Below are 115,343 nucleotides of genomic sequence, written 5' to 3'. Positions count from 1 at the left end.
CTGCACTATCCAGAATCGGATTGAGGTTGGCAAAATACTCCTGGTAGGATTGCGCAATGTAGCAAGAATAAAAAACATAACTAGTGGTTTTTGCGCCCATCGACTCGATATACCCAGTAGGAAGATCTATTTGTGAAAAATTGTAGTGGTCATTGGCATTCTTAAATTCACTAGTCTCCATAACTTCTTCACGAGATAGGGCTATAAGAGCCGGACGGTGTTTTGGATCATAGGAAAATAGCCCAACATGAATCCCTTGCCGTGCGAGAAAACCCTGCATCTCCAACGCATCCATTATGGATGCGTGTGACCTGGTATTTAATAACACACCGGTAATATCTTCCATTTGGGCAGCCAGAAGTGCTTCATTGTTTATTAAAACGCCAAACTCCGTAACTGATCTTTTTTCCAGATTTTCCTTCACTTTACCGGAGGTTGTTTTATAAGTGGTATGGCTAGATTTTATCCTTTCCCGCTGTTCTAAAATTTTATTTCTTAACTCTGGAACATTTTTCTTCACTTTAGCTGTGTATTGTTTCAACGAATGGTTTAATTCATACAGTTTTGCATAATCAATTTCTCCATCTGGAGTTAACATGTCTTGATTAAGGGTGTAGGTATAACTCCCAATCCTTTTTAGATAGTAGAGATCAGTGCTCATATCTGACTTGCCAGCGAAATGACATTTTATGCGATGTGAAAACACAACGCCCCCTATATATTTCCAGGCTTTATTACAATCAGAAGGGACTTGGCCTATAAGAGCAATTGGCACATCATTGAGAACAAAAGTGGCAGATAGGAGGCGGGTTTTCGGGCCGTCAGTGGTAATGGATAACCAATCTTCTCGCATAAACCGCGATGGCGTGACCTGACGTATAAATACGCCCTTGTTATCATTATTATAATCACCGATCACTTCATCAGGATTCATGAATCGGGGGGACTGTTCTTGGGTGAGAATAATATGAGCGGCATACTTTTTCTTTAATTCTCCTGGCAAGCTATTAAAAAACACTTTATTCATTTGGATGAATAGTATTTTTGAATAATTAAAGAGTATAAAAAATAAAGTTTCTAACCTGTGCTCAACGGCTCGATTCATTTCGGTGAAACCGATTAGACTCATTTTTTGCCAATGCTTATCCAGCTTTAGCTGTACCAAAAATTGGTTCCATTTTTTTTCATCGCTGTCAATTAATTCAGACAGCTTTAATTCGAGTGTGTTCAAACTATAAATCTCTGTTTAATGCTTGCGAAGATAAAAGTTCTTCAGGGATGCTGCTGGTTATTATTTATATTAGCGAGCTTTAATACCAATTCAATTTGACTCGAGCATCTCAATTTGTTTTTCATGTTTTGGATGTAAAATTCAATCGTACGAACCGATAGTCCCAGCATTCTGGCAATTTCCTTCACTCGCATTCCATTCAGCAAAGCGAATGAACATTCAAGTTCCCGTTTTGATAATTGAGGTTGTTGAGCATAGGACGATGACAGGATCTTTGACTTATCGGCTGTCTTGATAATTAACTTTTCCCGGCTGGCTTGTTCAAGCAAGCCTTTTGCCTGCTCTTTAAACTGCAAACCGTATTGATGCAAACGATCTAGATTGTTTAAGTAAAATTTGTTAATAATCGACTTATTATTCGTGTGAGTCGCAAAACAAAAATATTCAATAGAATCGTCCTGTCGTACTGCAATTGAAATCCCATTGGAGGTATCAAAATTAATTGCTGCATCAAGCAGCATTTCCGGGCAATCTTCTGTTAGCCAGATAAAATAATTAACGGGCTCTGTGAGATAGGTATCTGGCACCGTCAATTTGTTAAGATAATCTTTTTTAAAAAAATGCTCTGTCCATGCTCTGTCGCTGGATAAACGAATGACTGTTCCATCAAAATACATACGGTAATAATTAAATGATGTAATTTCATGTTGTATCAGATGAGGAATCGTGAGTGCATGAACTTCTTCACAGGCACTTAATGCGATGGGAGTTTGCAAAATGACGGACAGGTTATTGGACCATTCAGCATTATAAACAATTTAGTCCATTGTGATCAAATTGGGTTCATTTGCCAGTGTTACCGTAGTTCTACGCCGGTTTTATTTAAACCATTGCTGACTCCGAAAAGTTCAGTGATTATCTGACTAAAAAAGGAATGAAGCATCAGCTGCTTAATGAGAATCAGCAGGGGCAGGGTTTGGTCGTGCTTATCGTCAAGGTCGGAGTTATATTATTTCTGTTTCTTTTTCTTACTCTTATTTTTTGTGTTGTTGCTGCTCTTGGTATTGAGGTTTATTTCTGGCGCAGCAGAAGGAGCTTTGTAGCTACTCGCTACTCCTTTGTATAAGGCTTTACCATCGGTCAATCCTGTGAAGCCCCCTGATAAATTTTCTAATTCACTATCTGAAACTTTATCGAGGTGCTTTGAGCCGTGTTTTTTTGACATTATTGTCTTCTAAGATAATTGCTTGTCTTTTTAGAATAGATTTTGCTCATGCATTAATCAAGGCGATCTATCTAAATATTACTTGTTGCGTGATTATTTCAATTTATAGGCTAAAAGCCCGCGAAGAAGTAATCACTTCATTTGGCTCGCAGCCAGCTACTTCTTTAAGATAATTTGCTTTTAACAGAACGAGCGCATTACCAAGCTGTTGGAATTCCAGAAATAACTCAGAACTCAAAAACTGATTTAACCAGGAATATAAAGAACTTAAATCAGAGAAATCTTTTTTTTCGAAAACCTGTCTTAATCGTAGTGCTCTTAATATCACTTCTTTGAAGTCACTGAGGCTGGGCTCATTCTTGTCTCGCATGGACCGGATTGCAAATTGTAATAAAAAAAGACGCTGCCTTGGAGTTGTAAGAACAATTTTGCCAGCCAGCTTAATCTTTTCTTTTTCGCTTAAAGAATCCAGTAACTTTTGATTTAATAGAAAAGTATCTGGACTGCGGCAAAAGTACTCGGCGGGATGAGTTAATTTTTGTAGGTTTTCAAGAGTCAGCACATCATATCCTGTTATAAAATTCACAAAGTCCATTATTCATGTGCCAGGATTATATTCTTTGTGAACCTGAAAGTGTATGGGCGTCAGACCCTTGCTGTTTGGGTGTCGGGCTTTGAATGGCTTTGTGGTCTATAATTGGACGATAACTATTTGTTAATTAGTTCTATGAAATTTTATATATGTGCAATAAGGCCCTATAAAAATTCACTTAATCCAAGTGATTTCGTTTCGTCTTTAATCAACCTCATTCCCTCTATTACGACTCAAGCTAAAGAAGAACTTGGGGAAGATGTTATTACTGTGATCGCAACTTATGAATACGCGATAGGGGGCAAAAAGGGAATTACTAAACAGGAAAAAACGAACTATTTAGCTAAATTACAGGAAGCAGTAAAAGCAGTACCTAATCTACTTGTAATTCCAGGAACAATTGCAACCCTTACTGATATAAGCAGCAATGATTTTGAAAAAATTACAAAGAAAGAGCAGAAACTGGCCATTAAATATGATGAAACCAGAAGAAAGTATGAAGCCTTTGAATTTCCTACAGAAGAGGGTTGTTTCTATAAAGAAAGATATAAGTTTCTGAAAAATCAGAATCAACCAGGTGATAAAAAATATCTGGGAAATATTGCTCATGCTTTTGTCGGGAACCAAGAAATTAAACATAAAAAAAATAGGCCTATCTTCGAAACTCGCTTACATCCAGAAAGAATTTATAACCTTGGTAGAGAGGAATACTTCTATGATATTAACCTGGCTGGCAATAACGTAGAAATGGGTATGCTGATTTGTGCTGAACAAAATGATGATGGTCTTAGGAAATTAATGAAAGAAAGAGCTCCTTTTTTACAAGTAGTCTTGTCAAATGGAACCGGGTTTATTCCTGACAGCATGTTTGGTGCGCTTAATTTGCACGTTGATGTGGATACTTCTTGCAGCGGTTGTTGTATTGGTAAAGCTCATCGTTTAGCAAGAAATATTGAAACTGTGGAAGTTCATAACCTGTTTGTAAGTACTAAGGATGCCGTCATTGATGACCATCAATTTCCCATTTCAATCTGGACAACTGTCGCTTCTATGGAACCAGAAATCATCATTTATGATGACAAAAAGCCTGGAATAATAAATCCTGATTTTCGTGAAGATATTGATAGTGTCCTGGCCAGGATTACTGATAAGCATTCATTTGTACTTAATAATCCAGGATTGATAAAGGATGGAGAAGATATATTAATGGCTTTAAAATACTTAGACCCACAGGAACATCTGCCATTCGTTCTGGAGCATATTAAGAAAATTCACCCTGCTAGGATTGGGAAGATAATTCAATTATTTCATGGAAATGATCTTTTCAAGCTAATAGATAGTTATATTGCAGAAAACAGCAGAAACAACATTGTCAAACCAATCATTATGATAAATATCGCAAAGGCTTTGCCGCCATCAGATTGCTATCATTTTGCCACTAAATATCATCAACATTTACCTAAACAATCTCAATGGCTAGTGACCATACTAAAACGTTTGCATCCGAACGATAGATCTGAACTTTTAAAACAGAGTCGGTATGAAATACAGGATACAGACTCTCTAATACAAATATGCAAAGAGATCCCGCAACATGTTCGCTTATCAATGCTTCTTGATCATAAAGATCTCGTGGAAAAAGACATTAGTTCTTTTAAGATTTTATTGGATGAAACTCAACGCGGCGAATTGATTTCAGAGCTACGTAGTACTGTAAGGTCCGGAATCATTTCTGGATTTAGATAATCAAGCACCCTTCCGGGCGTGGAGGTCATAGCCGTCAGGCTAAGAAGTAATGTTATCCCCTCTCCCCCGCGCGCAGCTTGGGGGAGAGGGTAGGGTGAGGGGGGTGAAAAATTTATCACGTTAGTGATTCCATCTTATTGTGGCAATAAACCATAACCACAGAAATATGATTAATGAATCGCTACGCGACCTTGTTTATAGCCCCCTCACCCTAACCCTCACTGCCATTAAGTTAAGCCCAACTGTATATTAAACTGTCATCCCCGCGAAAGGCGGGGATCCATCTCTGAGCTAGTTACAATGCCGACTGAGGAATGGATTCCCGCCTTTCGCGGGAATGACATAATTCCTTAACTTAATGTCAGTGACCCTAACCCCAGCTGCGCGATGGAGAGGATCAGATATTCTTAGCCTGGCGGCTATGGGCGTGGAGGTTGACCTGTTGCGGCTTGTCCGGGGTATCCATTGGATGGTCGAGTAAAAGAGAGATTTCTTGATAAGGCAGGGTGCTTTTGTTCGCAGCTAGAATCGTGCTGGCTCCGGGAAGGATAGATTCGTCAGTCACTGCGTTCCTTCCTCACCCCTCCGGGGCGCGCTGAAGCGCGTCCAAAATGCTTCGCCGCGCTTTGCGCTCTTCGCTTCGCATTTTGTCGAACCTCATTCGGTTCAAACCCTTCCGGGCCAAAGACAGTTGGGATTTTTTATTGTATTTCGGAGTGATTATTATTGTTTTGATTTTTACTGGGAAATGGCGCGCCCGGAAGGATTCGAACCTCCGACCCCCTGGTTCGTAGCCAGATACTCTATCCAACTGAGCTACGGGCGCGTTGTTCTTGGCGGAGAGAGAGGGATTCGAACCCTCGATGGGATTTTGTCCCATACTCCCTTAGCAGGGGAGCGCCTTCGACCACTCGGCCATCTCTCCGGTCAATGGTTGCGAAGTATAGCAGGAATTTTGTGGAGGTCAACACTTAATGTGAAAGAAATAAAGTTATCTGAAATTCAATAACATAATTTCCAAAAATTTTAATAGCTGGTATCTTTGATATATACTGAACTATTCAAAATGCTGAATACTCACAAGCCTTATATGTGACGGGATAATCTCTATTTATGTCAACAAACATGGTTGGCAGATATCAGGAGGACGAATGAAACACAAGTCTAATTTAAGCGGCCGCGATGTGTATGTCGTGGACGGACTGAGGACGCCTTTCTTGAAAGCAAAAGATGTGGGTCCTTTTACTGGTTCGGATTTAGCGGTAGCTGCAGGCTTACCACTCTTAAACCGGCAGCCTTTTTTACCCTCTGATCTGGATGAAGTCATTATTGGCTCTGCAATGCCTGGGCCAGATGAAGCCAATATTGCCCGCGTAGTGGCCTTACGCCTGGGTTGCGGTGATAAGGTTCCTGCCTTTACCGTGATGAGAAACTGCGCTTCCGGGATGCAGGCTCTCGATAATGCCGCCATGCAAATTGCTTCTGGGCGCAGCAACCTGGTGCTTGCAGGGGGTACGGATGCGATGAGTCATGCTCCGCTGCTTTTTAATCAAAAAATGGCATCCTGGCTTGGGAAATGGTTTGCCGCTAAAAGCGTTGGTCAGCGATTCGCTCTTGCTACGCAATTTCGGCCTGCTTTTCTTGCGCCAGTAATCGCTTTGCTCAGAGGCCTGACTGATCCTATTGTTGGATTAAATATGGGGCAAACTGCTGAGAAAGTGGCCTATCGTTTTAATCTGACCCGTGAGCAAATGGATACATTTGCAGCAAATAGCCATAAACGCCTGGCTCAGGCTTATGCCGAAAATCGCATGGAAGAAGTGGTGCCGATTATCGACAGCAAGGGTAGAATTTATACTCAGGATGATGGAATTCGACCAGATTCTACGGTAGAAAAATTAGGCCAGCTTAAGCCCTTTTTTGATAAGAAATACGGGATGGTAACTGCGGGAAACAGCTCCCAGATTACCGATGGCGCCTGCCTCTTGATTCTGGCTAGTGCCGACGCAGTTAAAAAATATAAATTACCTGTTTTGGGTAAAATCGTGGATTCGCAATGGTCCGCTCTTGATCCTTCTCAAATGGGGCTTGGACCTGTCCATGCAGCAACTCCTATTATGGAAAGACAGCATGTGAAACCGTCAGAGCTTGATTGCTGGGAAATTAATGAGGCATTTGCTGCCCAGGTTCTTGGATGTCTGGCTGCCTGGGACGATAAGGAGTACTGCCAGAATCAGTTAGGTTTGACGGAACCAATGGGGGCGCCTTCACTTGACCGGTTAAATCAGGATGGCGGGGCAATCGCTGCTGGTCATCCTATTGGGGCTAGTGGAGCAAGAATAGTACTGCATGTTTTGCAATCCCTGAAACATACAAATGGCAAAAAAGGAATGGCGGCAATCTGTATTGGAGGTGGACAGGGAGGCGCAATGTATTTGGAACGGGTTACAGAGGTGAAAGGATAATGACTAATTACAATCATTGGGAAATCGATACTGATACAGATCGTATACTGTGGCTTGGAATTAACAGGAACGATGCGGCGGTCAACTCTATTAATCAGGAAGTGTTGGATGAGTTAAATATCATTCTTCAGGACGTTGCTAAACAAGCCGACCTTGCAGGTCTGGTCATTTATTCAGCAAAGAGTAAAGGATTTATTGCAGGGGCTGATATTAATGCGTTTTCTCAATTTAAGACCCCGGAAGAAGCAGTTAACTTCCTAAGAAAAGGACAAACAGTCTTCTCTCGGCTTGAATCCCTTAAAATACCAACGGTGGCCATGATCGATGGATTTTGCATGGGCGGCGGATTAGAGCTGGCACTGGCCTGTGATTATCGTATTGCAAGCGATGACGAGGGCACTCGGCTTGGGTTGCCAGAGGTCATGCTTGGAATTCACCCAGGCTGGGGAGGAACGGTTCGTTTGCCGCGGCTGGTAGGTGGTTTCGATGCCTTATCCAGAGTTATTCTAACCGGTGCGCCTGTTTCTGCAAAAACAGCAAAACAAATTGGTTTTGTCGATGATGTCGTTCCTGAAAGACAATTGAGAAGAGCAGCCATCTATTTCATCAGAAATAAACCAGCCAAACATAAACCCCGGTTTTTACAATCGATTACTAACATGGGATGGATGAGAGCAATTATAGCTCCTGTTCTTCGCTATCAGGTTTCCAAGCGTGTAAGAAAGCAACATTATCCAGCACCCTATGCCATTATTGATCTGTGGGAAAAAGAAGGGGGCGCCGGTGAGAGGGCTTATCTGAAAGAGGCTGATTCTGTGGAAAAACTGATTACTCAGAGTAATACAGCCAGTAATTTGATTCGGGCCTTTCTTTTACGCGAACGCATGAAGGCTTTTGCCAAACACAGCGACTTTAAGGCCAGGCATGTGCATGTAATTGGAGCTGGTGTTATGGGCGGGGACATTGCTGCCTGGTGTGCTCTAAAAGGATTAAAGGTTACTCTGCAGGATCAGAATTATGACAAAATCGCACCTGCAATAGGCCGTGCCCATACACTGTATAAGAAAAAACTGAAAAAACCCCGATTAATTCAGGCGGCGATGGATCGGCTGATTGCTGATCCGGAGGGCTTTGGTGTAGCTCGAGCTGATGTGATTATTGAAGCTGTGTTCGAGAATCTTGAAGTAAAGCAGCAGATCATGAAAAAGCTGGAAGAAGAAGCCAGAGCAGACGCTATCATTGCAACCAACACTTCCAGTATTCCTTTGGATGAAATTAGTCAGGTTATGAAACATCCCGAGCGACTCGTGGGTATTCATTATTTCAATCCTGTTGCGAGAATGGAACTGGTGGAAGTTGTTAGCAGCAATAAGACGCTGAAAGAGGTTCGTGATAAATCCTGTGCCTTTGTAAATCAAATCGGACGTCTTCCATTACCCGTGAAATCAAGTCCAGGTTTTCTGGTTAATCGCGTCCTCATGCCTTATTTGATGGAATGCGTTCAATTACTGGAAGAGGGTTATTCGGGAGAAGCTATCGATGAAGCTGCCGAAGCATTCGGGATGTTTATGGGGCCAGTTGAGCTTGCTGATACAGTAGGAATGGATGTATGTCTGGCCGTGGCTGAGAATCTGACCAGGCATTATGGTGGAACTGTTCCTCAGAAATTGCGTGATATGGTCAAAAATGGGAAGTTAGGCCGCAAGACAGGCGAGGGCTTTTATGTCTATAAAAATGGCAAGCCTGTTAAAAAGAAAGTCCAGGCCAAAACTGAAAAAGATATCGCTAATCGCTTAATTTTGAGAATGGTCAATGAGTCAGCTGCCTGTTTACGTGAAGGAGTTGTTGCTGACAGTGATTTACTTGATGGTGCAATGATCTTTGCTGCTGGATTTGCTCCATTCCGTGGCGGTCCTATGAATTACGCGAAAGATTTTGGCCGCGATAAGCTAAGCCAGCTTTTCAGCACTTTACAAACTCAATACGGCGAGCGATTCAAGGTCGATGGCAGTTTGTAAATTCCAAATTTAATGGCAGGAGTAATCCTGCCATTTCCGAGAATAAATACTATGCGTTTAGCTGTTTTTCTATTATTCATAACCAAGGCATTTTTTGTCCAGGCTGAAACTTTTGTATTACCTGCAGAAGGTGATGTGGTCGGAAAAATCGAGTACGAGAATCCCCAGATTGGAGAAACCCTGAGTGAAGTAGGTATTCGTCATGATGTTGGATATTATGAAATGCTGAATGCCAACCCGGGTGTTGATCCAACTCGGCCCTTACCGCCTCAAACCCGACTGATTATCCCGAGCCAATACATTCTGCCTTCAGGTCCACGCAGTGGATTGGTAATTAATTTGTCAGAGTATCGTTTATATTATTTCCCGCCCAATGATAATGTCGTCATAACCATGCCTGTGGGTATTGGACGTGAAGGCTGGAATACTCCTGTAGGTCAAACCCGGGTTACCAGCAAGGAGCATGATCCAATATGGCGGCCTACAGCGAACGTCAGGGCAGAAGCTGCAAAACATGGTACACCAATACCTAATGAATTCCCTCCTGGAGCTGGCAATCCCCTGGGACGTCACGTTTTTCGTTTAGGGTGGCCAACGTATCTTATCCACGGCACTAATCGACGTGATGGCGTTGGCTCCAGGGTAAGTGCGGGGTGTATCCGAATGCTTCCTGAAGACATTGAAGTACTTTTTGATATGGTTGCAGTAGGAACATCAGTACGGGTAATTAATGAACCCGTCAAAGTAGGCCGGCTTAATAATGCTCTCTATATAGAAGTGCACACTCCGCTTGAGCAAAGTATTAATCTGCCCAAACAATTGGGCGCAGCGCTTAGTAAATATGCCTTGCCCTCATGGAATAAAAGCCAGGTGCAAGAGGAGGGCTTACGGCCAACAGGTATTCCAAGGAAGATCGCTGGTTAGTTCGGCAAGCACTGCCATTAAGTTAAGGAATTATTGTAGCAACTGTCTTGAATTTTTAATTCAAGACAGTTGCTACATGCATAACAGAGCTTGCTTAACTTAATGGCAGTTAGTTTGTCAATTCGCAGAAACAGGCCTGCTATAAATGTTTCATTTACAATTGGGGAAAATGCTGTGCAGTAAAGAGGGTAAATATTTATTACAACGGGTATAAAGATAATCTGACAGCCAGATAATTAAAAAAGCTCCCAGAATATCCAGTGGATAATGCCATCCCAGCAGTACGCAGCTTAAAATCAAAAGTGTATTAATAATTAGCAGTAAGCTAAAAGCGATGGGCCAACCGCACATCAATTCCAGGCAATACCAGGCCCAGAATGTGTGAAAAGAAGGAAATGCAACCATTCCGCCCTGAATGGTATCTGGGGGTATGTGCTGATGCAGCTGATTAAATTTAATACCAGTTGCCAGTTGCTCAATGGCAAATTCATCTGTTTGATACATAGCAGCCGGTGCAACCGTGGGAAAAAAATAATAGATTGCAAATCCAATCAATGAACTAATCAACAGCAAGCTAAAAAAACGTCTGATTTTTTCAAACTGCCCGGCAGCAATAACCAGGAGGGGTAAAAAACCCAGTTGATAGGGTAAGGTATCGTAGCAAAGACCCAGTATATTTTTAAACCAGGGGTGATGATTCGTCCAGGAAACAATTCCAGGGAGAGAGATACCTAATTGATTTTCAAAGGCAATAATATAGCGATCAATGGGCGGAAAAGGGGTAAATTGCACCGCGTTAGTGGTAAAGGCAATGAGCGACATAATGATATAAAAGAGCAGGATTTCCTGAAGTATTTTTACCAGATGATGATTTTTATTTAACAGCAACCTGCAACCAGCAAGCATTAATAATAAGGAAATTCCTATGCCTGCAGATCCTTCAGGGAAATAATTATTACCTGGAAATTGGTAGGAAAAGCAGTTAATAGCAAATGCAATTGAAGCAAAGGAAAATAATAAGAGCAGTTGTAGTAACAAACAGCTGTGATTGAATTTTGAAGTTGGCATTACTTATTCAGTTACGAGTTCGGCTTCTTTCTCTTTTTGCTTAATAGCCTGATGAATTTCTTCACGATGTACTTTAATACTGCGCGGGGCTTCAACTCCAAATTTAATGTTGCCATGCTCCGGGGTTTTGAACGCAACAATCTGAACGATTTCCCCATTGATAGATACGGCCAAAGGCTCTTCAAATGAAAGGGTTATTATTTCCATGTAAAATCTCTTGTTTTTTAGTATGTTATATATCAATACCACCCTAAAAGCAATGCTATGTTCTGCTTCCCGGGACTGCCAGGTATTTGAGCAACTTTACAAGCCATGTTAATGCCACAGTTGCGCATAATACTGCTATAGTGAGCTATGAGTATATAGATTAATCGGCAAACGTTGGTGATTTTCGCGCTTAAATAATTGAGCATTGCCCGGAGTTTGAAAATGAGTTAAACTTACTCGCTTTTTATAACCTTGCCTCATCCAGTAAGAGAGGCTTTTTCCATAAGGATACACTATGCGACATTATGAAATCGTATTCCTTGTTCATCCTGATCAAAGTGAACAAGTTCCTGCAATGGTCGAGCGTTATGAAGGTATCGTTACCAATAATAACGGTATTATTCACCGCAAAGAAGACTGGGGCCGCAGACAATTGGCATACCCTATTGCTGAAGTGCACAAAGCGCATTACATTTTAATGAACATTGAATGTAATCAGGCGGCGCTTAATGAACTTCTGAACGCATTCAAGTTTAATGATGCAATTATTCGTCACATGGTTATCAAACGTGATGAAGCAATCACTACTGAATCAGTTCAGATGAAAAAAGAAAAAGACACTCGTGCAGCCTAAGGAATTAAACTATGTCAACTACATCCTATTTCCGCAGAAAAAAAATGTGCCGTTTCAGCTCTGAAGGCTCAAACGAAATTGATTATAAAGATATTAATCTGTTAAAAAATTATATCACTGAAACTGGAAAGATTGTGCCTAGCCGAATTACAGGTACTCAAACCAGATTCCAAAGACAATTGGCGCAGGCAATCAAGCGAGCACGCTTCTTAGGCTTGTTACCTTATTGCGATAGCCATAAATAAGATTTAATTGGGTATGAGCACATTACTGTACAAACAGGGAAATCTTCTGCTAAAGAATAAACTCTTTGCCTATTCTTTGGCTGCAGCACTTCCGTTTGTGCCGTTTGCTTCATGGCTATCTCTGGTGATTGTTGCACTGATTACATTACGTCAGGGAGCCAGAAGCGGCGTGGGCTTGTTATTAACCAGCCTGGTTGCGTCCATGCTGGCAGCTAATGCCAGTTATTCAGTACCATACATTGCGGTTAGCATTTTGCTAACCAATATAATTTGCTTTTTGGCTGCAATGGTATTGAGGGCATCTGCAAGCTGGCAATGGGTTGCTTCGGCAACGCTGGGTGTAACCTTGTTGGTAATAGCTCTGACTTGCAGCATCATACCTGATTACATTATTAACGAATATAACTACATACTGCTGATTTTCAGTAAATTGAATTCAAGTGATTTACTCGAAAATCTGCCGAAGGAGAATTCAGGCGATATATCATTTTTCGCCAGTTATTTTTTTGGTATTAAAGAAGCTTGTATCGCGATTTCTGCACTTGCTCCTTTATTGTTTGCCCGTTATATCCAGTCGATTCTTTTTTATCCTGGTGGATTCAAAAAAGAATTGATGGCTTTTAGAGCCAGTCGTCCGATTGTCGGGCTTTTTGGAATTGCAATGGTGGGTGCATACCTGAATAACCTGGCGGCGATAAGTTGCTTACCTGTTTTGAGCGTCTATTTAATGATTGCGGGGCTTTGCCTGATGTTCAGTCTGACGCCTAAAAAAGGTCGTGCCATTAGCCTGGCTCTGTTACTTATACCGCTTGTTATGAGACCTGATTTAATGTTACGGGTTTATATATTGTTTGGTTCTCTCGATAGTATGTTTAATTTTAGATTGCGTCTGGCTTCTAAAGCCAGCAATTCAAAAGGGGTTTAGTAATGGAAGTTATTTTATTAGAAAAAGTAAGAAATCTGGGTAATCTCGGTGACAAAGTAAAAGTTAAGCCAGGTTATGGAAGAAATTTTCTGATTCCACAAAGCAAAGCAGTTTTTGCTACAGCAAAAAACGTTGAACTTTTTGAACAAAGAAGAGCGGATCTTGAGAAGAAAGCTCAGCAATCATTAAGCAATGCTGAGCAACGCGCGGCCAAGCTGAATGATATCACTGTTGTTATCAATGCAATGGCAAGCGATGAAGGTAAACTGTATGGTTCTGTAGGCGCCAGTGAGATTAGAGATGCTCTGAAAGCGCAGTCAGTTGAAGTGAGCAAACGAGAAATCGTAATGCCTGAAGGTCCTATTCACTCAATTGGTGACTTTGTGGTAGAAGTTCACGTTCATAGTGATGTGATTGCCAAACTGCAAGTTCAGGTCGCTTCTTCAAAATAAGCCATCAGAGAAGGCACCGCTTTTATTTAGAATCCCGACTGCTTGCAGCCGGGATTTTTTTTTGCTGGCCAAATCAATTAGTGGTTCTAATCAGTTCTTGCAATGCGATTCCAGGTTGGATCCCAGGCGAGAGCGCGTATTATTTTTCTGGCTTTCAATTGTTCAATGAGTATATCCAGAGCAGGCTTGTCTGCAGCAATAATAATCATATTCATTGATTTCCTGACGGGCAATACCAATGTTGACATGTCAAACTGCTGTTTTAGCCACTTGAAAACGGGATATTGTTCCCTGCGATTGGCCAGGTTAACGCTAAGATAGCCATTGGCTGAAAGAGCGCTCTGACAGTCATTAAAAAACTGCGGATTATAGCAATTGGGCGGAAAGCGGTGCGCATCAAACAAGTCGACAAGAATGTGCTTGAATTGCGTCTTGTTATTTGTAATAAACGTACTGGCATCCTGGTTAATGATATTGAGATTTTTGAGTCTTTCCGTCATGAAATAAGTTCTCGCCACCTGAATAATTTCTTCATTGATTTCAATGGCTGTCAAAGTAGAGGGAGTAAGAACAGGGGACAGTGCATGCGCAGCTCCAGCTCCTCCTAATCCTAATAAGCAGCTCGGCCCGGGAAATAGTCTGGCAGGAAGAATTAGCGTACTAACATAATTCAGACCAGGCCTTTCTGGCTTATAAAGATTAATTAAACTTTGAATCGCCGGACTACCCAGCGAGAGCCAGCGAAAGATAAAATTGTCGTAGACAGAAATGCCGCCTTCACTTTGATACAGACAGCGGCCAGCAAAGGTTTTCCACATCGTTTGTCAAGCTTGTTGAAAAGGATAAATTGAACCAAGGTCCAAAATCTGCGTCAGCTCATCGAGAGCGATAAGGACTTCATCCACCAGTAAAGGATCCAGGAAATCCTGAGCATGCAGGCGATCTCGATAATGTCTTTTGACCCACTGTTCAAGACCTGTGAGCAGCGATTCATTTATCAGTACGCCCTGGTGCATCTCTGCAAGCTCTTCTTCCTGGAGCAAAACCCTTAATCGCAGACAGGCGGGGCCGCCGCCATTCCGCATACTCTGCTTTAAGTCCATGAAATAGCAATGATTGATTGGGTTATTGGGTGATGACAGAATGTGATTGATTGTTTCATGAACCTTCTGGTTGTATTGACATTCACTCGGTGCCACAAGAGTCATCGAGCCATCCTCAAGCGTCAGCAGCTGAGAATTAAAAAGGTAACTGGATACGGCGTCATCAATGCTGATTTGCCGGTCATTTATTTCAACAATAGTAAGATCAAAATCAGCTTTGTCTTTCAGCTCCCTGATTACTTCTGCCTGATTGAGAAAGGCCTGCTGATGAATTAACAAAACCGATTCGTTGGCAACTGCAATAACATCATTGTGAAAAACCCCCTTATCAATGGCAAGTGGATTCTGGCAGGCAAAAACTACTTTATTCGGATTAAGGAGATGGGCTCTGGCAATTGCGCTGGAGGCTTCATAGGTTTGTCTTGCCGGGAAACGCTGAGGGGCTGGTGCATAGGTGGACCATAGGGCGCGTTTGCCGTACACGAATAGATGAATACCCGCCTGATTATGATTTGCAGCAAGTCGGCTATGATTTGCAGCTCCTTCATCACTAGTCACCACACTTGCAGGTAAGGATGAATGATGCGAGAAATAACTATCCGTATTAAAGAGTTTTTTGAGTAAACGAGAGGAAAAAGACGCTTCCTGATGCCGGTGTAAATTGGATATCAGATTAGCTGCTGTAAAATGAACCCGCCGATCACTGCTATCAATACTTGGAATCACTGTAGCCGCATTGGCTGTCCACATACTGGATGCAGAATAAGCGGCTGCCAGAATTTCAGGCGCTTCGCGGCTCGCCTGAGACAGCATTTGCTCAGTACTGCCATAAAAACCCATTTGCATGAGCAGATTTAAATTAGGCCGTTGATGAGGGGGTAAGACCGCCTGTTTCAAGCCCAGTCCATGCAGGAAGCGCATCTTGGCCAAACCCTGGAGAGCTGCTGCCTGGGGATTGGCTATTGAGAGTGCATTCGAAGTCGATGCAATATTGCCCAGGGATAAACCCGCATAATTATGCGTTGGTCCCACCAGCCCATCCATATTCAACTCATAGCTTTTCATAAAGTAATTCCGGGTAATAACTGAGCTGGTTTAGTTAGTTCAGCGCTTTCCATGCTGGCAACGGGATAAGAACAATAATCCGCTGCAAAATAGGCACTGGGACGGTGATTGCCGCTGCATCCAATACCACCGAAGGGAAGGCTGCTGGCCGCTCCAGTGGTGGCCCTGTTCCAGTTTATAAGTCCTGAATTAATCTGTCTGTAAAACAATTGATAATGATCAGGATGCTTACTTAAAAGACCAGCTGCCAGCCCATATTTGGTTTGATTTGCCATTTTAATGGCTTCTTCAAAATCCTGATAACGATGGACCTGGACCAGAGGGGCAAAAATCTCTTCATCAATAACAGAGCGGGCGTCTGACATGTCAATAATTCCAGGCGATAAAAATGCGGCATCGTCCTGCAATAATCTCATTTGCAGTAAGGCTTTACCCCCTGAATCAAGCAGTTTTTGCTGTGCTGCAAGGTGTTGGCGGGCATGTTCAAACCGGATAACCGGACCCATGAAAGGCTCAGGGCGTTGTTTATAATCACCAATAAGCAAGGCGTCACAGGCTTCAGTAAACTTATCAAGAAAGGCTTTGCCCTGTGCGTTGTCTTTAATGAAAACTCTTCTTGCACAGGTACAGCGTTGTCCTGCGGTGATCATTGTAGACAAAAGCGTATGATAAACAGCAGCGTCAATGTCATCAATATCATCCACAATCAAGGGGTTATTTCCACCCATTTCGAGAGCAAGAATGACCTCGGGCCGATCCACAAACTGTTGATTAATTCGTTTGCCAGTGGAATAACTTCCTGTAAAAAATACCCCTTTAATTCGCTGGGATAAAAGCGTCTGAGCTGTTTTGGCATCCCCCTGAATACAATTGATCACACCCTGTGGTAATTCGCTCTCATGCCAGCATTGCATAATCAAAATCGCTACTGCGGGACATAATTCACTAGGCTTATAAATGACGGTGTTTCCAGCAAGAAGGGCAGGAACAATATGACCATTACTCAAGTGAGCCGGAAAATTAAAAGCACCGAGGACAGCTACCACACCATGCGGTTTGTATCGTAAAGCTGCAGTTGATTCCGGGCTTATAGTTGATTTTTCAGCATTGCGCTCATGATAAGCCTGAATCGATATGGCTATTTTGGCAATGACCGAATTAACTTCTGTCTGGGATTCCCACAATGGCTTGCCTGTTTCGAGAGAAATCAGCTCAGCTAACTGCTCCCGTTTTTTTTCAACGGTATTGGCAAAACGTTTCAGACAGGCAATACGCTCCTCAACGCTTGAATTCATCCAGGGTCCTAAAGCCTTGTTTGCGGCTTCGGCTGCCTGTCTGATTTCAAACTCTGTTGCGTTATGTCCTTTCCACACTAACTCATTAGTAGCGGGATTGATGGAGATTAAGTCAGGCCCTTCCCCTGACACCCACTGCCCATCAATGTAGTGGCTATACGAGGTATTTGAAATCGTATTCATCGATGTCCTTCATGTTAATGTTTTTCGGGATGTAAAGGAGAAAGTCTGACAGCGTCTCCCTTTTTTAGTTTTAACCGCTCCGCTGTTTCTTTGCTCACTATGCAGCTATCGCTTTTGGTAATAATGGCTTGACTAAGGGTTGCCCGGAAATCAGAAGAGGTATTAGCTACCATATAGGATTTACTACTGACCTCATCACTTATGCTGCCAATTGTTCGTAATTGGCTGGTTTTAATAGTATTGATTTCTTCAACAGGGGCTTCCAGTGTGGGACCGGCATCAAAAATATCCACGTATCCCAAAAAGCGAAACCCTTCATGCATAAGAATATTCATGGCCGGCAGGGTTGACTGATGGGGCTGACCAATGACTGATTGCGCAGCAGCCGCCAGTAATTTGACATAAATGGGATTGCGAGGCATCAAATCAGCAATAAACTGCTTGTCAGTGGAAATGGTCAGGCGATCGGCCTCAGAAAAAGTCATATGAAAAAAATGACTTCCAACATGATCCCAAAAAGGCGAGTGGCCGGCCTCATCTGAAATCCCACGCATTTCGGCAATTATTGTGGATGAAAACCGCAAAGGAAACGCAGCGATAAAAAGAAAGCGAGCTCGGGAAAGCAGTAATCCATTATTATTACGGCGATAGGAGGGGTCGAGAAAGAGGGTACACACCTCACTTTTTCCCTGGTTATCGTTAACCAGGCTTAAGACCTCATAGTCACTGCGAATATTAAGTGAATGACAAAATCGTGTTCGTCGGGAAATTTTATAGGAATAAAAAGGGCTGTCGAAGCCCGTGGCTCCTTCAATGGCTGATGTGCCGACTACTTTCTTCGTTTCCGGATCTTCCAGAACAAAAAAATAATATTCATTAAGCGGCTTTTTGACTTCTTTTTCAAAAGAAGCACAAGACCACTCAATGCGTTTTTTTAATAACTCCCTGTCCTTTACCAGTGTGGTAATACCGATACCGCTATGCATTGCCAAATCATAAATCGAGTCAAGATCAGAAAGAAAAGCGCGACGAAAAATCATCATGAGTGAACTGCCTCCAAACTGCCCTGAGCCAGGTCCTGCAGTATAAACAGACTTAAAGCGGTCCGCTCAATCAAACTGTCGAGCAGGATGAATTCTTCATCGCTATGGATCGCACCACCGCGAACGCCGAGGGTATCGAGCACCGGTAAGCCTTTCTGTGCCAGATTATTGCCATCGCAGCAGCCGCCGCTATCTTTCCATACCATATCGAGATTAAGCCTTTCCCCGGCGCGCTGCACGCATCCAAACAGTTTTTGCGTTTTGCTGTCGACAAATTTTACTGGCCTGCCAAACTGTCCGTCTATTGCTAATTGATAATCCTGTCTTTTTTCCTGGCCCAGTATTTTATTCAATTGTCGTTGAATCCACAGTTCATCCTCTGAATTGCTCACACGTATATCCAGTTTGGCGACCGCTTTATCTGGCACCATATTCAATGCCTCTCCACCGGCAATTTTACCCACATTAACTGTGACACCTTCTCGCTGGCCATTAAGGGCATGAATCGAAAGAAGCACCTGTGCCAGATAGCAGATTGCATTTCGCCCTTCTTCAAAAGCACGCCCGACATGGGCGGATTTTCCAGTTGCCACCACGGTAAATTTTCCACTGCCCCTTCTGTTTTTGGCCAGTGTGCCTTTAGCATCCATTGCTGGCTCATAAATGAGGCCCGCCTGATAGCTGGCCGCCATGCTCTCAAGCCAGGGGCTGGAGGCGGGTGAGCCAATTTCTTCGTCGGCATTAATAAAAACATCCCAGCCCAGAGACTGAGATTCGGGAAGTTGTTCAAACATTTCGAGAGCATTCAGAATGATGAGCAGGCCGCCTTTCATATCAGCAACCCCAGGACCGTTAATCGTATTTTCATCAAGATAGCGAAGCGTCTGAAAAGGATGGTTTACGTGATAAACAGTATCCATATGCCCGCCTAAAAGTATTCGTCTTTTTAATTCCGGCCGCTTTCGGATAAATAAGGCATCCCCACAGACAAGTCTTTGTGAATTACCGTTCATATCGATGCTGTGGAGAGGTGGAAAAGAAACTGACTCAATGGAATCGGCAAGGGGGCTAAACACCCGATGTAATTCACTATGGATGTCGGCGAGTCCATTAAGATTAGTGGTGCCGGAGTTAATCTCACATAGTCGCAGGAGCTGCTGAATCATCTCTGGTTGTCTTTCGCGCAAATCGACCAGGACACGTCTGGTTACAGGATCCATTGCATTGTCCAGAAAAAAAGGTAGTTAACCTTAGCCAAATTTCAGAGGTCATGCAAGACTATATACTCAATTCTGTTGGCATTGAGCTTTCATCATGCTGCTCGGTATCTTCCATATTTTGTCTGACCAGTTCTTTCATACTGAGCTGAATTTGCTTGCGTTCACTGGCATTTTGAGATGTTCTAAATGTGGCCACTCCCGAATTAAACATTTTGGAGGAGCCAAAGGTAAATACATAGTGGAATATTCCGGCGATTATTTTCATAATACCGGCAGCAGCACGCCAGCGGGGATCTTTAACCTCCAGTTGATTAGCCAGGAGTTCATAACGTTGTTTTTTCTCAGGACTAGGATTTTCCAGTAAATCGATGGTATCACTAACCGCCTGCAGCAATAAACGTTTGCCGCTGGTATTCTTCCTGGCCTGCTCTTCAACTAAATCGATAAGTTTACCAGCCTGCTCAGACAGTTCTTTGGTACTGCGTTTGAGCTCCTGCAAGTCAATTCTCGCCTGAGGTATACGTATCAGGAGAAGTTCATTGGCACGTCTGTGAGGACAATTATCGTCTCTCCACTGGACAAGCCAGGGGATATCCTGTTTAACCTGTTGATAGCCTGAATTAATATAAAAATCGATTGCATTCCACAGCAGTTCTTCATGGTGATTCATGCCGCGTCCTTTAACCATGGCCGGGGCAGCATGAAGAGCGCGTTCAAATTCCTCGCGGCTCATTGGAGAGCCTAGCTCGATAGATTTCATTAGGTTGTAATAAGCGGAGGATACCCCTGCGCGATCTATCGCATCTTTACAGGAAAAATTAAAAGTTAAAGGTTTGAGTTCACTAATTACACGATCAGGTAAGGCAAATTTGTTAAAATCAAACCAGATAGCCTGTCTTTGTGCTTTACTTAATGGCTTATCAGGGGTGGCTCCCATCGTGTTAAAACTGCCCAGGAGTAATCTTTTTACAATCTCCTGCTCGTTTGTTCCGTACAGCAGTTCTTTTATCTCAGGGCTGATATAGAAGTCTTTTATAGCTTCGTTTGAGTTACCGATTGCAATATTAAACAATCGCTCGAATTCATTCTCATAATTCAGATTGGCGTTGGTGGCATGGTAATCGCCAAAAGAAAATATTCCTTTGTCAGCGGGCAGTGTGATTACTGCAATGTTGTCATGGTCCTTTTCAAGTCCTTCAAGGGTCTGGGTCATACGGCATTCCAATCTGCCTTCAGGATCAATACGATCCCGGCCCAGATTGTTAAAGTAAACATGAGTAATTCGCTGTGCAGGGTCAGGAGATTGAAAAAGAGAGTCCAGAGGCCTTCTCAACTGATTGTTTAACCATAATTTAAACGAAGGGCTGATTTGAGTCAGGCCTTTTTCTCGTTGTACCTGGGTTCCGAAACGTAATTCTACAGGCAGGGTTAACCCGTTTTTATATTTGTAGTCTCTTTTAGTTGCCAGACTGGTTTTATGTTGTGGTTTATACTCGCGGCCAAAAGTGTCTTGTGCCCGGCTTTTAAAAGAGTCAACATCGGAGGGCGACGGCGCAGTATTAACCCGTGGATGCTCGTTTGCCAATTGGTTGCGAATTGCAGAGGTTATTTTCTTTTTATCGCCCGGCTTGTGATTTGCGGGTATGTGTTTTATGGTCTCGAATGTTACATCGAGAATGTGATTATCATTAGCATATATCTTGTGAATAAAATCATTTAGTTCACTAATTTCCTTTTTAAGTACATTAATTTCGCTCTGTGAATCAGATAAGCTGCCAGTTTGAATACTCTGTTTTGCATCAAAAAATCCACCAGAGTTAGGTCGAAGGTTTTGCCTCGCGGTCAAAATGTCCAGCCTTTTTTGAAGATTACTCTTTATAAGCTCAATCGCTTTGCTGTTCTGGTCTATAAAAATGAAAAAATCACGGTACAAATCGGCATAGGCAAAATTGGGATTGTAGGCTGCCTGTAAAATGTTTGTCAGAGGCTCCTTTAGCGTTTGCGGAAAAATTGCATAAATAGCCCTGGGTAGCTTACCGTTTTCCGCGATGCCTCTTAAATAGAGATAGCAGTTCTGGTTATGGATTTGCTCACTGGACATCGCCATAAATTTGTTCTCTTATTTTAGTCTTACATATTGTAAATAAGTTTTCTTAAGAAAATATGATGAATTATTCATTTTTGATAAACTAAACTTAATCAGTCCTTTTGAATTAACCAAGAAAAACATATGGCTCGTGATTCTACATTATATAATTTAATTGAAACAACCCATTATCAGTGGCATGAAATCATTGAAGAAGGCTTGTCTGCTATGGACCCGGCCTACCTCAGGCAGTTGGAGCTAACTGACGATTGGCTTCCGGGAAAAGAGGCCTTATTCTCTGCTTTTAGCCTGCCGCTTGACGCCACGAATTATATTTTATTGGGTGAATCTCCTTACCCTCGAATACAATCAGCCAATGGCTATGCATTTTGGGATGCTGCGGTAAGTGATATATGGAGCCAAAGCGGTTTAAGTAAAGAAGTGAATCGTGCAACCTCGCTCCGTAATTTCATAAAAATGTTACTCCTGGTTAAAGGAGATCTGAGTGAGGATTTTTCGCAGCAGGCTATTCAAAAAGTTGATAAAACAAATTATGTGCAAACAGCGAATGAGTTCTTTACTGGTTTAATTAATAGAGGATTTCTCTTGCTGAATGCCTCCCTGGTTTACAGTGAGGGGCAAGTAAAATATCATGCCAGAGAGTGGCGGCCTTTTATGAGTTCTCTTTTTAAGCGTCTCGCGGAAGTTAAGCCGTCATTGCAATTGATTTTACTGGGCAATATTGCCAAACAGCTTGAAGAGACAAAACCCTTTTCCGGTCTGGTGGCTGAGCACCCTTATAATCTGAGCTTTATAACGAATAAGAATGTTCAGAATTTTTTTAAACATTTGGATTTGCTAAGTGTAAATGACTAAATCAACAATCGATGTGCGTGAAGTTTCAAAATTTAATGCCCTTTCCAGGCATTGGTGGGATAAGAACGGCCCGCTTAAGACCTTGCATGATATTAATCCTGCGCGGTTGCAATTTATCCAAAAACATGCGCTTTTGAGCCAAGCCAGGGTTCTTGATGTGGGCTGCGGCGGGGGTATTCTGGCTGAAGCAATAGCCGGGCAGGGGGGAGTTGTTACGGGGATTGATGCCGATAATGATGCTATTGTCACCGCAAATACCCATGCACTTGCTCAAAATCTCTCCATTAATTACCATGTCACCCCTATAGAGGATTTTGAGGAGCCAGCATTTGATGTGGTTACCTGCATGGAAATGCTGGAACATGTCAGCAATCCTGAGCTGGTAATACAGCATTGCTTTCGTTTGTTAAAGCCAGGAGGCAAGCTGTTTCTTTCTACAATTAATCGAACTTTGAAGGCTTATGGAGCCGCTATTATTGCTGCGGAATATATTTTGGGATTATTACCCCGGCAAACTCATGATTATGAAAAGTTCATCAAACCAGGAGAGCTGGCAGATATTCTGAGGAGCACGGGATTGCAGCTCATTGCACTGGAAGGAATCAATTATAATCCTTTTAGCCGTCAGGCAGAGCTTGCCAAATCAGTGGATATTAACTATTTAATGTGTGCAGAGAAGCCAGGCTGAGTCTTGCTGGCATTCATGTTAAACGCTATTGTTTATTACACTGTCATCCTCGGGCAGCCTTGTTTGCATAAATAAAGATAGGTCCACTAAATCGTCTTTGCGAGCGTCAGCGAAGCAATCCAGTTCATATTTTGTTCGAGCAACTATCTGGATTGCTTCACTTTGTTCGCAAAGACGACAAGTATATACATTCAGTGCAGGCTCAGGGTTTCCGAGTCGATCGCAGCGCTGCATCCTCGCTTTAAAATTACTCGGCTTTTTCAGAATCAACACTCGATTTGTCAGATTTGGTGTAGCGAGTCTGAAAACGCTGGTGAGCGTATTTGGCTTGTTCTTCTGTCACCACATCTACTTCATTGCCATAGAGATCAACTCGAGCTGTATTCACTTTCTGACAGCTAAGGTAGGCTGGCGATGAGCTATAGTAGTTCAAGGCTTCCCGCAATGATTTTTTACTAAAAGGAGGTGACTCCAGTCGATCGTAAAATTCAATAATATCGTCGAATATTCCTATCTGCAGGGGTTTCACCTGTACGGGTTTTTTAAAAAAAGCATTTGGAAAATGTTCTATCAGCCAATCAATAATTAGTAATCTATCTTTTTTGACCAGGTTATTTTGCTTCATAGTTCTTACTCTGTTTACTGACTTATAAGCAGAGTTCAATAAATATCTATAACTTTCTTCATCTTTGTCTGCCACTCATCTTTCAATTTTGCTCAATCCGAAAAATGCTTACGTAGAATAGCTACGCGCACATTTTTCTTCAATCACAAAATTGAAATCTGAACGCCATACAAGCGAATAAAGTGATAGATATTTATTGAACTCCGCTTAGTCAAATTGCCTCAAGTCGATTAGTGCATGCTATTCTAAACTAGAAAACTGTAATTTTCTATCGTACTTAACTTGTTCATCCTGTTTACTTGACATCCGCTTTTGCTCAAGACACCCCAAGATATTTCTCAATTCCTTTGAAGAAAAGGTAGCTTTTAGTGTTCAAGTGTCTCTTGACTTCACATTAACTAATTGAAATATATGATGTTTATTTTACTGTGTATAATTGTCTGTAGCGTCCTTTGATGAGAAGCAGGCTTGCATAGACTAAACATCACTGCTAAATTTTATACATGACTTCAACGGAAATGAGGTCTTTAAAAGGACTTTCGTCATATGGAAATGAAATAATCAGGGAAGATTTCGGGACAGGATGTCCTGATTGGATGACTGCGAAAAAGCCAGGGTACGATACCCTGGCTTAATTTTTTATGCCATTGCATAACCAGTATGCGATAAATAAAACTTGTCGGGATAGTAAGCAAACACTACAGATCCTCCCTTAATCGTGTTAATTACCGGCTTGGCCAGAGTTTGAGCGATAGAAGGGCATCCCCAGCTTCGTCCTGCACGGCCAGTTTTTTTGATAAAATCAGGCTCTACATACCATGCGCCGTGAATCACTACTCTGCGATTGTAAGCATTGTCATTAATTCCTCTTTCAAGCCCCTGAAGATTTAATGACAGGCCTTTTGACCCATAATAAGTATCGCGCGTTACATACGTTCCCAGACTGCTTTCTTTGCTGGATACTTTGTTCGAAAAATGTTTTGGCACGTCCATTCCGGAGTTTTTCCCGTGCGCTACGTAAGTATTATATAAAAGTCTTTCTTTATTAAGATCAAAAATCCACATTCTCTGCTTGTTAGAAGGTAATGAATAATCAATGACTGTCAGCAAAGGCTTTTTGACAGCGCCTTTTGCAGATGCTTTTTGATAGGCCGCCAGCGCCAGCTTCAATACTTTTTTATTTAACTGAGGGGCTTTCTTGCTAAGATGCTGAACTTGAACGCTCAGATTACTTGCCGGTTTGGCTGCTGCAGCAACCTGTGTTGAAATAGGGTGAGTCGGCGCTGAATGCGATGAAAAAAACAGTGCCGATAGAAGGCTAATTACTGTACTCATGATACTCCTTTTTTCTTGTGAAACATTGATTACAATGCAATCAAAAGCTGATGATTATATTTACAAGTGAGGCAAAAGTAAAATAATAAGAAAAATCATTGCTCATGAGGAAAAAAAATATATCAATTCAGAATCTTAGCTAATTTTTCCAATCTAATGCATGGTTTGTATATGTTCTATATGTTCAATAAGTGCTCTAAAAACGGTTGGGTTTTGCGAATTAACGGTATAAAAATAAATCAATAAGGTTTAAATTAGATCTAAAAATGATGGGTTGTGCTTTTCCTGGAAATCGCTTTTCGGCGTAAATTTTCATGAAATTAAGTCTGGGTGGATTTCATTTGAGTGCATTCTGAATTATCATTGATTGTTAAATTTTATACCAAATTTTGTGGTGGAGACAGCAATGCTAGTTAAGCGTCATTTGCAAGGTCCGGAAGGATTGCGCGCTCAAATCAATCAAGCCTATAGAATCGACGAATTATCAATAATAAGTCAACTCATTGATGAGGCAACACTCTCCGATCCGCAATTGCATGGCGCAAGAGGTCTTGCAACCGATTTAGTCAAACAAGTTCGTTTTGAGCGGACAAAGAGTACCGGAATTGATTCTTTCTTAACAGAATATTCCTTATCCAGCGAGGAGGGGATTGCGCTGATGTGCCTGGCGGAGGCCCTGTTACGAGTTCCTGATAATCCAACTATCAGCAGCCTTATCAAAGACAAATTGACCGCTGCCGACTGGAAATCACATCGGGGGCAAAGTCAGTCGTTTTTTGTTAATGCAACCACCTGGGCGCTTATGCTTACGGGGAAAGTACTGACGCCAGAAAAAGCGGAGTCGGTCTTAAGCAAGGCTGTTTTCACTGTTCTTAATCGCAGCGGCGAAGGGGTTGTGCGTAAAGCGGTGGATAAGGCAATGCGTATCATGAGCAAGCAATTCGTCATGGGGCGCAACATTTCGGAAGCCTTAACCCGGGCGAAGAAAAAAGAAGCAATTGGCTATCGTTATTCTTATGACATGCTGGGCGAAGCAGCGCTGACGCAGATCGATGCGGATCGTTATTTCCAGGCGTATAAAGATGCGATTAAGGCGATTGGGGAAAAGGCGGATCGGCAAGCGACAATCTATCAGCGACCAGGGATTTCCATTAAACTATCGGCTTTGCATCCAAGATATCAGGAAGCACAAAAAGAACGGGTGATGCGGGAATTACCTCCTCGACTCCTTGAGCTATCCCAAATTGCCAAACATTATGATATTGGCATGACCATTGATGCCGAAGAATCAGAACGCCTTGATATCTCATTGGATATTATTGAAGCTGTTTTCAATGATGATAGTCTGAATGGCTGGAAAGGCTTCGGTCTCGCTGTTCAGTCTTACCAGAAAAGAGCATCATTTGTTTTGGACTGGCTTGCTGATTTGGCACGTAAAAAAGGCCGCCGGATCATGGTTCGACTGATTAAAGGTGCTTACTGGGATAGTGAAATCAAAAAAACACAAATGCAGGGACTGGAAGAATATCCTGTATTCACGCGTAAAGTATTCACTGATGTCTCTTTTCAGGCCTGTGCAAAAAAACTGCTTACGATGACGGATGTTATTTATCCTCAGTTTGCTACCCATAATGCCTATTCTGTCGCAATGGTCTTGCAAATAGTAGGTGATTACCGGGATTTTGAATTTCAGTGCCTTCATGGGATGGGTAAAGAGCTCTACGAGCAGATTGTTCCTGCGTCTAAACTGGGGATCCCTTGCCGTATCTATGCGCCAGTCGGCAGCCATGAAGATTTATTACCCTATCTCGTTCGCAGGCTTCTTGAAAATGGAGCAAACTCTTCTTTTGTGAACAGGATAGTGGATGAAAAAGCACCGATCGAATCTTTGGTAGAAGATCCAGTCGCTAAGGCACGTGGGTTTTTATCCAAAATTAATCATAATATTCCATTACCCTCTGCCATATTTTTACCTGAGCGTCAGAACTCATCCGGATTCGATTTCACCAATAGACAGGAATTGAATCAATTACGCGCTTATTATGATACCCAGGATTTGACGCACTGGCAGGCCAAACCTTTATTAAATGGTCGTGAAGCAGGACAAGTGCATCGGAGTGTCACATCACCGCAACGCACTGATAAGCCGATTGGTCAGGTCAGCGATACTGCAATTGAAGATATCGACTGGGCTTTAAAACAGGCGGAGAAGGCCTTTTCGCACTGGAATACTCGTCCTGTGAAGGAAAGAGCCGCTCTTATTGAACGCTATGCCGATCTGCTTGAAGAAAATCAGGCCAGACTAATGGCTTTGCTTTGCCTTGAAGCCGGAAAAACCTGGAGCGACAGTATTGCTGAAGTCAGGGAAGCGGTTGATTTTTGCCGTTATTATGCGACTCATGCTGTAAAACTGATGGGCTCACCACAGTCATTACATGGCTATACAGGCGAGGTTAATGAGTTATCGCTTCATGGAAGAGGAACAGTGCTCTGCATTAGTCCCTGGAATTTCCCGCTGGCTATTTTTACAGGTCAGGTGGTTGCCGCATTGGTGACGGGAAATTGTGTTATTGCCAAACCGGCGGAACAGACGCCTTTAATTGCTTGCATGGCAGTTAATCTTCTGCATGAAGCAGGGATTCCTGCAGGGGTTATTCAACTCCTGCCTGGCCCTGGTGAAACCATTGGAGCGGCACTGGTGGCTGACTTGCGTGTGAAAGCAGTTGTATTCACTGGTTCAACGCAAACCGCTAATCTGATTAATAAGACACTGGCAACACGGGGTGGAGAAATTATCCCCCTGATTGCTGAAACAGGCGGTCAGAATGCTATGATCGTTGACTCTTCCGCATTGCTTGAGCAGGTTATTGTGGATGTGATTACTTCCTCATTTGGAAGTGCGGGCCAGCGCTGTTCAGCCCTGCGTGTCATCTATATCCAGGAAGAGGTTTATCCTCGCTTCATTGAGCTCTTAAAAGGAGCTATGGAAGAATTAACGATTGGGGATCCTCAATGGCTGAGCACGGATATTGGGCCTGTTATTGACAGTGAAGCTCTGGAAGTGCTTAAAACCCATGTGGAGCAAATGAGAAAAAGCCATGAGATCATTTACCAATGCCGCTTAAGTGAAGACTGCCGAAACGGATATTTCATGCCGCCCACAGCAATAGCACTCGACTCCATCAACTCGCTCAAGAAAGAAGTGTTTGGGCCGGTTCTCCATGTGATTCGCTATCCACGAAAAGGGCTGGATAAAGTCATTAGCGAAATTAATGGAACGGGTTATGGCTTGACTCTGGGAATTCACAGCCGGATAAATCATACTGTTGATTATATTCGTCAGCGGGTACATGCCGGTAACTGCTATGTTAACCGTAATATGATTGGTGCGGTGGTAGGACTCCAGCCTTTCGGCGGAGAAGGATTATCCGGTACAGGACCCAAGGCCGGCGGCCCATACTATTTGCTGCGTTTATGTCATGAGCGAACCTATACAGTGGATACGACAGCAGCAGGAGGCAATGCGAGTCTTATGTCTATTCCTGAGGGAATTTAATCCTGAATCGTCTCAACGTCATCCTGGACAGGATGACGTACCTGGGGAGTTACATTCAGTGTTTATCTTTGTTCTTTTTCTTACCCAGCAACCAATCCACACTGACCTCAAGTTCACTGGCAATGGTTTGCATCGTGCCTGAGTCAACCATCATTCCATTCAGAACCGCTTCGGCCTTAAATTTTGGCAATTTTAGCATCTTCGCAAAGGCTTGAACCCTTTCGGTCATTAAATCGGGAACTCCTATCGCATCCAGTTCGTTATTCAAACGTTCAGACAATTCTCTGTTAGACATGACAGTCTCCTCTTTCATTTTGTTTTAGTGTAAAACAGTAATGCTTAAGGCTTGATTAACAGAATAATTTTTAAAATAAAAATAGGGCGTGGTTACAATTCATACCCAACGTCTACGTACCGCGGCTTGTCCGCGGTATCCAGGAGATGGTCAAGTTAAGACAGAGGCAATTTACTTGCTCGTTCAATTGATAAATAAGAGCAAACTCGTACTATCACGATTCTAACGTCAAATATAAAACGAGTTTGCAATGGCTAGAGTGATGCTCAGTGACGAGCATCTATGCTTGTGATGGCATGCTCATATATTTGGCTCCCCATGTAGCGAGCAAAATTTAAGTGATATCATCACGTTGAGTCCAATGTTCTAGAGGAAGAAAGATGAAATCATTTTATGCTTATATCATGGCAAGTGGCCGTAATGGCACTCTGTATGTTGGTTCAACGTCCGATTTAATTAAACGAACCTGGGAACACAAAAATAACGTGATTCGAGGATTTACGGCCAAGTACAATGTACATCTATTGGTCTACTATGAAATCCATGTAACATACATCGAAGCAGCTCGACGTGAAAAACGATTCAAAAATTGGTGCCGCCAATGGAAATTAAATTTAATTGAGACCCTAAACCCAGATTGGCGTGATCTGTACGAAGATATTTGTTGTTGACTTAGATCCTCTGGATACCGCGGACAAGCCGCGGTACGTAGACGTTGAGGATGAATTGTAAACACGCCCTAATTAGGAGCTCAGGGAAGGCGGTTAAAATCAACCCTCACCCTAGCCCTCTACTTGGGAGAGGGGTTCTTCTTTTTTAAATTGATGCCTACTTCCTTAAATTCTCTCTCCCCTTGTGAGAGAGTTAGAGAGAGGGGGATTTCTTTGTATCCTCAAAATACTTTAACCAACAAATAATTTCTGGCCAGGTTTCAGGAGATTCATATTGATATTTGGGTTTAGCTTTGCCAGATTGGCAACACTGGTATTATTGCGTTTGGCAATTGCGCTTAAACTATCGCCGTTTTTAACGGTATAGATACCCGGATTCACTTTGTTCCTCCAGATGACTAACTGTTGTCCCTTTGATAGTGCTTTTTTCGGATTCAGTTTGTTCCATTGTCGTATATCGGCGGCTGCAACCTGATATTTGGCTTCAATGCTGCGGATATCCTCTCCATTTTGCACAATATGAATTACTTTATAAATTTGTGTCGAAGCAGGCTTATCCACTATCGGTTTGGGCCGATTGCTGGCTATCGCTCGCGGCGCGTTCTTAGTGCTGGGAATTAAAATAAACTGACCATTTTTGAGTCGGTCGTTAGGGAGCTGGTTGACTTCACGCAATAATTTTGCAGTTGTAAAATAGCGCTGTGCAATAGAGTTCAGATTGTCTCCTTTTCGCACCTGATGCCGGGTCCAGCTGACGCGTTGCTCACGTGGAACATGAGCCAGGTTGCGATTAAAAGCGGCTACTTTGGCTGCAGGAATTAATAGCTTGAACGGCTTATAGGGTGCTGTGGCCCAGCGATTGTAGCCAGGATTCAATTTTATTAAATCTGTGTAGGAAATGCCTGCCAATTTAGCGGCATGGTTTAAGTCAATCTGGCTGCCAATATTAACTTCCTCAAAATAGGGAACATGCGGTATTTCAGGAAGGCTTACTCGGTAACGCTGCGGGTATTTAATAATTTCGGCAAGCGCCAGTAATCGGGGTACATAAAAGCGCGTTTCATTCGGAACCGGTAATACCCAGAAATTAACTGCTCGTCCTGTCTGACCGCTGTTTTTAATGGCTCTTGAAATCGTTCCTTCGCCGGAATCATAGGCTGCAATAGCGAGAACCCAGTTTCCATTAAAATATCGGCCAAGGTAATTCAGATAATTAAGTGCTGCATCGGTAGAAGGAGTAATACTTCGCCTTGCGTCAAACCACCAGTCCTGTTTTAAACCAAGATTAGTCCCTGTTCCGGGCATCAGCTGCCATAAACCGGCAGCGCCGGCTCCTGAATAAGCAAAAGGATCGTAGGCACTTTCCAGCATAGGTATAAGGGCAAGTTCTCCTGGCAGATTCCGTTTTTTAACTTCAGTGACAATGTGATACATATAGGGTTCGGCTCGTGCCAGTTTTTGCAGATAGCCTGGATGATTGATGAGCCATTGCAGTTGGGTTTGAACTTCAGGCTGTGTGACTTCATGATTCATTTTAAGCTGGCTTCTCAATACCTCCCATACCGTGGGAACAGAATGACCAAAACCCCAGCCAAAACAAAGATTCATTGATAAATAAAGAAATATTCCACAAATATAATTGAATTTAAACTTCAATGTGCGAACCTATTTCTGATAAGGGGAAGTCAGTTTACTAAAGATCAAATTCGGGATAAACCCTTTAATGCCTCATTTACTGTTTCTGTCGATTTATTAATCAACCTTCAAGAGAAATTATTTTTATCTTCCCGAAGTTGTCTGAATACCCTTAATGGCTCAACTAAAGAACATCCTCTATTGACTGCATACTGTATAACTGAGGGTTCTGTAGTCCGCAGAAAGGGATTGATACGCTTCTCTTTTTCAATGGTCGAAGGCAGAGAGCAGTGATAATCTGGCTGGTTAAACTTGCTCATTTCCAATTGAATATCTGTATTTTGAGGTTCAACCTGATTAGCAAAGCGAAGATTTTGTAAGGTATATTCATGGCCGCAGTAAACCTTTGTGCTTCCCGGCAAATGACCAAGGCGGGTCAGTGACGCAAACAGCGCCTCCAGACTGCCGTCAAATACTCGGCCGCAACCTGCTGAAAAAAGTGTGTCGCCACAAAATAAGGCTTCATATTGGGGCTCAAAATAGCAGATATGGCTGCTGGTGTGGCCTGGAATCTCGAGCACCTTGAAATGACAACCCAGCCATTCAATTGAATCAGATTCGGTGATCGAATGAAAGGGCTGTGGTATCCGCTGATCTTTCGGACCATAAACCCAGGCAAGAGGAAAATGATTAAGCAATTCAGGTACACCGCCTATATGATCAGCGTGATGGTGAGTGAGTAAAATGCCATCCAGGCGAAGCTTGTGTGTTTTGAAATAGCTTAAAACCGGTTGGGCCTGCCCCGGATCAACACAAATGGCTGTCTGCTGCTCTTCATTAACTAGTGTCCAGATATAGTTATCCGAGAATGCCGGTACAGGAATAATGTTCATTGCGCTTCCTATCTTGAATTAAGACCCCGTCTTTTCAATACGATAAAATGATTTTTTGGGGTTAATTATAGAACATAAATAATCAAGTCCGCTTTTTGCCTGCTCCTCGAGCAGGTAGGGCGGGTTTATTATCCATAAGCCGCAGCTATTCATTCCATCGCCTGGAACGCCTGAATGAAACTCAATGTTTAGTGTTTGTTTCGCTGGGATAGCACTTAAATGCCGAAGAAGTTTTTCATGTAAACGATTATCAATAATTGGATACCAGAGGCAGAACACGCCGGTTTCAAATTTTTTATAAGCCAGGCCCATTTTCTCAGGGATCTGTTTGTACTCTGTTTTTATCTCAAAGGATGGATCAATAAAAATCAAACCACGGCGTTCGGGCGGAGGAAGCAAGGCTGTGAGATTATGCATCCCGTCACTATGAGTAAAATGGACGCGCTTGCCCTGGTGAGACAAGGAGTCGAGATGGTCAAATTCTCGTGGGTGCAGCTCGCATGCTGTTAATCTGTCCTGAGAACGCAGATTATCAATAATTAATGAGGGTGAACCCGGGTAATATCTGAGCTCCTCATTATTTAATTTCTGGATGCTTTTTAAGTACGATTCAAAAGCCGTCGGCGCTTTTTTCTTAAATTTCCATACCTCTGCGATTCCCGCCAGATATTCTCCTGTTTTATTCGACTGCCGATCGCGAAGATCATAAAGCCCTCGTCCGGCATGGGTCTCCAGAATAAACAGGGGCTTTTCTTTTTGTTGCAGACTGGAAAGCAGGTTGGTCAGAACGAAATGTTTAACGATATCCGCAAAATTGCCGGCATGATAACCGTGTTGATAACTGAGCATAAAGACTTTTAAAAAATAAGATTAAAGCAATTATACGTTTTAAACCCGTTCCAGCATACACCTGGGCAGCTCTTTTATTTTTTGCACTATACTCAAATTAAGATCAGTCTGCACTGATTTGGGCTGATAAAAAACTAAAGTTGCGTTTAGGAGGCGGGTATGGGTTTGCGAAATGAACATGATGACAGTTACTCGTTTTCTGATTATGAGTATACTCATGAAGACGAAGAACAACTCTCTCACAAAAAACGCGTTCGAAAAATGCTGGAGGAGCGGCTCGAAAAAAAACGGCTGCGTGAAGAAATAGATGAGCTGGATGGTGATTTTGACTGGGATGAACTTGATAGATGATTGACCGGTCACAAACCAGTCAGGTGTTTTGAAGCAATCAATGTATTCTGTAGCAGCATTGCGATAGTCATTGGACCAACTCCGCCTGGAACCGGTGTAATCCAGGCGACTTTTTCCACCGCCTCTTTATAATCCACATCTCCGCAAAGACTGCCATCTTGCAGTCGGTGTATTCCCACATCAACTATTATCTGATTCTCTGACAGCCAGCTTGTATCCAGCACATTTGTCTTGCCCGTGGCGACTACAATGATTTCTGCATTACGAACATGTTTTTCAAGATTGTTACTGAAACGATGGGTGATGGTCACTGTAGACGCTGCCAGCAAAAACTCGAGCATCATTGGTCTGCCTACAATATTGGAGGCGCCTATCACTAACGCGTCAGTGCCCCGAAGAGGGATGTCATAACTTCTCAGAAGCTCAATAATTCCAGCGGGAGTACAGGGCCTTAGCAGGGGGGAGCGCTGAGCGAGCCGGCCTATATTATAGGGATGAAAGCCGTCGACGTCTTTTAAAGGCGAAAGAGCCTCGATAATGGTTGCTTCGTTGATATGCTGAGGCAGTGGCAGTTGAACCAGAATACCATGTGTGTTTTCATCCTGATTGAGCTGCTCAATCAATTGCAGCAAAGTCTTTTCATCGGTATCAACTGGTAAATCATAGGCATAGGAATTTATTCCGATTTCAGCACAGGCTTTGCGCTTGTTAGCGACATAGACTTCTGATGCGCTGTCATTCCCAACCAGGATAACCGCAAGACCAGGAGTTACTTCACCAGAGGATTTTCTTTGATTAATTTCTTCTTTAAGAGATAATTTAAGCTGGGAGGCGACAGTTTTCCCATCCAGTATTTGAGCAGTCATTGATTACCTCCTTCAATTTCACATTACCCCGAATGATTATGCCTCTATCAATAGCTTAGCTGCAGAACAGGGATTTTGATGGCCGGCATTATGAAATAGAGCAAATTGATATGCAAATGTTAAATCGTTAAAGAGTATAACTTCGCTTGAATCCATTGAATGAAGATGATAATTTTGTTCTTTTATCTTAGGTTCCGTGAACATATTTTAATTATCCGCATTTTCGCTCACAATAAAATTTGTTCACAGAACCTGGTATTGAGAGTTTTTCCTACAGGGAGTGTTGTGAAACTAAATCGTCTGCAGGCTGCAATATTAACGATTACTATGCCATTTGCCGTTTACTCCCTGGGCATGGGCGAACTCACTGTAAGCTCCTGTCTTAACCAGCCCTTTCAGGGTGAAATTCCCTTAATTGATATTGATGGTATTCCACTTAACGGGATTAAAGCCAGTCTGGCTTCGGTCGAAGATTTTGAACGGATTGGTCTGGAGAGAAAAGAAATTCTCTCGTTCATCCAGTTTGACGTCCGATTAAATAAAAAAGGCAAACCCGTTATTGCATTAACATCACAGGAGCGAATTACAGAGCCTTTTTTGCAATTGGTTGTGGATTTGGCATGGGCAGAAGGACAGTTGTACCGATCCTATACTATTTTACTTGACCCTCCCGGCTATAAACTGGTTACTGTCGTCCATAGTGATAAAGTAATCAGAAGCAAGACGATTAAAGGTCCCGGCATTGTAGACAAGCCAGTGTTTACGCATATTGTTGAATTACCGGATGCTGCTCATCAAGTTCGGAAAGAGGCGAGTTATGGCCCAACCCTGGTTAATGAAAATATCTGGCAAATTGCGCAGCGTTATGTGACAACTGACTCCAGCTTACAGCAAGTAATCCTTGCCATAGTGGGCACCAACTCTCAGGCATTCACACAGGGCAATCTGAATGGTCTCAAAATCGGAGAACGGCTTAGAATTCCATCGAATGAGGAAGTATTAAAAATACCTGCTGACCTGGCAAAAAAAGAGGTAGAGGCACACGATACCGCCTGGAAGTCAGGTAGTGAAATAAAGCATGTCCTGTTACCCCCATATATAGACGCAGTGGCTGGCAGTTCACAGTTTGACCAAAAAACCAGGCAACAGCCAGGCGTTTCAACAGTATTGCCTGTTCCTGCATTTGAGCAGGACAAGTCCACCCAACCAGTTTTATTTACATCATTATTACCCAAGCCGGATACTGTGGCGCAAGCAGGGGCCAAACAGACTGATCTCAGCATGAAAGCTGAGATGGACGTAAATTCAGCAGCAATTGATGCGGTTCGTTCTGAAAACATGCAATTAAAAGCACAACTTTCTGCTCTCCAGGGCAACAATAAGCAATTGTTGCAAAAGATGGAGCAGCAAAATCAGGAATTCTCCGAACTCAAGACGCAGATTAGTCAATTTATTAAAGAAAGAAAAGGTTTGAAAGCTCAGGTTAATGAGCTAAATGATGACAGCAATGTCCTGCCCTGGTGGGTGTATCTGTTGCTGCTAACAGGTGGTATCAGTTTAGGTATCATGTCAGGCATGTTAATTAGCAGACGGCGCACGGAAAAGCCCCAGTGTGCGCCGGTTGCTGCAAGTTTGCCAGCAAAACCGTGGTCAAATAATTTGCAGGAACTAAAGCCTCAGCTCGAACCGGTTGTGCCGGAAGTAAAGGAAGATTTAAGCCAACAGGTTCCTGAAAGACCGGCTTTTGTTCCTGGCACCACAGAGCAGGCCAAAGAAAGAGAATCGGAGATTCAGGATGATAAGGCGCGCGATGATATTTTACAGGCAGAACTCAGCGCACAGCGACTGGATATGCCAAAGGATATTTCTGCTGAGAGTCCTCAGGAGTCGATAGACAGCCAATCCGAGCGAGAAGATGAACCTTCTGCTGATGAAGTCATTGATGATGAGGAAAAATTGTCCGAGGCGGACTATACCCTGGAATTTGAACCCGGTCTGCATAAAAAGTTAACTCAGGAAAACCAGCCTGAGACTTCATCGTCGTCTGAATCAGATGATCGCAGTCTTGACTTTGTCCTCGATAAAAGCGACTTGCCTCCACTGCAGGAGACTGCTGCAAGTGAAGAGAAAAAGGCAGACGAGCCAGAAGCAGCAATAGAATTATCCAGCGACGAAAAGGATTTTTTTGCATCAATGAATCTGGACGAAGAGAAAACAACCACTAGCCAGCCATCGATTGCGCCTGCTGCTCCGAAAACTGCCAATAATGCGCCTGCGGAGCCCGAAGAAAAGGTTTCAGAGCTGGTAACAAGTAAATCCGCATTAGACACCTTGCTGGCTCTGGCCAAAACATATATCAGCATGGATGACCTTCAGGCCGCCAGACAATCTTTGCAGGAAGTGATGGAGCATGGGAGTGAAGAACAAAGGGAGCAAGCGAAAAAGCTTCTCGCTGAGATCAGAGATTAATTTCTGACGTTCTCAATGCCATCATATGGGTTCTTAATAAACTTCTATAGACAAAATAATAACGGTGTATTACATTGGGCCTTTTGAGCAGGAAATGCCATGCGTATTGCCTTAGGGGTTGAATACGACGGAAGCCAGTATCATGGCTGGCAGGCGCAAACAGGCCTGCATACGATTCAACAAGTTTTGGAAAATGCCTTATCCCGTGTTGCGGATATGGACATTTCAGTAGTATGCGCCGGACGAACTGACACTGGGGTTCATGCCACCAATCAGGTAATCCATTTTGATTGTGAAAAGCAAAGAACGATTCGTGCCTGGATTCATGGAGTCAATTCATTTCTTCCCAAAGATGTCTGTATCAAATGGGGAAAGGAAATGCCGGAGGAATTTCATGCGCGCTATTCAGCGCTTTCACGAAGATATCGATATATCATCTATAATTCGTCTATAAGGCCAGCCTTATTAAGAGGCAATGTGACCTGGCAGTATCGGCAGCTTGAGCATCACTCCATGCAGGAGGCTGCTCGTTTTCTGCTTGGAGAAAACGATTATACGTCCTTTCGCTCGGTAGAATGTCAGTCCAACACGCCCATGCGTAATATCCACACTCTGGAAGTGACACGTAATGGGGATTTGGTCATGATAGATATTACAGCCAATGCATTTTTGCATCATATGGTGCGCAACATTGCGGGTGTCCTGATTGCGGTCGGTACTGGAAAAAAACCGGTGGAATGGGTTGGGGAAGTGCTGCAGGCAAAGGATCGTCGCCTGGGTGCAGAAACTGCTCCACCTTATGGGCTATATTTGGTCAATGTAAGTTATCCAAAAGATTATGGCGTTATTCAGGGCCCGCTTGGCCCCTTATTTCTCTGGAACAAATAATGAATAAACGCGTCCGGATCAAGATGTGCGGGATGACCCGCCGGGAAGATATAATGGCGGCTGCTCATTTGGGCGTTGATGCCGTTGGTTTAATTTTTCACCCGGCCAGCCCCCGTCATGTTTCTCTGGAGCAAGCCAGGGAGTTGGTTCGTGACTGGCCTGTTTTTGTTGATCTGGTGGCCGTGCTGGTCAATCCTGCTGTACAGGTCGTGCAGAAGATTTTAGATGAACTGCCAGTTAGCTGCCTGCAGTTTCATGGGGATGAGCCGCCGGAGTTTTGCAGGCAGTTTAATCGTCCTTTTATCAAGGCCGTTCCAGTAATGTCTTCTGCTAGTGTTAATGACGCAATAGCAAAGTATGAGACTGCTTCTGCTCTGCTGCTGGAAACTCCTTCAATTGGTGTGAGAGGAGGCAGCGGGCAAGTATTTGACTGGAATCTAATCCCTTTACAGAGAAGACTTCCGCTCATCCTGGCGGGGGGATTGAACACTGCAAACATCGTACAGGCGCTTGAGACCTGTCATCCCGATGCGGTGGATGTCTGCAGTGGAGTGGAGAGTTCTCCAGGTATTAAAGATCATGACAAAATGATTCGTTTTGTCGAATTGGCAGGAGGAATACATGAGCATTAATGAGCTGCCGGACCAATTAGGTCATTTTGGCCCCTACGGTGGGATGTTCGTTGCAGATACGCTGATGTTTGCGCTTGAAAACCTTAAGAAAGCTTATGAGTTTTATAAAAATGATCCCGAGTTTCTTGCCGAACTGGATTCTGAATTAAAAGATTATGTAGGCAGGCCTAGCCCCTTGTACTATGCCGAGCGCCTGAGCAGGCAATTGGGTGGAGCCAGAATTTACCTGAAAAGGGAAGATCTGAACCACACCGGCGCACATAAAGTAAATAATACCATTGGTCAGGGATTATTGGCCAAGCGGATGGGTAAAGCCCGTATTATTGCTGAAACCGGCGCAGGCCAGCATGGAGTTGCCTCAGCAACTGTTGCTGCCAAACTGGGAATGGAATGCGTTGTCTATATGGGCTCTGAAGATATTAAGCGCCAATCGAGTAATGTGTATCGTATGAAGCTATTGGGTGCGACAGTTGTTCCAGTAACTTCAGGCTCGAGAACACTAAAGGACGCGCTCAATGAAGCAATGCGTGACTGGGTTAGTAATGTAGATAATACGTTTTATATCATTGGCACAGTAGCAGGACCTCATCCTTATCCGCAGATGGTCAGAGATTTTCAGGCTGTCATTGGAAGAGAGTCGCGTCAGCAAATGCTCGATAAGACTGGTCGCCTGCCCGATGCGGTTGTGGCTTGTGTGGGAGGCGGCTCGAATGCAATTGGCCTGTTTTATCCCTTTCTGAACGATCCCGCAGTGAAGATATTCGGTGTGGAAGCTGCTGGCAAGGGCATCGAAACTGGAGAACACGCGGCTTCCCTGATTGCTGGAAAACCAGGTGTGCTGCATGGCAATCGAACCTACCTGCTCTGTGATGAAGATGGTCAGATAAAGGATACTCATTCCATTTCTGCGGGTCTTGATTATCCCGGTGTAGGACCGGAGCATGCCTGGCTTCGAGACAGCGGTCGTGCTGAATACGTAGGTATTACAGACGACGAAGCGCTGAACGCCTTTCGCAGTTTAACCCGGGTTGAAGGAATCATTCCGGCCCTTGAGTCAAGCCATGCAGTTGCCTATGCGATGAAACTGGCGCCAGAGATGAAAAATTCCCAGCAAATTATTGTTAACCTGTCAGGCCGCGGCGATAAAGACATGCATACCGTGGCGGAAATTGACGGGATGACGATTTAACCAAGCAAGTAAGAGTGACTGAATGAATCGAATTGATAAAACGCTCTCGGCATTAAAAGCGGCTAATAAGAAAATGCTTAGCCCCTATATAACGGCAGGTGATCCGGGACCTGAGCATACTGTGGAGTTAATGCATGCTCTGGTTGAAGGAGGCGCGGATGTGCTTGAATTGGGGATCCCTTTCTCGGATCCTATGGCTGAGGGGCCGGTGATTCAGGCGGCTATGGAGCGCGCTTTGAGCCATCAGGTGAATTGCGATCAGGTCCTGGAGATGGTCAGGCAATTCCGACAGAAGGATAGCAATACGCCTGTTGTGATAATGGGCTATGTCAATCCCATTGAAATTTATGGCTATGAGCGTTTCGCAAAAAAAGCCAGAGAGGTCGGTGTTGATGGAACGATTTTAGTGGATTTACCTCCCGAAGAAAGCAAACTGGTGAATGAAATTTGGCGCTCGCAGGGTTTGTACAGCATTTATTTATGTTCCCCCACGACTTCAGATGAGCGAATGAAATTAATTAATGAATATGGCCAGGGCTATCTGTATTACGTATCCTTAAAGGGCGTTACCGGCTCAGACGCCCTGGATATGCAGGCTGTCAGGGAAAATTATCAGTATCGAAAAACGCAGACAAGCATCCCTTTAATGGTAGGCTTTGGAATTAAAACTCCGCAAATGGCTGCGGATGTCGCTGAATTTGCTGATGGCGTCATTGTGGGCGCTGCGCTAATTAACGCGATGATTGATGCGTTTAACCAGAAAAAGAATATTAAACAGGCTGTGAATACTTTAATTAATTCGATCCGAAATGCGATAGATGGATAATACGATGACAGAAATTAACGAAAAAAGAGCTCATTTTATCAGACAGTTAATCACTGATGATCTGGAGACTGGAAAGCATAAAGAAATTATTACCCGATTCCCTCCGGAGCCTAATGGCTATTTACATGTAGGTCATGCCAAGTCAATTTGTCTGAACTTTGGTCTGGCAGAAGAGTTTTCCGGAAAATGCTACTTCCGTTTTGATGACACCAATCCAATCAAAGAGGAAGAAGAATATGTTCATGCAATGATCGAAGATGTCAAATGGCTGGGATTTCAATGGCACGACATGACTCATTCTTCTGATTATTATCAGCAATTGTATGATTATGCGGTGTTGCTGATTAAAGAAGGCAAGGCCTATGTTGACAGCTTAAGCATGGAAGAAATCAGAGCCTATCGTGGAACTTTGCAGGAACCAGGTAGAGAAAGTCCCTATCGCGCGCGAAGCATAGAGGAGAATCTGGATTTATTTGAGCGAATGAAAGCAGGGGAGTTTCCTGACGGAACTCATGTGCTGAGAGCCAAAATTGATATGCAATCCGGCAATATTAATATGAGAGATCCGGTACTATACCGCATTCGACATGCCAGTCACCAACGCACAGGTGATCAATGGTGTATCTATCCGATGTATGATTATGCGCATCCCATTTCGGATGCACTCGAAAAGATAACTCACTCGCTATGTACGCTTGAATTTCAGGATCATCGTCCCTTATATGATTGGTTTATCGATAACCTGCCTGTACCGGCTAAACCCATTCAAACCGAGTTTGCACGCCTGAATCTGTCACACACAGTCACCAGTAAACGCAAGCTGAGACAGTTGGTTGAGCAAAATGTTGTAAACGGTTGGGATGATCCCCGTCTTCCTACCATTCGCGGCATGCGTAAAAGAGGTTATCCGCCAGCGGCTCTCCGTGAATTTTGCGAGCAAATTGGTATTTCCCGCAGTGATTCCGTCATTGACATGTCTGTTCTGGAAGCCTGTGTCCGCGATGAGCTTAACCGCCATGCTAAACGGGCTTTGTGTGTTCTTGAGCCAATTAAACTGGTCATTGAAAATTATCCTGAGGATAAGGTGGAAGAGCTTATCGCCTCCTATCACCCTCAGGATCCGGATGCTGGTAATCGAGTCCTTCCTTTTGCTCGTGAGATATATATCGAGCGAAGTGATTTTATGGAAAACCCTCCGAAAGATTATTTTAGATTGACAGTCGGTGCCGAAGTGCGTTTAAGACACGCCTATGTGATTCGCTGCAATGAGGTGTTGCGCAATGAACAAGGTGAGGTTGTAGAGTTGCGCTGTACTTATGATCCCGAAACACTTGGAAAAAACCCGGTCGGCAGAAAGGTAAAAGGGGTTATCCACTGGGTCTCCGCACATCACGCTTATCCGGTGACTATTTATCAGTACGATCGTTTATTCAACGATGCGAATCCAGGGCGTGAAGACGATTTCATGCAGTTTTTGAATCATGATTCATTACTGGTACAGCAGGCTTATTGTGAACCATCACTGGCCAAGTCGAAAGAAAGTGAAGTCTATCAATTCGAGCGCCTGGGATATTATTGCGTCAATGAAACCGAAGCGGGGCAGGTTAAAGCGTTTCACCGTGTGGTTGGACTAAGAGACACTTGGACAAAAATTAGTTAAGAGAGCAGGCATGTTAAGTTTATATAATTCGCTGACAAGAAAAAAGGAAGCATTTAAAGCACTAACCCCGGGTAAAATCGGCCTGTATGCCTGCGGTATCACCGTATATGATCGTTGTCATCTAGGTCATGCACGTTCTATGGTTTGCTTTGACGCGATGGTACGCTTTCTGCGCAGCCAAAATTATGAAGTGACCTATGTGCGCAATATTACTGATATTGACGATAAAATTATCGTGCGGGCGCAGGAGCGTGGCATTTCTATTAATGAGCTGACCAGTCATTTTATTGATGCAATGCACAATGATGAGCGTTCATTAAATATCTTGCCTCCAGATGTTGAGCCGCGTGCCACAGCTCACATCCATTCAATCATTCAGTTAATTGAAAAATTACTGGAGCGCAAAAACGCTTATATCAGTGATAATGGCGATGTATGCTTTGAGGTGAGCAGCTTCAAAGAGTATGGCAAATTATCTCACAAAGATTTGGAAGGGCTGGTAGCAGGTGCCAGAATCGAAGTCGTCAGAGAGAAGCGTTCTCCTCTTGATTTTGTATTATGGAAATCAGCGAAACCCGGCGAACCCAGTTGGCCTTCTCCCTGGGGGGACGGACGGCCAGGCTGGCATATTGAATGCTCAGCAATGGCGATGCATGAGTTAGGTCAGCAATTTGATATTCATGGTGGAGGCCTGGATTTACAGTTCCCTCATCATGAGAATGAAATTGCACAGAGTGAAGCGGCAACCGGAAAACCCTTTGCCAATTATTGGATCCATGTGGGAATGCTGCAGGTTAACAATGAGAAAATGGCGAAATCTTTGGGTAACTTTTACACTATTGAAGACGTGCTCAAGAACCATCATCCCGAAGTGATCCGTTATTTTCTGTTAAGCAGCCATTACCGCAGCCCGCTGAATTATTCGGATGAAAATTTAAGCAACTCGGCCAAAGCGCTGACCCGGTTATACCAGTCACTGAAGGATATTGAATTCTCGGGCAATGAAGAGATGGATACTGACTGGTCGAATCAGTTTAATGAGGCGATGAATGATGATTTTAATACTCCCATCGCTCTTTCAGTGTTATTTCAACTGAGCCATGAGCTAAATAAAACCCGTGATCCACGCCAGGCTGCAACCTTAAAGAAACTGGCTGAAGTTCTAGGCTTGCTGCAAATAGAACCTGAGCAGTTTTTACAAGCTGAGCCCACAGGCATTGATAAGGCGACTATTGAGCAGCTTATTGCTGAGCGTACACAAGCCAAGGCCGAAAAAAACTGGAAGCGTGCTGATGAAATCAGAGATCAGCTTGCCGAAAGTGGTGTGGAGTTGGCGGATAGCGCCTCAGGAACCAGCTGGCGACGAAAAAACTGAGCTTAAGTTTCAATACACTGTCATGCCACGTCATCTCTCACTGCGTTCGAGATGACGGCTTGCCTGTGAGTAAGGACACAGTAGCACAATCAAGCTGATTGATTGGATGGACGTTCAAACTGCAGTGACTTAAGCTCCTCCTCAATATCCACTGCATAAGATTCCTGAGATTTACTGGAATGAAATAGCGTATTACGCCAGTCAACCTTCTTAATCATCGTTTTCAATTCATCCTGTGTATTGGATCTCAGCATTTCTGGAATTACGGATTTAGTATATTTACTTGCAAAATACCAGATGGAGTTATTCTTTAGCAGCTCTCGCGGATTATTCTCTCCGGCTTCAACATCCGGATTAAACTCTCGGTTAGGTAGTGCTTCCGGGCTTTGAATACCATATTTATCTCTTTTATGGTAGGCCCAGGCTCGCAAATCCTGGGCTTCGCCCTGTTTGCTGGTCCTTAGAATCTGTCTTGCGTCCTCATTGTTAGCAATATATTGCTTAATCTGCTTGGGGGAGCTTGTCAAATGCATGAACTCAGGCGGCAAACGATAGAAAATAACACTGGTTCCTTTTACGTTCTCTTCTTTGATGAAGTACTTGTCTTTTAATACTTCTTTAGTGAACGATGGGTATCGGCAGACCAGGGATAAATTTTTCAGAGCATAATAACGGCATCCTGTGGCAGCCGACTGCTGAGCGGTTTGAGATTTCAGAAGTACAACGTCTTCACCCGATATGGAATATTTTCCACTATTCAGTAAATCCAGAATAAACTGTTGTAAATTCCAGGTGGCCAGAGAGTCGACCACATTAATATATAGAACCCCATCGATTTTTTCTAAAGCAATCAGGCAACGATGTCCGCCATCATCATGATAAATGTGGCAGCGGTCTTTATCAGACGCAAAAAATTTCTCAGCAAATTGTACCAGTTCAATCGCATCGCAATCACCGCTGATGAAATAGATAGATAAATCCTTATGGTCCTGGTAGCGTGATCTGATTTTATTTCCCTTAGCATTCAGCATCAATGCTAAACCTTTTATGGAAAGATCATCATTTTCATCAAAGACTGAATCGTTTGAAATGTTCCAATTGAAAATATCGAGCAACTGAGAATCATAGGTTGAATACAAAAAGGAGCAAAGCTCGGTTAATTGAAGTTTTTCAGCCGTGTCGAAGGCTGTTTGGTTCTCCTCATTCTTGTAGATATGGGGAAGATACCATCCGCTGTTAACCAGCATTTTGGCAATGTCTATTTGAGAATGCAGAATGGCAATTAATATGAAATTATTCTTTTTACTATCCCTAAGGTATCGTGTTTCAGGAAAGTGAGTGAGAAAATAATGGACATCATCCTGATTGCCAGATGTTATGGCATCCGTAATTGCCTGAAGAAAATATTCATTTTGCAAAAAGCCTTTCTGATCTTTCCATTTCTCCAGCCGATGAAGAAATTGTATCAAAGACTCAAGCTTTTCAGGGGCCCTGGCTTCATACTTTCCTAATTCACAAAAAGCAATGAGCTGGTCTAAATTGATTTCGGAGCGTTCCGCCAAATATCGAGCGATATTGCTGCTTTCAAACTGAATACAGAATGTGATTAGTTCCTGACTGAACACGGAAAGCCAGGCTTTTTCAATCTGAGGGTATAATCTGAAAAATGAGAGTAACTCTTCCAGGTTATCCTCTTCAAATAATTGACGAAAATCTTGAGGACTCATAATGGCTAGGCAAAGTCTTAAGTTAGTCTATTTTAAACGACCATGCTTAAGCCAATATTAGCAAGTTAAATTTCAGCAATTATCTGAAATGTCTTGGCAATCGATCTATTTAAACCTATTATTAATTTTTACCCTAAATGTGAGTTTTTTTCTCTATCTTCACTTTTTTCTATTAATCAGTATGTTATTGTAAAAAAAGGATTTTATTTTGAACAAGAAAAAAATACTGGAACTTATTCACAGCAAAAAAAATTATAAGAAAATCTCAATCGCCCTAATCAATGGATTGTCGAAAAATCCTGAGCTGATGGCATTAACTTATAATAGCAGTACGTCACGCGCAACCAACTTATCTCTCTTTCAATGCCTGCTTGAAAATAATAAAGAAGATATATTTTTTGAGCTACTTAAAAATCAAAGCTTTTGGCCATTACTATTTCGAGAGGATAGTGAAGGGCAAAGTGTTCTCCATTATCTTGTGAAAACTGAAAAAGACAATTCAACTTTATTGGCAAATATTCTTGAAATTCGTCCTGGTCTAATCAATCGCTTAACCAAAAACGGCGATACTGCGCTGCATATTGCAGTAAAAAGCGGCCGAATTTGGGCGATTAATGCCTTGGTTAAGCAGGAAAAAAATGATGTATTGGTAAGAAATGAGCAGGGTGAGTCTGCTTTCAGCCTGGCCGACAATAATCGAGCCGTATTGAATGCACTGGTGAGCAAGGATTTGGAGCGGTTAAGATCATTAAGTCTCGTTTCCTGTGATACGTCTTCAACAAAAAAATCGGAAATCAGAAAGACCTTCCCTCGTTTTTGTCATTTACCCTCTGGAAACACAACTTCTATCATGGATGAGCTTGAAAATGACAGAAGATATACCTGGGAAGAGGCGCTCCAATTGATGAGAGGAGATTCTTTTCAATCTAAGGAATATGAGTCTCTGGATGATTTTTCCCGCACATTTCTTGAATTGCTTAAGAATTTTAATGAAAACAGCACATCAACAGCCTATTTAAAGCAACTATCTGATTTTATTAAAAAAACAAGGCTATTATCCTATGAAGATAGCCAACTGGAAGCGACTATTTTTAAAAATAGCAAAAGCAAGGAAGTACTGGCTGAACTATTGCAGGTTCTTCAACCAGTTGTTCAGGAGGAATCAAAAAAACTCTATGAAAAGCACTTCAGGTTAGTGGAAAATTATCTTCAGTTAATCTTAATTGAAGGCTTTAATCAGAACTATGTAAAGAATACTCCGCCTTCATTTGAAGCCCTGGACTCTAATAAGGCTAAGTTACTTGAAGCGCTCTGGAGTATGACGGAGATGTCGAGTATCAATTTTGAAAATGGTCACTTTCCTATTGAATTGCTGAATCGGCAGATTTTAGGCTTACAGCAGGAGTACAGTTTTGAAGAAATTCTAAATGGTTTGTATCTTCTTTTTCCAAAATTAGACAGAAGACAAAAACTGCTTTCACACTATTTCAATTGGCAGCTTCTTTATTATAACGGAGCTATTGGCAACATTTCCAATGAGGCTTCTTTTCAGAATCAGTTGAGTTTATTCGGCAAGCGCAGTCTATATTATACGCAAGGCCTGGATGAGTTAGGGCTTCCTTTAAGTAAATTATTTGACGAGCTCGTTAACCTTCACAGTTCACCCTTCTTCAGGAACTATCGGCAACTGATCGATTGGATCAATCATCCAAAAATTTCGCAGCGATGCAGTTTTGATGCCCTGGTAGATAGCGCATTACAAAAGAAACCTGGAGAGCGTAGTGCTGAAGTGGAATTAATTGCCGATGAGCTGCGCATGCTTACCCGCGGTTTCTACAGGAACGTTTCACTGGAAGAGTTCAGGCATAATAATTGGTCTAAGGCTGATCAATCAGATAAAGCCAGGACAATTCTTCAATGTACCGATAATTTTAATAAATTAAATAATTATTTTGTACATAAAATTCTCAGTCAGACTTCTAAAAACGTAGCTAATGTCTTGCAACTGCTTTTACAATTAGCCCAGGCGCTTTGTAATTTCAGGGGAGAAAGTGAAGCTGATTTGAACCATCTCATGTTAATAGCGAGTGTCTTGAATTCTCATCGCATCCTTCGGCTTAATAAATATTTTAAAAAACTGACGCCAGCTGATCGTGAAGTCTATAATCAGCTTGATGAGCTGGTCAGCAATCAGGAAAATTTTAAATGGTTGCGCCGTGCGGCAAATTCATTTGATAGCTCACTGCCCTTTATTCCTGGGATTCTGGGGGATATTACTAAAGCCTCTGAAGGGAATTCCAGGTTGATTTCCAAATCAGAACAGGTGGGCGGCACTATTCTCAATCTCTATGAAAGAAAATGTAAAAACCAGTTTCAAGCCGATTGTTTTCGTACGGATATACGTGAATTTTTAGCTGAGTATACTTTTTATAATGAGGATGAGCAGTCCTTAGCTTCTTATGTGTTATATCCCAGGAATGTATTTCTGGATTTAAGCCAGATTAATTTTTCCAACGTAACCTCAATATTGCAGCGATTCAACCAGGATTTTCTGGATCAGAATCTGCTGCCAAAAATCAAGGTAGGGGATAAACTGGATTTGCCTAAACTCTGTTTACCAAAGTTATTATCGGTTTTTCATAACTGGCTGAAATCCATGACTCAGTTGTCGGAACCCCAGTACCTTTTCTTACAGAGTACGCTGACCTCTTTGAGTGAAAGTGTAGCCCGTGCAATAAAAATTAATAATGAGATTTATGTAAAAAAGATGGGTTTTCCCTATATTGAAGAGCATTGCTACAAACAAAGACTTCAATCATTTTTTTTATATATTGAACGAATAAAGACGCAGCCAGCGAATAGAGAAAATGCGGATAGTCCAAGAACAGCAATAGGGAAACTTAAAGCACAGCTGCTTTTCTTTGGCTCTTCACGAGCGATGCCAGGTGAAGGAGAATCCAAACCAGCTAAACGAGTTCAATCTCTAAATTCATCAGAGAGCAGTTCCTCTTTATGGAAAGAGCCCCGGCGAAAAAGCACGCCCCCGTCACTGGAATGCGGTTCTGTCGGCATCAGCCTCGATGGGGGTTTGGCGAGTCTTACGCCTATTGAGGAAAATATTATTCAGATGGCTAGCGATACATTTTCTCTCTGAATAAAGATTTTGTTGCTGTAGGAGTCAGCCCTCTCCCTAGCCCTCTCCCGGAGGGAGAGGGGATTTTCTTTAAAAAAATTTCACTTAAAATCCTCTCTCCCTCTGGAGAGAGTTAGAGAGAGGGTTTAAATGCTTCGCTCGAGAAAACAAAAAGCTTAATGCTGACTGGTTACCCTTAATATCTCGGCGAGTGAGGTGTCGCCAGCCAGCACTCGTTTGAAACCATCTCCGCGAATTGTGGGAACAGCGGGCCTTAAATATTTTTCAATGGTCTGCAGGCTGTCGTTACGGTGAATCATTCCTTGTAAAGTCTCATCAATAGGGATGAGTTCATAAATACCGCTTCGTCCACGATAGCCCAGAAAATTGCATTCCTCACAACCTTTGGGTTCACATACTTTTGATGTATCTATATCAGGAGTAAGTCCCATGAGTTCTCTTTCATCAGGTCGTAAATGATGAGGGGTTTTGCAATGAGGACATAGTCTTCTGACCAAGCGCTGCGCAATTAATCCGACGAGGCTGGAGGAAAGCAGGAAAGATTCCACACCCATATCATTCAAACGGGTTAAAGCCCCAAGCGCACTGTTGGTGTGTAAGGTTGAAAGTACCAGGTGTCCGGTAAGGCTTGCCTGTACCGCAATTTCAGCAGTTTCCAGGTCGCGAATCTCTCCAATCATCACCACATCCGGATCCTGTCTTAAAATGGCGCGTAAGCCCTTTGCGAAAGTCATCTGCACTTTGGTATTAACCTGCGTCTGGCCAATTCCTGGTAAATCATACTCAATGGGATCTTCAATGGTGAGAATATTACGGCTTACTTCATTTAATTCGGTGAGCATTGCATAAAGGCTGGTTGTTTTACCTGAGCCAGTTGGACCGGTCACCAGAATAATACCATGCGGTTGTGCAATCATTCCTCGCATGATTTTAAGAATATAATCGGGCATTCCTAATAAGCTAAGGTCGAGCTGTGCGGCCTGCTTGTCGAGAATACGAAGTACAATGCGTTCACCGTGGTTAGAGGGAAGGGTAGATACGCGTACATCAATGTTATGCCCGCCGATTCGTAAGGCGATGCGGCCATCCTGGGGAATTCGTTTTTCGGCAATATCAAGCTTGGCCATAACTTTGACCCTTGATATAACCAGCGGGGCGATTGCACGCTGAATTTCCAAAACCTCATGCAAGACACCATCAATTCGATTACGGACTAACACTCGGCTTTCATAGGTCTCAATATGAATATCAGAGGCTTTTTGTTTGATAGCCTGAGTGAACAAGGCATTAATTAATCGAATAACCGGTGCATCATCCTGATTTTCAAGCAAGTCTTCACTCATCGGCAATTGATCCGCCAGCAGGGATAAATCCATATCCTCTTCCATCCCTTCTGCGGCATCGAGAACTGAGGAGCGTGATTCATAATAATGTGCCAGATGCTGTTGGAACTCGGTATCCGAGACTTCCTTTAATTCGAGACGGCATTGTAATGAGCGCTGTAATTCAGCCAGAGCTGAAAAAGAGGGTTGTGGCAAATGATAAACCAGGGCGACCCCTTGCTCATTAGGGGGTGTAGCTACGATACCATTATTTTTGGCAAACCCGTAAGGAATTTGCCTGGGTTTATCCTGTGTTTCCATCATTATTTAGTCGGCATGGGAGTGATAACTACTTGCTTAATGGCACGGTTAAATGGTTTTGGCAATTCAGCTCCACTCAAAGCAGGTAAAACAATCTCATCGTCACTTTGGTGGAAACTTTCCTGCTGACGTAATGAATCAAGCTGATATTCTCTCAGATCATTGTATTTGCCACCAGTTACCGAAAATGAGTCTCTTGGGTTTCTTAAAATTATAGGACGAATAAATACCATTAACACCCGTTTTTCACGATTACGGATATTATGTTGAAAAAGCCTTCCCACACCGGGAATGTCCCCAATAATAGGTAGTTTATTATCATCATTTGCCAGACTATCCTGGGTTAGTCCTCCCAATACCACGATATCGCCGCTTTCAACATGGACTGCGGTCACAATACTGCTGATTTTGAACGTTGGATTATCAGTATTTAAGGTGGTTGATGGATCCAGCGTATCATTGCCCTGATCAATCTGTAACTGAATGCCCTGGCCGCGAGTGATCTGGGGACGAACGTATAAATGCAAGGCGACATTGACCCTGTCAAAGGTAACATAGGGGCTTGCTGTGGTGGTACCGCCGGCATTGTTCGGATAAGTGGTTGACGCGACAGAAACCTGTTTACCCACCAGAATTTTTGCCTGGCGATTGTCGAGAACCACAACGGAAGGCGTGGATAAAATATTGGCCTTCCTTGCCCGGGCCAGCGCATAAATCTGTGCCTGAAAATCATCGATACTGGTCTTACTATTGATAATGGCGAATCCAGGAGAAAAACTGGCTGGATTACCTGTCTGGCGATCAGTACCCCATTCAATGCCAAGGCTATTGATGTCGCTTTCATCCACTTCTGCGACCAATGCCTCAATCAGCAACTGAGCGGGTTTGATATCCAGTTGATTGATTACTGCCTTTAAAGTCCGAATCAGACTGACAGGAGCGTTCAGAATAATCGAGTTGGTGTTTGGTTCTGCAATAATCTGAACGGTTGGCTTTGTGCTGCCTTCATTTTGCGTGGTACTTCCAGTGGTGTTTGGCGTCGCTGCCGGATTGCCAGATTGGCCCCCCTGGCCGAAGGGATTATTACCGCTGCTGCTATTACTGGAGGAACTGGATGAGCTGTTATTGGATACAAGGCTGGAAGCGGGGTTAGTGCTGTCAAGCTCAGGGCGTGTGATCGTACCAATTGTTGTGCCGACATTCCCGCTGAAATTGGCCTGGGCAATACCTGCCAATATAGGAACCAGATCTTCAGCTCGTAAATAATTCAGATAAATTACCTGGGTGTTACTGTTAGTACCATTAGGATGTTGTCTGTCTAACCGGGAAATTAAAAGACGGAGCCGAATCCGCTCTGTTTTATTGCCGCTGATCAAAATCGCATTGCTTCGATCATCTGCTGCAAGCATCGTTTGCGAATGTACTGTTGAACCGGGCTGAGTTTTCATCAGATCTTTTAAGGTGGCCACCACGTCCATAGCCAGCGCAAAATGCAAGGGAACGATATCTATTCCATTACTAGTCGAACTATCAACTTGCTTAATAATCGAGGCCAGTTTACGGATATTGCTTGCGCGGCCTGAAAGAATCAGCATGTTGGAAGGCGCATAGGCGGAAACACTGCTCCATTGCGGCATCAGCGGGCGCAATACCGGCACCAGTTGTTCGGAGGGAACATACTTCACCGGGATCACTTCAACCAGCATATCGTCGCCGCGAGGGGGAGATTTTAAATCATATTCGTAATCAGGAGAGATCGTTTTGGCGTCAATATTGGGAACAATTTTAATAACATCGCCCGAAGGGATAGCGGCATAACCGGAAACCTGCAACATGGAAAGAAAGACCTGATAGAGCTCCTTATCAGACATGGGTGTGCTGGCGACAATCGATATTTTACCCTGGACCCGCGGATCGATGATAAAGTTTTTGCCGGTTACGCGTGAGACTTCAGCAATCACCGCTCGAATATCGGCACCTCGCAGGTTCCACAATTTTTTTGTGGAATCAGCAGAAGGGGCAGTGCCTGAATTAGTTGTTTTAGAATTTGAGGCAATTGGAGTGCTGGCTGATTTGGGGGTGTCGTTGCCCAATAATTTCTGAAGTTCTTTAGCCTGTTCGAGATTTTTAATCGGCCCCATTTTGACCACAAACAGTTTTCTGTTTGTCTGATAATCAATGGTTAATGGCTGCTTAAAAAGGGCAGACAATTTAAGCTTAAGCTGTAAGGCACTGCTTTCTTTGGGAAAAGCGCCAGCTTCCAGCACATAAGCTTTCTCACCATCGATAGTTATTGTTTTAAGACCAACCTCTGCACAAAAAGCAGTGAATGTTAGAAACAATAAAGAAATTACTAACGCACCTGTTCGCATTCAACAACCATTAAATCCATGTTGCCCACATCATAGCGAAAAAAGAACGGCGACAATAGACTTTTTGTGAATTAAATACCTTTAAAACAGGTGCTTTCAGGAGCTTAAGTTATAATAAGCTGCATGTGGAAGATCCTTCCAGATGCTCGCGGGCCTCTTCGTTGGGGAGTAATTGATTTAACTCATCTTCAATCCGATGCCAGAGCTGATTTGACTGCTCTTTAAGATCCAAAGAAATGATGCTGTCAATTTGTTTATTCTCAGGAACGTTGTCTTTGTCTCGCTGGGTAACCAGAATTATTTTCTTTCCGTTGCAGATCCTTCACTGCGTTCAGGATGACGTTGAGACGATTTGATTGAATTAAATCAAATTTATCCACAATCTTGGGAGTTACGCTTTAATTTGAATTTAACAGAATGGTTCGTCAATGTTAAGGATGATGTGTCGTAACAAGTGATATGGTGGCTATGGGTGGACTCGAACCACCGACCTCAGCATTATGAGTGCCGCGCTCTAACCGGCTGAGCTACATAGCCACGAAGGTCGCCATTTTGTCTTGGATTGGCTATTCTGTCAAGTGGTAAAAATACTTTTTTTGCGGCATCAAGAAATTCTGTGTATGTCAGTTTGTTTGAGAGTGTTTATAAACTGTGTCATTACTCACCGTCAACTCGAACGCAGTGAGAGATCTCCCAAATCTAGGTTTGTGCCAGCATTTCGGAGATCTCTCACTGCGTTCGAGATGACATGGCATGACACAGTTTGATGAAGACTCTCGTTTGTTTGGAGAACAATTATATCAGCTCAGCTTTGTTTTTTTTATGCAGCAATGCCGCGCGGAAACGGCTAGTTGCAAGAGCTTGATAACTCGGTGACTGCCTCAAGGGACTCTGCAATTACACGCAGGTTGGGCTTTGGCCAACCTGCAGTGATTCTTTAACTTAGTATTTAAATAATCAGAATGTACAATGCCCCTGGGCCACGTAAAACTTGTACCAGAAGTTGTTGCTTTTTCTGCATGGCAATGTTTTGCAGGGTTTTAACATTAGGCGTCGGTTGCTTATTTGCACTAATGATAATATCGCCAGGGCGTAATCCTGCTCTCCATCCGGCACTGTTCTCCGAGGCGCCAGTAACCTGAATACCCACCACATTACCATGAAGGGGAGAGTCCTGCTCATAATTGCGAAGAGCAAGTCCATAAAGGAATGGGTTATTGGCCTGTAATTTTTGCTCATGTTTTTTGATGTCTGTGACTACAGCGGTAAGCGTAATATCCTTTCCGTCGCGGCGTACAGTCATTTTGGCTTCACTACCTACCCTCAGCAGGCTAATGGTGGTTTTAACCTGAGTGGCCTGGGTAATTTTAGTATTATTGATTTGGGTAATCACATCACCAGGCTTAAGACCAGCTTTTTCAGCTGGAGAGTCTTCATTGACCTGTGCAACCAATGCACCCTGAAAATCTTCAGAGTATCCCATTGCCTGTGCCAGTTCAGGAGTCAGATGCTGTACAAATATTCCCATCAGACCGCGATGAATAGAACCGAACTGCATGATTTGCTGAACGACGTCTTTAGCCATATTGACCGGAATGGCAAAGCCTATTCCCACGTTACCGCCATATGGAGACAGAATGGCTGTGTTAATACCAATGAGCTCACCCTTCGCATTGACCAGTGCACCGCCTGAGTTGCCTGGATTGATGGCAGCATCTGTCTGAATGAAGTTTTCGATGCCTTCAATATTCAGATCACTGCGTTTCATGGCGCTAACGATACCAAAGGTTGCGGTCTGGCTGTTTCCAAAACTGTTTAATCCGAATGGATTTCCAATTGCAACGACAAAATCACCAACTTCAACTTTATCGGAATCACCAATAGGCAAGGTTTTCAGATTTTTAGCATCAATCTTCAACACGGCAAGATCAGTATCCGCATCGCCGCCAATTAGTTTGGCCTTAAGACGTCTGCCGTCGTTCAAGGTGACCGTAATAAGATTGGCATTACGAATTACATGGTCGTTGGTAATAATAATTCCGTGTTCAGGATCAACGATGACGCCGGAACCAATGCTTTGAAATTTTTTAGGCTTGGGAGGAGTGCCTTGCTGGGTTTCCTGATTGTTATCTTCATCTTCTTCATCTTCAGTTGGGCCTGCCGGTGGAAGAATGCCCTGAACTGCGACATTCACAATGGCTGGCATCGCATTTTTAAGAACGGGAGCCAGACTCGGCATCGGAGCTTCCTGTTCTGCTGCCAGGGCGGAGGAGGAGAGAAGAGCCAGTAAGATACCGCTCCCCAATAAACGCAAATGACGAAACATAATTTTTTTCCTGTTATTAAAACCTGTTACTAAATAAACCACACAAGAGTGGCCATTCTACCTGTTTGTGCTGCACGGCGGTAGGAATAAAATTCATTTTTTTGCTCAAATGTACAGACATTGGACTGAGCGATCTGAGCCACATGATGATGAGCAAGAATTTTTTCAGCGATTGCAGACAGATTCGCCCGCCATTTGGAATCATCAGCCAAAAAGCAATCATGAACAAATGGGTATTGTGTGCGAAAGCAATCATATACTTCTGGGCCGGTCTGATAGCAGGATTGACAAATCGCAGGTCCGACCCAGGCAATGAGATCCTGAGGCTTGCTGGTCATTTTGGCCAGGGTGTTTTCAATAATACCATTGGCCAATCCGCGCCACCCTGCATGAATAGCCGCCACTTCATCTCCCTGGGTATTTGAGAGTATGATGGGTAAACAATCGGCAGTCATAATCGCCAACACGCGCTGATTAGAGCGAGTGATGGCGGCATCAGCCTGTCGATTATTATCTTGCTCTACAATAACGCAATCCGTACTGTGTGTCTGTTCAAGCCATTCAGGTTCTGCAGGCAATTTGAGTGAGTCCATCAGAGAAGCTCGATTGGCCTGCACATGTTCCGGATTATCTCCGACATGTTGTCCCAGATTGTTTTTATCAAAGGGATGCTGACTGAAACCTTGTAAACGAGTAGTTGTCACTGCTCTGACATTCGCTGCTGCGTTCCAATTGGCCTGCAAATAAGTCATTTATTTTCCTTGTATTGATCCAGTGCACTCAGCAAAGTAGCGAAATCTTCAGGTAGTGGGGCGCTGAAACTCACCATCTCATCAGAATGCGGATGTTCAAAACTTAAAGTGTAAGCATGGAGTGCCTGCCGTTTGAATTGCTGCAACAATTTAATCAGGCTTTCATCGGCCTCGGCGGGTACGCGGGTTCGCCCTCCATACAACTGATCACCAAACACCGGATGCTTGATATGAGCCATATGCACGCGGATCTGATGCGTTCTTCCAGTTAATAACTGTACTTCAAGCAGGGTAAAGTATTGGTATTGTTTTTTGATTGAATAATGGGTAACTGCCTCTCTGCCTTGTGCACAAACTGCCATTTTCAGCCTGTTTGATGGATGCCTGCCAAAACAGGTGGCTATTTCGCCTCCGGAGATTAAATGCCCCTGAACCAGAGTCAGATAATGGCGGTGAATTTCTCGTTCCTGCATTTGTCTTGTCAATTGAGTATGGACAGTCAGTGTTTTGGCGATAACCAGTAAACCGGTGGTGTCCTTGTCAAGGCGGTGTATTAAACCCGCACGTGGTAATGCGGATAATTGCGGGAGATGATGCAAAAGGGCATTCACCAGGGTGTGCTCCCAATTCCCTGCCCCGGGGTGAACAACAAGACCTGCGGGCTTATTAATCACCAGCAGATAGTCATCTTCATAAACAATATCGAGTGGAATGTCTTCGGCCTCGGCAACTCCGGTTTTATTTTCTGTTAACTGGTCAAGATTCAGTTGTATGAGACTTCCATGATTTACTTTGTCTTTAGGTTTAAGAGTTCGACTATCAACAGTAATTTTTCCCTGTTTTAACCATTGGCTGAGCTGGGAGCGAGAATAGTCAGGGAGCATTCTGGCGAGAACCACATCAATGCGTTCCCCGTGGAGTTCACGGGGAATCATTAATTCTTTTGTATCAACGTCAATCATTAAGTGCCAGTTCCTCATCTTTAATTAAACGGCCACGCAGGGAGTTTGGTAAGGATTCAGTGATGCTGACTGATCTAAACTGACCAATTAATGATGCAGGGCCATCAAAGTTGACCACGCGATTGCATTCGGTTCGTCCAGCGAGTTGCTCTTTATTTTTCTTGGAAGTTCCTGTGATCAATATTCTCTGAGTGCTTCCCACCATCGCTTTACTATAATTTGAGGCATTAGTCAGCAGGCGATTCTGCAATATCTGCAAACGCTGCTTTTTAACCTCCATCGGTGTTTCATCAGGTAAATTGGCAGCGGGAGTACCTGGCCTGGCGCTGTATATAAAGCTAAACGAAGTATCGAAGCCGATTTCATGAACCAAATCCATTGTATCCTGGAAGTCTTTATCGGTTTCTCCGGGAAATCCAACGATTATGTCGGTGGATAAACGAATATCAGGTCTGACTTTACGTAATTTGCGGATTCTTGATTTAAACTCAAGTGCAGTATATCCGCGCTTCATCATACTTAAAATGCGATCAGAGCCGCTCTGTACGGGTAGATGCAGATGGTTGGCAAGTTCCGGAACTTCGGCATAGGCATTAATTAAATTATCTGAAAATGCCAGTGGATGCGAGGTGGTAAAGCGGATACGTCCGATTCCATCAATTGCAGCCAGATAATGAATCAAAAGAGCCAGATCAGCTATCTCTCCGGAATTCATCTTACCACGGTAATCATTAACATTCTGACCCAGAAGATTGATTTCCCTCACTCCCTGAGCCGCTAATTGATAGCATTCAACTAATACATCATCAAAGGGCCGGCTGATTTCTTCACCACGGGTGTAGGGAACTACGCAGTAGCTGCAATATTTACTGCATCCTTCCATAATTGATACAAATGCGACTGGTCCCTCTGCTCGTGGAGCTGGTAAATGATCAAATTTTTCAATTTCAGGAAAACTGATGTCAACCACTGGTTTTTTTGATTTAAGACGTTCTTCAATCAGATCGGGCAGGCGATGAAGTGTTTGCGGACCAAATACAAGATCCACGAAAGGTGCCCGTTTGATAATATCGGCTCCTTCCTGACTGGCCACACAACCGCCTACACCAATAATCACATCGGGATTTTGTGCTTTAAATTCCCGCCACTGGCCTAACTGGGAGAACACTTTTTCCTGCGCTTTTTCACGGATTGAGCAAGTATTTAATAAAATAACATCTGCTTCTTCCACCTGCTCGGTTTTGTGTAAACCATGCGATTGCAACAAGACTTCTGCCATTTTTGAGGAATCATACTCGTTCATCTGGCAGCCATTGGTTTTAATATATAATTTTTTAGACATAGCTTCTTCAACTTCTCATTCAATAGATTTCAAAAGTGCATTATTGAACATTATTACAATAAGTCTCTTTTATCCTGGGCAATATAAGCAGGGAAACCAGTATGCCAATTGGCAAAATGGCCAAAGCAATGTGGTAGGCTTCCAAGGGATAGACGCGAACTTTATCAATGATTTCGCCTTGCCACAACCAATCCAGTATAAAACCGATTAAAGGTTGGGCAATGGCGATCCCTACCATATTCATCATATTCATAAAACTCAGACTGGTAGCGACATAGCGGCGGCTGCAGATTTCTTTGGCAACCGCAAAAGCGGGTAGAAAACCTGAGGAGAATACTCCGAATAAAAACAAAAGGAATTGAGTAGCCAGTTTGGACTCAATTGGGGCATATAAAAATAACAAGGAAGTAATCAACGCCCCGATGCTGCCGATGTAGAGTGAAGGTTTTCTTCTGCCGATTCGGTTGGAAAAAATTCCCCATAAAGGACTTGCGATAGCCCAGCCTACGAAAACCAGTGAGATAAGATTGGCGGCAACTGCTTTGCTGATACCCATTTTGAACATAAGATAGGGAACGCCCCATAATCCGCAAAATACCGGGGTTGCCATATACATAAGGCCGCCATAAAGGGCGACAAGCCAGAGTTGTTTGTTTTTGATAATAGCGAGCAGACTGGAAACTAAAGGTTCTTCGTCAGAATGATGTTCGTGGTGGATAGCACCATCCGATGGAGCATCTTTTGCGATTAGCAGTATTAGAATTGCCAGTACAATACCAATACAGCCCAGTATAGTCATGCTATGGCGCCAGCCCGCATAATCAATGAATATCGCAAGAGGTGTTTCACCCCCAATGGCACCTAACATCCCAATGGTCACCATCATTCCAGTCAGAAGAGCGAAACGATTTGCTGGAAACCAGTTGGCGGCAAGCTTCATCGCGCCCACCGCAGCAAATGCTGAGCCAAAGCCAATCATCAGGCGCGCGAAACAGGCAGCAAAGAAATTTTCAGTCATCCCGAAACCAATTGTACTTAATGCGCAAATCAGTGTGGCTATTGTTAGCAGTCGCTGCGGACCGAAGTAATCCATCAGAACGCCGCCGGGTAATTGCATGATGGCATAGGAATAAAAATAAATACCGGACATAATACCGAGTGTCTGACTGGTAACCGCGAAGTCACGCATGAGTTCATTACTCATTACGCCAGGTGAGACCTGTAATACCCATTCATAAAAATAGAAGAGACAACCCAGTCCCCACACTATCCAGGGTTTTAAAAAAGATAAGCGGCTCTTTTGAGTAGCAGGTAAATGCTCGTTGCCGTAGACCATTAAGTGTTATGCTCCCTGAAATAGTTAGACAAACGATATTTCCCAAAGAATATTACAACAGGCTATTTTAACCCAAATTGTTGCTGGCTGTTAAGAGAAAATTAAAATCTTATCAGCTTGCACAGGAATTGTCTATTGAGGCGCTTGTCCATGGTGGGGGGATTCATGCGATCTACCAGATAATTATGAATTTTCAATTGAGCCTGGACGGATTTGAGCGTTATAATAAGCTGTTTATTGCCTTATTTTCATAACAAGCCTGTTCCCACATCCCCTGGAGAAGTGAATGGTTGAGCTCTTATCGAGGATACAATTCGGATTTAGCATTGGTTTTCATATATTATTTCCTACCTTAAATCTGGGATTAGCCGTATTCCTGGTTATAATGGAGTCTGCATGGCTTAAAACTGGAAACCCGCTTTATCTTAGAATTTGTAAGTTCTGGACCAAAATTTTTGCTTTAACCTTTGGGATGGGGGTTGTTTCCGGGATTGTACTTGCCTATCAGATAGGAACTAATTTCGGACCCTTCATTGCTCAATTTGGCAATGTTCTGGGAGCTTTATTTGCTTATGAAACCCTGACTGCTTTCTTTCTTGAAGCAGGATTTCTTGGCGTTATGCTCTTTGGCTGGAATAGGGTTTCGCCAGTCTTTCATTTTATCGCTACCTTGCTGGTTACTGTGGGTACAACAATTTCTGCGTTCTGGATTATGTCCGCAAACTCATGGATGCAGACGCCGACAGGTTATGAGCTTATCGCTGGGAAATATGTGGTTTCCAGTTGGCTGGAAGTGGTATTCAATCCTTCTTTTTTACCGCGTATGATCCACATGCTTCTTGCTTCCTATGCGACTACCTGCTTCGTAGTGGCTGCGGTAGCTAGTTATCATTTGATCAAGGGGATTCATTACCAGGCCGCGACTACCTGTCTATCTTTTGCTATGTGGGCAGCCTTAATCGTTGTTCCAGTACAGATTTTTGTCGGGGATGTCGTGGGTCTGGTCGTTCGAGAGCATCAGCCATTAAAGACCGCTGCAATGGAGGGCGTGTGGGAGACACAAAAAGCGGCCCCGCTTGTATTATTCGCCTGGCCGTCGCAACAAGAGCAGAAAAATTATTATTCAGTGGAAATTCCAGGATTGGCCAGTTTAATCAACACTCACCATTGGGATGGTGAACTGCTTGGGCTTAAGTCGGTTCCACCTGCCGATCAACCGCGTGTCGCGCCTGTTTTCTTTTCATTCCGTGCGATGGTGGGAATAGGGCTGCTAATGTTACTGACTGCCCTTGCCGCTCTGTATTTGCGTTTCAGAGGTAAACTGTATCATGCTTCCTGGTTCCATCGATGGTGTTTGCTGATCTCGCCATTGGGCTTCATCGCCAGTATTAGTGGATGGTTAACGGCAGAGATCGGCCGTCAGCCCTGGGTCGTGTATAACCTCCTGAGGACTCAAAACGCTGTATCCGCGATTGGTAAAGAGGAAGTTGCCATTTCATTTAGTTTACTCGTGCTCGTTTATGGCATCGTCTTTGGTTTTTATCTGACTTACCTATTCAAAACCATACGACTCGGTCCCCATGCGCTTAATGCCGACAAACCCGAACATCATTCCTTCCAGTATATGACCGACAAACCAGGAGAGAACGAATAATGCTGCCTTTTCTATTTGCGGTGATTTTAGGTTTCATCATTATAATGTACGTCATTTTAGATGGCTTTGATCTGGGCATAGGCATTTTATTCCCATTTACCCAGAGTGAAGCAGAGCGCGATAAAATGATGAATTCTGTAGCACCGGTTTGGGATGGAAACGAAACCTGGCTGGTTTTCGGCGGCGCTGTGCTTTATGGCGCTTTTCCCATTGCATATGGTCTCTTGTTGCCCATTTTATATATGCCTTTAATGCTGATGTTACTGGCATTAATATTCCGGGGAGTAAGTTTTGAATTCAGGTTTAAAGCCGATCGTTCTAAACCGCTATGGAACTGGTTGTTTACAATCAGCTCAATTTCTGCAGCATTTTTTCAGGGAGTCATTTTAGGTTCATTTGTGCGCGGTTTTCCAATCAATGAAGCAGCGATGACCATTAGCGAAACGGACTGGCTTACTCCCTTTAGTTTACTAACAGGTATTGCCTTAATTTGTGGTTATGGGCTTCTGGGAGCTACCTGGCTAATCATTAAAAGCGAAGGGCATCTGCAGCGAAAAATGATTCATTTTGCCAGAGGTTTTCTGATAATGGTTAGCTTCTTTCTTGTTATTGTCAGTATATGGACACCTTTACATAGCAGTGAAATATTTGAGCGCTGGTATAGTTTTCCCAATTTTATTCTGCTGTTGCCTTTGCCCGGGATCACAGCACTTATGATCTGGATGACATGGCGCAGTCTTAATCTTAAGCAGGAATGGAGGCCGTTTATCTGTAGTGTGATAATTTTTTTATGTGCCTACACGGGAATCGGCATTAGCGTATTTCCTTACCTGATCCCGCATCAGGTTACTATATGGGAAGCAGCGGCACCGACTTCAACCCTGCTCTTTATTTTGGTAGGTGTAGTGATTATGTTACCCATTCTGATAGCATACACTGCATACGCCTATCATGTATTTCGAGGGAAATCGACACAGGAAGGCTATCACTGACTGTCTCGTATGAAGGCTTGCGTTCATTAGCGATTAATTGTCTAATTATTCATAACATTAACGCTAAACTGTGATATTCTTAGTTCGCGCAGTATTTATACACGGTTAAGCAGTGGTGCCTTATTCGGAAATCGCTTAATAATCGATATTCATTTCTATATGGTTAGCATGTTCGAGGCTTGTGTTTATGCATGATGGTTCGGTTTTTTATACTATTTTCCTAATCTTTGCAGGAGCTGCTGTCTTCTCGACTTTGGTGCTTTACACCAGGCAATCGCTTTTAGTAGCCTACATATTATTAGGCGCAGTTCTGGGGCCCTGGGGGTTAAAGCTTGTAAGTGATGTCAGCACTGTTCAGCAGGTTGGCGATATGGGCATAGTGTTTCTGCTTTTTTTGCTTGGCCTTCACCTGCAGCCGCAAAATCTGGTTCACATGCTTAAAAAGATTACCTGGATTGCACTGGTGAGTTCCATCTTTTTTGCTCTGGTTTCCTATCTGATTGGCCGCTGGTTTGGATTAAGCAGTATGGAGTCTGCGGTTCTGGGCGCAGCAATGATGTTTTCGAGTACGATTATCGGTCTGAAACTTTTACCCACAACCATTCTGCATCACCAACATACCGGTGAGGTAATGATTAGTATCCTGCTTATGCAGGACGTCATTGCGATTATCGTTCTGATCCTGATTAATGGTGCACAGCAGGGCGGCGGGTACTCCGTTGATGATTTGGTTCTGGTGGGTGTCGCATTGCCAGCGCTAACCCTCTTTGCTTTTGCGGTAGAGCGCTATATTCTCGTTAAGTTACTGGCCCGATTTGATAGAACCCAGGAATATGTGTTCCTGTTATCCATTGGCTGGTGTCTGGGGATGTCAGTACTTGCTCAGGAAGTTGGACTTTCTGAAGATATTGGCGCTTTTGTGGCTGGAGTTGCTCTGGCATCAAGTCCTATTTCACTTTACATTGCGGAAAGTCTGAAACCCCTTCGTGACTTCTTCCTGGTTATGTTCTTCTTCTCGATTGGTGCGACCTTTAATTTCGGGTTTGCAGCACAAGTGATTATTCCCGCTTTGCTGCTCTCTATTCTGATGTTAATTTTAAAACCTGTATTATTTAACTTTCTTTTGTTTAAGGCAGGTGAAAAGAAAAGCGTTGCCAAAGAGGTGGGGTTGCGTTTAGGACAGGCAAGCGAATTTTCTCTGTTAGTAGGCAGTATTGCATTTAGTACCAAACTAATTTCGGAAGTGGCGACCAATTTAATCCAGGCAACCACAATTTTGACCTTTATCGTTTCTTCCTATTTAGTAGTATTAAAATATCCAACGCCGATAGCGTTGTCTGACAAGATGCGTAAGGACTAATATGAAACTGTTGATTATTGTACTTTCATTACTCAGTGAGCGTTATTTGATTCATTCGTTGTCACAGCATCGCTTTAATTGGTTTAGCGCTTATTTTCAGCGTATAGCAGGCATGCTACCCAAGAGTGAAATTTTACAAAATTCTTATTTTCTTTTGGCTCTCGTTGTTTTGCCTCCGGTTTTACTGCTTTGGTTGCTCTTGTGCTTAATTGGCCCCTGGTTCTTTGGTTTTATCGGATTATTACTGAATCTTTTTATTTTTTATTATTGCATTGGTCCTGAAAATCCTTTTTATCCTGTTAACTCCGACCCTGCACACTCTGATGGAGACAAAACAGCGGGTCATTATTTCTACCTGGTGAATAGTCAATTATTCGCGGTTATCTTCTGGTATATTGTGGCTGGTCCATTGGGACTTTTATTCTACAGATTATTAACACTATCAGTGAAATATCAGCCCATTGCTCATCCGGCAGCGTTAATAGTTAGCCTATTGGACTGGGTAACGGCAAGGGTTACTGTCATGTTATATCTACTGGTTGGAAATTTTCAGCGTGGATTTATCTTTTACAGAGAACGATTCCTGAGTGCTCCAGATACAAATGAACAATTTCTCAGTGAGGGTGGAATTTTTGCTGCAAAACTTCATGATGGAGACACCGTGAGCCTAACTAATGCTCAGACTCTGGTAGAGCATGCGCTGGTTGTATTTTTAGTGCTGATTGCTTTCTTTACTCTGGTTGCCTGGCTATAAAGAGATCGCTTTTTCGTCAGGTAATTAAAGTTACTGAATATCAACCCAATTATGGAAAGTGAGTAATTTTATGAAACAGGTAGTTTTTGTATTAATGACATGTTTGTTATTCTTTGTTAGCGCATGCTCTGAGCATCGAGTAATCAGAGAAACCAATATTGAATTTGAGAATTGCTCTCAGGGTTGTGAAATTAAACAAGAAAAATGCCAGGGAAGCTGCAGAAATAATTGTGTGCAATGTTCTGCTCATGCGAACCAGACGAGCAAACTCAGTTATCGTCAGTATCAGCGAGAACAGGTTATCCGGGGGGGAACTATTGCACGTCAGTTGAAATCTTACCGGGATCCACTACAATGCCGCAAAACAACTTGTAACTGCAAAGCAGATTACCAGGTTTGCATCCAGGCCTGTGGCGGAAAAATTCATAAGGAACTGAGAGCTGCCCCAGTTTGTTAACACATTAGATTTACGAGGAAACATTCATGGCGAATGAAATAAATACTGATATTGACCCAATAGAAACCCGTGAATGGCTGGATGCTTTACAGGCCGTGGTCAATAATGACGGCAATGAGCGGGCTGCTTTTTTGCTGCAACAATTACTGAACAAAGCGAATGCAGAAGGTGTTGCCCTGGAAAATAAAATCCATACTCCATACCGCAATACGATAAAACCGCATGAAGAGCAATTGATGCCCCCCGATGAAGGCCTTGGAAAACGAATTGGCGCACTCATTCGCTGGAATGCTGTCGCTATGGTACTTCGTGCTGGCAAGTATGCTCCTGAGCTGGGAGGTCATATTGCTTCTTATGCATCTTCCTCCACATTATATGAAACCGGTTTTAACTATTTTTTCAAAGGCCCGAATGGCGAAAATGGCGGCGATTTGATTTATATACAAGGCCATTCTTCTCCTGGTATTTATGCTCGTGCCTTCCTTGAAGGACGTTTGTCAGAGCAGCAGTTAGCCAACTTTCGCCAGGAAGTAGAGGTTGATGGATTATCATCCTATCCTCATCCCTGGTTAATGCCTGATTTCTGGCAATTCCCTACTGTATCAATGGGTTTAGGGCCACTGCAGGCTATTTATCAGGCGCGTTTTCTTAAATATCTTGAAAACAGAAGCTTAATCAAGTCGGAAGGCCGCAAGGTCTGGGCATTTCTGGGTGATGGTGAAATGGATGAGCCCGAATCACTGGGTGCTTTGTCTATTGCCGCAAGAGAGAAACTTGATAATCTGATTTTTGTTGTAAACTGCAACTTGCAGCGCCTGGACGGCCCTGTGCGAGGTAACGGCAAAATTATTCAGGAGCTGGAAGGCATATTCCGGGGGGCGGGCTGGAATGTAATCAAAGTGATCTGGGGCGGCCGCTGGGATAACCTGTTCGCCCGTGATAAAACTGGAATCATGCAAAAACGCATGGAAGAATGCGTTGACGGCGATTACCAGGCTTATAAAGCCAATAACGGCGCGTATGTCAGAGAACATTTTTTTGGACAGTATCCTGAATTGAAAAAAATGGTTGAATCCATGTCAGATGAAGAAATCTGGCGGCTCAACCGCGGTGGTCATGATGCGCAGAAAGTATATGCCGCTTATGCAGAGGCAGTAGAGCATAAAGGACGTCCCACCGTAATTCTTGCAAAAACAATTAAAGGCTATGGAATGGGGGCGGCAGGCGAGGGGCAAAATATAACCCATCAGCAAAAGAAAATGTCGATTGAGCAACTCAGGGCTTTCCGTGATCGTTTCAGTATTCCTGTCAGCGATGCAGAAATTACTGAGATTCCTTTTTATCGTCCTTCTGAAGATAGTCCTGAAATACAATATATTCGCAAACAGCGCGAAGCATTGGGCGGCTATCTACCGGCACGTAATACCAGTGTTGAACCTTTGCCTGTTCCTGACTTGTCTGCTTTTTCTGCGGTGACTAAGGGAACGGGGGATCGTGAAATATCCACGACAATGGCCTTTGTCAGAATTTTGTCAGTTCTATTGAAAGACAAGGTGCTAGGTCCCCGGATTGTGCCAATAGTGCCTGATGAATGCCGGACCTTTGGAATGGAAGGCTTATTCAGACAAATCGGAATTTACTCTCCCGTGGGGCAGCTTTACACGCCAGTGGATCATGAGCAGGTGATGTATTACCGTGAAGCACGTGACGGTCAGATTCTGGAGGAAGGTATTAATGAAGCTGGCGCGTTCTGTTCCTGGATAGCAGCTGGAACTTCTTATAGTTCTAACAAGTTAGCCATGATTCCTTTTTATATTTATTATTCCATGTTTGGTTTTCAACGGGTTGGTGATCTGGCCTGGGCTGCTGGCGATATGCAGGCACGCGGCTTTTTATTAGGCGGAACAGCGGGCCGCACGACGCTTGCAGGGGAAGGTCTCCAGCATCAGGATGGTCACAGCCATATCATGGCCTCAACAATTCCCAACTGTGTCAGTTACGATCCCACCTACGCCTATGAACTGGCAGTCATCATGCAAAATGGCCTTGAGCGGATGTATACCAGACAGGAAAATGTATTTTATTACATCACAGTAATGAATGAGAATTATACTCAACCTGATATGCCAGAGGGTGTGGAAGAAGGCATCATCAAGGGAATGTATTTACTGCATGCAAGTAATAAGAAGAAAGCGAAAGCCCATGTTCAGCTAATGGGTTGCGGTACTATCCTGCGTGAAGTTGAAAAAGCCGCCTCATGGTTACTCTCTGACTTTGATGTAAGTTCTGAAGTCTGGAGTGTGACAAGCTTTAACGAACTACGGCGGGATGGACTGTCGGTTGAACATTATAATCGAATGAATCCGGAGCAATCTCCCAAGCAAGCCTACGTCACGCAATTACTCGCTGATCGAAAAGGTCCTGTTATTGCAGCTAGTGACTATATGCGCTTATATGCGGAACAGGTTCGCCCATATATCAATGCGAATTATGTAACCTTGGGAACTGATGGCTATGGACGGAGTGATACCAGGGAACGTTTGCGCCATTTCTTTGAAGTGGATGCCAAATATATTGTCATTGCCGCCTTGGAAGCTTTAGTTAAGGACGGCAGTCTGCCAAAATCGGTTATGGCTGATGCGTTTAAGAAATATGGGATCAAACAGGATAAGCCGAATCCTGTAACGCAGTAGGTTTTAAGTTAAGTTGTCCTTTCCTGGCGTATAGGTGGCAACTTAAGAGAAAATCCCCTCGCCCAAGTTGGGAGAGGGCTAGGGTGAGGGTTGGTTTAAACCCCCTCTCTCTAACTCTCTCCCCTGAGGGGCGAGAGGATTTAAGGTGGAGATTAAAAACAAATCCCCTCGCCCAAGCTGGGAGAGGGCTAGGGTGAGGGTTGATTTAAACCCCTCTCTCTAATTCTCTCCCCTGAGGGGCGAGAGGATTTAAGGTGAGATTAAAAAAGAAATCCCCTCGCCCAAGTTGGGAGAGGGCTAGGGTGAGGGTTGGTTTAAACCCCTCTCTCTAACTCTCTCCCCTGAGGGGCGAGAGGATTTAAGGTGAGATTAAAAAAGAAATCCCCTCGCCCAAGTTGGGAGAGGGCTAGGGTGAGGGTTGGTTTAAACCCCTCTCTCTAACTCTCTCCCCTGAGGGGCGAGAGGATTTAAGGTGAGATTAAAAAAGAAATCCCCTCGCCCAAGTTGGGAGAGGGCTAGGGTGAGGGTTGGTTTAAACCCCTCTCTCTAACTCTCTCCCCTGAGGGGCGAGAGGATTTAAGGTGAGATTAAAAAAGAAATCCCCTCGCCCAAGTTGGGAGAGGGCTAGGGTGAGGGTTGATTTAAACCCCTCTCTCTACCTCTCTCCCCTGAGGGGCGAGAGGATTTAAGGTGAGATTAAAAAAGAAATCCCCTCGCCCAAGTTGGGCGAGGGCTAGGGTGAGGGTTGATTTAAACCCCTCTCTCTAACTCTCTCCCCTGAGGGGCGAGAGGATTTAAGGTGGAGATTAAAAAGAAATCCCCTCGCCCAAGCTGGGAGAGGGCTAGGGTGAGGGTTGGTTTAAACCCCCTCTCTCTAACTCTCTTCCCTGAGGGGCGAGAGGGTTTAAGGTGAGATTAAAAAGAAATCCCCTCTCCCAAGTTGGGAGAGGGCTAGGGTGAGGGTTGGTTTAAACCCCTCTCTCTAATTCTCTCCCCTGAGGGAAGAGAGGATTTAGGGAGAGTTCCTTAAGAATTAAGCGTCTTAGTGCAGCATATGGGTGCTTCGTTAAGACAGTTTGACCAGTTTGCTGAGGAAAAATATGTCAGATGAGATGAAAGTTAAGGTTCCAGACATCGGGGGTGCGGCTGGTGTGGATGTCATTGAACTATTAGTGAAGCCTGGTGATGAGGTCCAAATCGATACACCTTTAATCACGCTTGAATCCGATAAAGCGAGCATGGAAATCCCCTCGCCTAAAGCCGGTAAGGTACACTCAGTGCTGGTTAATATTGGCGATAAAGTCTCGGAAGGGGATGATATTCTTGTTTTAACAATTGAGGAAGGCTTACCTGCTGGAAAGCAAAGCGAAGAAAAGAAAGAAGAGCCTGTCGCTAAAGCAGCAGCTGAGCCTAAAGCCGAAGAAAAGCCAACTATTCCACAAGGCACTTCATTGCTTGCAGTCAATATTCCCGATATTGGCGGTGCAACTGATGTTGATGTCATTGAAGTGATGGTTAAAGCAGGCGATTCAATTGAAAAAGATCAGGCTTTGATTACTCTCGAAGGGGATAAAGCCACAATGGATATTCCTTCTCCAGCAGAGGGCGTCGTTGAAAAGGTTGCTGTAAAAGTTGGGGATAAGGTATCGCAGGGCTCTCTCGTCCTTACAATGAAATCCACAGAGCAGACAGAAGCGCCTGCACCTAAAGCTCAAGAAGAGAAACCATCGCTTGAGGCAAAACCAGCTGAACCAGAAGTGAAGCAAGCGCCAGTTCGTGAAGAGAAAGTTGAAGAATCTGGCAGCAGTTCAGGTGTTTTTGCGGGTCCTGCGGTTCGTCGTTTAGCCAGAGAATTTGGCGTTGATTTAAAGCTGGTAAAAGGCAGCGGCAGAAAGGGACGTATCAGCAAAGAAGATGTTCAGAGTTATGTTAAAAGCCGTCTTGCAGAAAAGCCATCCAGCTCTGGATTTTCATTGCCGCAGGCACCGTCTATTGATTTTAGTAAATTCGGGGCAATCGAAACAAAGCCTTTGAACAAGATCAAGCGCCTGACTGGTGTTAACGTACACCGTTCCTGGATTACTATCCCTCACGTCACCCAGTTTGACGAAGCAGATATCACCGATCTGGAGTCATTTCGTAAATCAGAATCAGAGGCTGCCAGTAAATCCGGATATAAATTAACAGTGCTGGCTTTTGTCACTAAAGTAATTTGCAAAGCATTGCAGGTGTTTCCCCAATTTAATGCTTCATTAGATAGCAGCGGTGAGAACCTGATTTTTAAACAGTATTTTAATATCGGTATTGCTGTTGAGACGCCTAATGGTCTGGTTGTGCCTGTTATTCAGGGAGTAGACAAGCTTAATGTTGCCGGAATTGCATTGGAAATGGCTCGTTTGAGCACTAAAGCTCGCGAGAAAGGACTGATGCCTGCTGATATGAGTGGCGGCTGCTTTACCATATCAAGCCTGGGAGGTATCGGTGGAACGGCTTTTACTCCAATAGTAAATAGTCCTGAGGTCGCTATACTTGGATTATCTCGCTCCAGCATTAAACCGGTGTTTGATGGAAAAGAATTTAAGCCGCGCTTAATGCTTCCGCTATCTCTATCTTATGATCACAGGGTGATCGATGGTGCTGAGGCGGCCAGATTTACTCGCTATATTGCAGACACATTGGCAGATATTCGGAGAGTTCTGCTTTAGACAATGTTATTAATAAATATTATGTGCTAAACGTTAAAAGAGGCGTCTAATGAGTGTAAATATGAAAGCGGAAGTGGTTGTTTTAGGCAGTGGACCTGGTGGTTACACGGCAGCGTTCAGAGCGGCGGATTTAGGTAAGAAAGTGATTCTGGTAGAGCGTTACAATAGCCTTGGAGGCGTTTGCTTAAACGTGGGTTGTATCCCTTCAAAAGCCCTGCTGCATATCGCCAAAGTGGTCGATGAAGCGCATGAAATGAATGATTTGGGAGTAAGTTTCAACCAACCTTCCTTCGATAACACTAAACTGGTTGGCTGGAAAAATAAAGTGATCGGCAAGTTAACTGGCGGCTTGAAGATTCTGGCTAAACAGCGAAAGGTTGAGGTCGTAACCGGAGTAGGCCGTTTTTCAGGTACTCATCAGATTACAGTGGAGAATGAAGGACAAACTACCACGATTGATTTTGATAATGCGATTATTGCGGTTGGCAGTGAATCTGTTAAATTGCCGTTTATTCCTGAAGATCCAAGAATATTCAGCTCAACAGGCGCTTTGGAATTGGCAGATATCAAAGGCGATTTGCTCGTTCTTGGTGGTGGAATCATTGGGCTTGAAATGGCGACGGTGTATTCTGCCCTCGGGGTGAATGTGACAGTCGTGGAGTTCATGGATCAATTGATTCCGGGCGCAGACTCTGACTTGGTCAATGTATTACAAAAACGAATGAGCAAGAAAGGCGTCAAATTCCTTCTTAAAACAAAAGTAACCGCAGTTGAGGCAAAAAAAGATGCCTTATATGTGTCTATGGAAGGTCAGCATGCCACTGAACAACCCATGAAATTTGCTCAGGTTCTGGTTGCAGTGGGAAGAAAACCTAATGGCGGCGCGATTAATGCTGGAGCTGCTGGTATCAATGTGGACGATAGAGGCTTTATTAAAGTTGATAACCAGATGCGTACCAATGTTCCGCATATTTATGCGATTGGCGACGTAGTAGGCCAGCCAATGCTTGCCCATAAAGCGATGCCCGAAGGAAGGGTAGCTGCTGAAGTAATTTCAGGTTTAAAACACTATTTTGACCCAAAATGTATTCCCAGCGTAGCCTACACTGATCCTGAGATTGCCTGGACTGGTTTAACTGAGAAAGAAGCTAAGGAAAAAGGCATTTCCTATGAAAAGGCTGTATTTCCCTGGATGGCAAGCGGCCGTGCTCTAAGTATGGGCCGTGAGGAAGGGATGACCAAATTACTGTTCTGTCCTGATAGCAAACGAATTCTCGGAGCTGGAATTGTCGGGATTAATGCAGGCGACTTGATTTCAGAAGCTTCATTGGCAATTGAAATGCAATGTGATGTGGAAGATATTGCTTTAACAATTCATCCGCATCCAACGTTGTCTGAATCGGTTGCTTTGGCCTCTGAAATCTTCGAAGGGACAGTGACGGATCTGTATATGCCAAAGAAGAAAACTGAGAAGTAAATGACTCCTGTCATTACCCGAAGGCGCATTGGCGCCAACTTGTGAAAAATCTCCTCTCCCAAGTTGGGAGAGGGCTAGGGACACTGCCATTAAGTAAGCTTAGTGGTATATAAACTGTCCTCCCCGCGAAGGCGGGGATCCATCTCTGAGCGAGCTGTAATGCCAATTGAGGAATGGATTCCCACCTTCGTGGGAATGACAAATTCCCTTAACCTAATAGCAGTGAGGACTAGAGAGAGGGGTGATTTTTAAACCCCTCTCTCTAACTCTCTCCCCTGCGGGGAGAGAGAACTTTCAGGCAAGCGGGAATGACACAGCTAAAGGATACCCGTGAAGTATTCAATACGGCCGATGAGGCTTGAAGATATTGATGATGTATATACCATTGAAACTCAGGGGCATAAAGCGCCCTGGAGTCGCGGTATTCTTGTAGATTGCGTGCTGGTTGGTTATGATTGCCGGGTCATAGAGTCTATTAAAGAAAACCGGCAACAGATTCTGGGTTACAGTATTTGCCGTCAGGCATTCAATGTCTGTCATATTTTAAATTTGTGTGTTGCTCCTTCGTATCAACAGCAAGGCGTCGGGCGTCAGCTTTTAACGCAGTTACTTGATTTACCAGTTAGTCCGCTTATCAATACCTATATTCTGGAAGTCAGACCCAGCAACGCGGGGGCTATCCAGCTTTATGAAAAAATGGGTTTTTTACGCGACGGAATCAAAGAACATTATTATGATGATCAGGCTGGAGTTGAAGATGCCTGGCTTTATAAGAAAGTCATCGGCTAGTTAGTTCTTTAACTTATCCAGCTCTGGGTTTCTTATATTCATCAAGGATCTCATTAAACATTTTGGTGCTGGCAGTTGTCGTTTGAAACCAGTGAGCGTTTCGATGAGTGCCAATTAATTCCCGCTTGTCCGTTAACCAGTCTTCAATATGATGGATCAGTTTTGGATAATCACAGGCATAGTCCTGTGTGGTTTCATTATAAAGTTGCCTGATAGCCTCAAATTTATTACAGGTAATTGGATTTTTATCTCCAATCTGAATCATTTCATCCAGACGATTATAGAGTCTCTTTGCAATAGCCAGAGTTTTTGGACTCATGTTTGTAAATGCATTTGGAGGAGAGGGCAGCAGGAAGAAATGATCGGTTTCAATAAGTCCTTCGTTTAATTTCATGGACAAAGGCAGTCTGCGAAAGAAAAACCGTGAAACTCCTTTGCCAAGATTATCCAATAGAGTGGCCCGACGGGTCATATCGATAGCAGTATGTCGGCAGGTATTTCGCTGGCTGATTTCACAATAATCAGATTTGAAGCCCTCCTCTGTATCGGGAGAGGATAAGTCTCTCAGAAATCGATGCTGAAAAATGATTTCATCCTCATTTTCCTCAACTGGCTGAAACGCTGATAAGTATCTGCTGGTCACTTTTCTCTTTACTTGTTCGGTAGAAAATGTAGCCATTTCAGCCATACGCCGCTTATAATTCTCATAATCGATTTCAAAGGCTTTATAGGTGACATCCTGCAGATAGGCGCCTGAAGTATTTAGCAGGATGGATTCATCATACATAACCCCCTCGGCTTGCCAAAAAGCCATTTCACAACGGGTAGCATTTTTTTTCTTGTATTTACCGAATCCAGCAAGGATTAATGGAATGTTGTTATGAATAACACCCAGACAACTAAATGAATGTGGATTGTCCTTCCTTTTACAGATAGCCACAAAAAACTTATCGTCAGGTTTAATCTTTAAGGAAAATTTACCATCGGAATCTGTAAATAAAGAGTGTTTCATGGAAAGTCCTGGTTTTTACAAACATTACTATAACTTAAACTTCTTAAGAAACCCTTAAGCGAGATAAAGTTTTGTTAGTGCTTATGCCATCTGTCTTAAAAATTCCTGACAATGCAGCCGTTCATTTTCTCCTGCCAGATAAGTTTTGAGAGTCACGATGGCATTCTCATACTCTTGCTGCGTTAAGCTTCCCCGAATTAACTCAAAGCGGAGATAGACACAATAGGTATTGAGAACGTCCGTTTCACAATAGTCACGAATACTTTTTAATTGACCTGCCTGATACTGATCCCAGACTTTTGAGCCGCTCATTCCCATTTTACCGGGAAAACCCAGCATATGGGCAATGTCATCTAATGGTGCAGAGGCGCGGCTCTGATAAGCTGCGAGCACGTCCATCAAATCAAGGTGGCGGTAATGAAAACGGTTAAGATAATTATTCCAGCGAAAATTCTGCTGATTTTCTCCATACTCCCAATAGGTAGGGGCAGGAATTCCATGCAGCAAGGCGCGATAATGCAGGACCGGCAAATCAAAACCACAGCCGTTCCAGCTGACCAGAATAGGAGTATATTTATCAATACCGGAAAAAAAACGGCTAATCAGTTCTTTTTCATCGGCCTGTTCATCGCCCAAAGACCAGACCTTGACCTGATTGTTATTCTGAATCACCGCTGAGATAGCGACTACTCTTTGCAGATAATGAGGCAGGAAATCATTCCCGGTCTTGGCACGGCGTAAGGCAAACATCGCTTTTGCTGTTTCTTCATCGCTGAGATTGTCCAGATGAAATAGCTTTCTGCCAGAATGGACATCGGGAACCGTTTCAATATCAAAGACTAAAACACTCATAAAGTACTTGATAAATAATAAATCTCAAATTCTAGCACAGTTATTGCTACCAGGATATTTGTTCCTGTTGCCAAAGGAAAAACTGGATGATATTGCGAGACAGTGGGATTTTTGTTACTAATACGCTCATTTATACCAACATGACGTGGTCTTTTAATATGAAACGCCTTTTATTGCTTGTTCCTTTTTTATTGCTCAGCGCCTGTGTCAGTACACCGCCTCCGAGAGATGTTAATAACGTTTGCAGTATTTTCAAGCAATACCCTAAATGGTATCTGGATGCAAAAGATGCCGAGCGTCGCTGGCGGGTGCCTGTGGCTGTTCAAATGGCCATTATTCATCAGGAATCCAAGTTTGATGCCAATGCTACGCCCAAGCGAACCAAACTATTATGGATTATTCCCTGGAAACGTCCTTCAACTGCCTATGGCTATACACAGGCTTTACGCGCCACCTGGGCTCAGTATAAGAAATCAGATGGCGGGGTATGGGCGGCTCGTGATGATTTTACCGACGCAGTAGACTTCGTTGGCTGGTATGCTAACCAGGCTTATCGTCGTGCTGGAATTCAAAGAGATGACACCTATAATCTCTATCTGGCCTATCATGAGGGAATAGGAGGTTTTATGAGAAAAACCTATCTGCAAAAACCCTGGCTAATTGGCGTTGCCCGCAAGGTTAAAACCCGCGCAATGATCTATCAGGCTCAAATGGCGCGTTGTGGCCGTGGCTCATCTTATTATAGCGGGTATAAATAAGCGTCTATTATTAAAGGATAGAATAGGCTCATGCGGAGATTTCCGGATACCGCGACTTGTTCGCGGAATCCATAAAAAATGCCTGTTAGTGACATTTTCATTCAGGCAAGTTAAAATAATAAGGCCGTTTGACGGATATTGCCTTGAGTCGATAGCACAGTACTCTTCTTTAAAAGTTGAGAGCTGCTTTTCAAGTCTGGTCAAGCTTGAACTTTCCATGTAGGAGTCACGAATGCGTTTAATGTTATTAGGGGGGCCAGGTGCTGGCAAGGGTACTCAGGCAGTACGGTTAATTGAATATTTTGATATCCCGCAAATATCCACAGGCGATATGTTAAGAGCCTCTATTGCAGCCGGTACTGAATTGGGTCGAAGTGCCAAAGCGGTCATGGATGCAGGCAAACTGGTTTCTGATGACATTATTATTCGCCTGGTAAAAGAAAGATTACAGCAGCCAGATTGTACAAATGGCTTTTTATTTGATGGATTCCCGCGAACTATTCCCCAGGCTGAAGCATTAAGAACCGCTCGTATACGTCTGGATCATGTGATTGAAATTGCGGTTCCAGATTCTGAAATTATCAGCAGACTTAGCGGGCGGCGTGTTCATCCAGGCTCAGGCCGTGTGTATCACATTCGATTTAATCCTCCCCAGACTGAAGGCCGTGATGACCTGACTGGTGAAACACTCATCCAGCGGGATGACGACAAAGAAGAAACGGTTAAGAGACGGCTTGAAATTTATCATCAGCAGACGGAGCCTTTGGTTCAATATTATCAGCAATGGGCGGATAGCGACAGTTCAGGTGCTCCGGCATTCCATAGAGTTTCTGGATTAGGAAGCGTTGATACCATTTTCTCCCGCATTCTGGAAGCTATCACGACTAAGGAAGAATCATGCTCAAAAGCGTGAACGAAGAGCAGCTGGACGTATTGATTAATCAGAAAGGATTGTTCCTGATTGATTTCTGGGCTCCCTGGTGTGCACCTTGCAAGCAATTTGGCAGGATTTATGAACAAGTAGCAGAGCAAAATCCAGATATCGATTTTGTAAAGATCAATATTGAAGAGCAGCCACAAATCGCAGACGCATTTCAAATTCGCTCTATTCCCCATTTAATGATTATTAAAGAAGGTATCGCTATTTATTCAGAATCAGGCAGTATGCCCGAATCAACTCTTAAAGAATTACTGCAGCAGGCTCAAGACATCGATGTCAGCGAGATCCTCAATAAAATGAATCAGGATGAAGGCTAGAGATTAAAAATCAGGTGTAACCTAATCATGGTCGCAAGACGGTAAAATTCAACAGTATAGGAAGTTTTAATGTCAACAACACAGACAGTAGTGCTTGAGATTCAAAACACTGATAAAAAAAGAAATGGCTTTTTTAAGCATCAAAATAAGCTGCGTTCTGGTGCCCCTGCGCCAACTCCACCTGATGGAAGTAAAACAGTTTGTGATGATGATCAGGATGATCCCAATAAAAACTCTGGTAGTTGCTGTGTGATCAGCTAACTCTGAACGAAAATTGAATTAAAAACTGAATAATAATAATTATATGATTGTATTGACTATTAAAAGACTCACTAAATATTTGCTCCCAATGCTGCTGGCTGCTTGTACCCATCAGCAATCGAATACTCCGGATCACTATGTGATCAAAGGAAAAACATATCAGGTCATGAAGTCAGCCAAGCATTACAAAGCGAAGGGAGTTGCTTCCTGGTATGGGGGACGCGGCCGGAATCAAAAAACATCTACCGGAGAGCGCTACAACATGTATGCAATGACAGCAGCTCATCCAACACTCCCATTTGCTACCCGAGTGCGTGTCAAAAATCTGAATAATGGCCGCTCAATTGTGGTTCGCATCAATGATCGAGGTCCTTTTTTATCGAACCGATTAATAGATTTATCCTTTGCTGCCGCTAAAAAACTCGGCATAAAAGGTATCGCCCCTGTTGAAATCGAGGTAGTCTGATTTTGCTAGGAAGTATAACCTGCACCGTAAGTTTGCTGTGTAATTTCCTCCTTCCCAAGCTCCTCGCTTTCAGTATTAACAGGATAAGGCGTGGGAATAAAAAACCGTGAGTTTTGAGATCCCGCCGCTTTGTTATGGTAATATCCTAACAAATCCAGCATGTGCTTATCCTGTTTACTGTAAGCAATATTGAAAGGGCTGCGGTTTAAAGAATCGACAGTAGTCAGCTGCAGCAGGCTTTGTTCTAAAAGAGCCTCAACAGCTTCATACGCTGACTCATAAACGGCTCGGTGTATTGCGAAATAGTGATAATCTCCTACTATGAATGAAGTATGAGCGGCTTCACTTTGCAGCAGTTCGTTTATAATTTCTTTGCGCTGATTACAGCAGATAGCCCAATGAAGAACCGATTGAACAAATGTAGACTCTCCCTGACTCGTCTGCTGTTGAAAAAATTTCATCCCCAAAGAGAAAATACAATCAATAACCTGCTGAGTATGCGTTTCACGAATACAACTCAGCAGGGAGCGCCCTGAGCGCTCTGTATAGAACAATAAAGGAAGCAGGCCTTCATACATTGAACTAACAAGCATCTTTTCTTTTGCATAAATAAACATATCTATGACATTGTCAGGGAGATTTTGATACTCCTGAGCGGCAATAGCTGTAAATTGAGTAACAAATGATAGAGATTGATCAAAACCTGCTGCCTGGATCACTGATGGACGGAAATGCTGGTTTAATTTTAAACGCCAGAACTCGTTGTTTCTAAGTACAGAATGATGTTCCGCACTTAAGAAAGAGCACTGATAACGCGCTCTTAACCCATACCTGTATACACGAAGGACATCTTCAGGAGCAAACTGTATCTCTAAAGGATTGAACCTCTCGGTATTCACTACTTTTTCAACTACTGGTTCTCGTGCCGGCTCTTGGACACTCTTCGCTGTTAGCTCTTGTTGCTCTGGCAATGTCTCAGCAGATGCAGGTGCAGAGGATTCAGCTTCAGAGAATGTTTCTTGTTCTGGAGTGGCAACAGGTTTCCGTAAGGCGTTATGATAATCGGCAGAGCTTGTTTTAAGCGCATTAATAATTTTTTTGGCCATGTTATTTATTTGCTCAAGCTTAACCACTTTGTTCCATGCAATTTTGCACATTAAGAACTGATCAGTGACCTCGACTTCTTTGTTACCCAAAACTTTGCTTAAACTGCTCAGAAGCGCTGTGTCGAACCAGTTTTTTGTTGCATAAAAGCGGCTGACTCGTTCATTCGCTTTGCTCGTTTTAACCTGCCAGTAACTATTAATTTCCGGGGGTTGAATCCTGAGTTTGAAATAATCAGTTTCCTGAAGCACCACGTCGATAATCAGGTTTTGTGCTTCTCCAAAAATAAATTCAATTGCTTTTTTCCAGGCTGTAATTTGCTGATCCTGGCTTGGAAGAGTCGAAGACTTGCCTTTTTCTATCTTCGGTGCTGTTGATTCAGTCAGCTTAGCCTCGGCCAGTTTCTGGCTGATTTGTTCAACTTTATCAGGAATGGGCGCTTTGGCGGCCGGCTTATTTTCTGGAGTAATTATACTTGGTTTTGGAACGGGGGGACTGGCTTTGGTCGTCTCGGCTGGTGCTGGGACAGCTGTTTTTTCAATACTTATGCTCGAGCTGAGTTGCTGTTCAACTTTATCAGAAATGGGCGCTTTGGCTGTCTGCTCATTTTCTGTAATAACTAAATTAGCTTTTTGAACAGGGAGATTGGCTTTGGCCGTCGGGGCTCGAGCGGCTGTTTTTTCAATAATTATTCGCGGGCTAAAATGCTGCTCGATTGTTTTCTTTAGCTGACTCGGCAGCCAGTCGATCAGTTTAGGATTTAAAGTAAAAAAACTTCGCCTCTCAGGCCTGCTCATTAAATATTCAGCAGGGGATAAATTATCAAGCTTGGAAAACTTTTGCAAAAAAAGTCTTTGCGTAATTAAAGATACCAGTCGAGGTTGATTCTTGAAGTAATTGAAATGTTGTTCAAAAATAAGAAACAAAATAAATACCGGGAATTCGCCCCTAACGGTGTTTTCCTTAATTAAATTGTTCATTGCCTTGGACGAAATAGCATTTGTAATTTCCGGTCTGATCTCAAATAGTAAAATAGCCAGAGGATTTTTTAAGAGACAAGTCAAAACACTAACATTTGTTTTTTTGCCTTCAGCGTATATATAGCTTTCCAGTAGGGCTTTCAGGGAAATTGTCGTATGGTGTTGGATGTAACCAATAAAATTGGTCAGAGTGTCTATGTTTGACTGGCAAAGTTTAATGGTACTAGCCAGATAGTCGTATAAGGCGAAATCTATGGTAAGCTTCGAGCGCATGTATTCCAGTTGTGAAATTAATGAGGTAACAGAGTTAACCGCTTCACAATTGTTAAGGCGCTCTAATGCGTCTTCGCGGCTTTTAACTGCCCGATTCGTTCTGGTTAGTTCAGGCATATAAAGAGCTGGATCGGCATCTAAAAGTTCCAGAAGTTCAGCATAAGAGGAAGTCGCCTTATCTATAGAGTTATCTATTTTTGGAGCGGAATTACTGGCACAATCGGCTGTGGGTTGTGGCTGTATAATTTCTTGTTTTCGTGTTCCTGATGCTTCCGCTAAAACTTTGTAGGCTGTCAGGAGTAAAATACACTGTAGAATCGCCTGAACTTCCTGACTATCTGTTATTGAGTTTTTCAAAGCATACAGCGCTTCAATAATTTTAAGCAAAGCTTCATATTTGCGGTCAGGAGCCTGATGGACGATTTCAAATATTTTTGATGCAGTTTTAGCGCTTAAATTTTTACGCAGGCAACTATCTGATGCGATTTGTCGATTGATGCTGAGTTGCCAGTTATGAAAGTGCATTTTAGCCAGCATTGTTAGTTTTTGCCGCTCAATTTGCTGGCTTAACTGCTCACATTCAGAAGCGTTGGTCAGGCGTTTAAAATCCGTTTCAATAGAACTCAATTGCTCAGGTGCTGGTCTTTCATAGCTTGTAATTAATTGTTTTAATTCATCAAAAAGCATTATTAACTCGTTATTATGACTGCTGAAAATAATGGTAACCAGGTATTACAAATTATTAGCAATCGAATAAAAATAAGGCAAAAAAACAAGTGCAAAAAGCCAGTCATTATATTAATGAAATATTAACTAAACCTTAAGCTGTTTTCGTTTTGAAAAAGTATACCACATTATTGATTTAAACGCGCTCTATATGTATCAAATAAGTTCATCTTGTGATAAGATTCGCTACTATGTGTGATATTGGATCGAAACCGGGTCTGACTTATAACGCTTGAAAACGCATTATTAAAGCCTGCCAGTAGTATAAAGTTAAAGGTTAAGTATGAACTATTTTGATGAAATTTATAAACTTGCCATTGAAAACAAACCTGAAGATTTGAAAGCATTTCTTTTTAAACACAATATCAGTATTGATATTCGAAAAAAAATAGTTAATACAGAGGCACCCCCCCTAAACCCTGAAGATCCTGAAAATCCCGTTTGGCCAGCAATTATTGTAACAGCGGCAGAGTTACTCATTTACGAAGGAAAAATAGACGCTGCCAATGTACTCATGCATCTCGGAGCCAACCGTGATTCGATTGTACGGGGAGCAGCAAGAGCTAACAACACAAGGTTAGTAGAATGGATGCTTACACATAGAAATGCCAACATCACTATGGCTGCTCAAGGGTATGCACTGCGTGGTAACCGAGATGAAGCAATAAAACTGATAGAAAAAGGTGCAAGGATCGATGCAGTCGCCATAAGTGCAATTCAAGGAAAAAACGATCATTTTGTAGATGAATTATTTGCTATGGAGGCCGACATCAATGTAATAGCAGAAGCTGCCGCAACCTGTGGCGATTGGAAATCAGTAGAGCTTATGCGTTCATTCGGTGCAAATGAAGATTCTATTACACTGGGTATCGCCAGTGGCGGCTGGATTGATAAATTACCCTCAATTGATAAAAACGCCAATATCAATCTGATTGCCAAAGGGGTGGCGCGAGCAGGGCTTATCGATTTGGCTAGATCCTTGCTTGATCAGGGTGCAAGCCTCGAAGCAGTCGCAGAAGGCGCCAAACAGGGAGGCTATGATTTCCTGGCAATGGAATGTCGAGCGCGTATTAATTACCATGAAATTATTTGCCGTCTTGCTGAAGAAGGAAAGGAGGCAGCGTTAATAGATTTGCTGAAAGACCCCTTGGTTAGCATTGACGTGCGAAAGCAGGGAACTGATTGGACTCCTGCAGAAGTGTTGGCCTCTCAAAAAAAGGTAGATGCAGTCAAATTACTGGTCAAGCTAGGAGCGAATATTCATTTAGCGGGCAGAGGCGCTGCGCGCTCTGGCGATGTTGAAGCCACAGAAGTGCTCAGGCGCGAATCAAACACTTGTATTCATCAGATTGCCAGGGGCGCTGGTGAAAATGGTGATCCGGTTTTTACCAATTGGTTATTAAATCAGGGAGCATGTACTTCAGCGATTGCTGAAGGCGCGGCAATAAAGGGAGATGGGGATAAAGTCTCAGAGATGCTATTGAAAAAGGCTAGTTTTAAAGCAGTTTTACGAGGGTATTTACAGGGAAAACATATAGAACCGATATTATCCTACTATAATAACCCCCATAACTACGGCAATCGGACTTTTTTGGCTACCTATGCCGCTGCAAGTGGTTTACACGAATTAGCTTCTCAGCAACAGGACGCGGGAGTTGAGTTTAAGTATATTGCCATTGGACTGGCCAAAGGTGGATATATCAATGAACTTTTGCCTTTAATAGATCAGATAAGCGATATCAGTGAAGTTGCTGCCGCAGCAGCTCTCAGCGGTCATTTGTATTTAGCAGAGATGTTGCGAAGAAAAGGTGCGGACATAACTACGCTTGCCGTTGGCGCTATAAAAGGCGGACACGTTAAATACGCTGAATATCTGCGTTTATCGGGAGCTGATATCCACCGGATTGCAGCAGGGGCTGCTGAGGTAGGAAACATTGCTTATGCTGAATCCCTGCGTCTACGGGGAGCTGATATAGATCACATAGCTCATGGGGCTGCCAGAGGACGCCAGCGTGCTTATGCAGGAGCATTGCGGGAACTGGGTGCTGACAAGCTTACAATTGCCTCGGGCGCTATACTCGGTGAGGACTGGGAATATGCAGAATATCTAGGGACCCTTGGTGTTGAGTTGAGTCATTTAGCTCGTATGGCTGCTTATTATGATTATCAGGAATATGCCGAATTCCTAAGAGCAAAAGCAAAAGAGATGGGTTTTGATCTGACTGATCAAATGGCTGAATCGGCAGCCCAGGGTGGAAATATGTACTATACGTTGTTTTTAAAGAACAATGGTGCCAATTGGGCTGCAATTATGAGAGGGGCTGAAAAAGCGGGTATCGATTTTCTCAATTATATCAGGCCATTCCTTAATCACTCTGAGGCAGAGACCAATCAAGGATCGCTGTTCCCTGCTGTGGATGTAAATCCTGTATCAGATATTTTGTCCGCTGATATTGCAAATATTGATAGAAACTCAGAGCTAATGACTCTGGAAATTTTTGATGTTAGCACGCTTCGATTTTCTGAGTCTAACTCAACCAGCTCAATTATTATAGAAGATGGAACCGAAGAAGAGTCGCTAGCCTTTCGATTTTCTGAGTCTGACTCATCCGGTATAATTACTGTACAAGACTCCGAAGAAGAGTCGCTATCCCTTCGATTTTATGAGTCTAATCCATCCAGTCCCATTATTATACAAGATGACTCTGAAGAAGAGTCACTATCCCTTTCTGAAAATAGAAAACGATTGAGCGAATCTTCATCCGTGACTGCAGTCATCGATATTTCTGATGATATCGAGCAGGAACTTCCTGAATCCAGGGAGCAGAGTCCCATTCCTTTCTCACAGGAGCCTCAGGAAAATCGAGCTGGGCTGCAAAAGAATAAGCGATTGAGTGAATCTTCATCTGAAGAAGAGGTACAATCAAAAAAACGAAGTAAGAAAACTAAAGATCCATCGCGTATAAAAAAAGCAAATGAAAAAAATGCCCTGTTTAGTGCGAAATATTCACAGACATTTGAGCGCATACCCGAAGTCCCTTTTTTATTAAAGAAATCCAGCCGCAATATTACCTATTCCGGGGCATTCCAGTTTAAATCCCTTGATTCCTTCAAACAGACAATGGATGAACCTGAGTTTACTCATAAAATTAGCAGTGGTGACTCAAGATTTCGACTAGTGAGCCGCAGAAATGATTTGCCTTCATCCGATGAGACAGTGACCTTCGTGTTTGCAGGACGTAAGCACGAAGCGATGATTCCTGACCCCAGTCTGCTGGGCGATAAGCAGCGTCTGTTAGTGGTGGTCAGCGCTTATGAATATGAGAATTTGAGCGATCGAAATAAGCCTGAAAATGTCGAGTTTTTAATTACAGACGCTCTAAGTTATAAAACACACGGCAATTACCATCCCGAAGATATACAAACGCGCCGTCTGACGGCATTTATGCTCTCGTATTTATGGAAACTCAAGCATTGTGTTTACCTTGATGACAATCTTAGTCAGATACAAGCCACAGAGGAGTTTTGCGATGTTTCGACATGGTCTGGAATAACGAAATCGCTTGCCGCCGCACGAGAAAAAGATAAGGCGATTATCTGTGGCATGCAAACTTTATCGTTTAAGCGGTTTTACTTTTTAGAACCAGACTATGGATATAAGCTGTTCGATTTTGATTTTGAGCAGACAGCCAGGGTTTTGAAGTTACAAACTGCTGAGGATGTGTCAATTCTGGCATACCCTGGAGTGCATTCTCGCTTGTGTATGCAAGACTTTTATTTTCAAATGATTATTGATCATGCGCTGGAGGAAGCAAGAAAGGAGAATGGTGATCAAGATAGTGAATTAGCCAGAAACCTTTTGCATTTACCTGGACTGAAGTCAATCAGCTTAACGCGTTCAAAAAAAGTTAAAAACCAGGCAAAAGCAAATGCAGGTGGATATATTGAGCAAATCCTGGCTATTCAGACTGAAGAATTTCCTCCTGAGGGATTAAGCCCATTTTATACTCGACTGATGACAAATAGTCTTTCACATATGAAAAGTGAAATTGAAAGAAGTTTTAAATCGGTGGAGAAACAAAAACGTCAAGTTGAAACTCGCGATTTTCGCTCAATAGTGGAAGCGAATAATCAACCTAAATCTGACTCTAATCCTAATCTTAGAGAGTCCTTTGATGGTGGAGAACCGGAAGAATACGAGAAGCCGAATCTCCTGGCCAAACAAAAAAGATATGCGAAATCAGCTGCTCCATGTAATGAGACATTTCTCCAGAAACAATGGACTGGATCCAAGCTTAATTCACTTTTTGACCCCCATAAACTGGAAGAGTTCTTAAAGGAAGAAAAAGTATATCTTTATCCCTACCAGGCTGATGCGCTAAGAGCTGTAAGTCAATGCGACTCATCAAACGGAGTGGTCCAAATCACAACCGGCGGCGGGAAGACTCTGACTGCTATTCTGATGCTCATTTACCTCTTTAAAAATAACCCTGATGCTGTGTTTCATATTGTGGTGCCCACACTTCAACTGGTAGATCAATATCATGAAGAGTTTATGGCAGTTCTGGAAAGGCTAGGGAAGTTTGCACAAATTAAGCCAAAGAATGTGATTCCAGTCGATAGCAAGGAAAATGCAGTAACGATTAAATTGCTTCACAAGAATAAACCCCTAAGGGAAAAGGCAAGCGTTCTGATATTCTGTAAAGCCAGCTATGCAAAATTTGTCAGTGCACCAGATGATATCCTGAAAAAGCACCGTAAACCTTTAGTCACTGTCCTGGATGAGCATCATCTGTATCAGAAAGATGCTCAACGCGTAATGGAAAGCGGGGTGACCTCGCTGGGCTTTTCAGCAACGCCGGGGAATTCGGTTAAACCACTATACGTGTTTACGCGAACGGATTCTCGTAAAGCGGGTAAAACCGCCCCCCTGATAGTGGGTCGTTTGCCTTATTCACTAGCTATTGATTCTGCTGAAAAATGTAAAAAAATTGCGACATTAATTAAAGAGCATCGCCATCCGATGGGTAAGACACTCGCTTCCTACAAAGGCATCATTTATACCACGAGTATTCCAGAGGCCAAATTATTAACAGCTGCAATTAATGAAGGAGCTGGAACTAAACTCGCCAAGTCGATTCACTCAAATATCAAAAAGTATAAGGGATGGATTGAGCGTTTCAATAAGCAGCCAATGGACCAGCCCGGGATTCTGGTCGTCGTTAATATGTTAGGTACGGGTTACAATGACAAGAATGTAGCCTGGGGCCTGTATGCGAAAGAAAAAAGCCCGGAAGAGAGTCAAAATAAAGGTTGCTCTGTTGATATTCGTACAAAGATTGATAAGCGCTCACAGGAGGTGGGTCGCAGTTTACGAATCCCCCCGGAATTCCCGGATAAAATTGCCTATTATCTGACAGGGTTAGGTGTGCCTCTAAATGACGATGAAGTGTTTAATGATGAGGATGCTTTAAGGAATGCACATCCTGATTATTATAAACATAACCTGCAAGTGATTTACCTGGAGGTTTTAAATGCAATCGAAGTTCAACGGCCCTTTAAGCATTATTCGCCCATGTTTCAATACGATAAGTTGAGCCCGCTTTGCAGTTTATCCAAAAATCTGATGCTGTTACTAAAAGCACTGGTCAGCGGTAACGAGGAATGGAGCAGAGGTCTGCTTGAATTGAACCAGGGGCTTAAAAAAAGCTGGAGGGACCAATGGGGTAAGGAATTCAACCTTTTGGAGATATTTATTAATGAGGTCATTGGAGCGTCCCTGCGCCTTCAGAATGCCTCGCATAAAGATCCTTTAAAAGACGCTTTGTTTAATACGGACTCCTTTGATAAGCTGTTGAACTTGCTGAGCAGACATACTCCGGAGTTTTTAATGGAGTTGACGGCAAAAACCAGTCTGAAGGAGTTATTAAGAAGGGTTGACCCTCAGTATGCTCTTCTGCTGCAAAAATATAGTAGTCTTATTGTTGGATCGTCTGCTGACATGACTTTATCCTTGCCAGATAACATACGAGTAAGGCCCACTACGACGGCATCCTTGTCATCGAATCGCTACAGTTTTGCGAATTCGCAGGGAACTTCAAGATCAGGAGCGGGGCTGAGCAGGCGGGATGAGAAAAGAGAAGATACTGGGTTAGGCCCAGCTTACCAGTAAAGGGTAATCAATAGAAACTGTGTCATACCATGACGGGCGTGCCTGCGAGTAATGACACAGTTTAATGAAGACTCTCCGGTATTCAGTTCTACACTCTCTGATACTATGCTAAAATCTCAATTTGTATAACTAATCTCAATATCAATGCAAATATGGATCGATGGCGATGCCTGTCCAAAACCGATTAAGGAAATCGTATTTCGGGCAGCAATCAGAACTCAGCGCTTACTCATGATTGTCTCAAATCATAATCTGACTATTCCTGCTTCCCCCTTTATCAGGAAACATCAGGTGGGGGCGGGATTTGATATGGCCGATAAATACATTGCAGAAAATATAGAGCCTGGTGATTTAGTGATTACCGCTGATATCCCGTTAGCGGATCTCATAATCACTAATGGTGGATTTGCTTTAAATCCGAGAGGAGAGATGTATACAGCAAACAATGTAAAAAGCCATTTGTCGATGCGTAACTTTAATGAGGTCTTGCGCGGCGCACAAATGCTCTCTGGCGGTCCGCCGAAAATAAGTGCCAGAGAAATTCAAAGCTTTGCCAATGGCCTGGATCGATTTTTAGCCGGGAATGTGAAATAAACTGAGACTATTCTTGTTGAAGATTACAGTACTTCTCCAGTTTGATTTTTTCCTCAACCGAGAGCTCAAGCCCCAGTTTGGTTCTTCGCCATAAAATATCATCAGCGCAGCTTGCCCATTCCTGATTCATTAAATAATCCACTTCTTTAGTATAAAGTCCATGACCAATTTCCGATCCCAGATCATTCATTTTTTTACAACCCGCCAGAAGCAGTTCGGTTCTGGTTCCATAGGTTCGCAGGTAGCGGGTGAGTATACCAGGGGCAAGCCAATGATACATTTCCCTTGCATGAAATTGATATTCATTAAAGGACATCGATTCAAGTTTCGCACCAGGAAGAGCTGCTTTTGAACTGCCTGATGCAGGTAAACCGGGAAAAACCGGCTTTAGCTGATCAATCGTTTCAGTAGCTAACTGGCGATAGGTGGTAATTTTACCACCGTAAATAGAGACTACTGGCGCAGGTGAGTAATTCATATGAAAAAGATAGTCCCTGCTTAATGCCTGAGGGCTTTCTCCCAGCTTGAATAATAGAGGACGAACCCCGCTCCAGGTATTGATAATATCGCCGTGGGTCAGATGATGCTTAAAATAACCGCGAACGAGCTTGAACAGATAGTTTATTTCAATGGGAGAAATCGCGACGTGATCCAAATCGCCAGAAAATGGCACATCGGTGGTGCCAATCATGGTATGCCCATAATAGGGAATTACAAAAACGATGCGGTTATCCGTATTTTGTAATAGATAGGCGTGATCTCCCTCATAGAGTTTGGGAACGACGAAATGACTGCCCTGAACCATCGATATTTTATATTCAGATTTAATTCCAAGAAGGGTATTCAGAGATTCCACCCAGGGGCCTGCTGCATTGATTACCGCTTTTGCCGTAATGGTTTCAATCGATTGATTTTTACTACGTATGCGCAATGTCCATTGATTATCATGGGCTTCGGCGGCACATAATTCCGTTTGAGGTAAAATGTGTGCACCATGTTCTCTGGCCAGCAATGCATTGACCAGGGTTAGACGGGAATCATCCGTCGTACAGTCCGAAAATAAAAAGCCCTTGTTAAATTCCGGATTGAGCGCGCTGAAATAATTCGGGCTTTTGTTGCGCTTGATTAAACGGCTTTTGGGTAATTTATTTTTACGACTGAGATTGTCATATAAAAAAAGACCAGTACGTAAAAGCCAGGTCGGGCGCATGGATTGCAGATAAGGCAGAACAAAGGTGGTAGGGTATACAAGATGCGGAGCCAGACTGATTAGCAATTGTCTTTCATCCAGTGCCTTTTTTACCAGAGAGAAATCGTAATATTCGAGATAGCGCAAGCCCCCGTGAATTAACTTACTGCTGTTAGATGAGGTTTTTGAGGCAATATCATCCTTTTCGAGCAATACTACCGAAAGCCCACGCAATGCCGCATCCGCTGCGATACCACAGCCATTAATCCCTCCGCCAATCACCGCCACATCATATCCTTCAACCATGTATTTTGCTCTCCGTAAAAAGCGTATAGAATTATTTCAAGGGATAATACTAAAGAGAACAGGGCATGAAATACTTACTTGCAATTGATCAGGGAACAAGCAGTATAAGAGCCATGCTCTATGAAAGTAATGGCAGGCTTATCACCTCCAGTCAATACCCTCTCACTCAATATTATCCTGAACCCGGGTGGGTTGAACATTGTCCTGAAGAAATTTGGTCTAAAACCTTGGCCGCTGTAAAAGATGTTGTTAGCGGTGTTGAGTTAAAATCGATTGCTGCCTGCGGGATCACGAATCAGCGAGAAACCGTTTTACTCTGGAATAAAAAAACTGGCGAATGTCTGCACCGGGCTATCGTCTGGCAGGACAGAAGAACCCAGGATTTTTGCGATAGCTTGCATACTGAGAAAGAACTGATTCAGAAAAAAACCGGACTGCTGCCCGATCCCTATTTTTCCGCCAGTAAAATACACTGGTTAATTAAAAATATTCCTGAAGCCGCGAGGCTGGCGCATTCAGGTGAACTGGCAATCGGTACAATTGACAGTTTTTTAATCTGGCGTTTAACAAGAGGCAAGGCGCATGTCACCGATATTACCAATGCCTCAAGAACTTTATTATTCAATATTCATGAAAGACAATGGGATCAGGAATTACTCGATCTCTTCCATGTCAACTCCACGCTCTTGCCGGAAGTGCTTGCCTCTGATGCTCATTTTGGAACAATACACAGCTCATGGCTGGGTGCTGAGATTCCCATTACAGGAGCGGCCGGCGATCAGCAGGCAGCATTAATCGGACAACGTTGCTTTAATAAAGGAATGATTAAAGCCACCTATGGTACAGGCGGCTTTCTGATGATGAATACAGATAGAGAACCGGTGTTCTTTGCCAGTCATTTGCTAACTACGATTGCCTACCAGGTTAAGGGCCAGACTGCTTATGCGCTCGAAGGCAGTCTCTATCATGCCGGAACCACAATTAAGTGGCTGAGAGATGAAATGAAACTTATCCAAACAGCTGCTGAAACTGAGCAGCTGGCTGAATCACTGAATGATAATGCGGGTGTATATCTTGTACCATCGTTTACAGGACTCGGAGCTCCGTACTGGCTGTCGACTCCTGGTGCCATTATTGTTGGATTGTCTCGCAAGAGTAACCGTGCTCATATTGCCCGAGCGGCACTGGAAAGCGTAGCTTATCTCACGCGCGAGGTGATACGCTGCATGCAAGATGCTGTTGAGACCGACTTGAATGTTTTACGCGTGGATGGAGGAATGGCTGCCAATCACTGGTTTCTTCAGTTTCTTGCCAATCAGTGTCAGATGATCGTACAAAAGCCGCTTGATATTGAGTCTACCGCGCAAGGTGCTGCCATGCTGGCCGCTTTGGGCTGCGGTCTGTATTCAGACCCCGGGGATCTGGAGAGAAGCTGGCAATGTTCAAAAGAATTCACCCCTGATGAAGGTTATCAACAGAGAGACTGTGATTTTACCGGCTGGCAAAAAGCGGTTGCCTTGCTGTTATAAAATGCTCCCGTAAGGGCTGTTTATCTACGTACTCAGAATCTGCAAAAATCACAATTAGACCATCAAATTAGACCATCAATAGAACAAGATAAAAAATATTAATGGTCACCCATAATTTGATCAAAAATTGAACTATAATTAATCATCAAATGTTTCCTGGAAGGATGTTGTTCTATGGCTGTTGCTGTAAACTCCGGGATCTTTAGTCAACTGGCTTTAAATACACAGTTTGAGCTTCCACAGGTTGCTAGGATTCTTCCTCTCTTTCTTTCAAATACCTTAGTTGTTTCCATTAATGATAGTTTTTTTGCAGTGCAACGTCCTGCCTATCCGCCTGCTGATGTTGCTGAACGAGACTTTGACGCTGAGCAGGCAGATTTTGATCTGTTTAATTACCTGCTTAATTTTCTGCCTCCTTCCTATCTGATCGTCGAACCTGATAATCTCGATGGGAGCACTTTCGTTTCATTCAATCCTTATTACTCTCTGGGATATGTGGATGCAGGATATGATACATTAGGTATTAGTCAGTCCATTATTAATACATTATTGGATAACTGGTTCTTTCTTACCAGGCGTTTAACCTTACTCGATTCTGACGCTGATCAAACTGATAATACTGAATCAATGGAATCAAGAGAGTCGAATGCTTCGGTTAGTGTCTCTCTTTTTGAATCAGGACTTCAGAATGGACATGCCCCCGGTGCAGCTACGACTTATTCCGGGAACCTGTCTCTGTTAAATCCAGAAAACAGCCCTGTTGCTTTAGCAGCAGGCTCGGGAGTTCTACCCTTCACTTCAAATGATCTTCCGATTAATTACATTATCGAAAACTCACAACTGATTGCCCAGGCTGGTGGGGAAACGATATTTATTCTGCAGATTTTACCGAATAATCAGTTTAGTTTTCAGTTAAACAACAATCTTGATCATCCCTTACCCGGTGCGGATCAGATTGTTATTGATTTAAGCGAATTTATACAAATAGGCAATATAAACTTACCCCCCGGTACTTTTATTATCCGGATCAATGATGATATTCCTCTGGCTGTGTCTGGAAGCAATCAACAGTCGCTTTTGCATGAAGATGCTTTGCCTGGAGCCAATATCGATACTCCCAATCCCATATCCGAAATTAGTGGAGCATTATCCGCACTCGTTTCGTTTGGTGCGGATGGTCAGGCTGGTTTTCATTTTATATCAGAACCTGCCTTAAGCACTGTTCTTGAGAGTTTTGGGCTGAGTTCAGGCGGCCAACTATTAGATTACCAGATTTCAGACAATCGATTACAGGCTCTGGATCCTGACGGGAACGAAGTTTTTAACTTAATAGTAAACACAGATGGCAGTTACCAGTTTATTCTGCAGCAATCATTGGATCATTTGGGTTCTAATTCATCAATTATTCCTATTCCCTTAGGTTTTCTAATCGAAGCAACTGATGGGGACGGAGACGGCATCACCTTAAATAATCAGTTTATAATTGTTATTGCTGACGATACGCCCTTCGTAGTCCTGTCCACTGACATTCCCGAGTCAATCCAGTTTAGTGATAGCGTTTTGAACCTCACATTAAGCACTTCTTTGGCCGATAGTTTTATTGGTCAGGGTGGAGCCGATGGCCTGTCATCCCTTGAGTATCAACTTCAACTTAATAATACTGTAAGCGGCCTGACTGATAGTTTAACCGGACTGCCGATAATTCTTAGCGTAAACGCTGCTGGTGAAATAGTGGGTTATGCCGGAAGCAATCTGGTATTGGTATTTACTATTGATGCCAATGCTGAGCTTTCATTTACACAATTTAGGCCTATTGTTCATCCTGATAACTCTCTTCCCAATGAAGTGATAAATTTTCCCTCAGGAATAGTAGCTGTCGTGGCTATAGCCACCGATGGTGATGGGGATCAAGGCAGCAGCTTTTTAGATATCGCTTCGCTGATCTCCATTCAGGATGCAGGCCCGAGTTTATCAGTGACTGATCCGGGGGCTGGTGCCTTGAGTGTGAATGAAGCGACGCTGGGAGTAAACAGCTCCATTGCCTTAAACACTGTATTTAGCAGCAATACAGGTCCGGATGGCGGCAGTGTTGATTATCATTTTGAACTGGTCAGTAATGACTCCGGTTTAATCGATAGCTTGAGCGGTTTGCCGGTGCTGCTGAGCATCAATGCCGAGGGCAATGTCGAAGGACGAGCCGGCGGGCTTTTGGTGTTTACTTTGAGTGTGGACGCCAATGCGATTGTATTGGATTTAGACCGCGGTGTGATTCACCCCGCCGGCAATGGTACGAACTCGCTGTTATTTGCAGAAGATCTGATTAGCCTGGTGGCTACAGTCACCGATGGCGATGGGGATACGGTCAGTGAAAGTCTCGATGTGGGCGCCTTGATTCAGGTGATAGACGGGGTGCCTTCGTTAACAGTCGATGGGGATTTGGCCGGCACACTGAATGCCAATGAAAACAGTTTAAATACCACGGTGAGCACGTCTCTGGCGCTGGCTTTTGAAGCCGCGATTGGTGCGGACGGCAGCCTGCCGATTGATTATGCCTTGCAGATTAACAATGCCGACAGCGGATTAATTGATACTCTGAGCCAGGAAGCGGTGATATTAAGCTTTAATGGCACTGTAGTGGAAGGGCGCACGCAATTAGGTGATGAACTGGTCTTTAGTGTCAGCATAGACAGCAGCGGCGAGCTTTCCTTCATCCAGCTTCGTTCCGTGGTGCATGGGGATGGCAACGGCACTAACTCGATTAATCTCGATAATAATATTTTAAGCGTGATAGCCAATTTAACGGATCGCGATGGCGACAACAGCAGCGCGCAGCTGGATTTAAGTTCAGTGCTGTCCATCATCGACGATGTCCCTCAGTTAAGTGTGGATGCCGGACAAATTGGCAGTATTTTAGTGCTGGAAACCCAGTTGGGCGTTTCGGACAGCGTCTCGCTGGCAGCTGCATTTATTGCTGATTTGGGCGCAGATGCGGGCACGCTCGGTTATGAGTTATCGATTAGCAATGTTAACTCCGGCTTGATTGATAGCTTAAGCGGTGTCGCCATTCTTTTAACGGATAACAATGGTGTCATTGAAGGCCGAGCCAATGGTGAGCTGGTTTTCACCCTCAGTATTGACGCCAACGGTCTCCTGAGCTTTACCCAACTGCGCTCTATTATTCATCCGGACAGCAATGATCCAGCAGATACACTGGTCTTCCCAGCCAATGTTGTAGAAGTGGTTGCCACCGCACTCGATGGCGATAATGATCAGCAAAGCGCCGCAATTGATATATCCGCGATAGTCTCCATTCAGGATGCGGGTCCGAGTTTGTTATTGACTGATCCGGGGGCTGGTGCCTTGAGTGTGAATGAAGCGACGCTTGGAGTAAACAGCTCCATTGTCTTAAGCGCGGTATTTAACAGCAATGTGGGTCCTGATGGCGGCAGTGTTGATTATCAGTTTGAACTGTCCAGCAATGACTCCGGTTTAATCGATAGCCTAAGCGGTTTGCCGGTGCTGCTGAGCATTAATGCCCAGGGCAATGTCGAAGGGCGAGCCGGCGGGCTTTTGGTATTTACCTTGAGTGTGGACGCCAATGCGATTGTACTGGATTTAGACCGCGGTGTGATTCACCCCGCCGGCAATGGCACGAACTCGCTGTTATTTGCAGAAGATCTGATTAGCCTGGTGACTACAGTCACCGATGGCGATGGGGATACGGTCAGTGAAAGTCTCGATGTGGGCGCCTTGATTCAGGTGATAGACGGGGTACCTTCGTTAACGGCGGATGGGGATTTCGTCGGCACATTGAATGCCAATGAAAACAGTCTGAACACCACGGTCAGCACCTCCTTAGCTCTGGCCTTTGAAGCCGCGATTGGTGCGGACGGCAGCCTGCCGATTGATTATGCCTTGCAGATTAATAATGCCGACAGCGGCCTGATTGATACCCTTAGTCAGCAAGCAGTGATATTAAGCTTCAATGGCAATGTAGTGGAAGGACGCACGCAATTAGGTGATGAACTGGTCTTTAGTGTCAGCATCGACAGCAGCGGGGAGCTTTCCTTCACCCAGCTTCGCGCCGTGGTGCATGGGGATGGCAACGGCACTAACTCGATTAATCTCGATAGCAATATTTTAAGCGTGATAGCCAATTTAACGGATCGCGATGGCGACAGCAGCAGCGCGCAGCTGGATTTAACTTCAGTGCTTTTCATTATTGACGATGTCCCTCAGTTAAGCGTGGATGCCGGACAAATTGGCAGTATTTTAGTGCTGGAAACCCAGTTGGGCGTTTCAGACAGCGTCTCGCTGGCAGTGGCGTTTATTGCTGATTTTGGAGCGGATGCCGGCGCACTGGCCTATGATTTATCGATTATCAATACAAATACTGGCTTAATCGACAGCTTAAGCGGTGCCGCGGTTCTCTTAACGGATAACAATGGTGTCATTGAAGGCCGAGCCAATGGCGAGCTGGTTTTTACCCTCAGTATAGATGCCAGCGGAGTGCTCAGTTTCACCCAGCTGCGCGCCATTAATCATCCCGACAATTCTAATCCAGCGGACACTCTGGTTTTTCCGGCTAACATTGTACAAGTGATTGCCACCGCCATTGACGGCGATAATGATCAGCAGAGTGCTGCGATTGATATATCCACGGTGGTCTCCATTCAGGATGCAGGTCCGAGTTTATCAGTGACTGATCCGGGGGCTGGTGCCTTGAGTGTGAATGAAGCGACGCTTGGAGTAAACAGCTCCATTGCCTTAAACACGGTATTTAGCAGCAATACAGGTCCGGATGGTGGCAGTGTCGATTATCAGTTTGAACTGTCCAGCAATGACTCCGGTTTAATGGATAGCTTGAGCGGTTTGCCGGTGCTGCTGAGCATCAATGCCCAGGGCAATGTCGAAGGACGAGCCGGCGGGCTTTTGGTGTTTACTTTGAGTGTGGACGCCAATGCCATTGTACTGGATTTAGACCGCGGTGTGATTCACCCTGCCGGCAATGGTACGAATTCCCTATTGTTTGCTGAAGATCTGATTAGCCTGGTGGCCACGGTCACCGATGGAGATGGGGATACAGTCAGTGAAGGTCTTGATGTGGGAGCTTTGATTCAGGTGATAGACGGAGTGCCTTCATTAACGGTGGATGGGGATTTAGCAGGCACTGCATCGGTTAATGAAAACAGTCTCAATACCACGGCCAGCGTTTCTTTGGCGCTGGCCTTTGAAGCCGCGATTGGCGCGGACGGCAGCCTGCCGATAGATTATGCCTTGCAGATTAACAATGTTAACAGCGGCCTGTTTGATACCCTCAGTCAGGAAGCGGTGATATTAAGCTTTAATGGCACTGTAGTGGAAGGACGCACGCAATTGGGTGATGAACTGGTCTTTAGTGTCAGCATTGACAGCAGCGGGGAGCTTTCCTTCACCCAGCTTCGTTCCGTGGTGCATGGCGATGGCAATGGCACTAACTCGATTAATCTCGATAGCAATATTTTAAGCGTGATAGCCAATTTAACGGATCGCGATGGCGACAACAGCAGCGCGCAGCTGGATTTAAGTTCAGTGCTGTCCATCATCGACGATCTCCCTCAGTTAAGTGTGGATGCCGGACAAATTGGCAGTATCTTAGTGCTGGAAACCCAGTTGGGCGTTTCGGACAGCGTCTCGCTGGCAGCTGCATTTATTGCTGATTTGGGCGCAGATGCGGGCACGCTCGGTTATGAGTTATCGATTAGCAATGTTAACTCCGGCTTGATTGATAGCTTAAGCGGTGCCGCCATTCTTTTAACGGATAACAATGGTGTCATTGAAGGCCGTGCCAATGGTGAGCTGGTTTTCACCCTCAGTATTGACGCCAACGGTCTCCTGAGCTTTACCCAACTGCGCTCTATTATTCATCCGGACAGCAATGATCCAGCAGATACACTGGTCTTCCCAGCCAATGTTGTAGAAGTGGTTGCCACCGCACTCGATGGCGATAATGATCAGCAAAGCGCCGCAATTGATATATCCGCGATAGTCTCCATTCAGGATGCGGGTCCGAGTTTGTTATTGACTGATCCGGGGGCTGGTGCCTTGAGTGTGAATGAAGCGACGCTTGGAGTAAACAGCTCCATTGTCTTAAGCGCGGTATTTAACAGCAATGTGGGTCCTGATGGCGGCAGTGTTGATTATCAGTTTGAACTGTCCAGCAATGACTCCGGTTTAATCGATAGCCTAAGCGGTTTGCCGGTGCTGCTGAGCATTACTGCCCAGGGCAATGTCGAAGGACGAGCCGGCGGGCTTTTGGTGTTTACTTTGAGTGTGGACGCCAATGCCATTGTACTGGATTTGGACCGCGGGGTAATTCACCCGGCCGGCAATGGCACGAACTCGCTGTTATTTGCAGAAGATCTGATTAGCCTGGTGACTACAGTCACCGATGGCGATGGGGATACGGTCAGTGAAAGTCTCGATGTGGGCGCCTTGATTCAGGTGATAGACGGGGTACCTTCGTTAACGGCGGATGGGGATTTCGTCGGCACATTGAATGCCAATGAAAACAGTCTGAACACCACGGTCAGCACCTCCTTAGCTCTGGCCTTTGAAGCCGCGATCGGTGCGGACGGCAGCCTGCCGATTGATTATGCCTTGCAGATTAATAATGCCGACAGCGGCCTGATTGATACCCTTAGTCAGCAAGCAGTGATATTAAGCTTCAATGGCAATGTAGTGGAAGGACGCACGCAATTAGGTGATGAACTGGTCTTTAGTGTCAGCATTGACAGCAGCGGGGAGCTTTCCTTCACCCAGCTTCGCGCCGTGGTGCATGGGGATGGCGGCGGCACTAACTCAATTAATCTGGATAACAATATTCTAAGTGTCATCGCCAATTTAACCGATCGCGATGGTGATAGCAGCAGCGCACTACTGGATTTAACCTCAGTGCTCTTCATCATTGACGATGTGCCGCAGCTAACCGTGGATGCCGGACTAATTTCCCCATTGACAATTAATGAAGCTCAGTTAGGTCTAACAGGTACTACTTCTGTCGCCGCAGCTTTCGGTGCGGATTTGGGTGCAGATGAAGGCAATCTTGATTATGCGTTGCAGATTAGTGGCGGTGATAATACCGACTCAGGACTAATCGACAGCTTAACAGGAGCCTCCATTCTGTTAACTAATAACAATGGCAGCATTGAAGGCCGTGCGAATGGCCAGTTAGTATTTACTGTAAGTGTTGACGCTGCAGGCCTGGTCAGTTTTACCCAATATCGCTCGGTAATCCATGCTGATGCAGCGGGAGCTAATGCTCTAAATCTGGCTGTGAATAGTATTTTTGTCATTGCAACGGCACTGGATGGGGATAATGATCAGCTTAGCGCTCAGATTTCATTGGGTGAACATCTCCAGATAATTGATGCCATTCCCTCTCTAAGTGGAGCTTCATTAAGTGAAACTGTACATGAAGATGTGCTGCCAGCGGGTAACAGCGAAGGAGGGCAGACCTTATCGGTCAGCGGTTCGCTGGCCGCTCTGGCGAGTGTTGGTAACGATAGTGGGCAATGGATTTTTGATGCCAACTATGAATCGATTTTAAGCGCTAATAATCTGACAGCGAACGGTGCCAGTCTAAGTTATTCTCTGAATGGGAATATTCTTACAGCCAGCGCTGCGGGTGTAGACATCTTTACTTTTGAATTGAATAGCGGCGGTATAGCAGGCAATTTTATATTCAATCTTTTAGCAGCGATAGACCACCCACTTACAAACGGCAATGATCTTGAACAAGTATTGGTTAACCTGGGCTCAGTGATTAATCTTATCGACAATGATAATGATCTGGTTAATCTTGGTAGTCAGTTTGTCATTGCTATTCAGGATGATGTGCCTATTGTGACCGCCAGCGCTGAGAATGCCAATGTGTATGAAAGCAATCTAAGCTTAGGGCCTGTTGCTGTTTTGGGTAGTCTTGATGCCTTGGTTGCTTTTGGCGGAGATGAGCAGGGCTTCTTTTTATTCCGTCCCCAGGCCGAATTGACTAACTTGCCGGCGGTAACTGTCAATGGTGAAGCGGTTACTTATGAAGTGAATGGCAATACACTGTCGGCCCTGGTGAATGGCTCGCCGGTCTTCACTCTTGAACTGGAAGCCAACGGGGATTATACCTTTACCCTCATCACAGCAATTGACCATGCCGCCAATGAAGAGTGGCTTGCTCTTGATTTCAGTACGGCTATTCGCGCCGTGGACCGGGATGGCGATCCGGTCAACCTCGGTGCTGCACAGTTTGTAGTCAATGTGGCTGATAATGCTGTTTTTAATCCCAATGCCGGGGATATGATGTATCTGACAACCTCTTTAGGCGGTGTAGTGCCTATGGAGGGTTTTTACGGCTTGTCGGCATTGGATCCGATTGAAGGTGACTTGCCGGCATTGATAGCAGCTTTGATCGGCCCCGGGGGGATTCTCGCGGGAGGAACTACCGAAGATGCTCTGGCTCTGATTCTCGAGCAGGAAGGTGTGTTCTTTAATGAAGACATCTTAAAATTAACTGCCGATGGCTATGAGATGGCCTTTAATGGCAGCGAAAATTTCAATTTTGAAACCAGTCTTTTAAATCAGCTCTCGCTTTTAGGATTCAGTATTGACGGCTTGCATGTTGTGGGAAATCAGATTTTATTTTCTACGGCAACTGGGGGTAATTTACCGGGAATTGGCAATTTTGAAAATCAGGACATTGTTCTGGCGACCCAGGGCAGCGATGGACGCTATACCTTTGAGCTGTTTCTGGATGGCAGCGCTCAGGGGCTTCAGGATGGTCTTTTAAATGACGGGATTTTCCAGAATTTGCTCGTTGATTTTAATATGGATGATTTCTCCTTTACCTCAAGTGATAACAGTTTTAATAACGGCACTTTATATTTTACATTAAGTAATCTGGTTGACGTTGATTTGGCCTATGCTTTGCAGACATTGGATGTCTGGGGCGGAATTACCGCGAATGGCACCGAAGTTTTATCGATTAATCGCGTCAATGGCTCCTGGGATATTGGCTCTCTGGATATTTATTTCCGCGGAGAGGATATTGGACTGACCGATGAATTGCTTGGCAATGCACTACAGGCATTGAACAATGTTGATTTAGCCGGTTTAGTCGCTGCCTTACTGGATCCGGATACCCGTTTAATTGAGATTGATGGCCTTGAGGTGAAAGGGGATACCTTGTATTTCTCTCTGGCTCCCATTTTAAATGTTGACCTGCTTTTTGGCTCCCTGGGTGAACTCTTATCCAATCCATTTGATCCACTCTCGGCATTAACCTTTCGGGGTGAGGATATTTATTCGGTGACCAAAAATCCAGTTACGAATCAGTGGGATGTTAATACACTTAAATTATTCTTTGACGGCAGCGAACACGGACTGGCCTCCAATGATGGTTTGCTTGGCGGTTTGCTGGATAATTTGCCGGAAAATCTGAATGCCTTTTCCTTAACCGAAGGTACGGAAGTTCATGATACGATTCTGTTTTCTACTGAAGGAGGGGGAAATGAGCGTCAGGTCGGCGGCTACGACAATCAGACATTGATTGAATATAACAATGGACAATTTCATGAATCATTCGATTTAGCGGCAATTACAAATGGCAGTTTAAACAATCGAAATATCACTTCCGTACATATTCTTGATAATGGTTCAGTATTATTTACCCTCTCAACTGCTTCAACCCTGCCGGGTAATGTGCTTGCTGGCACCAATGATGTAATTCAGTGGAATGGCAGCAATTTCAGTTTGTATTTTGACGGTTCCAGTCATGGTCTGGACGATAGCCAGATTATCAATTCCCTGTATGTTTTTCCTGATAATCATGCCAACGCCGGACAGATGGTTTTCTCACTGGCTGCGGATAGTAGTCTTCCGGGTGTAGGGGATTTTGCCAATGAAGACCTGATTTTATTCAATCCTGTAAATAACAGTTACTCCCTGCTATTTGATGGCTCCACTGCAGGAATTAATGATCTGAGCCTCGATGTAACCGTTACCACCGATTTATCAGCCAGTGTCGGAGTGCAGGTAGATTTATTGTTTAACCCCTTGCTGACCGAACTGGATGGGTTGGTGGATGATGCACTGGGAGCAATTGAAACTAATCTGAATACTCTGGATGGTTTATTGCTACAATTACAAACGGTTCTAAACTCCAATCCTATTGCCATTTTACTGAATTTAGTCGGCGATTTATTGACTGGACTGGACAATTTACTGGGGACCGGCCTGAATAGTTTGCTCGATGGTTTGTCGACAGCGACTGGTATAGATAATCTAATCGGTGAGCTGACCGATTTGATCGACGAATTAACACCGACTCCTCTAAGTTTACTTCTTAATCAAACACTGGTTAACTCAATAAAATCATTATCAACAACCATTATTGGACAACTGGACGCTTTGGATGCCAATTATTTGTCCACGCTAAATAATGCGATAGATACTGTGGATCAAGGTATTCTTGCTTTGACATCAACGCTTGAAGATGCGGTCTCAGCAGGTGCTCAGCTGGAAGTTAAAATACTGGATGTCTCAGTCAACGGCCTGCATATCAAAGAAAACGGCGATTATCTCTTAAGTTTTTCCCAGGATTTACGAGCAGATATTATCTTGAATCTCGACACCAGTTTTCTGGCAGGTTTAGCCAGCTTAAATCTTGCGGTGAATACGGATACATTAATCACTGAACTCAATGATATCCTTGATCCAATTGTCGCTCCTTTGCTAGGTGCTTTGAATTTAACGGATGTATTAAGTCCTGATCTAAGTTTGACCGGAATGAATATCTATCAGTTGCATCAGGATCAGACCAGCGGCACCTGGCAGTTCAGTCTTTATTTTGATGGTGTCGATCACGGGCTTGATAATGGCGGATTAGGCGATACTGTGCTGGATTATGTCACGGCAATTGATTCAAATCTGACCGTCCTGGATTTACAGGATTTAGGCGTATTGCATTTAAGTTCGAATGAAAACCTAGATGCCATTTATGTCAATGAGCAGCATGGAGGCGCTGTTATTAATGGCAGCGATATCGGTGATTTACTGGTTGGTGATGCTGGAAATAATACTTTTAATGGCGGGATGGGAAATGATTTAATGATCGGAGGCAAGGGCGCTGATAATTTTAATTTTGATGCGGCATCTTTGACCGCACAATCTCCACAACAGGATGTAATTGCTGATTTTAAACCTGCAGAAGGCGATGTGCTCACGCTGGATCAGATATTTAATAATTATAATTCCTCCAATCCATCCAGTCTGAGTAACTATATCAATATCTCTGTTATTAACAGCGACAACATAGGAGGAGTGAATGACAGCTTGTTGAGTTTATCGGCTGATCCCAATGGAGCAGTGGTTCAGACGATTACGCTGTTAAACTATGTCCCCGCTGGTGCAACTTCCGTTGAAATGTTGCAGAATTTATTAAATCAGGGCAGTTTAGTGGTTAATGCCTGACCTCGGCCAGCTCGGGTGTATTCATCAATTTGAGTACCATATCTTTTCCAATGGCTTCGAGCATGAAAATGAATAATCCAGGTTGACGTTCCTGTAATCGCTTGAGCGTTTCGTATTCCCAGTAGATAAATTTCACCGGTTCCTTTACGATGACATCCGCAGTGGCAAGTTGATTATTAAAAAAACTCATTTCTCCCAGAAAATGATAAGGCTTCAGTTCAATGATCTGTTTATCGCGGTAAATTAAGGCTTTTCCTTCAGTCAATAAGAGGACACGTGATACCGGTTGATCCCTGCTCATCAGTGATGCCGTGCAAGCTTCCCCTTCCTTGCTGAGTTTAATTAACTTCACAAACTCGGAGGTTAGCATGTGAGTAAACAACTGGTCTTTAATCGCTTGCAGGGGAGGATCGAGCTGGGCAGGTAATTTTTGTCTGAAAATTAATAAGATCTGGAAAATATTGACCACAAGATAAATAACCGACCACCAATAGATCTCGGGCAGATTGTGGTTCATGCCATAGAAAATATAAAGCAGGCTAACGAAACAGGCTACTATTCTTAGATGAAGCATGTCACGTAATAAATAGGAAACGAGTAGTAACAGTTCTGCAATATGGTAAGTCAAATCCATTGCCGGTCTCCAATGAAAGTATCTCTGATATTAAGCATTCTTTCAGTCAGCATTCATCTTAAACTGAATTGGGTTTAGGCGCGAATTTTATCTGAAGCAGTGGTCAAAATAAGGTTTTCTTAATTATTTTCTGATAGAGTTTTGATCTGAATGAATATATCGAGTGCCAAAATGCTTCAGCTGATTACCAAGGGAAATTCAGATAATAACGATTATAAATTGTATTTGAGCGATACAGGCTTTTCCAGTCTTGAAGAAAATTTGGAACAAGATGTAATCAAGGTGCTTTCTTTTTTATGCAATGAAGAGATGATGCTTGCCGGTTTTAAGAAATTCGCTAAAAGCTACTATGAATTTAAACAATCGGAAGGCAGAGAGGGTCGCACCGAGAAGCATACTATAAGAAAGTTTTTTGATGAGTGGGGGAGTGTAAATCATTTTAATCAGGGATCAGAAGAGCCTGTTCCTGCAGAATATCGAACCAATACTGAATTTGATTTCCCCAAATCGACAGCCGTTTTAATCGATGAATTAACCACCGGTTTATTTCTCGATGTGTTACTGAAAAATGCTTATCTATCCTCTGATCCGGGAGCTGGAGTCGTCCATGGTAAATGGTCGCACTCAATTCAGTTATTCATATTGGAAGAAGCACGCAAGTCCGGCTTTTTACAGTTAAACGCAGTTAATATGGCTGAGTTCATCAAACAGATTTCACAGATTAAACCGGAATTTGGTTCCTTAAACCTGTGGTACCTTATTTTCGACAGCACATTGGAAGGAACATTCACTTGCCCCGATACGATAGTCAGAACCCTGGAGTCCGCACTTGATGAAGCCGAGGAAAGCATTTATTTAAGTAAAAAAATGAATGTGTATAAGGAAAAATCTGAAAAGTCTGATGCGTCCACAGTTATAGATGAGAAACGCTATAATCCTTATGTTGCTAAAAAATATGCTCGAAGAACTCCTGAGCTGGGATTTATTGAAGCGGACCAGTCAAGAGGTTTGCTATGGTTTACTCATAAAAAAATCACAGACAACGGGCAGGAAGTATCGCCTTCGATAAATATTGAGATTAAATAAGTGAATTTATAATCACAGGGATGCGAGGGGAGATAAATTCGATAAGCGGGTAATCAAACCAGCTTAAACGGATCCTCATTCTGTGTTTCATAACTCATCTCTTCCTCATTTGCTGTCATAGCTGCCTTGATCACATTTCCAAGAGCCACTTCTTCTTTGGGGCTAAAGAAATTGAACTTTGAAAGGAATTGATCAAAGGGAAGTCGGGTCGCCAGATAGATTCCTGCCAGGGCGCCCATTAAAGCGCCAAATGCTGCAATGAAAAGAGCGCCAGGGCCTGTCATTTTAGCGCCAAGTGCCAAACCTACTACAAAGCCTGCCATAGTCGCTGCCATAATAAAAACGCTAATTAACAAAATTTTAAACAAAATACGCGAGTACCATTTTCGCCAGCGAAAGCTGGAGTCTGCATTATCATAAAGTATTTTTGTACAGGTTTGCTGGTAATAGTTAATGGCAGCGAGTTTGGAAATATTTTCATCCCGGGTAAAGCGCTCGATCAGATTGACTGTTTCATTCTCTATTCTGTTTCTCTCTGAAACTGGTAAATGGTTCAGGGCAGTATGCAGATCTCTCAATGCTTTTTTAAGCTCTGGATACTGATCATTCAGGAGCGAAATTGCGTAGTCGATTGGCTGTCTTTCCAAATGGTTTTCAACGGCTTGCCTTAGCAACCTGATTCCAGCAACTCCTCTGGAAGGAGAATGAGTCTGGGTATTATCCGGTTTTGCAGAGGTAATAAATGTATTAAATCCGGCTGCAATTAATTGTCTTTCAAGTGTGTCCACTGAGTGAGTAAATTTCTCGTCCAGCTTGTCATAATGTGTCAAGGCCACAAAAGTCAGAATACCTGATTTTTCGGTGGATAATTTTATCGCTTCTACGGTGGATATTTCGTAAGAATGGCCCTGATCTGGTTTTAAAAACTCTGGCAGGTCGATACAATAAATAAGGATATCAATATCCTTAATAAAGGCATTCCATTTTAAACTATCATTGGTCAGGATTAGCTCCGAGCTTAATTCATAGAAATTAAACTTGGCATGAGATCCCGGGATCTGTCTGGTGCGAAAGAATAGAGAGGGTAATTCGCCAGTTGAAAAGGGAGCATCACATAAATATTTAATAAGCGCCGTTTTTCCTGATTTTTTTCGTCCAATTACTGCAATATTGGTTTTGTTTTGGAAAAACATAGGCCTTGATACTCTCCGCAATGTGTAATAATAATTGCATCATTGTACACAAATTAATCTAAAAAGTCATTACTCAATTAAATGTCTTATATTTAATACAGTTAATTGTATTGCTTAAGTCATTCTGAAACGGGTAAATTATTATTTTAACAGGAGCCTTTATGAAAACTAATGATTGGCCAGCAGAGGATTATGCCATTGGTTCTTATGTTCAGGCGACAGCCGCAAGGGAATATCTCCCCCGACTTCAGTTCAAGCCGCAGGATAAGATATTGGACATTGGTTGTGGAAACGGGTCATTCACCGAGCACCTGATTAAAATGTTGCCAAATGGCTCAGTTCTTGGGGTTGATGCATCAGAAAATATGATTAGTCTGGCGGCAGAGCTTAGCCGGGTTTATCCCAATTTTTCAGTAAAACAAATGGATATGGAGTCACTGCAATTTGAGGAACAATTTGACTACATTGTATCATTTTGGTGCCTGCAGTGGTCTAAACATCTGATAGGGGTTTATAACAATATATTTCGCGCCTTGAAAAAAGGGGGCAGAATCTTCCTGCTTTTTCCATGCGGTGATGATCCATTTATTAATACAGCGGTCGCGGTAACCCAATCGGGGCAGTTCCCAGAGTTACGTGATTTCGTTTCGCCAGTGGACCGAAGCCAATACAGTGACTTTAATAAGTTAAAAGAGGATCTTAACAAAAATGGGTTATTCAGCAGATTCCATATAGAAAAAAATCAGCATTCTTTGCTGTTGCCTTCACTGGATTTTTTCCGCAAATTTGTCAGAGGAGTGGGATATTTCCAAGGCCAGGTTTCCCCTTCTTTAATCGATGAAATCAATGAGGCAATGGTGGCTATGTATGCAAAAGAGTGTGAGGAAAAATACCAGGGCCAGTATTATTTTAATTTCAGCCTTTATGTGATTGAGGCGGAAAAATAGCCGTTTGATACTGAGCACAAATCTGTCATTTCCGCGTGGCATTATTGTGTAAATAGAACAAAACAACTAACTTGTCGTCTTTGCGAACACAGTGAAGCAATCCAGATCGAAGCTTGAACAAAGTAAGGAGATGGATTGCTTCACTTGCGCTCGCAAAGACAGTTTTTGTGCTCCCATCTTCATTTACGCAACAACGCCTCGGGCGTAGCCGTTTAGAAGGATTTGGAACTACAATTCAATCGAACGAATCTGATTTTTCCCTGATTTTTTTGCCTGATACAAGGCTTTATCCGCTGCAGAGATTATGTCTTCGGCCTCTATGTTCTCAGGTGGTACGGTTACTATACCAATACTAAGCGTTGTGTTATTCCCAGCCGATTCTTCTTTGAAGCATTCCTGTATTTTCTTACAAATAATAATTGCCTCCGCAGCGGTACTGTTGGCGAGCATCGCGGCAAACTCATCTCCTCCAATTCTGAAAGCAGCGTCGTTTGCCCGAGTAGCAGTTTTTTTAATCGCTCTTGCCAATCGTTTCAGCATTAAATCTCCTGCAGGATGGCCGAAATTATCATTAACGAATTTGAAATCATCCACATCGATTAATATCAAATTAAAATAATGCTGATTACGCTTAGCCCTTCGCAACTCTTCATCGAGACGAGCGTCAAAATATCTTCTATTATAAAGTCCAGTAAGAGAATCAGTTATTGATATGCGATGAATTTCTTCAAGCACTGCATCTTTCTCATGATTTGTGTGATTCAGATTCTGAATCAGACTGTCTTTTTCTCTTCCCAACCTGATAGTTTCTGAAAGAAGCTGGGATGGGAATTTGGCTGTTACCATGAGCATTATTATAAAAAGAAGAAACATAGTGGCTAGTATGCTTTTATCGACTTGCAGAAAGGAATAATTGTAAACAATTAAAGGGATAAACATAGGAAGTAAATAGGCGTAATAAGCTGGTAAATAAATAGAAAGTGATGCAATACCGCCAGCAGCCATTCCTCCAAGCACCAGAGTAATTATATTTTGATGTGCAGCAGATAAATAATCATAAAAAAAAATATAACAGCTACCCCATAATCCTCCCATAATGAAAGTGAAACTGACGAATAAAGTCAGTTTTGATTTTTTGGAATGGATATAAGACTTGCTGACAATACATCGGCGGCTGTAAATCCAGCGTAAAAGGCTTAAACTGAAGATTGCCAGAAACCAGATTGTGGATGCAGTAACAGGGGCGCCCCTATAGATGAGATACCCCCAGATTATTATTGATAGAAAGATATTAAAAGGTATCGCTTTAAGTGAGCTTTGCAGCAATAATAAAAAAGATTCATCCTGGATTTGACGAATGTCTCTCATATGGTCTCCTGTCCTTTACCGCCTATATCCTTCAATAAACTTGTCGTCTTTGCGAACGAAGTGAAGCAATCCAAGATCGAATCCTATAAAGTAATGAGATGGATTGCTTCGCTGAAGCTCGCAAAGACGGCTTTTATGTATCATCTTCCATAAATGCAATAGCACTGACGCAATTAGTATCCAAATACTTGACCTATTTGAATTATAGTCGAATCAGTTATGCACAGCTGAAATCAGATGAGTACCCGCCTGAATCAGAAGAGAGTTCGTCACGAATCGGTTCAGGTTGAGCATCACCCATTATTTCCGAATACTCGGCCAATGTCCTTGCTTCCGCTGTGAAAGCAGTTTGCTGACGCTGGAATGCGTGAATAAAACGATTAATGGACATAATCATGAGCATAAAAGGCGAGAGAATCGTTCCGGCAGTGGTCCCGCCAGAGAGAATTGTACCGGTTATGGTCACTGCGAAAAGTACAATGCTGGCCAAAGCTAAAAGGGATGCAATTAAAATATCTTTTTTATTTACACGGGTAGTCTCGTATCCGCCTTGATTAAGCAGTTTCACTAAATGCGCAATAGCCTGGGGATTTTCCGGTTGGCTAGTCACTTTTTGTGCTGCGTTCACGCATTCAGTTAGTTTCTGTATACGGTGCATCGAAGGTTCTTCTGCTCTTAATAAATCAAGCGCCAGATCCTGAGCGCAGCTTAGAACAGTCTGGGCCTGTTTTTTCAGCAGTTCTTGCCTGGATGAATTGCTGGATTGCTGAAGTGCTCGCAAGGCAGTCATCAAATGGGTGGCTTCTTTTGATAAATCGGAAGTATCCTTGTATTTTTGCGCGATTATTTCATCCAGCAATTCAGTTCTGCGATTTACCAGATCATTTTGGTCTACCCAGTCCTGATGTGAGCTTGATAGGTTGGTGGCGCTACACATTTTTTCCATAGAATCAAAGAAAAGGGTCTTTCTCTGATCACTGTTAGAGAAATAGTGTAATTGACCAAGACCTACGCCAAGACTTACTCCCTCAGCGGAGATAATCCAGGCATGTACAGCCATGGATAAGCCATGACTGGCGACTGCTTCAAATATAGCTAAGCCTAAAAGGGCTGCAGACACCAGGATATGAATTACTGCATAACTGGTTTTTTCACGATCTGCTCGATAGCGGCTATAGTCACTTTGTTCCACCATCTCCGAAAGTTTAAGCACTTGTTCTTTGTTGCCAGGATTTTCAATGACCAATGCGGTTTGTTTGAAACATACAGACAATTGTCTGATTTTAGTGAGCGAAACTTTCTTGTTATTGAGTATTTCAAGAGCCAAATCCTGACAGGCCAGAAACGCTTTCTTTGCGGCAGCATGAATCACTTGATTATGTTCTGCACCAGCCAGCTGTTTTGCTATTTCATTTAATGAGGCAATTAATGTTCTGACTTCGTCCGTAAGTTTAGAATTAGCTTTGTTTACAGCAATAAAACGAGCAAAAGGCTCTGTGACTTCTTCATTCAAGTGACTTATTAGTTCGTCTTCAGAATTAGTCAGATTAGGGCATGAGGCAAGACGAGATAAAACCATTCGCGAACTAGCGCTTCGATTAACGAGAGTGAAATGTTCCAGTGTCTCTGACACATAATCTTTTCGGGCAAAGTGAGAGCGTGGATAATCGGTACGGAAAATGCCGCTGCGCCCGTAGTTAACTGCATTCACCACCGAATCAATCATAACCAGAGGGTAATGTATTAAGGGAGAGGAATATTTACGAAACTCGAAAGCATTGCTATTAAGCAATCGACGCAATTTTTGATGATACTTTATGTTGTCCTGATTAGCATGGCTTTTAGTGATAAGCCTGGTGCAGGTGATAACGTTTTTGGCAATACGATTTTTTTCAGCATCAGAGAGATAATCAGCATTTTTTAAGACGTGAATGCTAATAAGATGCAGGCGAATCAGGAGCAATTTTAATGAATCGTTATAGGCACAGTCTTTAAGATTAAGCAGCTTCGCTGTATTTTCTAATTCTGTCGTTAAATGGTCAGGAAATCCATTAATATTTTTTTGCTTGATGAGTTTATTAAGCTTTCTTGTTAATCCTGTAATTTCTGATGATTCTGCCATTATTATTTATCATCTTCCTTTGGGTGATAATTATGAAGGCCAGTTTATCAGGAAAAGCTTAAGGAATACTTATCAGATTTTTTGTAACTCCCCAGGTACGTCATCCTGAGCGTAGCGAAGGATCTCAAACTGCTTAGAGCTAAGCCAGATTCATGAGATCCTTCACTGCGTTCAGGATGACGTTGAGACCTGGGGAGTTACGATTTTTTAACTTAAAATGGTTTAAATACCATCAGGTAAAAAATTGCTAATACCGAGAAAAATGCAGGCCAGCCTAAAATGAACCATAATTTTGCATAGCGGTGGTATTTTGCAGGCAGACCTTTTTCGGATAGGGTTTGATTTAGCAATTCATCCATTTTGATTTGCAGCCATACCACCGGAAGCCAGCAGGCGCCGGTAATTACATATAGAATCAAACTGAGAATAATCCATTTGCTGGTGATTGGATAATGCATAATAGCCATTAACCAAAATCCGGTTATTGGCTGAATAACGACGGCAGGTGCTGTAAAGATCCAATCGGCAATCACCACATTCCTGGCCGCAAAACGCATTGCTTCAACATTAGCGCTTTGATTGGCGCGCCACATATAAAAAGCACTGCCTAAACCTGTGCCAAACAATAAGGTGGAGCTGATGATATGAATATATTTCAGCAGGAAATAGGCCATGGTATCCGCTTATCAATGATAGTCATTTCATGCAGCATAAAATGCTTTTGCTATAAATAAAAGGAAATAGGAGAAAATTATGGGATCAATTAAAAAAGACAAAGCCAAGGACCATCCGGAAATTAAGGAAATCAAGAATGTTTGCGACATTACGCCCGATTCCAGCAAGCCGGTGTGTAATGAAATTAAAAAGGAAAAGAAGCAATCGCCAAAAAACTCCCCAAAGGGAATTTAAAGCGGCTTTTCCGGGATATTAATGGGTTCGGGCTCAGGAATATGAACAGGTTCTGGCTCGGGAGTATTTTCCGGGCTGGGTTCCGGAGTGTCATTTGGTAAGGGTTCAAACTGGTCAGGAGAGGATGGAATCTCATCAGGTTTTTCAGGAATCTCACCAACTACATATTGCAAGTCATTATTGCTCATGATAAATATTTCCTTATGTTGAGTTTAATCAATTCATAACAATTAAAAAAATATCAGTATGATTTCCGCTGGGCAGAAACATAATTACTCTTTATTTATTATGGCAGCTGAGAGCATAAGTTAAAGCAGGAAATTGATAGTCGGGGAGGACGCTATGTTTGAATTTGAGAAACTTGAAAAGCATCATCTGGAAATAATCTTTTCCTGGCTTGCCGAACCTCATATGCTGGAATTTTGGGATAATAGCCAGGAACATAAGGATGATATTATTAACTTTGTGGATGGGAGGAAAAAACCTTCTGCTTATTTTTCTGGAAATGTCAGCTATTGGATTGGCACCATCAACAAGGAAAAATCCTGTTTCATTTTAACTTCCCCGCTTGGATCCAATGAGGACTGCCCTAAGATTCTGGCTGAAAATCGCTCTGTAACCGGCGCTACCTATTGCATCGATTTTGGTATAGGTAACAGGGAGTTTCTTGGTAAGGGATTTGCCAGTGAAGCGCTTTGCGCTTTTATCGACTTTTTCCGTAAAAAGGTCGATCCTGCTGCGGATACGTTTTTTATAGATCCTGATGCAAATAATCCCCGCGCACAACATGTGTATACGAAGGCAGGATTCAGAATAGTGGGAAATTATATTATGGACAAAGGCGTGTTTGAGGGGCAAAGAGCCTGTTTGATGGTGCAAAAATTTGAAAAAAAATGATATTTGAAGTTAATTTAAAGAGGACCTTGGAAAATTAGTTGAGATCAAAAAAAATTGTTTTTAAAATCAAATATATTTTCTGTTTGTTTCATGCTGATTCTTACTAAAAAATTGACAATTTTATTTAATTTGAGACAATGAGCTCGCACATAACTAGAGTGCCGATTGATTGCCTCTGAATAACAATTAGGAAGAATTTTCATGCGAGCAAAAACTGATCTTGGCGATACGGTTCAAATTCCCGCGGGTATTCATCCTCAAATACGACTGTTGGCCTGTGATTTCGATAACACACTAGTCAATTTAAAGGGAAAATATGCCTCTGTTCTTAATCATGATTTGTTAATCCCCATATTACGCTGGGCATCCTTAACCATCCATCTGGGGATTGATACTGCCCGCGATAGAAAACTCGATAGCGATATTGGATCCAGTGGAGGGGCATCAATCACTGATTTACTCAAACTGTTTGAACGATTTGGCATTCATTTTTCGGTAAATAATCCGAATCTTGTAATTGCCAGCGAAGATGTCACCGAGTTTAGAAATATATTGATGAAAAGGTATGAGCATGATCTCGAAACAAAGAACCTGTTCACTAAACAAAAGAACGCGGATCTTCACTTCATCATGCAGGAGTTCAACAAGTCATCCAGCGGCATTCCTCTCAGACCTGAAGACATTTTAATTCTTGATGACACTGAAGGAGTAGTGGAATGGGCAAGAAAGGCTGGATTTAAGGCGATACATGTAAAGCATGAGTTCAACAAAAACACTGTAGATGAGAGCTATGCCTATGAACTTGCTAAAGTTTTAGGTCTTGAAGACTATGCAAACGATGTGCAGGAGCATCCTGAAAATCATCGAGAGGATCCTGAAGTGTTCTTGACTGTCGCAAAAGAGTATTGGGTTGCGAAACAGGCTCGAAAAGAGAATAAACTGCCTGCTACTTTACTGGTTCATCCTTTACTTAATGATTTATTAGGACATTTCCGAAAAGATCCAAGACAGGTTTTTCCTTTATTAAAGCAATTGCATGGTCGAACAGGGTACTCTGAGATAATTGATGAGGAATATGAAATTTCTGATACGCTTATAAGCTCGTCCAGACAGCAAATACTGACTTCAAGGCCAGTCAAACAAACCCTGTTAGGCCATTCGATACAGGCCGATGATTTTTACAGAGTCAGCGATTTATTACAGTTAGGAGCAAGCTCTAACCACTGCTTCGATTTAGGACCAAACAAGAGACAAATCAAGCCCTTGGTCGCGGCCGTTATTCTGGATTGCTCTTCCGATATTTTAGCCGCACTGATAAAGGCAAATGCACAAATTGATTTGACTCATGGTGATATATCCATTTTAAAAATAGCGCTTGAAAATTTACACGGAAAGTTATTGCATCTTGTGCCAGGAAAAAGACAACCTCTCTATGAGCAATTACAATTGACAGTTGAGGTCATTCAGAAACAGCATGGTCTGGACAATTATTTTAATCATTTAGCTGCTATTTTCCCAATGATCCTGAAAATTGAAGACGCTAATATCCTGGCAATTTTTATGAATAATCTTAGCCTAAATCATAGACAGTCTCTTTATCATTTCGTGGATATTTCAGCGCAGAAAAATTCTGATTTTTCTCAGCAACTAACGGTAGAGTTCTTTTTTCAGCAGTCATTGAAATCGCTGAAAGAAAAGTTCGATCCCTTAGCCCCTGCGCCAAACGAACTTGCCCCCCCGGAAAAGCCGGGGAAATGTCCTCATTATAACTTAGCCAAGGCACTCTTTGAGCTTTTAAGACATGAATCCCTCAGTTCACCAAGGCAGACTAAAAAAACCGGGAGTGCTATTAAATTATTCCGCTCTTCCGCCGAAGCACTGGCTGATGTTAAGTCGCTTCAACGGCAATTCTTTTTTAATGCTTTGGGCCATATGCTGCGAATGAATTTGAGTGAGTTCAGAGTTCAAAGTCTTTTAAACGTGTTCCTGACGATGTTCTGTAAAAAAGACACTGTGGAAAGTCCAAAAGGAGAAAAAAGAAAAGCGGAAGATCTGGATATTAATAAGGTTTATTCCTCTCGTGCGCCACAATTTGAATTAAGTTTACTTGGAGTAGCTGTCACACATAATAATTCCTGGTTTGCCGAGCGATTACTTGATCTTGGAGCAAATTCAAGCCAATTATTTCTTCTGGATCAAACAAAAATCAAGATCTTAAACGCGGCAATAATTTTTGAGTGTGAACCTGGTCTTATCAATGGGCTCATAAAAGCTGGTGCTACAATTGGACAAATTGAAGGAATCTATATAAATGGCGTAAAAGAATCCATACTCAGCATAATGATTAAACGAATTTGTAGTACAGCAAATATTAGTCTTAGAAAGGAGTTAATTGAACAATTACAGCCTGTTATTCAACTGTTTTTATCGCAACACGGCGTCGATAATTATTTTTCAGCCTTATATCCTGCTATCCAGTCCATTATAGAGAGTAAGGACAGTAAATTAATGACAAGCTGCTTTGGCATGCTCCCAAGCCCTTTCAAACAAAGTTTGTGGGATATCTTTGCAATGGAGGGTTTATATCCCCTGAAGCCTGCTACAGATGTCAAACAGGAAGATTTTAAATTAAGATTCGAGATGGAGTTCTTTTTTCAGTTGAAAGAGGAGGAACTGCCTCTGCAGGGAAAGGCATTTCGTCGCATTCTTCCATTAATTCAATCAGAATATTGTCTGCTTGTTGAGCTGCGCGCCCGTTTGAGAATTGCTTTCGCAAATTTCGAGAAACCTGAATCATCAACACAGGGCAAAAGAAGTTTTTTTAGCGTATCCGATGTGAATCCAATTGAAGAATGCAAACTGAATGCTCGAGTCAGGCGTTTGAAACTGTTCTTTAATACCGTGAATTGCTTAATCGAAACAGTTCCAATAGACTCGCTTCAAGCAAAAAGCCTTCTGCATTCCTGCTATTTCGCAATTAAAGAATTAAAAAATTTCTCAGATTATACCACCTATTTCAAAGTGCAAACCAAGGCAATTGATGAGCTGCTTTTATTTTTGAAAAACTCATTAAAGGAAAGCCAGACAGCGGAATACCAAATCCAGGCTCCACTCGCCTCACCTGAGAGGATACAGGTAGCGAGCTACAGAGAGCCCTTGCTGCCGGTATCTCCAATTGCTGGAGTCAATCCGGACGAATCTAATGTTTCATTGACTGGTAGTCGATAAACTAAACACTGTTTAGGAAAAATCCCCTCTCTCTAACTCTCACTGCCACTAAGTTAAGGAAATTTTGTCTTTCCCGCGAAGGCGGGAATCCATTCCTCAATTGGCATTATAGCGAGCTTAGAGATGGATCCCCGCCTTCGCGGGGAGGACAGTTTATATACAACTGAGCTTAACTTAATGGCAGTTTAAGCATATAGCAGGTTGGGCCTTGGCGCTACATTGAGTTCTCAATCTATCATTCTTTGCAGATACTCCCGAGCTTTTTGAGCGTAGGCGAGAGGCGGTGCTTTGGCAGGATCCTGCTCGGCCTCCACAATCAGCCATCCCTGATAACCAGTTTTCTTAAGTTCTGTCATTATTGGTGCAAAATCAATCATCCCATCTCCGGGTACTGTAAAAACACCGGCACGCACCGCATCCATAAAGCAAAGTTTCTCTTGTGAAACTCTTTCAAAAACAGCTGCACGGATATCTTTTAAATGAATATAGCGTATGCGGCTTCGATACTTTAGCAACAGATCCATTGGGTTTATCCGGGCAAAGGCGGCGTGACCGGTGTCCAGTAATAATGAGACTAACTCCGGACTGGTATGTTGCATCAGATAATCAATTTCTGAAGCATTGAAAACCCCGGTTCCGGCATGATAGTGATAGACAATCTGCATGCCATAATCATGAGCGATTCGACCTATTGCATGCAAACCCTGAATCAATCGAGTCCATTGTTCATCATTAAATACTGGTTTATTCTCACCTAGTACCGGCTGCTCGGTACCCTGAATTGCATATCCGCATTCACAAATATTAATAAACTTTGCATTCATCGCACGCATAAAACTTAAGTGATCCAGAAAACGCGACAAGGTTTTCTGATAATTTTCAGGTTCAGTAAAATACGTACTGAACCAGGCACTGCTTAATACGAGGCCCACTTCATCGAGTGTTTTCTTCAAAAAAACAGGATCTTTGGGAAATTTATTTCCCAATTCCGTACTTTGATAGCCAGCTTGGACCATTTCATTGATACATTGTTCAAAACTAATATCTGATCCGAGGCTCGGATCATCATCATTAGACCAGTTAATCGGAGCAATACCCAATTTCATTGTTATTCCTTAAAACAATTTTGCGCTTTCAATTTGCTGCTGCATATTGGCGTGAGCAGCTCTTACTTTTTCAGAATTGGAGACAGCCGCCACTCCCACACGCCACCATGTTTCGTACCCCTTACTCATTGTTTTGGGTAAAACGGGGAGAACAATTACGGTGCTGCCTGTATTCTGTTTTGCATTTACGAGTGCCGTTTTGAAGTCGTCATAACTATCCGCATAAATGGCTTTTGCTCCCAGCGCTTCGGCATAGCGGCAAAAGTCAATTTTAATGTAATCGCCGTCTAACCGCCTGCTTTGCAAAGAGCGATAGCGGAATTCATTTCCGAAACCCATGCTGCCATTGGCTTCTTGCAGATTGCGTATGCATTGATAGCCATGATTATCAAAAAGAATAATCGTTATTTTCAACTGTTCCTGAATACAGGTGAGTAACTCCGAGTGCAGCATAATATAACTGCCGTCTCCAACCAGTACATAGACTTCGCCTTCCTCTTTTTCCTTAGCCATACGAACGCCAAGGCCCGCTGAAATCTCATAGCCCATGCAGGAATACGCATATTCAAGATGATAGTCCTTGGCTGCCTTGGATTGCCATAAGCGATGCAAATCCCCTGGCAGACTGCCCGCTGCACCTATAATCACATCATTTTTAGTGGTCAACTGATTTAACAAGCCAAGAATAGCTGTTTGAGATAATCCATTCGCTCTTTTCTCAGGAATGGCGATAACTCGGGTTAATTCGTCCTGCCAGGCTTTTCGGTATTGCTGAATATGCTGGCGATAGCTCGGAGAGGTTTCAAAATTCTTTATTGACTGACTTAATTGAAGAAGACCGCTTTTGGCATCGCCTTTTAAAATCATGCTATCCATTTTGACGGCATCAAAGCGGCTGATATTTAAGTTAATCAATTGGCAGGTTTCGTTTTTAAATCCCCATTTAGAAGCGGTAGTGAAATCCTGCAGGCGCG

General features: G+C 43.3%; 83 protein-coding genes and 3 tRNA genes (2 of these 86 only partly in view). 43 read left to right on the top strand and 43 right to left on the bottom strand.

Going from position 1 to position 115,343, the window contains the following annotated elements:
* From B1207_RS03680 to B1207_RS03665, 4 genes are all read right to left on the bottom strand, one after another.
* Window positions 1–1,027 carry the 5' end (the start) of a hypothetical protein gene (locus B1207_RS03680; RefSeq protein ID WP_172458104.1) on the bottom strand. 1,379 nt of this gene lie to the left of the window's left edge, so 1,027 of the gene's 2,406 nt are visible here — the first part of the coding sequence; its start codon is at window positions 1,025–1,027; the stop codon falls past the left edge of the window.
* 245 nt (window positions 1,028–1,272) lie between these two features.
* Complete coding sequence (locus B1207_RS03675) at window positions 1,273–2,007, bottom strand: helix-turn-helix transcriptional regulator (protein WP_112218643.1); 735 nt, start codon at window positions 2,005–2,007, stop codon at window positions 1,273–1,275.
* Window positions 2,008–2,240: 233 nt separating this feature from the next.
* Entirely contained in the window at window positions 2,241–2,456 is a 216-nt protein-coding gene (locus tag B1207_RS03670) for a hypothetical protein (protein WP_112218642.1), read from the bottom strand.
* 103 nt (window positions 2,457–2,559) lie between these two features.
* Window positions 2,560–3,042, bottom strand: a complete 483-nt coding sequence (locus tag B1207_RS03665; protein WP_146740004.1) for a hypothetical protein — start codon at window positions 3,040–3,042, stop codon at window positions 2,560–2,562.
* 141 nt (window positions 3,043–3,183) lie between these two features.
* On the opposite strand from B1207_RS03665, the gene B1207_RS03660 reads away from it, so the two are divergent.
* Window positions 3,184–4,794 carry a hypothetical protein gene (locus B1207_RS03660; protein ID WP_112218640.1) on the top strand — a complete coding sequence of 537 codons (1,611 nt, stop codon included), beginning with the start codon at window positions 3,184–3,186 and terminating at the stop codon, window positions 4,792–4,794.
* Between the two features lie 397 nt (window positions 4,795–5,191).
* On the opposite strand, the gene B1207_RS15915 is transcribed toward B1207_RS03660, so the two are convergent.
* From B1207_RS15915 to B1207_RS03650, 3 genes are all read right to left on the bottom strand, one after another.
* Window positions 5,192–5,359 (bottom strand): hypothetical protein, encoded by a 168-nt coding sequence (locus B1207_RS15915; protein WP_172458102.1) that lies wholly within the window; start codon window positions 5,357–5,359, stop codon window positions 5,192–5,194.
* Between the two features lie 184 nt (window positions 5,360–5,543).
* Window positions 5,544–5,620 (bottom strand) — tRNA-Arg (locus B1207_RS03655).
* An 8-nt stretch (window positions 5,621–5,628) separates the two neighbouring features.
* Window positions 5,629–5,719 (bottom strand) — tRNA-Ser (locus B1207_RS03650).
* 226 nt (window positions 5,720–5,945) lie between these two features.
* On the opposite strand from B1207_RS03650, the gene B1207_RS03645 reads away from it, so the two are divergent.
* Genes B1207_RS03645 through B1207_RS03635 form a run of 3 tightly spaced genes read left to right on the top strand, consistent with a single transcriptional unit; the run spans window position 5,946 to window position 10,201 of the window.
* Window positions 5,946–7,259 (top strand): acetyl-CoA C-acetyltransferase, encoded by a 1,314-nt coding sequence (locus B1207_RS03645; protein WP_112218639.1) that lies wholly within the window; start codon window positions 5,946–5,948, stop codon window positions 7,257–7,259.
* Window positions 7,259–9,277 (top strand): 3-hydroxyacyl-CoA dehydrogenase NAD-binding domain-containing protein, encoded by a 2,019-nt coding sequence (locus B1207_RS03640; protein ID WP_112218638.1) that lies wholly within the window; start codon window positions 7,259–7,261, stop codon window positions 9,275–9,277. The genes B1207_RS03645 and B1207_RS03640 overlap by 1 nt, the downstream gene beginning before the upstream one ends.
* A 51-nt stretch (window positions 9,278–9,328) precedes the next feature.
* Window positions 9,329–10,201: a L,D-transpeptidase family protein gene (locus B1207_RS03635; protein ID WP_112218637.1), complete on the top strand. Its 873-nt coding sequence runs from the start codon at window positions 9,329–9,331 to the stop codon at window positions 10,199–10,201.
* A gap of 150 nt (window positions 10,202–10,351) precedes the next feature.
* On the opposite strand, the gene B1207_RS03630 is transcribed toward B1207_RS03635, so the two are convergent.
* Window positions 10,352–11,269, bottom strand: coding sequence for a phosphatase PAP2 family protein (locus B1207_RS03630; protein ID WP_112218636.1), 918 nt, complete (start codon window positions 11,267–11,269; stop codon window positions 10,352–10,354).
* A gap of 3 nt (window positions 11,270–11,272) precedes the next feature.
* Window positions 11,273–11,476 carry a carbon storage regulator gene (locus B1207_RS03625; RefSeq protein ID WP_112218635.1) on the bottom strand — a complete coding sequence of 68 codons (204 nt, stop codon included), beginning with the start codon at window positions 11,474–11,476 and terminating at the stop codon, window positions 11,273–11,275.
* A 295-nt stretch (window positions 11,477–11,771) separates the two neighbouring features.
* Between B1207_RS03625 and rpsF the strand changes: the two genes are divergently transcribed.
* Genes rpsF through rplI form a run of 4 tightly spaced genes read left to right on the top strand, consistent with a single transcriptional unit; the run spans window position 11,772 to window position 13,732 of the window.
* A complete protein-coding gene (rpsF, locus tag B1207_RS03620; protein ID WP_058508108.1) occupies window positions 11,772–12,110 on the top strand; it encodes a 30S ribosomal protein S6 in 339 nt (112 codons plus the stop codon).
* A gap of 11 nt (window positions 12,111–12,121) precedes the next feature.
* Complete coding sequence (gene rpsR / locus B1207_RS03615; protein ID WP_058508109.1) at window positions 12,122–12,355, top strand: 30S ribosomal protein S18; 234 nt, start codon at window positions 12,122–12,124, stop codon at window positions 12,353–12,355.
* A gap of 13 nt (window positions 12,356–12,368) precedes the next feature.
* Window positions 12,369–13,280 (top strand): hypothetical protein, encoded by a 912-nt coding sequence (locus B1207_RS03610; RefSeq protein WP_112218634.1) that lies wholly within the window; start codon window positions 12,369–12,371, stop codon window positions 13,278–13,280.
* Window positions 13,281–13,282: 2 nt separating this feature from the next.
* A complete protein-coding gene (rplI, locus tag B1207_RS03605) occupies window positions 13,283–13,732 on the top strand; it encodes a 50S ribosomal protein L9 (protein ID WP_112218633.1) in 450 nt (149 codons plus the stop codon).
* 86 nt (window positions 13,733–13,818) lie between these two features.
* On the opposite strand, the gene B1207_RS03600 is transcribed toward rplI, so the two are convergent.
* The 6 genes from B1207_RS03600 to B1207_RS03575 are packed head-to-tail and all read right to left on the bottom strand — an operon-like array spanning window position 13,819 to window position 21,748.
* Window positions 13,819–14,550, bottom strand: coding sequence for a spermidine synthase (locus B1207_RS03600; RefSeq protein ID WP_112218632.1), 732 nt, complete (start codon window positions 14,548–14,550; stop codon window positions 13,819–13,821).
* A gap of 6 nt (window positions 14,551–14,556) precedes the next feature.
* Window positions 14,557–15,900 carry an N-succinylarginine dihydrolase gene (gene astB, locus B1207_RS03595; RefSeq protein WP_112218631.1) on the bottom strand — a complete coding sequence of 448 codons (1,344 nt, stop codon included), beginning with the start codon at window positions 15,898–15,900 and terminating at the stop codon, window positions 14,557–14,559.
* Window positions 15,897–17,378 (bottom strand): succinylglutamate-semialdehyde dehydrogenase, encoded by a 1,482-nt coding sequence (gene astD / locus B1207_RS03590; RefSeq protein WP_112218630.1) that lies wholly within the window; start codon window positions 17,376–17,378, stop codon window positions 15,897–15,899. Before astD ends, astB begins: the two co-directional genes overlap by 4 nt.
* 14 nt (window positions 17,379–17,392) lie before the next feature.
* Window positions 17,393–18,421 (bottom strand): arginine N-succinyltransferase, encoded by a 1,029-nt coding sequence (gene astA, locus B1207_RS03585; RefSeq protein ID WP_112218629.1) that lies wholly within the window; start codon window positions 18,419–18,421, stop codon window positions 17,393–17,395.
* Entirely contained in the window at window positions 18,418–19,641 is a 1,224-nt protein-coding gene (locus tag B1207_RS03580; protein ID WP_112218628.1) for a hydrolase, read from the bottom strand. Before B1207_RS03580 ends, astA begins: the two co-directional genes overlap by 4 nt.
* Window positions 19,642–19,699: 58 nt before the next feature.
* The gene (locus B1207_RS03575) at window positions 19,700–21,748 is read right to left on the bottom strand and encodes a hypothetical protein (RefSeq protein ID WP_112218627.1); all 2,049 of its coding nucleotides are present in this window, start codon (window positions 21,746–21,748) and stop codon (window positions 19,700–19,702) included.
* Between the two features lie 123 nt (window positions 21,749–21,871).
* Between B1207_RS03575 and B1207_RS03570 the strand changes: the two genes are divergently transcribed.
* Together B1207_RS03570 and ubiG are read left to right on the top strand one after the other, a co-directional pair.
* Window positions 21,872–22,603, top strand: coding sequence for a uracil-DNA glycosylase (locus tag B1207_RS03570; protein WP_112218626.1), 732 nt, complete (start codon window positions 21,872–21,874; stop codon window positions 22,601–22,603).
* Window positions 22,596–23,291, top strand: coding sequence for a bifunctional 2-polyprenyl-6-hydroxyphenol methylase/3-demethylubiquinol 3-O-methyltransferase UbiG (gene ubiG / locus B1207_RS03565; RefSeq protein ID WP_112218625.1), 696 nt, complete (start codon window positions 22,596–22,598; stop codon window positions 23,289–23,291). The genes B1207_RS03570 and ubiG overlap by 8 nt, the downstream gene beginning before the upstream one ends.
* Before the next feature lie 247 nt (window positions 23,292–23,538).
* On the opposite strand, the gene B1207_RS03560 is transcribed toward ubiG, so the two are convergent.
* Together B1207_RS03560 and B1207_RS03555 are read right to left on the bottom strand one after the other, a co-directional pair.
* Window positions 23,539–23,916: a ProQ/FINO family protein gene (locus B1207_RS03560; RefSeq protein WP_112218669.1), complete on the bottom strand. Its 378-nt coding sequence runs from the start codon at window positions 23,914–23,916 to the stop codon at window positions 23,539–23,541.
* Between the two features lie 639 nt (window positions 23,917–24,555).
* On the bottom strand, window positions 24,556–25,251 hold the full coding sequence (locus tag B1207_RS03555; RefSeq protein ID WP_112218624.1) for a murein L,D-transpeptidase catalytic domain family protein: 696 nt from the start codon (window positions 25,249–25,251) through the stop codon (window positions 24,556–24,558).
* Window positions 25,252–25,657: 406 nt separating this feature from the next.
* Between B1207_RS03555 and putA the strand changes: the two genes are divergently transcribed.
* Window positions 25,658–28,807 (top strand): bifunctional proline dehydrogenase/L-glutamate gamma-semialdehyde dehydrogenase PutA, encoded by a 3,150-nt coding sequence (gene putA, locus B1207_RS03550; protein WP_172458100.1) that lies wholly within the window; start codon window positions 25,658–25,660, stop codon window positions 28,805–28,807.
* 55 nt (window positions 28,808–28,862) lie between these two features.
* On the opposite strand, the gene B1207_RS03545 is transcribed toward putA, so the two are convergent.
* Window positions 28,863–29,102, bottom strand: a complete 240-nt coding sequence (locus tag B1207_RS03545; protein ID WP_112218623.1) for a hypothetical protein — start codon at window positions 29,100–29,102, stop codon at window positions 28,863–28,865.
* 380 nt (window positions 29,103–29,482) lie between these two features.
* Here B1207_RS03545 and B1207_RS03540 point away from each other — a divergent pair, with 380 nt between their 5' ends.
* Window positions 29,483–29,773, top strand: coding sequence for a GIY-YIG nuclease family protein (locus B1207_RS03540; RefSeq protein WP_112218622.1), 291 nt, complete (start codon window positions 29,483–29,485; stop codon window positions 29,771–29,773).
* 231 nt (window positions 29,774–30,004) lie between these two features.
* On the opposite strand, the gene B1207_RS03535 is transcribed toward B1207_RS03540, so the two are convergent.
* From B1207_RS03535 to B1207_RS03525, 3 genes are all read right to left on the bottom strand, one after another.
* Window positions 30,005–31,381, bottom strand: a complete 1,377-nt coding sequence (locus B1207_RS03535) for a LysM peptidoglycan-binding domain-containing protein (protein ID WP_112218621.1) — start codon at window positions 31,379–31,381, stop codon at window positions 30,005–30,007.
* 155 nt (window positions 31,382–31,536) lie between these two features.
* Window positions 31,537–32,301: a hydroxyacylglutathione hydrolase gene (gene gloB / locus B1207_RS03530; protein WP_112218620.1), complete on the bottom strand. Its 765-nt coding sequence runs from the start codon at window positions 32,299–32,301 to the stop codon at window positions 31,537–31,539.
* 18 nt (window positions 32,302–32,319) lie between these two features.
* Window positions 32,320–33,150 (bottom strand): 23S rRNA (adenine(2030)-N(6))-methyltransferase RlmJ, encoded by an 831-nt coding sequence (locus B1207_RS03525; RefSeq protein WP_112218619.1) that lies wholly within the window; start codon window positions 33,148–33,150, stop codon window positions 32,320–32,322.
* A gap of 159 nt (window positions 33,151–33,309) precedes the next feature.
* On the opposite strand from B1207_RS03525, the gene B1207_RS03520 reads away from it, so the two are divergent.
* Complete coding sequence (locus tag B1207_RS03520) at window positions 33,310–33,501, top strand: PA3496 family putative envelope integrity protein (protein ID WP_058508126.1); 192 nt, start codon at window positions 33,310–33,312, stop codon at window positions 33,499–33,501.
* A gap of 8 nt (window positions 33,502–33,509) precedes the next feature.
* On the opposite strand, the gene folD is transcribed toward B1207_RS03520, so the two are convergent.
* Window positions 33,510–34,367, bottom strand: a complete 858-nt coding sequence (gene folD, locus B1207_RS03515; RefSeq protein ID WP_112218618.1) for a bifunctional methylenetetrahydrofolate dehydrogenase/methenyltetrahydrofolate cyclohydrolase FolD — start codon at window positions 34,365–34,367, stop codon at window positions 33,510–33,512.
* A gap of 285 nt (window positions 34,368–34,652) precedes the next feature.
* On the opposite strand from folD, the gene B1207_RS03510 reads away from it, so the two are divergent.
* The 7 genes from B1207_RS03510 (at window position 34,653) to cysS (ending at window position 43,406) form a co-directional block, all read left to right on the top strand.
* The gene (locus B1207_RS03510) at window positions 34,653–36,836 is read left to right on the top strand and encodes a FimV/HubP family polar landmark protein (protein ID WP_172458097.1); all 2,184 of its coding nucleotides are present in this window, start codon (window positions 34,653–34,655) and stop codon (window positions 36,834–36,836) included.
* Between the two features lie 99 nt (window positions 36,837–36,935).
* Entirely contained in the window at window positions 36,936–37,724 is a 789-nt protein-coding gene (gene truA, locus B1207_RS03505; protein WP_112218616.1) for a tRNA pseudouridine(38-40) synthase TruA, read from the top strand.
* Window positions 37,724–38,356: a phosphoribosylanthranilate isomerase gene (locus tag B1207_RS03500; protein WP_112218615.1), complete on the top strand. Its 633-nt coding sequence runs from the start codon at window positions 37,724–37,726 to the stop codon at window positions 38,354–38,356. The genes truA and B1207_RS03500 overlap by 1 nt, the downstream gene beginning before the upstream one ends.
* Window positions 38,346–39,545 (top strand): tryptophan synthase subunit beta, encoded by a 1,200-nt coding sequence (gene trpB / locus B1207_RS03495; protein ID WP_112218614.1) that lies wholly within the window; start codon window positions 38,346–38,348, stop codon window positions 39,543–39,545. Before B1207_RS03500 ends, trpB begins: the two co-directional genes overlap by 11 nt.
* Window positions 39,546–39,567: 22 nt before the next feature.
* The gene (trpA, locus tag B1207_RS03490; protein ID WP_112218613.1) at window positions 39,568–40,371 is read left to right on the top strand and encodes a tryptophan synthase subunit alpha; all 804 of its coding nucleotides are present in this window, start codon (window positions 39,568–39,570) and stop codon (window positions 40,369–40,371) included.
* Between the two features lie 4 nt (window positions 40,372–40,375).
* Complete coding sequence (locus tag B1207_RS03485; protein ID WP_112218612.1) at window positions 40,376–42,031, top strand: glutamine--tRNA ligase/YqeY domain fusion protein; 1,656 nt, start codon at window positions 40,376–40,378, stop codon at window positions 42,029–42,031.
* A gap of 10 nt (window positions 42,032–42,041) precedes the next feature.
* Window positions 42,042–43,406, top strand: a complete 1,365-nt coding sequence (cysS, locus tag B1207_RS03480; RefSeq protein WP_112218611.1) for a cysteine--tRNA ligase — start codon at window positions 42,042–42,044, stop codon at window positions 43,404–43,406.
* An 89-nt stretch (window positions 43,407–43,495) separates the two neighbouring features.
* Here the strand turns inward: cysS and B1207_RS03475 are convergent, their stop codons facing one another.
* Window positions 43,496–45,133, bottom strand: a complete 1,638-nt coding sequence (locus B1207_RS03475) for a hypothetical protein (RefSeq protein WP_112218610.1) — start codon at window positions 45,131–45,133, stop codon at window positions 43,496–43,498.
* 208 nt (window positions 45,134–45,341) lie between these two features.
* On the opposite strand from B1207_RS03475, the gene B1207_RS03470 reads away from it, so the two are divergent.
* Window positions 45,342–48,287, top strand: a complete 2,946-nt coding sequence (locus B1207_RS03470) for a RasGEF domain-containing protein (protein WP_112218609.1) — start codon at window positions 45,342–45,344, stop codon at window positions 48,285–48,287.
* Window positions 48,288–48,442: 155 nt separating this feature from the next.
* Here B1207_RS03470 and lspE read toward each other — a convergent pair whose 3' ends face one another.
* From lspE to B1207_RS03430, 8 genes are all read right to left on the bottom strand, one after another.
* A complete protein-coding gene (lspE, locus tag B1207_RS03465) occupies window positions 48,443–49,930 on the bottom strand; it encodes a GspE family T2SS ATPase variant LspE (RefSeq protein ID WP_112218667.1) in 1,488 nt (495 codons plus the stop codon).
* 2 nt (window positions 49,931–49,932) lie between these two features.
* Window positions 49,933–52,302, bottom strand: coding sequence for a GspD family T2SS secretin variant LspD (gene lspD, locus B1207_RS03460; protein WP_112218608.1), 2,370 nt, complete (start codon window positions 52,300–52,302; stop codon window positions 49,933–49,935).
* 460 nt (window positions 52,303–52,762) lie between these two features.
* Window positions 52,763–52,839 (bottom strand) — tRNA-Met (locus B1207_RS03455).
* A gap of 412 nt (window positions 52,840–53,251) precedes the next feature.
* The gene (locus tag B1207_RS03450; protein ID WP_437178496.1) at window positions 53,252–54,541 is read right to left on the bottom strand and encodes a Do family serine endopeptidase; all 1,290 of its coding nucleotides are present in this window, start codon (window positions 54,539–54,541) and stop codon (window positions 53,252–53,254) included.
* A 116-nt stretch (window positions 54,542–54,657) separates the two neighbouring features.
* Window positions 54,658–55,380, bottom strand: a complete 723-nt coding sequence (gene pgeF, locus B1207_RS03445; protein ID WP_112218606.1) for a peptidoglycan editing factor PgeF — start codon at window positions 55,378–55,380, stop codon at window positions 54,658–54,660.
* Complete coding sequence (rluD, locus tag B1207_RS03440; RefSeq protein ID WP_112218605.1) at window positions 55,377–56,342, bottom strand: 23S rRNA pseudouridine(1911/1915/1917) synthase RluD; 966 nt, start codon at window positions 56,340–56,342, stop codon at window positions 55,377–55,379. The genes pgeF and rluD overlap by 4 nt, the downstream gene beginning before the upstream one ends.
* Complete coding sequence (gene miaB / locus B1207_RS03435; protein ID WP_112218604.1) at window positions 56,335–57,684, bottom strand: tRNA (N6-isopentenyl adenosine(37)-C2)-methylthiotransferase MiaB; 1,350 nt, start codon at window positions 57,682–57,684, stop codon at window positions 56,335–56,337. The genes rluD and miaB overlap by 8 nt, the downstream gene beginning before the upstream one ends.
* 40 nt (window positions 57,685–57,724) lie before the next feature.
* Window positions 57,725–59,020 carry an MFS transporter gene (locus tag B1207_RS03430; RefSeq protein WP_112218603.1) on the bottom strand — a complete coding sequence of 432 codons (1,296 nt, stop codon included), beginning with the start codon at window positions 59,018–59,020 and terminating at the stop codon, window positions 57,725–57,727.
* Window positions 59,021–59,306: 286 nt separating this feature from the next.
* Between B1207_RS03430 and B1207_RS03425 the strand changes: the two genes are divergently transcribed.
* The 8 genes from B1207_RS03425 to rimI all read left to right on the top strand — a co-directional run bounded on the left by B1207_RS03425 (window position 59,307) and on the right by rimI (window position 71,901).
* Window positions 59,307–60,674: a cytochrome ubiquinol oxidase subunit I gene (locus B1207_RS03425; RefSeq protein WP_112218602.1), complete on the top strand. Its 1,368-nt coding sequence runs from the start codon at window positions 59,307–59,309 to the stop codon at window positions 60,672–60,674.
* Entirely contained in the window at window positions 60,674–61,666 is a 993-nt protein-coding gene (gene cydB, locus B1207_RS03420; RefSeq protein ID WP_112218601.1) for a cytochrome d ubiquinol oxidase subunit II, read from the top strand. The genes B1207_RS03425 and cydB overlap by 1 nt, the downstream gene beginning before the upstream one ends.
* A 187-nt stretch (window positions 61,667–61,853) precedes the next feature.
* A complete protein-coding gene (locus tag B1207_RS03415; protein WP_112218600.1) occupies window positions 61,854–63,026 on the top strand; it encodes a cation:proton antiporter in 1,173 nt (390 codons plus the stop codon).
* 1 nt (window position 63,027) lies between these two features.
* A complete protein-coding gene (locus tag B1207_RS03410) occupies window positions 63,028–63,780 on the top strand; it encodes a hypothetical protein (protein ID WP_112218599.1) in 753 nt (250 codons plus the stop codon).
* 483 nt (window positions 63,781–64,263) lie between these two features.
* Window positions 64,264–66,930 carry a pyruvate dehydrogenase (acetyl-transferring), homodimeric type gene (gene aceE, locus B1207_RS03400; protein WP_112218597.1) on the top strand — a complete coding sequence of 889 codons (2,667 nt, stop codon included), beginning with the start codon at window positions 64,264–64,266 and terminating at the stop codon, window positions 66,928–66,930.
* Window positions 66,931–68,030: 1,100 nt separating this feature from the next.
* Window positions 68,031–69,635 (top strand): dihydrolipoyllysine-residue acetyltransferase, encoded by a 1,605-nt coding sequence (gene aceF, locus B1207_RS03395; protein WP_112218596.1) that lies wholly within the window; start codon window positions 68,031–68,033, stop codon window positions 69,633–69,635.
* A 49-nt stretch (window positions 69,636–69,684) separates the two neighbouring features.
* Complete coding sequence (lpdA, locus tag B1207_RS03390; protein ID WP_112218595.1) at window positions 69,685–71,112, top strand: dihydrolipoyl dehydrogenase; 1,428 nt, start codon at window positions 69,685–69,687, stop codon at window positions 71,110–71,112.
* Between the two features lie 330 nt (window positions 71,113–71,442).
* The gene (gene rimI, locus B1207_RS03385; protein WP_112218594.1) at window positions 71,443–71,901 is read left to right on the top strand and encodes a ribosomal protein S18-alanine N-acetyltransferase; all 459 of its coding nucleotides are present in this window, start codon (window positions 71,443–71,445) and stop codon (window positions 71,899–71,901) included.
* A gap of 13 nt (window positions 71,902–71,914) precedes the next feature.
* On the opposite strand, the gene B1207_RS03380 is transcribed toward rimI, so the two are convergent.
* Entirely contained in the window at window positions 71,915–72,913 is a 999-nt protein-coding gene (locus tag B1207_RS03380) for a hypothetical protein (RefSeq protein WP_112218593.1), read from the bottom strand.
* Between the two features lie 81 nt (window positions 72,914–72,994).
* Window positions 72,995–73,765, bottom strand: coding sequence for a 3'-5' exonuclease (locus tag B1207_RS03375; protein ID WP_112218592.1), 771 nt, complete (start codon window positions 73,763–73,765; stop codon window positions 72,995–72,997).
* Window positions 73,766–73,905: 140 nt separating this feature from the next.
* Here B1207_RS03375 and B1207_RS03370 point away from each other — a divergent pair, with 140 nt between their 5' ends.
* The 5 genes from B1207_RS03370 (at window position 73,906) to B1207_RS03350 (ending at window position 76,507) form a co-directional block, all read left to right on the top strand.
* Complete coding sequence (locus B1207_RS03370; protein ID WP_112218666.1) at window positions 73,906–74,523, top strand: transglycosylase SLT domain-containing protein; 618 nt, start codon at window positions 73,906–73,908, stop codon at window positions 74,521–74,523.
* Window positions 74,524–74,755: 232 nt separating this feature from the next.
* Window positions 74,756–75,436, top strand: a complete 681-nt coding sequence (gene adk, locus B1207_RS03365) for an adenylate kinase (protein ID WP_112218591.1) — start codon at window positions 74,756–74,758, stop codon at window positions 75,434–75,436.
* Window positions 75,421–75,780: a thioredoxin family protein gene (locus B1207_RS03360; RefSeq protein ID WP_112218590.1), complete on the top strand. Its 360-nt coding sequence runs from the start codon at window positions 75,421–75,423 to the stop codon at window positions 75,778–75,780. Before adk ends, B1207_RS03360 begins: the two co-directional genes overlap by 16 nt.
* 69 nt (window positions 75,781–75,849) lie before the next feature.
* A complete protein-coding gene (locus tag B1207_RS03355; RefSeq protein ID WP_112218589.1) occupies window positions 75,850–76,041 on the top strand; it encodes a hypothetical protein in 192 nt (63 codons plus the stop codon).
* Between the two features lie 43 nt (window positions 76,042–76,084).
* Window positions 76,085–76,507 carry a septal ring lytic transglycosylase RlpA family protein gene (locus B1207_RS03350; protein ID WP_112218588.1) on the top strand — a complete coding sequence of 141 codons (423 nt, stop codon included), beginning with the start codon at window positions 76,085–76,087 and terminating at the stop codon, window positions 76,505–76,507.
* Between the two features lie 5 nt (window positions 76,508–76,512).
* Here B1207_RS03350 and B1207_RS03345 read toward each other — a convergent pair whose 3' ends face one another.
* Complete coding sequence (locus B1207_RS03345; RefSeq protein WP_112218587.1) at window positions 76,513–79,551, bottom strand: hypothetical protein; 3,039 nt, start codon at window positions 79,549–79,551, stop codon at window positions 76,513–76,515.
* A gap of 322 nt (window positions 79,552–79,873) precedes the next feature.
* Here B1207_RS03345 and B1207_RS03340 point away from each other — a divergent pair, with 322 nt between their 5' ends.
* Both B1207_RS03340 and B1207_RS03335 read left to right on the top strand, forming a co-directional pair.
* Window positions 79,874–85,762 (top strand): DEAD/DEAH box helicase family protein, encoded by a 5,889-nt coding sequence (locus B1207_RS03340; protein WP_112218586.1) that lies wholly within the window; start codon window positions 79,874–79,876, stop codon window positions 85,760–85,762.
* Window positions 85,763–85,906: 144 nt separating this feature from the next.
* Complete coding sequence (locus tag B1207_RS03335; protein ID WP_112218585.1) at window positions 85,907–86,356, top strand: YaiI/YqxD family protein; 450 nt, start codon at window positions 85,907–85,909, stop codon at window positions 86,354–86,356.
* Between the two features lie 7 nt (window positions 86,357–86,363).
* On the opposite strand, the gene glpD is transcribed toward B1207_RS03335, so the two are convergent.
* Window positions 86,364–87,851: a glycerol-3-phosphate dehydrogenase gene (gene glpD / locus B1207_RS03330; RefSeq protein WP_112218584.1), complete on the bottom strand. Its 1,488-nt coding sequence runs from the start codon at window positions 87,849–87,851 to the stop codon at window positions 86,364–86,366.
* Between the two features lie 65 nt (window positions 87,852–87,916).
* Between glpD and glpK the strand changes: the two genes are divergently transcribed.
* The gene (gene glpK, locus B1207_RS03325) at window positions 87,917–89,380 is read left to right on the top strand and encodes a glycerol kinase GlpK (RefSeq protein WP_112218583.1); all 1,464 of its coding nucleotides are present in this window, start codon (window positions 87,917–87,919) and stop codon (window positions 89,378–89,380) included.
* A gap of 174 nt (window positions 89,381–89,554) precedes the next feature.
* Window positions 89,555–100,879 carry a DUF5801 repeats-in-toxin domain-containing protein gene (locus B1207_RS03320; protein ID WP_112218582.1) on the top strand — a complete coding sequence of 3,775 codons (11,325 nt, stop codon included), beginning with the start codon at window positions 89,555–89,557 and terminating at the stop codon, window positions 100,877–100,879.
* Here B1207_RS03320 and B1207_RS03315 read toward each other — a convergent pair.
* Window positions 100,869–101,513 (bottom strand): cyclic nucleotide-binding domain-containing protein, encoded by a 645-nt coding sequence (locus tag B1207_RS03315; protein WP_112218581.1) that lies wholly within the window; start codon window positions 101,511–101,513, stop codon window positions 100,869–100,871. The genes B1207_RS03320 and B1207_RS03315 overlap by 11 nt on opposite strands.
* A gap of 150 nt (window positions 101,514–101,663) precedes the next feature.
* Between B1207_RS03315 and B1207_RS03310 the strand changes: the two genes are divergently transcribed.
* Window positions 101,664–102,599 (top strand): LirA/MavJ family T4SS effector, encoded by a 936-nt coding sequence (locus tag B1207_RS03310; protein ID WP_112218580.1) that lies wholly within the window; start codon window positions 101,664–101,666, stop codon window positions 102,597–102,599.
* 53 nt (window positions 102,600–102,652) lie between these two features.
* Here the strand turns inward: B1207_RS03310 and B1207_RS03305 are convergent, their stop codons facing one another.
* Complete coding sequence (locus tag B1207_RS03305) at window positions 102,653–103,792, bottom strand: GTPase domain-containing protein (protein ID WP_112218579.1); 1,140 nt, start codon at window positions 103,790–103,792, stop codon at window positions 102,653–102,655.
* 161 nt (window positions 103,793–103,953) lie between these two features.
* Here B1207_RS03305 and B1207_RS03300 point away from each other — a divergent pair, with 161 nt between their 5' ends.
* Window positions 103,954–104,739, top strand: coding sequence for a class I SAM-dependent methyltransferase (locus B1207_RS03300; RefSeq protein WP_112218578.1), 786 nt, complete (start codon window positions 103,954–103,956; stop codon window positions 104,737–104,739).
* Between the two features lie 228 nt (window positions 104,740–104,967).
* Here B1207_RS03300 and B1207_RS03295 read toward each other — a convergent pair whose 3' ends face one another.
* The 3 genes from B1207_RS03295 to B1207_RS03285 form a co-directional block, all read right to left on the bottom strand.
* Window positions 104,968–106,107 carry a GGDEF domain-containing protein gene (locus B1207_RS03295; RefSeq protein WP_112218577.1) on the bottom strand — a complete coding sequence of 380 codons (1,140 nt, stop codon included), beginning with the start codon at window positions 106,105–106,107 and terminating at the stop codon, window positions 104,968–104,970.
* Between the two features lie 217 nt (window positions 106,108–106,324).
* Entirely contained in the window at window positions 106,325–108,229 is a 1,905-nt protein-coding gene (locus B1207_RS03290; protein WP_112218576.1) for a hypothetical protein, read from the bottom strand.
* Window positions 108,230–108,441: 212 nt separating this feature from the next.
* Complete coding sequence (locus B1207_RS03285; RefSeq protein ID WP_112218575.1) at window positions 108,442–108,903, bottom strand: DUF2269 family protein; 462 nt, start codon at window positions 108,901–108,903, stop codon at window positions 108,442–108,444.
* Between the two features lie 79 nt (window positions 108,904–108,982).
* Here B1207_RS03285 and B1207_RS15910 point away from each other — a divergent pair, with 79 nt between their 5' ends.
* Window positions 108,983–109,138, top strand: coding sequence for a hypothetical protein (locus B1207_RS15910; protein WP_165483030.1), 156 nt, complete (start codon window positions 108,983–108,985; stop codon window positions 109,136–109,138).
* Here B1207_RS15910 and B1207_RS03280 read toward each other — a convergent pair.
* Window positions 109,135–109,326, bottom strand: coding sequence for a hypothetical protein (locus tag B1207_RS03280; RefSeq protein ID WP_112218574.1), 192 nt, complete (start codon window positions 109,324–109,326; stop codon window positions 109,135–109,137). The genes B1207_RS15910 and B1207_RS03280 overlap by 4 nt on opposite strands.
* Window positions 109,327–109,480: 154 nt before the next feature.
* On the opposite strand from B1207_RS03280, the gene B1207_RS03275 reads away from it, so the two are divergent.
* Both B1207_RS03275 and B1207_RS03270 read left to right on the top strand, forming a co-directional pair.
* Window positions 109,481–110,035: a GNAT family N-acetyltransferase gene (locus B1207_RS03275; RefSeq protein WP_112218573.1), complete on the top strand. Its 555-nt coding sequence runs from the start codon at window positions 109,481–109,483 to the stop codon at window positions 110,033–110,035.
* Window positions 110,036–110,236: 201 nt separating this feature from the next.
* A complete protein-coding gene (locus B1207_RS03270) occupies window positions 110,237–113,263 on the top strand; it encodes a hypothetical protein (RefSeq protein ID WP_112218572.1) in 3,027 nt (1,008 codons plus the stop codon).
* 227 nt (window positions 113,264–113,490) lie between these two features.
* Here B1207_RS03270 and iolE read toward each other — a convergent pair whose 3' ends face one another.
* Together iolE and iolD are read right to left on the bottom strand one after the other, a co-directional pair.
* Complete coding sequence (gene iolE, locus B1207_RS03265; RefSeq protein ID WP_172458095.1) at window positions 113,491–114,369, bottom strand: myo-inosose-2 dehydratase; 879 nt, start codon at window positions 114,367–114,369, stop codon at window positions 113,491–113,493.
* Between the two features lie 9 nt (window positions 114,370–114,378).
* Window positions 114,379–115,343, bottom strand: partial view of a 3D-(3,5/4)-trihydroxycyclohexane-1,2-dione acylhydrolase (decyclizing) gene (iolD, locus tag B1207_RS03260; RefSeq protein WP_112218570.1) — the 3' portion only. Its footprint extends 910 nt past the window's final position; 965 of the gene's 1,875 nt are visible here — the last part of the coding sequence; the start codon falls outside the window, past its right edge — the gene reads right to left on this strand; its stop codon occupies window positions 114,379–114,381.

The organism is Legionella quinlivanii (assembly GCF_003265995.1).
Lineage (GTDB): Bacteria > Pseudomonadota > Gammaproteobacteria > Legionellales > Legionellaceae > Legionella_C > Legionella_C quinlivanii_A.
The sequence above is the reverse complement of the archived record's forward strand: the minus strand, read 5'-3'. Positions and strand labels throughout refer to the sequence as shown.

Bases quoted from the DNA above. Each gene is read 5' to 3' on its own strand.
- B1207_RS03670 (WP_112218642.1), bottom strand. From the start codon at position 2,456: ATGTCAAAAAAACACGGCTCAAAGCACCTCGATAAAGTTTCAGATAGT.
- B1207_RS03660 (WP_112218640.1), top strand. From the start codon at position 3,184: ATGAAATTTTATATATGTGCAATAAGGCCCTATAAAAATTCACTTAAT.
- B1207_RS03645 (WP_112218639.1), top strand. From the start codon at position 5,946: ATGAAACACAAGTCTAATTTAAGCGGCCGCGATGTGTATGTCGTGGAC.
- B1207_RS03640 (WP_112218638.1), top strand. From the start codon at position 7,259: ATGACTAATTACAATCATTGGGAAATCGATACTGATACAGATCGTATA.
- B1207_RS03635 (WP_112218637.1), top strand. From the start codon at position 9,329: ATGCGTTTAGCTGTTTTTCTATTATTCATAACCAAGGCATTTTTTGTC.
- B1207_RS03630 (WP_112218636.1), bottom strand. From the start codon at position 11,269: ATGCCAACTTCAAAATTCAATCACAGCTGTTTGTTACTACAACTGCTC.
- B1207_RS03625 (WP_112218635.1), bottom strand. From the start codon at position 11,476: ATGGAAATAATAACCCTTTCATTTGAAGAGCCTTTGGCCGTATCTATC.
- rpsF (WP_058508108.1), top strand. From the start codon at position 11,772: ATGCGACATTATGAAATCGTATTCCTTGTTCATCCTGATCAAAGTGAA.
- rpsR (WP_058508109.1), top strand. From the start codon at position 12,122: ATGTCAACTACATCCTATTTCCGCAGAAAAAAAATGTGCCGTTTCAGC.
- B1207_RS03610 (WP_112218634.1), top strand. From the start codon at position 12,369: ATGAGCACATTACTGTACAAACAGGGAAATCTTCTGCTAAAGAATAAA.
- rplI (WP_112218633.1), top strand. From the start codon at position 13,283: ATGGAAGTTATTTTATTAGAAAAAGTAAGAAATCTGGGTAATCTCGGT.
- B1207_RS03600 (WP_112218632.1), bottom strand. From the start codon at position 14,550: ATGTGGAAAACCTTTGCTGGCCGCTGTCTGTATCAAAGTGAAGGCGGC.
- astB (WP_112218631.1), bottom strand. From the start codon at position 15,900: ATGAAAAGCTATGAGTTGAATATGGATGGGCTGGTGGGACCAACGCAT.
- astD (WP_112218630.1), bottom strand. From the start codon at position 17,378: ATGAATACGATTTCAAATACCTCGTATAGCCACTACATTGATGGGCAG.
- astA (WP_112218629.1), bottom strand. From the start codon at position 18,421: ATGATGATTTTTCGTCGCGCTTTTCTTTCTGATCTTGACTCGATTTAT.
- B1207_RS03580 (WP_112218628.1), bottom strand. From the start codon at position 19,641: ATGGATCCTGTAACCAGACGTGTCCTGGTCGATTTGCGCGAAAGACAA.
- B1207_RS03575 (WP_112218627.1), bottom strand. From the start codon at position 21,748: ATGGCGATGTCCAGTGAGCAAATCCATAACCAGAACTGCTATCTCTAT.
- B1207_RS03570 (WP_112218626.1), top strand. From the start codon at position 21,872: ATGGCTCGTGATTCTACATTATATAATTTAATTGAAACAACCCATTAT.
- ubiG (WP_112218625.1), top strand. From the start codon at position 22,596: ATGACTAAATCAACAATCGATGTGCGTGAAGTTTCAAAATTTAATGCC.
- B1207_RS03560 (WP_112218669.1), bottom strand. From the start codon at position 23,916: ATGAAGCAAAATAACCTGGTCAAAAAAGATAGATTACTAATTATTGAT.
- B1207_RS03555 (WP_112218624.1), bottom strand. From the start codon at position 25,251: ATGAGTACAGTAATTAGCCTTCTATCGGCACTGTTTTTTTCATCGCAT.
- putA (WP_172458100.1), top strand. From the start codon at position 25,658: ATGCTAGTTAAGCGTCATTTGCAAGGTCCGGAAGGATTGCGCGCTCAA.
- B1207_RS03545 (WP_112218623.1), bottom strand. From the start codon at position 29,102: ATGTCTAACAGAGAATTGTCTGAACGTTTGAATAACGAACTGGATGCG.
- B1207_RS03540 (WP_112218622.1), top strand. From the start codon at position 29,483: ATGAAATCATTTTATGCTTATATCATGGCAAGTGGCCGTAATGGCACT.
- B1207_RS03535 (WP_112218621.1), bottom strand. From the start codon at position 31,381: ATGAATCTTTGTTTTGGCTGGGGTTTTGGTCATTCTGTTCCCACGGTA.
- gloB (WP_112218620.1), bottom strand. From the start codon at position 32,301: ATGAACATTATTCCTGTACCGGCATTCTCGGATAACTATATCTGGACA.
- B1207_RS03525 (WP_112218619.1), bottom strand. From the start codon at position 33,150: ATGCTCAGTTATCAACACGGTTATCATGCCGGCAATTTTGCGGATATC.
- B1207_RS03520 (WP_058508126.1), top strand. From the start codon at position 33,310: ATGGGTTTGCGAAATGAACATGATGACAGTTACTCGTTTTCTGATTAT.
- folD (WP_112218618.1), bottom strand. From the start codon at position 34,367: ATGACTGCTCAAATACTGGATGGGAAAACTGTCGCCTCCCAGCTTAAA.
- truA (WP_112218616.1), top strand. From the start codon at position 36,936: ATGCGTATTGCCTTAGGGGTTGAATACGACGGAAGCCAGTATCATGGC.
- B1207_RS03500 (WP_112218615.1), top strand. From the start codon at position 37,724: ATGAATAAACGCGTCCGGATCAAGATGTGCGGGATGACCCGCCGGGAA.
- trpB (WP_112218614.1), top strand. From the start codon at position 38,346: ATGAGCATTAATGAGCTGCCGGACCAATTAGGTCATTTTGGCCCCTAC.
- trpA (WP_112218613.1), top strand. From the start codon at position 39,568: ATGAATCGAATTGATAAAACGCTCTCGGCATTAAAAGCGGCTAATAAG.
- B1207_RS03485 (WP_112218612.1), top strand. From the start codon at position 40,376: ATGACAGAAATTAACGAAAAAAGAGCTCATTTTATCAGACAGTTAATC.
- cysS (WP_112218611.1), top strand. From the start codon at position 42,042: ATGTTAAGTTTATATAATTCGCTGACAAGAAAAAAGGAAGCATTTAAA.
- B1207_RS03475 (WP_112218610.1), bottom strand. From the start codon at position 45,133: ATGAGTCCTCAAGATTTTCGTCAATTATTTGAAGAGGATAACCTGGAA.
- lspE (WP_112218667.1), bottom strand. From the start codon at position 49,930: ATGGAAACACAGGATAAACCCAGGCAAATTCCTTACGGGTTTGCCAAA.
- lspD (WP_112218608.1), bottom strand. From the start codon at position 52,302: ATGCGAACAGGTGCGTTAGTAATTTCTTTATTGTTTCTAACATTCACT.
- B1207_RS03450 (WP_437178496.1), bottom strand. From the start codon at position 54,541: ATGCCGAGTCTGGCTCCCGTTCTTAAAAATGCGATGCCAGCCATTGTG.
- pgeF (WP_112218606.1), bottom strand. From the start codon at position 55,380: ATGACTTATTTGCAGGCCAATTGGAACGCAGCAGCGAATGTCAGAGCA.
- rluD (WP_112218605.1), bottom strand. From the start codon at position 56,342: ATGATTGACGTTGATACAAAAGAATTAATGATTCCCCGTGAACTCCAC.
- miaB (WP_112218604.1), bottom strand. From the start codon at position 57,684: ATGTCTAAAAAATTATATATTAAAACCAATGGCTGCCAGATGAACGAG.
- B1207_RS03430 (WP_112218603.1), bottom strand. From the start codon at position 59,020: ATGGTCTACGGCAACGAGCATTTACCTGCTACTCAAAAGAGCCGCTTA.
- B1207_RS03425 (WP_112218602.1), top strand. From the start codon at position 59,307: ATGGTTGAGCTCTTATCGAGGATACAATTCGGATTTAGCATTGGTTTT.
- cydB (WP_112218601.1), top strand. From the start codon at position 60,674: ATGCTGCCTTTTCTATTTGCGGTGATTTTAGGTTTCATCATTATAATG.
- B1207_RS03415 (WP_112218600.1), top strand. From the start codon at position 61,854: ATGCATGATGGTTCGGTTTTTTATACTATTTTCCTAATCTTTGCAGGA.
- B1207_RS03410 (WP_112218599.1), top strand. From the start codon at position 63,028: ATGAAACTGTTGATTATTGTACTTTCATTACTCAGTGAGCGTTATTTG.
- aceE (WP_112218597.1), top strand. From the start codon at position 64,264: ATGGCGAATGAAATAAATACTGATATTGACCCAATAGAAACCCGTGAA.
- aceF (WP_112218596.1), top strand. From the start codon at position 68,031: ATGTCAGATGAGATGAAAGTTAAGGTTCCAGACATCGGGGGTGCGGCT.
- lpdA (WP_112218595.1), top strand. From the start codon at position 69,685: ATGAGTGTAAATATGAAAGCGGAAGTGGTTGTTTTAGGCAGTGGACCT.
- B1207_RS03380 (WP_112218593.1), bottom strand. From the start codon at position 72,913: ATGAAACACTCTTTATTTACAGATTCCGATGGTAAATTTTCCTTAAAG.
- B1207_RS03375 (WP_112218592.1), bottom strand. From the start codon at position 73,765: ATGAGTGTTTTAGTCTTTGATATTGAAACGGTTCCCGATGTCCATTCT.
- B1207_RS03370 (WP_112218666.1), top strand. From the start codon at position 73,906: ATGACGTGGTCTTTTAATATGAAACGCCTTTTATTGCTTGTTCCTTTT.
- adk (WP_112218591.1), top strand. From the start codon at position 74,756: ATGCGTTTAATGTTATTAGGGGGGCCAGGTGCTGGCAAGGGTACTCAG.
- B1207_RS03360 (WP_112218590.1), top strand. From the start codon at position 75,421: ATGCTCAAAAGCGTGAACGAAGAGCAGCTGGACGTATTGATTAATCAG.
- B1207_RS03355 (WP_112218589.1), top strand. From the start codon at position 75,850: ATGTCAACAACACAGACAGTAGTGCTTGAGATTCAAAACACTGATAAA.
- B1207_RS03350 (WP_112218588.1), top strand. From the start codon at position 76,085: ATGATTGTATTGACTATTAAAAGACTCACTAAATATTTGCTCCCAATG.
- B1207_RS03345 (WP_112218587.1), bottom strand. From the start codon at position 79,551: ATGCTTTTTGATGAATTAAAACAATTAATTACAAGCTATGAAAGACCA.
- B1207_RS03340 (WP_112218586.1), top strand. From the start codon at position 79,874: ATGAACTATTTTGATGAAATTTATAAACTTGCCATTGAAAACAAACCT.
- B1207_RS03335 (WP_112218585.1), top strand. From the start codon at position 85,907: ATGCAAATATGGATCGATGGCGATGCCTGTCCAAAACCGATTAAGGAA.
- glpD (WP_112218584.1), bottom strand. From the start codon at position 87,851: ATGGTTGAAGGATATGATGTGGCGGTGATTGGCGGAGGGATTAATGGC.
- glpK (WP_112218583.1), top strand. From the start codon at position 87,917: ATGAAATACTTACTTGCAATTGATCAGGGAACAAGCAGTATAAGAGCC.
- B1207_RS03320 (WP_112218582.1), top strand. From the start codon at position 89,555: ATGGCTGTTGCTGTAAACTCCGGGATCTTTAGTCAACTGGCTTTAAAT.
- B1207_RS03315 (WP_112218581.1), bottom strand. From the start codon at position 101,513: ATGGATTTGACTTACCATATTGCAGAACTGTTACTACTCGTTTCCTAT.
- B1207_RS03310 (WP_112218580.1), top strand. From the start codon at position 101,664: ATGAATATATCGAGTGCCAAAATGCTTCAGCTGATTACCAAGGGAAAT.
- B1207_RS03305 (WP_112218579.1), bottom strand. From the start codon at position 103,792: ATGTTTTTCCAAAACAAAACCAATATTGCAGTAATTGGACGAAAAAAA.
- B1207_RS03300 (WP_112218578.1), top strand. From the start codon at position 103,954: ATGAAAACTAATGATTGGCCAGCAGAGGATTATGCCATTGGTTCTTAT.
- B1207_RS03295 (WP_112218577.1), bottom strand. From the start codon at position 106,107: ATGAGAGACATTCGTCAAATCCAGGATGAATCTTTTTTATTATTGCTG.
- B1207_RS03290 (WP_112218576.1), bottom strand. From the start codon at position 108,229: ATGGCAGAATCATCAGAAATTACAGGATTAACAAGAAAGCTTAATAAA.
- B1207_RS03285 (WP_112218575.1), bottom strand. From the start codon at position 108,903: ATGGCCTATTTCCTGCTGAAATATATTCATATCATCAGCTCCACCTTA.
- B1207_RS15910 (WP_165483030.1), top strand. From the start codon at position 108,983: ATGGGATCAATTAAAAAAGACAAAGCCAAGGACCATCCGGAAATTAAG.
- B1207_RS03280 (WP_112218574.1), bottom strand. From the start codon at position 109,326: ATGAGCAATAATGACTTGCAATATGTAGTTGGTGAGATTCCTGAAAAA.
- B1207_RS03275 (WP_112218573.1), top strand. From the start codon at position 109,481: ATGTTTGAATTTGAGAAACTTGAAAAGCATCATCTGGAAATAATCTTT.
- B1207_RS03270 (WP_112218572.1), top strand. From the start codon at position 110,237: ATGCGAGCAAAAACTGATCTTGGCGATACGGTTCAAATTCCCGCGGGT.
- iolE (WP_172458095.1), bottom strand. From the start codon at position 114,369: ATGAAATTGGGTATTGCTCCGATTAACTGGTCTAATGATGATGATCCG.